General features: G+C 70.0%; 83 protein-coding genes, 6 rRNA genes and 1 pseudogene (2 of these 90 only partly in view). 41 read left to right on the top strand and 49 right to left on the bottom strand.

The window, feature by feature from the left end; genetic code table 11:
* Together SJY07_RS14525 and SJY07_RS14520 are read right to left on the bottom strand one after the other, a co-directional pair.
* Positions 1–353, bottom strand: the 5' end (the start) of a protein-coding gene (locus SJY07_RS14525; RefSeq protein ID WP_380160049.1) for a glycoside hydrolase. 1,372 nt of this gene lie to the left of the window's left edge; the window shows 353 of its 1,725 coding nt (coding positions 1–353); its start codon is at positions 351–353; its stop codon lies off the left edge, out of view.
* 69 nt (positions 354–422) lie between these two features.
* Entirely contained in the window at positions 423–1,136 is a 714-nt protein-coding gene (locus tag SJY07_RS14520; RefSeq protein ID WP_380160047.1) for a GntR family transcriptional regulator, read from the bottom strand.
* A gap of 206 nt (positions 1,137–1,342) precedes the next feature.
* Here SJY07_RS14520 and SJY07_RS14515 point away from each other — a divergent pair, with 206 nt between their 5' ends.
* Together SJY07_RS14515 and SJY07_RS14510 are read left to right on the top strand one after the other, a co-directional pair.
* Entirely contained in the window at positions 1,343–3,184 is a 1,842-nt protein-coding gene (locus SJY07_RS14515) for an ABC transporter ATP-binding protein (protein WP_380160045.1), read from the top strand.
* Positions 3,181–4,944 (top strand): ABC transporter ATP-binding protein, encoded by a 1,764-nt coding sequence (locus tag SJY07_RS14510; RefSeq protein WP_380160043.1) that lies wholly within the window; start codon positions 3,181–3,183, stop codon positions 4,942–4,944. The genes SJY07_RS14515 and SJY07_RS14510 overlap by 4 nt, the downstream gene beginning before the upstream one ends.
* Positions 4,945–5,169: 225 nt before the next feature.
* Here SJY07_RS14510 and rrf (SJY07_RS14505) read toward each other — a convergent pair.
* The 6 genes from rrf (SJY07_RS14505) to pdxA form a co-directional block, all read right to left on the bottom strand.
* Positions 5,170–5,286, bottom strand: a 5S ribosomal RNA gene (rrf, locus tag SJY07_RS14505).
* Positions 5,287–5,474: 188 nt separating this feature from the next.
* A 23S ribosomal RNA gene (locus tag SJY07_RS14500) occupies positions 5,475–8,643 on the bottom strand.
* Between the two features lie 672 nt (positions 8,644–9,315).
* Positions 9,316–10,834 (bottom strand): 16S ribosomal RNA (locus tag SJY07_RS14495).
* Together the 16S, 23S and 5S rRNA genes form the textbook arrangement of a ribosomal RNA operon.
* Before the next feature lie 690 nt (positions 10,835–11,524).
* Complete coding sequence (locus SJY07_RS14490) at positions 11,525–12,295, bottom strand: hypothetical protein (protein WP_380160041.1); 771 nt, start codon at positions 12,293–12,295, stop codon at positions 11,525–11,527.
* A gap of 82 nt (positions 12,296–12,377) precedes the next feature.
* Positions 12,378–13,190 (bottom strand): DeoR/GlpR family DNA-binding transcription regulator, encoded by an 813-nt coding sequence (locus SJY07_RS14485; RefSeq protein WP_380160039.1) that lies wholly within the window; start codon positions 13,188–13,190, stop codon positions 12,378–12,380.
* Between the two features lie 11 nt (positions 13,191–13,201).
* Entirely contained in the window at positions 13,202–15,364 is a 2,163-nt protein-coding gene (gene pdxA / locus SJY07_RS14480; RefSeq protein WP_380160037.1) for a 4-hydroxythreonine-4-phosphate dehydrogenase PdxA, read from the bottom strand.
* Between the two features lie 207 nt (positions 15,365–15,571).
* Between pdxA and SJY07_RS14475 the strand changes: the two genes are divergently transcribed.
* A complete protein-coding gene (locus SJY07_RS14475) occupies positions 15,572–16,360 on the top strand; it encodes an HpcH/HpaI aldolase/citrate lyase family protein (protein WP_380160035.1) in 789 nt (262 codons plus the stop codon).
* A gap of 6 nt (positions 16,361–16,366) precedes the next feature.
* Here SJY07_RS14475 and SJY07_RS14470 read toward each other — a convergent pair whose 3' ends face one another.
* The 4 genes from SJY07_RS14470 to SJY07_RS14455 all read right to left on the bottom strand — a co-directional run bounded on the left by SJY07_RS14470 (position 16,367) and on the right by SJY07_RS14455 (position 19,562).
* On the bottom strand, positions 16,367–17,632 hold the full coding sequence (locus tag SJY07_RS14470; protein WP_328293542.1) for a Fic family protein: 1,266 nt from the start codon (positions 17,630–17,632) through the stop codon (positions 16,367–16,369).
* A 13-nt stretch (positions 17,633–17,645) separates the two neighbouring features.
* Entirely contained in the window at positions 17,646–18,551 is a 906-nt protein-coding gene (locus SJY07_RS14465) for a hypothetical protein (protein WP_380160032.1), read from the bottom strand.
* Positions 18,552–18,660: 109 nt separating this feature from the next.
* On the bottom strand, positions 18,661–19,071 hold the full coding sequence (locus SJY07_RS14460) for a hypothetical protein (protein ID WP_328293544.1): 411 nt from the start codon (positions 19,069–19,071) through the stop codon (positions 18,661–18,663).
* Positions 19,068–19,562 carry a nucleotidyltransferase domain-containing protein gene (locus tag SJY07_RS14455; RefSeq protein WP_380160029.1) on the bottom strand — a complete coding sequence of 165 codons (495 nt, stop codon included), beginning with the start codon at positions 19,560–19,562 and terminating at the stop codon, positions 19,068–19,070. Before SJY07_RS14455 ends, SJY07_RS14460 begins: the two co-directional genes overlap by 4 nt.
* A gap of 353 nt (positions 19,563–19,915) precedes the next feature.
* On the opposite strand from SJY07_RS14455, the gene SJY07_RS14450 reads away from it, so the two are divergent.
* The gene (locus SJY07_RS14450; protein WP_380162333.1) at positions 19,916–22,996 is read left to right on the top strand and encodes a DUF3427 domain-containing protein; all 3,081 of its coding nucleotides are present in this window, start codon (positions 19,916–19,918) and stop codon (positions 22,994–22,996) included.
* Positions 22,997–23,199: 203 nt separating this feature from the next.
* Here the strand turns inward: SJY07_RS14450 and SJY07_RS14445 are convergent, their stop codons facing one another.
* From SJY07_RS14445 to SJY07_RS14435, 3 genes are all read right to left on the bottom strand, one after another.
* Positions 23,200–23,589, bottom strand: a complete 390-nt coding sequence (locus SJY07_RS14445) for a very short patch repair endonuclease (protein WP_380162331.1) — start codon at positions 23,587–23,589, stop codon at positions 23,200–23,202.
* 393 nt (positions 23,590–23,982) lie between these two features.
* Positions 23,983–25,716: an AAA domain-containing protein gene (locus SJY07_RS14440; protein ID WP_380160027.1), complete on the bottom strand. Its 1,734-nt coding sequence runs from the start codon at positions 25,714–25,716 to the stop codon at positions 23,983–23,985.
* Between the two features lie 12 nt (positions 25,717–25,728).
* Entirely contained in the window at positions 25,729–28,638 is a 2,910-nt protein-coding gene (locus SJY07_RS14435) for an AAA domain-containing protein (protein WP_380160025.1), read from the bottom strand.
* Between the two features lie 244 nt (positions 28,639–28,882).
* Between SJY07_RS14435 and SJY07_RS14430 the strand changes: the two genes are divergently transcribed.
* The 5 genes from SJY07_RS14430 (at position 28,883) to SJY07_RS14410 (ending at position 34,399) form a co-directional block, all read left to right on the top strand.
* On the top strand, positions 28,883–30,142 hold the full coding sequence (locus tag SJY07_RS14430; protein WP_380160023.1) for an ATP-binding protein: 1,260 nt from the start codon (positions 28,883–28,885) through the stop codon (positions 30,140–30,142).
* A gap of 83 nt (positions 30,143–30,225) precedes the next feature.
* Positions 30,226–30,546 (top strand): nucleotide pyrophosphohydrolase, encoded by a 321-nt coding sequence (locus tag SJY07_RS14425; RefSeq protein WP_328293549.1) that lies wholly within the window; start codon positions 30,226–30,228, stop codon positions 30,544–30,546.
* The gene (locus SJY07_RS14420) at positions 30,533–32,242 is read left to right on the top strand and encodes a DNA/RNA helicase domain-containing protein (protein WP_328293550.1); all 1,710 of its coding nucleotides are present in this window, start codon (positions 30,533–30,535) and stop codon (positions 32,240–32,242) included. The genes SJY07_RS14425 and SJY07_RS14420 overlap by 14 nt, the downstream gene beginning before the upstream one ends.
* Before the next feature lie 82 nt (positions 32,243–32,324).
* Positions 32,325–33,383 (top strand): HNH endonuclease domain-containing protein, encoded by a 1,059-nt coding sequence (locus SJY07_RS14415; protein ID WP_328293551.1) that lies wholly within the window; start codon positions 32,325–32,327, stop codon positions 33,381–33,383.
* 131 nt (positions 33,384–33,514) lie between these two features.
* Positions 33,515–34,399, top strand: a complete 885-nt coding sequence (locus SJY07_RS14410) for a nuclease-related domain-containing protein (RefSeq protein WP_380160020.1) — start codon at positions 33,515–33,517, stop codon at positions 34,397–34,399.
* A 4-nt stretch (positions 34,400–34,403) separates the two neighbouring features.
* Here SJY07_RS14410 and SJY07_RS14405 read toward each other — a convergent pair whose 3' ends face one another.
* The gene (locus tag SJY07_RS14405) at positions 34,404–35,108 is read right to left on the bottom strand and encodes an ATP-binding protein (protein ID WP_380160018.1); all 705 of its coding nucleotides are present in this window, start codon (positions 35,106–35,108) and stop codon (positions 34,404–34,406) included.
* A 245-nt stretch (positions 35,109–35,353) separates the two neighbouring features.
* Positions 35,354–35,692: pseudogene (locus tag SJY07_RS14400) on the bottom strand (AAA family ATPase); the annotation flags it as partial.
* A 173-nt stretch (positions 35,693–35,865) separates the two neighbouring features.
* Here SJY07_RS14400 and SJY07_RS14395 point away from each other — a divergent pair.
* The 4 genes from SJY07_RS14395 to SJY07_RS14380 are packed head-to-tail and all read left to right on the top strand — an operon-like array spanning position 35,866 to position 43,908.
* The gene (locus tag SJY07_RS14395) at positions 35,866–37,410 is read left to right on the top strand and encodes a TIGR02677 family protein (RefSeq protein ID WP_380160016.1); all 1,545 of its coding nucleotides are present in this window, start codon (positions 35,866–35,868) and stop codon (positions 37,408–37,410) included.
* On the top strand, positions 37,407–38,606 hold the full coding sequence (locus SJY07_RS14390; protein ID WP_328293555.1) for a TIGR02678 family protein: 1,200 nt from the start codon (positions 37,407–37,409) through the stop codon (positions 38,604–38,606). The genes SJY07_RS14395 and SJY07_RS14390 overlap by 4 nt, the downstream gene beginning before the upstream one ends.
* Positions 38,603–42,676 (top strand): TIGR02680 family protein, encoded by a 4,074-nt coding sequence (locus SJY07_RS14385; protein ID WP_380160014.1) that lies wholly within the window; start codon positions 38,603–38,605, stop codon positions 42,674–42,676. The genes SJY07_RS14390 and SJY07_RS14385 overlap by 4 nt, the downstream gene beginning before the upstream one ends.
* On the top strand, positions 42,673–43,908 hold the full coding sequence (locus SJY07_RS14380; protein WP_328293557.1) for a TIGR02679 family protein: 1,236 nt from the start codon (positions 42,673–42,675) through the stop codon (positions 43,906–43,908). Before SJY07_RS14385 ends, SJY07_RS14380 begins: the two co-directional genes overlap by 4 nt.
* A 661-nt stretch (positions 43,909–44,569) precedes the next feature.
* Here SJY07_RS14380 and SJY07_RS14375 read toward each other — a convergent pair.
* The 3 genes from SJY07_RS14375 to SJY07_RS14365 form a co-directional block, all read right to left on the bottom strand.
* Positions 44,570–46,699, bottom strand: a complete 2,130-nt coding sequence (locus tag SJY07_RS14375; RefSeq protein WP_328293558.1) for a DUF262 domain-containing protein — start codon at positions 46,697–46,699, stop codon at positions 44,570–44,572.
* Between the two features lie 108 nt (positions 46,700–46,807).
* On the bottom strand, positions 46,808–47,359 hold the full coding sequence (locus tag SJY07_RS14370; protein ID WP_328293559.1) for a hypothetical protein: 552 nt from the start codon (positions 47,357–47,359) through the stop codon (positions 46,808–46,810).
* A 168-nt stretch (positions 47,360–47,527) separates the two neighbouring features.
* A complete protein-coding gene (locus tag SJY07_RS14365) occupies positions 47,528–49,426 on the bottom strand; it encodes an NHL domain-containing thioredoxin family protein (RefSeq protein WP_328293560.1) in 1,899 nt (632 codons plus the stop codon).
* A gap of 297 nt (positions 49,427–49,723) precedes the next feature.
* Here SJY07_RS14365 and manD point away from each other — a divergent pair, with 297 nt between their 5' ends.
* Positions 49,724–50,932, top strand: coding sequence for a D-mannonate dehydratase ManD (gene manD, locus SJY07_RS14360; RefSeq protein ID WP_328293561.1), 1,209 nt, complete (start codon positions 49,724–49,726; stop codon positions 50,930–50,932).
* 117 nt (positions 50,933–51,049) lie between these two features.
* Positions 51,050–51,850 (top strand): L,D-transpeptidase family protein, encoded by an 801-nt coding sequence (locus SJY07_RS14355; RefSeq protein WP_328293562.1) that lies wholly within the window; start codon positions 51,050–51,052, stop codon positions 51,848–51,850.
* Between the two features lies 1 nt (position 51,851).
* Here SJY07_RS14355 and SJY07_RS14350 read toward each other — a convergent pair whose 3' ends face one another.
* The 3 genes from SJY07_RS14350 to SJY07_RS14340 form a co-directional block, all read right to left on the bottom strand.
* Complete coding sequence (locus tag SJY07_RS14350; RefSeq protein ID WP_380160009.1) at positions 51,852–52,463, bottom strand: hypothetical protein; 612 nt, start codon at positions 52,461–52,463, stop codon at positions 51,852–51,854.
* Positions 52,464–52,621: 158 nt separating this feature from the next.
* Complete coding sequence (locus SJY07_RS14345; RefSeq protein WP_328293564.1) at positions 52,622–53,284, bottom strand: exonuclease domain-containing protein; 663 nt, start codon at positions 53,282–53,284, stop codon at positions 52,622–52,624.
* Between the two features lie 205 nt (positions 53,285–53,489).
* Positions 53,490–54,581, bottom strand: a complete 1,092-nt coding sequence (locus tag SJY07_RS14340; protein WP_328293565.1) for a magnesium and cobalt transport protein CorA — start codon at positions 54,579–54,581, stop codon at positions 53,490–53,492.
* Between the two features lie 261 nt (positions 54,582–54,842).
* On the opposite strand from SJY07_RS14340, the gene kdpF reads away from it, so the two are divergent.
* The 8 genes from kdpF to SJY07_RS14300 all read left to right on the top strand — a co-directional run bounded on the left by kdpF (position 54,843) and on the right by SJY07_RS14300 (position 64,414).
* Complete coding sequence (gene kdpF, locus SJY07_RS14335) at positions 54,843–54,932, top strand: K(+)-transporting ATPase subunit F (RefSeq protein ID WP_328293566.1); 90 nt, start codon at positions 54,843–54,845, stop codon at positions 54,930–54,932.
* A 12-nt stretch (positions 54,933–54,944) separates the two neighbouring features.
* The gene (gene kdpA / locus SJY07_RS14330) at positions 54,945–56,612 is read left to right on the top strand and encodes a potassium-transporting ATPase subunit KdpA (RefSeq protein WP_380160006.1); all 1,668 of its coding nucleotides are present in this window, start codon (positions 54,945–54,947) and stop codon (positions 56,610–56,612) included.
* Complete coding sequence (kdpB, locus tag SJY07_RS14325; RefSeq protein WP_328293568.1) at positions 56,609–58,735, top strand: potassium-transporting ATPase subunit KdpB; 2,127 nt, start codon at positions 56,609–56,611, stop codon at positions 58,733–58,735. The genes kdpA and kdpB overlap by 4 nt, the downstream gene beginning before the upstream one ends.
* Before the next feature lie 5 nt (positions 58,736–58,740).
* Entirely contained in the window at positions 58,741–59,355 is a 615-nt protein-coding gene (gene kdpC, locus SJY07_RS14320; RefSeq protein WP_328293569.1) for a potassium-transporting ATPase subunit KdpC, read from the top strand.
* Between the two features lie 8 nt (positions 59,356–59,363).
* On the top strand, positions 59,364–61,967 hold the full coding sequence (locus SJY07_RS14315; protein ID WP_328293570.1) for a DUF4118 domain-containing protein: 2,604 nt from the start codon (positions 59,364–59,366) through the stop codon (positions 61,965–61,967).
* Positions 61,964–62,638, top strand: a complete 675-nt coding sequence (locus SJY07_RS14310) for a response regulator transcription factor (RefSeq protein WP_328293571.1) — start codon at positions 61,964–61,966, stop codon at positions 62,636–62,638. The genes SJY07_RS14315 and SJY07_RS14310 overlap by 4 nt, the downstream gene beginning before the upstream one ends.
* Before the next feature lie 190 nt (positions 62,639–62,828).
* The gene (locus tag SJY07_RS14305) at positions 62,829–63,518 is read left to right on the top strand and encodes a transglutaminase family protein (RefSeq protein ID WP_328293572.1); all 690 of its coding nucleotides are present in this window, start codon (positions 62,829–62,831) and stop codon (positions 63,516–63,518) included.
* Positions 63,515–64,414, top strand: a complete 900-nt coding sequence (locus SJY07_RS14300) for a transglutaminase domain-containing protein (protein WP_380160002.1) — start codon at positions 63,515–63,517, stop codon at positions 64,412–64,414. Before SJY07_RS14305 ends, SJY07_RS14300 begins: the two co-directional genes overlap by 4 nt.
* Positions 64,415–64,433: 19 nt before the next feature.
* On the opposite strand, the gene SJY07_RS14295 is transcribed toward SJY07_RS14300, so the two are convergent.
* Positions 64,434–65,357, bottom strand: a complete 924-nt coding sequence (locus tag SJY07_RS14295; RefSeq protein WP_380160000.1) for a DUF808 domain-containing protein — start codon at positions 65,355–65,357, stop codon at positions 64,434–64,436.
* A gap of 101 nt (positions 65,358–65,458) precedes the next feature.
* Positions 65,459–66,940, bottom strand: coding sequence for a helix-turn-helix domain-containing protein (locus SJY07_RS14290; RefSeq protein WP_380159998.1), 1,482 nt, complete (start codon positions 66,938–66,940; stop codon positions 65,459–65,461).
* Positions 66,941–67,096: 156 nt separating this feature from the next.
* Between SJY07_RS14290 and SJY07_RS14285 the strand changes: the two genes are divergently transcribed.
* The 5 genes from SJY07_RS14285 (at position 67,097) to SJY07_RS14265 (ending at position 72,681) form a co-directional block, all read left to right on the top strand.
* Complete coding sequence (locus SJY07_RS14285) at positions 67,097–68,122, top strand: amidohydrolase family protein (protein WP_380159996.1); 1,026 nt, start codon at positions 67,097–67,099, stop codon at positions 68,120–68,122.
* Positions 68,122–68,901 carry an iron-sulfur cluster assembly protein gene (locus tag SJY07_RS14280; RefSeq protein ID WP_380159994.1) on the top strand — a complete coding sequence of 260 codons (780 nt, stop codon included), beginning with the start codon at positions 68,122–68,124 and terminating at the stop codon, positions 68,899–68,901. The genes SJY07_RS14285 and SJY07_RS14280 overlap by 1 nt, the downstream gene beginning before the upstream one ends.
* Before the next feature lie 5 nt (positions 68,902–68,906).
* On the top strand, positions 68,907–69,932 hold the full coding sequence (locus SJY07_RS14275; protein WP_380162329.1) for an NAD(P)-dependent alcohol dehydrogenase: 1,026 nt from the start codon (positions 68,907–68,909) through the stop codon (positions 69,930–69,932).
* 161 nt (positions 69,933–70,093) lie between these two features.
* A complete protein-coding gene (locus SJY07_RS14270) occupies positions 70,094–72,271 on the top strand; it encodes a glutamine synthetase III (protein WP_380159992.1) in 2,178 nt (725 codons plus the stop codon).
* Positions 72,272–72,333: 62 nt separating this feature from the next.
* On the top strand, positions 72,334–72,681 hold the full coding sequence (locus SJY07_RS14265) for a cupin domain-containing protein (protein WP_380159990.1): 348 nt from the start codon (positions 72,334–72,336) through the stop codon (positions 72,679–72,681).
* A 195-nt stretch (positions 72,682–72,876) separates the two neighbouring features.
* On the opposite strand, the gene SJY07_RS14260 is transcribed toward SJY07_RS14265, so the two are convergent.
* Complete coding sequence (locus tag SJY07_RS14260) at positions 72,877–73,878, bottom strand: ADP-ribosylglycohydrolase family protein (RefSeq protein ID WP_328293581.1); 1,002 nt, start codon at positions 73,876–73,878, stop codon at positions 72,877–72,879.
* Positions 73,879–74,009: 131 nt separating this feature from the next.
* Positions 74,010–74,291 (bottom strand): hypothetical protein, encoded by a 282-nt coding sequence (locus SJY07_RS14255; protein WP_328293582.1) that lies wholly within the window; start codon positions 74,289–74,291, stop codon positions 74,010–74,012.
* A gap of 168 nt (positions 74,292–74,459) precedes the next feature.
* On the opposite strand from SJY07_RS14255, the gene SJY07_RS14250 reads away from it, so the two are divergent.
* Entirely contained in the window at positions 74,460–75,509 is a 1,050-nt protein-coding gene (locus SJY07_RS14250; RefSeq protein ID WP_380159987.1) for an LLM class flavin-dependent oxidoreductase, read from the top strand.
* Between the two features lie 109 nt (positions 75,510–75,618).
* On the opposite strand, the gene rrf (SJY07_RS14245) is transcribed toward SJY07_RS14250, so the two are convergent.
* The 3 genes from rrf (SJY07_RS14245) to SJY07_RS14235 all read right to left on the bottom strand — a co-directional run bounded on the left by rrf (SJY07_RS14245) (position 75,619) and on the right by SJY07_RS14235 (position 81,288).
* A 5S ribosomal RNA gene (gene rrf, locus SJY07_RS14245) occupies positions 75,619–75,735 on the bottom strand.
* A gap of 193 nt (positions 75,736–75,928) precedes the next feature.
* Positions 75,929–79,097, bottom strand: a 23S ribosomal RNA gene (locus SJY07_RS14240).
* Positions 79,098–79,769: 672 nt separating this feature from the next.
* A 16S ribosomal RNA gene (locus SJY07_RS14235) occupies positions 79,770–81,288 on the bottom strand.
* 630 nt (positions 81,289–81,918) lie between these two features.
* On the opposite strand from SJY07_RS14235, the gene SJY07_RS14230 reads away from it, so the two are divergent.
* Both SJY07_RS14230 and SJY07_RS14225 read left to right on the top strand, forming a co-directional pair.
* Entirely contained in the window at positions 81,919–84,561 is a 2,643-nt protein-coding gene (locus SJY07_RS14230; protein WP_380162327.1) for a glucosidase, read from the top strand.
* Positions 84,562–84,680: 119 nt separating this feature from the next.
* The gene (locus SJY07_RS14225; RefSeq protein ID WP_328293585.1) at positions 84,681–86,258 is read left to right on the top strand and encodes a diguanylate cyclase; all 1,578 of its coding nucleotides are present in this window, start codon (positions 84,681–84,683) and stop codon (positions 86,256–86,258) included.
* Positions 86,259–86,278: 20 nt separating this feature from the next.
* Here the strand turns inward: SJY07_RS14225 and SJY07_RS14220 are convergent, their stop codons facing one another.
* From SJY07_RS14220 to SJY07_RS14200, 5 genes are all read right to left on the bottom strand, one after another.
* The gene (locus SJY07_RS14220; protein ID WP_328293586.1) at positions 86,279–88,258 is read right to left on the bottom strand and encodes a M13-type metalloendopeptidase; all 1,980 of its coding nucleotides are present in this window, start codon (positions 88,256–88,258) and stop codon (positions 86,279–86,281) included.
* Complete coding sequence (locus tag SJY07_RS14215; RefSeq protein WP_380162325.1) at positions 88,255–89,562, bottom strand: multidrug effflux MFS transporter; 1,308 nt, start codon at positions 89,560–89,562, stop codon at positions 88,255–88,257. Before SJY07_RS14215 ends, SJY07_RS14220 begins: the two co-directional genes overlap by 4 nt.
* A 132-nt stretch (positions 89,563–89,694) precedes the next feature.
* Positions 89,695–91,185 carry an amino acid permease gene (locus tag SJY07_RS14210; protein WP_328293587.1) on the bottom strand — a complete coding sequence of 497 codons (1,491 nt, stop codon included), beginning with the start codon at positions 91,183–91,185 and terminating at the stop codon, positions 89,695–89,697.
* Between the two features lie 139 nt (positions 91,186–91,324).
* Positions 91,325–91,573, bottom strand: a complete 249-nt coding sequence (locus SJY07_RS14205; RefSeq protein WP_328293588.1) for a BRCT domain-containing protein — start codon at positions 91,571–91,573, stop codon at positions 91,325–91,327.
* A gap of 61 nt (positions 91,574–91,634) precedes the next feature.
* Positions 91,635–92,888: an MFS transporter gene (locus SJY07_RS14200; RefSeq protein WP_380159984.1), complete on the bottom strand. Its 1,254-nt coding sequence runs from the start codon at positions 92,886–92,888 to the stop codon at positions 91,635–91,637.
* A 99-nt stretch (positions 92,889–92,987) separates the two neighbouring features.
* On the opposite strand from SJY07_RS14200, the gene SJY07_RS14195 reads away from it, so the two are divergent.
* Positions 92,988–93,608, top strand: coding sequence for a TetR/AcrR family transcriptional regulator C-terminal ligand-binding domain-containing protein (locus SJY07_RS14195; protein ID WP_380159982.1), 621 nt, complete (start codon positions 92,988–92,990; stop codon positions 93,606–93,608).
* Between the two features lie 9 nt (positions 93,609–93,617).
* The gene (locus SJY07_RS14190) at positions 93,618–94,196 is read left to right on the top strand and encodes a TerD family protein (RefSeq protein WP_328293591.1); all 579 of its coding nucleotides are present in this window, start codon (positions 93,618–93,620) and stop codon (positions 94,194–94,196) included.
* Positions 94,197–94,280: 84 nt separating this feature from the next.
* On the opposite strand, the gene SJY07_RS14185 is transcribed toward SJY07_RS14190, so the two are convergent.
* On the bottom strand, positions 94,281–94,997 hold the full coding sequence (locus tag SJY07_RS14185; RefSeq protein ID WP_380159980.1) for a DsbA family oxidoreductase: 717 nt from the start codon (positions 94,995–94,997) through the stop codon (positions 94,281–94,283).
* Between the two features lie 121 nt (positions 94,998–95,118).
* Between SJY07_RS14185 and SJY07_RS14180 the strand changes: the two genes are divergently transcribed.
* Positions 95,119–96,333 carry a hypothetical protein gene (locus tag SJY07_RS14180; protein WP_380159978.1) on the top strand — a complete coding sequence of 405 codons (1,215 nt, stop codon included), beginning with the start codon at positions 95,119–95,121 and terminating at the stop codon, positions 96,331–96,333.
* A gap of 2 nt (positions 96,334–96,335) precedes the next feature.
* On the opposite strand, the gene SJY07_RS14175 is transcribed toward SJY07_RS14180, so the two are convergent.
* The 4 genes from SJY07_RS14175 to SJY07_RS14160 form a co-directional block, all read right to left on the bottom strand.
* Positions 96,336–96,509: a hypothetical protein gene (locus tag SJY07_RS14175; RefSeq protein WP_328293594.1), complete on the bottom strand. Its 174-nt coding sequence runs from the start codon at positions 96,507–96,509 to the stop codon at positions 96,336–96,338.
* Positions 96,510–96,587: 78 nt separating this feature from the next.
* The gene (locus SJY07_RS14170) at positions 96,588–97,079 is read right to left on the bottom strand and encodes a dihydrofolate reductase (protein WP_380159976.1); all 492 of its coding nucleotides are present in this window, start codon (positions 97,077–97,079) and stop codon (positions 96,588–96,590) included.
* A gap of 4 nt (positions 97,080–97,083) precedes the next feature.
* Positions 97,084–97,890, bottom strand: coding sequence for a thymidylate synthase (locus SJY07_RS14165; protein ID WP_380159974.1), 807 nt, complete (start codon positions 97,888–97,890; stop codon positions 97,084–97,086).
* 9 nt (positions 97,891–97,899) lie between these two features.
* Positions 97,900–98,826 carry a hypothetical protein gene (locus SJY07_RS14160; RefSeq protein WP_380159972.1) on the bottom strand — a complete coding sequence of 309 codons (927 nt, stop codon included), beginning with the start codon at positions 98,824–98,826 and terminating at the stop codon, positions 97,900–97,902.
* A 116-nt stretch (positions 98,827–98,942) separates the two neighbouring features.
* Here SJY07_RS14160 and SJY07_RS14155 point away from each other — a divergent pair, with 116 nt between their 5' ends.
* Positions 98,943–99,455 carry a hypothetical protein gene (locus SJY07_RS14155; protein ID WP_380159970.1) on the top strand — a complete coding sequence of 171 codons (513 nt, stop codon included), beginning with the start codon at positions 98,943–98,945 and terminating at the stop codon, positions 99,453–99,455.
* 1 nt (position 99,456) lies between these two features.
* On the opposite strand, the gene SJY07_RS14150 is transcribed toward SJY07_RS14155, so the two are convergent.
* Genes SJY07_RS14150 through hutH form a run of 5 tightly spaced genes read right to left on the bottom strand, consistent with a single transcriptional unit; the run spans position 99,457 to position 105,794 of the window.
* Entirely contained in the window at positions 99,457–100,071 is a 615-nt protein-coding gene (locus SJY07_RS14150) for a hypothetical protein (RefSeq protein WP_380159968.1), read from the bottom strand.
* Between the two features lie 50 nt (positions 100,072–100,121).
* The gene (gene hutI, locus SJY07_RS14145; protein WP_380159966.1) at positions 100,122–101,282 is read right to left on the bottom strand and encodes an imidazolonepropionase; all 1,161 of its coding nucleotides are present in this window, start codon (positions 101,280–101,282) and stop codon (positions 100,122–100,124) included.
* A complete protein-coding gene (locus SJY07_RS14140; RefSeq protein ID WP_380159964.1) occupies positions 101,279–102,583 on the bottom strand; it encodes a formimidoylglutamate deiminase in 1,305 nt (434 codons plus the stop codon). Before SJY07_RS14140 ends, hutI begins: the two co-directional genes overlap by 4 nt.
* Entirely contained in the window at positions 102,580–104,238 is a 1,659-nt protein-coding gene (hutU, locus tag SJY07_RS14135; protein ID WP_380159962.1) for a urocanate hydratase, read from the bottom strand. Before hutU ends, SJY07_RS14140 begins: the two co-directional genes overlap by 4 nt.
* 11 nt (positions 104,239–104,249) lie before the next feature.
* Positions 104,250–105,794: a histidine ammonia-lyase gene (hutH, locus tag SJY07_RS14130; RefSeq protein WP_380159961.1), complete on the bottom strand. Its 1,545-nt coding sequence runs from the start codon at positions 105,792–105,794 to the stop codon at positions 104,250–104,252.
* 72 nt (positions 105,795–105,866) lie between these two features.
* On the opposite strand from hutH, the gene SJY07_RS14125 reads away from it, so the two are divergent.
* The 5 genes from SJY07_RS14125 to SJY07_RS14105 all read left to right on the top strand — a co-directional run bounded on the left by SJY07_RS14125 (position 105,867) and on the right by SJY07_RS14105 (position 110,089).
* Complete coding sequence (locus tag SJY07_RS14125) at positions 105,867–106,631, top strand: IclR family transcriptional regulator (RefSeq protein WP_380159958.1); 765 nt, start codon at positions 105,867–105,869, stop codon at positions 106,629–106,631.
* 68 nt (positions 106,632–106,699) lie between these two features.
* Entirely contained in the window at positions 106,700–108,277 is a 1,578-nt protein-coding gene (locus tag SJY07_RS14120; protein WP_380159956.1) for an LGFP repeat-containing protein, read from the top strand.
* Between the two features lie 74 nt (positions 108,278–108,351).
* Complete coding sequence (locus SJY07_RS14115; protein WP_380159954.1) at positions 108,352–108,744, top strand: nuclear transport factor 2 family protein; 393 nt, start codon at positions 108,352–108,354, stop codon at positions 108,742–108,744.
* A gap of 18 nt (positions 108,745–108,762) precedes the next feature.
* Complete coding sequence (locus SJY07_RS14110) at positions 108,763–109,464, top strand: WYL domain-containing protein (RefSeq protein ID WP_328293606.1); 702 nt, start codon at positions 108,763–108,765, stop codon at positions 109,462–109,464.
* Positions 109,465–109,522: 58 nt separating this feature from the next.
* Positions 109,523–110,089 carry a dihydrofolate reductase family protein gene (locus SJY07_RS14105; RefSeq protein WP_380159951.1) on the top strand — a complete coding sequence of 189 codons (567 nt, stop codon included), beginning with the start codon at positions 109,523–109,525 and terminating at the stop codon, positions 110,087–110,089.
* A 31-nt stretch (positions 110,090–110,120) separates the two neighbouring features.
* Here SJY07_RS14105 and SJY07_RS14100 read toward each other — a convergent pair whose 3' ends face one another.
* The 4 genes from SJY07_RS14100 to SJY07_RS14085 all read right to left on the bottom strand — a co-directional run bounded on the left by SJY07_RS14100 (position 110,121) and on the right by SJY07_RS14085 (position 114,198).
* Positions 110,121–110,660 (bottom strand): RidA family protein, encoded by a 540-nt coding sequence (locus SJY07_RS14100; protein WP_380159949.1) that lies wholly within the window; start codon positions 110,658–110,660, stop codon positions 110,121–110,123.
* Positions 110,657–111,265 (bottom strand): dihydrofolate reductase family protein, encoded by a 609-nt coding sequence (locus SJY07_RS14095; protein ID WP_380159947.1) that lies wholly within the window; start codon positions 111,263–111,265, stop codon positions 110,657–110,659. Before SJY07_RS14095 ends, SJY07_RS14100 begins: the two co-directional genes overlap by 4 nt.
* A gap of 54 nt (positions 111,266–111,319) precedes the next feature.
* Entirely contained in the window at positions 111,320–112,402 is a 1,083-nt protein-coding gene (locus SJY07_RS14090; protein WP_380159945.1) for a spore photoproduct lyase family protein, read from the bottom strand.
* Positions 112,403–112,488: 86 nt separating this feature from the next.
* Positions 112,489–114,198 carry a putative bifunctional diguanylate cyclase/phosphodiesterase gene (locus SJY07_RS14085; RefSeq protein ID WP_380159944.1) on the bottom strand — a complete coding sequence of 570 codons (1,710 nt, stop codon included), beginning with the start codon at positions 114,196–114,198 and terminating at the stop codon, positions 112,489–112,491.
* A 237-nt stretch (positions 114,199–114,435) separates the two neighbouring features.
* Here SJY07_RS14085 and SJY07_RS14080 point away from each other — a divergent pair, with 237 nt between their 5' ends.
* Positions 114,436–115,343, top strand: partial view of an EAL domain-containing protein gene (locus tag SJY07_RS14080; protein WP_328293613.1) — the 5' end (the start) only. The gene runs 1,804 nt beyond the window's last position; the window shows 908 of its 2,712 coding nt (coding positions 1–908); the start codon lies at positions 114,436–114,438; the stop codon falls past the right edge of the window.

Genomic DNA, 115,343 nt, shown 5'->3' with positions numbered 1-115,343 from the left:
TCGTAGACCGGGTTCCCGTGCTCGTCCTCGTGGTAGACGTTCCCGTTGCCCCAGTGCGGAATCCCGAAGCCGGTGCCCGAGCAGAACACGTAGTGCGGGCGCACCAGGAACGGCCGGGGCGAGAGTTCCCCGAAGGTCTTCAGCAGCCGACGGCCGGTGGGGGTGTAGGTCCAGTTGATCTCGTCGTAGCCGATGCTCTCCCAGATGCGGGCCAGTGGTCCGGTCTCGCGGGACGCGTCGACGACGACGGTCGCGGACCCGACGTGCGGCGCCGTGGGGTCGCTGGGTGCGGAGCGCGGGAAGTGGTTGGTGTCGGTGGACAGGCCGGGGTTGTGAGCAGTGCTGGTGCTCATGGGGCGCCTTCCGGGCGTGGGTGATCGCGACGTCGCGAACGGGAGTGGTGGAGGGGGTGGAGCAGTGGGTCAGGCGTGGGCGGCGTCGGGGGCGTCGTACGCCCCGAGCGCGCGGTCCCGGGCCTCGGTGATGTGTGCGGCCATCGCCGCACGGGCGACGGCCGGGTCACCGGAACGGAGTCCGGCGAGGACACGGGTGTGCTCGGCGACGCAGTGGTCGGAGTCGGTGACCCCGCCGCCCCCGAAGAGGCGGAACCGCTGGATCTGCCCGCCGAGGGCGGTGTACGCCGACATGAGGAACTCGTTCCCGGTGGCCCGGGCGATGATCCGGTGGAACCGTTCGTCGGCTTCCCAGTACTGCCGGAACTCGTGGAACGACGGCCCGAGGGGTGCCGTCGCGAGGTCGTGCACGGCGAGCTCGAGTTCGGCCAGGAGCTCGGGGGTGAGGTGGCGCGCGGCGAGCTCGGCGAGCGCCGGCTCCAGGACGAGCCGGGCCTGCATGAGCCGGACGAGCTCTTCGGGCGTTGCCACGGGGGCGACCCGGTAGCCCTTGAGGGCGGTGCGGCGGACCAGTCCCGTGGACTCCAGGCGGGCGAGCGCCTCGCGGACGGGTGTCTGCGAGACCTCGAACTGCCGGGCGAGACCGTCGATCCCGAGGGTGGCGCCCGCCTGCAGTTCGCCGTCGATGAGCAGGTCGAGGACCGCGTCGTAGACGTGGTCGGCGAGCATCTGCCGGCTCGGCGCCAGAGACCGTCGCGTCGTCGGCTGATCCACGAACGTCATCGTAGACAGCCCTCCTGAGGGGAGTGGTGGAGAACGGGTGGTGCGGCACGCGGATCACCTCCTCGACCTCAGCTCTGCGATGAGCTGTTGTCGTAGACCGTAGATCGTGCACGATCTACGGTCAAGGGTCTCCGCCCGGTGTTTCGGACAAGCGTCGAGCCGTCGGCTGAGACGCGCTGCAGACCCTCCTGTGAAAGGGTTTACCAGTGAGCGGCACCTTCATCATCGGCGTGAAGACACTGGCCCGGGGCGTCCGGGAGGAGCCGCGCCCCTTCCGCATCGCCATCGTCGGCTCGCTGATCTACGGGATCGGCAACGCGGCCTCGGGATGGATGATCGGGCGCGTCACGAACCGGGTCGTCGTCCCCGCCCTCACCGGCAGCGCCTCGGTCGGTGCCGGTGACGTGTGGCTGGCCGGCGCGACGCTCATGGCGATCACGCTGGTGCTGGTCGGTGGCGTTCTCCTCCGCCGGATCTTCGGTGGCGCCTTCACCTACGCCCTGCAGGCCCGCTACCGACGCCTCCTGTCCCGTCGCTACCTCGACCTGCCGCTCGCCTGGCACCACGCCCATCCCGCCGGACGACTGCTCGCGACCGCGGGTTCGGACGTCGAGGCCATGTGGCAGGCGACCCTGGTGCTGCCCTTCGCCTTGGGGACCGCGGTCCTCATCCTCTTCGCGGGGATCGCGATGGTCTCGGCCGACCCCGTCCTCGCGGCGGTGGGTCTCATCGTGGTTCCCGCGCTGGTGATCGCGAACATCGCCTACCAGCGCCGGATGTCCCCGCTCGTCGTCCGGGTGCAGCACCTGCGCGGTGAGGTGTCGACGACCGCCCACGAGAGTTTCGAGGGCGCCCTCGTCGTGAAGACCCTGGGCCTGGCCGACGACGAGGTCGACCGGTTCCGCGTGAACGCCGAACGCCTGCGCGACGCCAACGTCGCCGCCGGCCGGACCCGCGGCGCCTTCGACCCCATCATCGAAGCCCTCCCCTCGCTCGGGACCCTGATGGTCCTGGTGCTGGGAACGGTGCGGGTGACGGCCGGGACCACCACCGTCGGCGACCTGGTCCAGATCGCCTACCTGCTGGGCCTGCTCGCCTTCCCCGTCCGTTCCTTCGGCTGGCTGCTGGCCGACCTCCCCCGCACGGTCGCCGGTGACGCCCGGGTGCAGGACGTGCTCCAGTCCGACGAGACGACCCCGTGGGGTGCGCGACCCGTCGACGCGGGTGGCCCGCTGACCGTCTCGACGACGGACCTGTCCTACCGCCACCCCGCACCGGCCGTGGACCCACTCGCCGAGGAACCCGCGAAACCCCACCCGGCCCCCGCGCCCGTCCTCTCGGACGTGACCCTCGACGTCACCGCGGGCACGACGGTCGCGATCGTCGGCGGCACGGGCGCGGGGAAGTCGACGCTGGCCGGTCTCCTGGTGCGGCTGGTCGACCCGACGACCGGTCACGTGCTGCTCGACGGGGTCGACGTGCGCGAGCTCGCCGAGGGCGCGATCGCCGGCGCCGCCTCGCTCGTCCCCCAGTCGACCTTCGTCTTCGACGACACCATCCGCGGCAACGTGGCCCTCGGCCTCGACGTCACCGACGACGAGGTGTGGCAGGCCCTGGAACTCGCGCAGGCCGAGGGCTTCGTGAAGTCGCTGCCGCTGGGCCTGGACGAACTCGTCGGCGAACGCGGCTCGACGTTGTCCGGTGGTCAGCGCCAACGACTCGCCCTGGCCCGCGCCCTCGTGCGGCGACCCCGACTCCTCGTGCTCGACGACGCCACCAGCGCCCTCGACCCGACTGTCGAGCGAGCCGTGCTCGACGGGTTGGAGCGGACGGGGATCGGGACGACGGTCGTCGTCGTGGCCTACCGCCCCGCGACGATCGCCCTCGCCGACGAGGTGGTGCACCTGGAACACGGCCGGGTCGTCGACCGAGGGCCCGCCGCCGAAGTGGAAGCCCGTGACGCGGGCTACCGGGAACTGGTGACGGCCTACGCACGAGCAGCCGCGGCGCGCGCCGCCGCCGCCGCCGAGGAGGAAGAAGTCGCGTGAGCACCGCAACGACCGTCGAGCGCGGGGTCATCGCCCGGGCGAAGGAACTCACGCCGGAGTTCGCGGAGGGCCTCGGGGTGACCCTTGCGATCGCCGCGGCGACCACGCTGGGGAAGCTGACCGTTCCTATCGCGGTGCAGCAGACGATCGACACCGGCGTCGAGGCCGGCGGTGGCCCGGACGTCGGGCACGTCGTCCTCCTCTGCGCGCTGGCCGCCCTCGTGCTGCTGGTGACCTCGGCAACCGCGTGGCTCGTCAACGTCCGGTTGTTCCAGGCCACCGAGGCGGGGCTCGCGAGTCTGCGGGTGCGGGCCTTCCGCCACGTCCACGACCTCGCCGTCCTGACCCAGAGCGGCGAACGGCGCGGGTCCCTGGTGAGTCGTGTGACCAGTGACGTCGACACCATCTCGACGTTCCTGCAGACGGGCATGCTCGTCCTCGTGCTGTCCGCCGGTCAGGTGCTGCTCGCGACGGCGCTGATGTTCTTCTACTCGTGGCAGTTGGCGCTGGTGGTCATCGGCTGCTTCGTCCCGCTCGTCCTGGCCCGGCAACGACTGCAGCGCCCCGTGTCCCGCGCCTACCAGGCGGTCCGGGCCCGGATGGGCGAACTGCTCGCCGCCATCTCGGAGACCGTCGTGGGCGCCGACGTGATCCGCGCCCACGCGGCGTCGGACCGTTCGTGGCGCCGCATCGACGGCGCGATCGAGGCCCACCGTCAGCAGGCGGTGAAGGCTCAGACCGCGACGGCGGTGACGTTCACCGCCGGTGTCTTCGTGTCGGGTCTCGTCAGCGCCCTCGTCATCGTCCTCGGAACCCTGCTCGGACTCGCCGGGGACATCACCCTCGGCAAGATGCTGGCGTTCCTGTTCCTGGCCCAGCTGTGGGTAGGCCCCGTCCAAGCCGCGACGGAGGTCCTCAACGAACTGCAGAACGCGCTCGCCGGCTGGCGTCGCGTGGTGGACCTCATCGACACCCCCGTGACCGTGCCCGAACCCGCGACACCACGGACGCTGCCCACCGGCCCGATCGACGTGCGCGTGGACGACGTCGCCTACTCCTACCCGGGGACCGACAAGGTCGTCCTCGCCGGGGTGTCCCTGCACTTCCCCGCCGGGTCGCGCACCGCGATCGTCGGCGAGACCGGTTCCGGCAAGACGACGCTGTCCCGCCTCATCACCCGGTTGGTCGACCCCACGTCCGGGACGGTGCTGCTGAACGGCGTCGACGCCCGCGACCTGCCGTCGAGGGAACTGCACCACCGCGTGGTGGCCGTCCCGCAGGAAGGTTTCCTCTTCGACGCGACCGTCGGCGAGAACGTACGCCGCGGCCGCCCCGGTTCCACCGAGAACGACGTTCGCGAAGCCTTCATCGACCTCGGTCTCGGCGGCTGGCTCGACGGCCTCCCCGAAGGTCTCGACACCCCCGTCGGCCAACGCGGAGAACGGCTTTCGGCTGGCGAACGCCAACTGGTAGCCCTCGCCCGCGCCCACCTCGCTGACCCCGACCTGCTCGTGCTGGACGAGGCCACGTCGTCGGTGGACCCCGCGACAGAGGTCCGGTTGCAGCGGGCACTCGAGGGCGTTCTCAGCGGCCGGACGTCCGTCGCCATCGCCCACCGACTGTCGACAGCCGAAGCCGCGGACACCGTGATCGTCGTCGATGCCGGTCGTGTCGTCGAGGTCGGCTCAGCGGGAGAGCTCGCCCACGCCGGCGGTCCCTACTCGCGCCTGCACGCCTCGTGGACGGCACAGCACGCCTGATCAGATGAGGAGAAGCTCAAAACCACTCGAGCCGCGTCAGCGTGTGTCCGAACGTCCGGACTGTCGAGTTCTGGACGCGGTCGCCCCTCACCTCGGGTGGACCCCCGCGGCCTGAAGATCCCTCCCCCACCACACCGTGGAAGGCGACCCCACCAGACCCGGAAACACGTGTGGGGAGCAACCCTTCCGGGCTGCTCCCCACACATCTCACTTCAAAGAGTGAGTGGCCGGCGGTGACCTACTCTCCCACCCAGTCTCCCGAGCAGTACCATCGGCGCAGGTGGGCTTAGCTTCCGGGTTCGGAATGAGACCGGGCGTTTCCCCACCGCTATGACCACCGGACCACAAAGGCCAGGATCAAACCACACCCCCCACCCCCACGAATGGGACTGGAGCATGTGTTCGAGTTCTCTCCCGAGAACCACACAATGGACGCGAACACTCAACAGCAGTTGATGTTGTTTCGTTAGGTCTTACTGCACTCGCCATGACCCACCAACCCACCACAACGTGGCGGCAGCTGGTGCGTGGTAGACAAGTGATCGGCTTATTAGTACCGGTCAGCTCCACAGCTCTCTCGTCGCTGCTTCCACACCCGGCCTATCAACCCCGTGATCTACAGGGAGCCTCCCACCCCTTCAACAGGGCACGGAAACCTCATCTCGAAGCAGGCTTCCCGCTTAGATGCCTTCAGCGGTTATCCCTTCCGAACGTAGCCAACCAGCCATGCTCCTGGCGGAACAACTGGCACACCAGAGGTTCGTCCGTCCCGGTCCTCTCGTACTAGGGACAGCCCTTCTCAAGTTTCCAACGCGCGCAGCGGATAGGGACCGAACTGTCTCACGACGTTCTAAACCCAGCTCGCGTACCGCTTTAATGGGCGAACAGCCCAACCCTTGGGACCTACTCCAGCCCCAGGATGCGACGAGCCGACATCGAGGTGCCAAACCATGCCGTCGATATGGACTCTTGGGCAAGATCAGCCTGTTATCCCCGGGGTACCTTTTATCCGTTGAGCGACCGCGATTCCACACTCCACGGCCGGATCACTAGTCCCGACTTTCGTCCCTGCTCGACCTGTCGGTCTCACAGTCAAGCTCCCTTGTGCACTTACACTCAACACCTGATTGCCAACCAGGCTGAGGGAACCTTTGGGCGCCTCCGTTACTCTTTAGGAGGCAACCGCCCCAGTTAAACTACCCATCAGGCACTGTCCCTGATCCGGATCACGGACCGAAGTTAGACATCCAGAACGACCAGAGTGGTATTTCAACGATGACTCCACCATCACTAGCGTGACCGCTTCACAGTCTCCCACCTATCCTACACAAGCCGTCCCGAACACCAATACCAAACTATAGTGAAGGTCCCGGGGTCTTTCCGTCCTGCTGCGCGTAACGAGCATCTTTACTCGTAGTGCAATTTCGCCGAGTTCGCGGTTGAGACAGCGGGGAAGTCGTTACGCCATTCGTGCAGGTCGGAACTTACCCGACAAGGAATTTCGCTACCTTAGGATGGTTATAGTTACCACCGCCGTTTACTGGCGCTTAAGTTCTCAGCGTCCCCACTTGCGTGGGTAACCGGTCCCCTTAACGTTCCAGCACCGGGCAGGCGTCAGTCCGTATACATCGTCTTGCGACTTCGCACGGACCTGTGTTTTTAGTAAACAGTCGCTTCCCCCTGGTCTCTGCGGCCCTCAAACGCTAGCCCGCAAGGAGCTTCACGTCTCAGGCCCCCCTTCTCCCGAAGTTACGGGGGCATTTTGCCGAGTTCCTTAACCACGATTCACTCGAACGCCTCGGTATTCTCTACCTGACCACCTGAGTCGGTTTAGGGTACGGGCGGCTCGAACCTCGCGCCGAGGCTTTTCTAGGCAGCATGGGATCACCCTACTTCCCCCCGAAAGGGTCACCATCAGGTCTCAGACACGACATTGAAGTCAGAAGTGCGGATTTACCAACACCTCGCCCTACACCCTTGGACGTGGACAACCATCGCCACGCGGAAGCTACCCTCCTGCGTCACCCCTGTTAATACGCTTGACTACTACCGGATCGGATCACACGCTCCACCAACCACCACCCGAAGGCAGTGACGGCTTAGGGTGCTTAGCATCCCCGGCCTCACCATGGACGGTTCTACGCCGGTACGGGAATATCAACCCGTTGTCCATCGACTACGCCTGTCGGCCTCGCCTTAGGTCCCGACTTACCCAGGGCGGATGAACCTAGCCCTGGAACCCTTGGTCAATCGGCGGACGGGTTTCTCACCCGTCATTCGCTACTCATGCCTGCATTCTCACTCGCGTGCAGTCCACAACCCATCACCAGGCTGCTTCACCCCACACACGACGCTCCCCTACCCATCCACACACCTGCCCACAACCACCACCCACCACCACAAGGACAGCAGACCTGATTGAGAGAGATTAATATGTGAATGCCACAGCTTCGGCGGTGTACTTGAGCCCCGCTACATTGTCGGCGCGGAATCACTTGACCAGTGAGCTATTACGCACTCTTTCAAGGGTGGCTGCTTCTAAGCCAACCTCCTGGTTGTCTGCGCAACTCCACATCCTTTCCCACTTAGCACACGCTTAGGGGCCTTAGCTGATGATCTGGGCTGTTTCCCTCTCGACTACGAAGCTTATCCCCCGCAGTCTCACTGCCACGCTCTCACTTACCGGCATTCGGAGTTTGGCTGACGTCAGTAACCCGGTGGGGCCCATTAGCCATCCAGTAGCTCTACCTCCGGCAAGAAACACGTGACGCTGCACCTAAATGCATTTCGGGGAGAACCAGCTATCACGGAGTTTGATTGGCCTTTCACCCCTACCCACAGCTCATCCCCCAGGTTTTCAACCCTGGTGGGTTCGGTCCTCCACGCGGTCTTACCCGCGCTTCAACCTGGCCATGGGTAGATCACTCCGCTTCGGGTCTAGAGCACGCGACTATAGGACGCCCTATTCGGACTCGCTTTCGCTACGGCTACCCCACACGGGTTAACCTCGCCACGCACCACTAACTCGCAGGCTCATTCTTCAAAAGGCACGCCGTCACAGGTACAAGCCTGCTCCGACGGATTGTAGGCACACGGTTTCAGGTACTATTTCACTCCCCTCCCGGGGTGCTTTTCACCATTCCCTCACGGTACTTGTCCGCTATCGGTCATCAGGAAGTATTTAGGCTTACCAGGTGGTCCTGGCAGATTCACACGAGATTCCACGAGCCCCGTGCTACTCGGGACATGCTCCCAAGGAGGCCGCAATGTTTCGCCTACGGGGGTCTCACCCACTACGCCGGACCATCCCAGGCCCTTCGGCTACACCACGACTTTCTCACTCCCCGACCAGGTGGTAGCCCAGTCCAGAACACTCCCACAACCCCAACCCCGCAACCCCTACCAGGTATCACACGGAACTGGTTTAGCCTCATCCGCTTTCGCTCGCCACTACTCACGGAATCACTATTTGTTTTCTCTTCCTGTGGGTACTGAGATGTTTCACTTCCCCACGTTCCCTCCACACACCCTATACATTCAGGTGCGGGTGACCGCCCATGACGACGGCCGGGTTTCCCCATTCGGACACCCTCGGATCAACATTCGGTTGCCAACTCCCCGAGGCTTATCGCAGGCTCCCACGTCCTTCATCGGCTCCTGATGCCAAGGCATCCACCATGCGCCCTTACACACTTGACCACCACACACCACCCACCACCACCAACCCACCCGAAAGCAGGACAACAGCAGCAGAGCAGACATGCAGGTCAAGGCGAAACTGCAATAAAAACCCAAACCACAAAGACAGTACGGACCACCACCCACCGAAGTGAGATGACAGCCCGCTCATCAGAGGATTATCACTCGACGAACATCACTACTTTCACGCCCCTCACCCAAAGATGAAGGAGCGCTACTTGATGCTCGCGTCCACTGTGCAGTTCTCAACAGACAACCCGCACCCACCCCGTAGAGACCGACACCAGACACCCGCAACCCCACCCGAAAGCAGAGACACGAACCGATGTGAACGATCAGGGCAGGCCCAGACCAAGACACCAACCACACCCACCCACCACCCTCTCCAGACACGAAGTCCCAAGAAGAGTAGTACGTAGCTGCCGGCCGGTCCCTCAGGACCCAACAGTGCGCCAGACACTCCCCGACCCCCACCACCGCGTTCCACCCGAGCAAAACTCGAGGTACTGACAGATGATGAGCATCCAGAAGTGCCGTGTTGATGTTCCACCCTTGAGCACCAGCCGCCGAACATACGCCGACGAAACTGGCCCATCCCCACCACACCTCATACCCCACGAAGGAGGCCTGAGACCTGAGATTCAACTCAGTGACGGGGTTGATGCTCCTTAGAAAGGAGGTGATCCAGCCGCACCTTCCGGTACGGCTACCTTGTTACGACTTCGTCCCAATCGCCAGTCCCACCTTCGACAGCTCCCCCCCTTACGGGTTGGGCCACCGGCTTCGGGTGTTACCGACTTTCATGACGTGACGGGCGGTGTGTACAAGGCCCGGGAACGTATTCACCGCAGCGTTGCTGATCTGCGATTACTAGCGACTCCGACTTCACGGGGTCGAGTTGCAGACCCCGATCCGAACTGAGACCAGCTTTTTGGGATTCGCTCCACCTCACGGTATCGCAGCCCTCTGTACTGGCCATTGTAGCATGCGTGAAGCCCAAGACATAAGGGGCATGATGATTTGACGTCATCCCCACCTTCCTCCGAGTTGACCCCGGCAGTCTCCCATGAGTCCCCACCATAACGTGCTGGCAACATGGAACGAGGGTTGCGCTCGTTGCGGGACTTAACCCAACATCTCACGACACGAGCTGACGACAACCATGCACCACCTGTACGCGACCAACTAAATGACACCCCATCTCTGGGATTCCACCGCGCATGTCAAGCCTTGGTAAGGTTCTTCGCGTTGCATCGAATTAATCCGCATGCTCCGCCGCTTGTGCGGGCCCCCGTCAATTCCTTTGAGTTTTAGCCTTGCGGCCGTACTCCCCAGGCGGGGCGCTTAATGCGTTAGCTGCGGCACGGAATCCGTGGAATGGACCCCACACCTAGCGCCCAACGTTTACGGCATGGACTACCAGGGTATCTAATCCTGTTCGCTCCCCATGCTTTCGCTCCTCAGCGTCAGTAACTGCCCAGAGACCCGCCTTCGCCACCGGTGTTCCTCCTGATATCTGCGCATTTCACCGCTACACCAGGAATTCCAGTCTCCCCTACAGCACTCTAGTGTGCCCGTACCCACTGCAAGCTCAGAGTTGAGCCCTGAGTTTTCACAGCAGACGCGACACACCGCCTACGAGCTCTTTACGCCCAATAATTCCGGACAACGCTTGCACCCTACGTATTACCGCGGCTGCTGGCACGTAGTTAGCCGGTGCTTCTTCTGCTCCTACCGTCACTTTCGCTTCTTCGGAGCTGAAAGAGGTTTACAACCCGAAGGCCGTCATCCCTCACGCGGCGTCGCTGCATCAGGCTTTCGCCCATTGTGCAATATTCCCCACTGCTGCCTCCCGTAGGAGTCTGGGCCGTGTCTCAGTCCCAGTGTGGCCGGTCGCCCTCTCAGGCCGGCTACCCGTCGTCGCCTTGGTAGGCCATTACCCCACCAACAAGCTGATAGGCCGCGAGCCCATCCCCAGCCGAAAAACTTTCCACCCACACTCGATGCCGAGGCAGGTCGTATCCGGTATTAGCCACCGTTTCCAGTGGTTGTCCCAGAGCCAGGGGCAGGTTGCTCACGTGTTACTCACCCGTTCGCCACTGATCCACCCCGAAGGGCTTCACCGTTCGACTTGCATGTGTTAAGCACGCCGCCAGCGTTCGTCCTGAGCCAGGATCAAACTCTCCGTCGAAAAACCTACGACCACACCACCACCCGAAAGCAGCAGCACAGCCAAGATCTTTAGCACTTCATAGTTGACCCTTGGACTCGAAAACCCCACCCCCCACTGGCGTGAAAGAGGCGGAGATCAATCCCAAAGGAACCCCAAACCATCACCCACCCACGCAGAAAACGCAGCGCAGTGACAGTCGATTGGGGGTTGATACATATATGGCATCAACATTTTTGGCACACTGTTGAGTTCTCAAGAACCGGACGCACCCACCCGCAACAACCCCCACACAGAGGGCCACCCGAAGAGGGGCAACTTTCCCACCTTAACCACCAACCAGGCCAAACAGCAACCCAGTCACCATCAAGGTTTCCGGCGCCACCCGTCAGACGCGGACCACCCAAGCTCAGAAGCTCCGGTTTTCCGCCCCGTCGGGGCGACATGAGGAACAGTACGCGGCTCCTGACGGCATCTGCAAATCGCCTCCACCGGAGCCGGTTCGACTGCGGGTGGTTCCCCGGCAGCCCTGCACCCAGAGCTCTTCATCGGCAGTCCACCGACTGACCTGAGCCCGCAGGGTGACCAATCCGGACTCGTACCGGTCATGCCCCTCCGCCGACCGGCTGGTCGCCCCGTTCTGGTCCCTCACGCTCGTCGGCGCACAGGATGACGTCGACGCAGGTCCCGGAGCTCCCGACGCACGTCGCTCTACCGGCTTCCGTGCTGCCGCAGCCGGCAGTGCTCGAACACCGTCAGGCCGAGCACGACCAGCGATCCTCCGACCGCCAGCCAGGCGAGGGCGAGTTCCACACCTGGCCCGGGGTCGAGGGCTCCTGACACGTTCTCCGCCCCGGAGCACAGAGCGATGAGGAACGCCAGCACCGATGGCAACAGCGGATGCACGTCCCCGACGCAGAACAGGTACCGGACGCCGTGCACGACCGCGGACGCCGCGCCGACGAACAGCAGCGGTATCGCGAGGACGACACCCACGAGCACTGCCAGGCCCAGGAGCGGGAAGTCCGGACGGGTCGCGGATCCGTCCAAGCGTTCGACGATCGTCACCGCGAACCACGGCAGTCCGATTGCGGCGCCGAGCAGACCCAACGTCCGCAGGGCCGGCTCGATCCGGGCGAGCCGCTGAGTGGGGTGGCTCACGATGGCGATGATCACGATCGCGACGACAACGATCGGGACGGCGACCACTGCCTTGACGACGAACCCGATCACGGCCCCTTCGAGCAGCTGCTGTCCCAGGTCGTCGGGGGCGCTGCCGTAGAGCCCGACCGCCACGACCACCGACGCGTAGCCGAGCCAGGATCGCCAAGCCTGCAGCTTCTCGACGAACAGGTCAGGCCGACGACGGGGACGCATCAACCGTCCGACCGTGCGCCAGACCCGCCGCAACGCCTGGACGTAGCCCTGCGCGAGTCCTCGGCCGAGGTGGCTCGCCGACCGACGCCGACGCCGTCGCGTCACCCTCTACCGCTCCCCGTTGCAGGACGCCACCCGGGAAGAGGCGCCACGACCCTCACCCGGAGGCCATCGACCACACCGCAGCTCACTCGACCGACTCGGTGGTCGTGGGCGAGCGGGATCCCTGCGTCTCGTCCACGACGACGACCTGGACCCCGCGAGCTCGCAACGCCGCGACGCGCTCCGTCGGCGCAGTGGCGTCGGTGACGATCGTCCACGGCAGGGGGATCCGGAACCAGGCGTGGAAGGGGCGGGCACCGATCTTCTCGCCGTGGGCGAGGACGTAGACCCGCTCGGCACGGCGCACCATGAGCTCCTTCAGTCGGACCTGCCCCAGGTCGGCCTCGCAGATCTCCCCCTCGTCGGAGATCCCGTCCGTCCCCAGGAACACGGCGTCGGCGCTGACCCGTTCCAGGGCCGCCTCGGTGAGCGGTCCGAGGAAACCCTGGCTCAACGGTCGGAGCCGACCACCGAGGCACTCGACGACGACTCCGCCGGCGTCGCTCAGTTCGGTGACGACGGTGAGGCTGGCGGTGATGACCGTCAGGCCTCGCGCTCCCGTCAACGCCGCCGCGAGCGCTCCGACGGTCGAGCCGACGTCGAGCAGGACCGTGTCGCCGGTGGTGATCTGCGTCGCGGCCCACTGCCCGATCGCGACCTTCGCGGAGTGCGCCTGGTCCATCCGCTGCCGCAACGTCGACTCGCTGTGCGCCCCGATGGGGATCGCGCCGCCGTACGTGCGGGCGATGCGGCCCTCGGTGGTGAGGATCGCGAGGTCGCGCCGGATGGTCGAGGGAGACACGTCGAAGCGGGACGCGAGGGTCTCGACGTTGGCGAGGCCCTCGTGGGCGAGGTCGACGATGGCTGAACGCCGGGTCTCGGTCGCCACGGAGGGCATGTGTCTCCCTGTCAGTCCTGCGTGGGGCGGGGGGCCACCTCGATGGCCTGCCGCATGGCCTCGACCATGCTGCGGGTGTCCACCTTGCCAGTCCCCGCGATGTCGAACGCGGTGCCGTGGTCCACGGAGGTGCGGATGGCGGGCAGCCCGACCGTGATGTTGACGCCGGCCTCGATGCCGAGCACCTTCACCGGCCCGTGGCCCTGGTCGTGGTACATCGCGACGACGAGGTCGAAGTCACCGCGGCCGGCCAGGAAGAACAACGTGTCGGCGGGCAGCGGTCCGCGGGCGTCGATCCCGTCGGCGCGCGCGGCCTCGATGCCGGGCGTGATCTTCTCGGCCTCCTCGCCGTAGCCGAACAACCCACCTTCCCCCGCGTGCGGGTTGATCGCGCAGACACCGATCTTGGGGTTCGCGTTCCCGGCGGCGACGAGCGCGGTGTGCCCACGGCGGATCGTGCGTTCGACGAGTCCCGGTTCGATCTTGGCGACGGCGTCGACCAACCCGATGTGGGTGGTCACGTGGATGACCTTGAGGGTCGGCGTCGAGAGCATCATCGACACCTCCTCCGTCCCGGTGAGTTCCGCGAGCAGCTCGGTGTGACCGGGGTAGACGTGGCCGCCGAGGTGCAGCGCCTCCTTGTTCAGCGGGGCGGTGCAGATCGCCTGGACCTCACCGCGCATCGCCATCTCGCTGGCGACCCGCACGTAGTGGTAGGCCGCGTCCCCTGCCACAGGGGACAACTGTCCCCAGGCCAGGTCGGCGGGCAGCAGTTCGAGGTCCACGACGTTGATCCGACCGGGTTCGAAGACGGCGTCCGCGACTCCCTCCACCGGGACGATCTTCACGTCCACCCCGAGGACGTCCGCGGCGAGCCGCAGCCGGGCGGCGTCCCCGACGACGACGGATCGGGAGTTCTCGACGACGCTCGGGTGCAGGAGCGCGGCGACGACGATCTCCGGGCCGACACCGGCTCCGTCCCCCATGGTCACGGCGATGGCGGGACTCGTGCTGCTGCTCATGGGAAGGCCTTCCAGAGGTGGGAGGAGTTCGGGGTTCAGCGATCGCACGATCCGGAGCAGGCTGTCCGGGCCGCCGAAGCTGCCGGGGCGGGTGACGACGTGACGACCGTCGGGGGTCTCGGAGCGGACGGCGCCGTGTTCGATCTGCGAGAGGAACCGCAACGAGGGGACGTGCAGGGCGTCGAGGACGTGGCGGGCCGTCTCGCCGCCGGTGAGGACGAGGTCGGCGGGCCCGACCGCATCGGCGACGACGCGACCCAACGCCCGGGACAGTTGTCGGCCGTGGGCTGTCCCGGTGAGCCGGACGACGGTCAGGGAGTTCCGCGAGACGGCCTGGGCGAGCTGGGCGACGGCGGTGCCGCGCAGGACGTCGGCGCACGGCAGGTCGACCGGGGTGGCGCCGGCGTCGACGAGTTCTTCGGCCTGGCGCTGCGCGGTGGGTTCGGCGGTGCCGACGACCACGACGAGGCGCGAGACGTTCCGTGCGTCCGGTTGCTCGTGGGCCGCCTCCGCAGGGAGCGCGCGGGCGACGGCGGCGACCAGTCCGGCCGACCCGACGAGCGGCCGGCCGTGGGAGGCGGTGACGATCAGGTCGAGGTCGTCGTCGGTCTCGGCGTCGCAGACCACGACGGTTCCTGGCGGGACCTGCTCGATCCGCGCAGCCAGGTCCCCGGAGCGCACGACGTCGAGGGTGAGCGTCGTGGTCGCGACTCCCGATAGGGCGTCGGAGACCGTCGCCGGTGCCTCGCGCCCCTCCGTCGCCCAGGCCGCGGTCTCGGCGAGCGGCCGCCCGTCGACGAGCAGCCGTCCACCGATCACCGTTCGATCGGCGACGGGGAGCGCTGGCGCCAGCACGACCGTTCCCCCCAGAGCACGCACGACCGGGACGAGGTTGCCGCGCAGCAGGCTGTCGATCTTCGTGACCACCGTCCGGCCGGGTGCTGCCTGGAGGACCTCGGCGACGCGCGCTCCGGTCTCCTCGGAAGTGAGGTGGCGGGAGTCGAGGTCGAGAACGGTGTCGTGGTCGGTTATCCGCGTGGGCCAGAGACCGATGTGGACCGGGCCGGTTCTGCGCGAACCACGCAGACGAAGGGCTCCTGCGGATTCGGCGGCACCGGAGAGGTCGTCGGTGAGGACGAGCAAGCCAGCCACCAGACCTCCTCTGCGACCGTTGTGCGCCACGCTGACCGGGGGCTCCACAACAGTACGAGCGCGAATCACGCTAGCCCGCCTGCGCGGACTGCGCAATCGTCATGATGGTGAACGCGCACCCCTTGCAGGACGGCGTCCTGACGGCGTGCAATGCCGCCGGGGCCCTCCCCCCGCCCGTGACCGACCCGCGAGTCTGGAGATCCACCCGTGCCCGAACACACCGCCTCCGCCGAGTTCGCCCGCAAGTTCCGCGCTCGCGAACCCCTCGTCGGCTACTGGGTGATGCTCGACTCACCCGCCTCCACCGAACGCCTCGCCCGTGTCGGCTACGACTACATCTGCCTCGACCAGCAGCACGGCCTCATGGGTTACGACGGGCTGCTGCGTGGGCTGATGGCCGTAGACGCCGGTGCGCGGCTGGGCGACGTGGACACGGTAGGGATCGTGCGCGCGGCGGCAAACGACATCACGTGGATGGGCCAGGCCCTCGACGCAGGTGCGTCCGCGATCATCGTGCCGCTGGTCGACTCGGCCGCCGACGCGCGGCTCGCGGTGCAGAACGCGAAGTACCCGCCGATGGGGCGCCGGTCGTTCGGACCGATGCGGGCCCAACTGCGATTGGGGCGTTCCACCGAGGTGCCGAACCGCGACGTGCTGGTGCTGGCGATGATCGAGACGGCGGACGGGCTGGCGAACGTCGAGGAGATCGCCGCGGTCGAGGGACTCGACGGGTTGTACATCGGGCCGTCGGACCTGTCGCTCGGGTTGGGAGCCGTGTTCCCCGGCGACCCCGCGATCTCGGACGAGTTCGACGCGGCGTTGGAGCGGATCAAGGCGGCTGGGCGGGCGGCGGGGAAGAGCGTGGGGATCCACACGCCGAGCGGGGACGTCGCGGCCAAGCGGTTGGCGGAGGGGTTCGACGTGGTGACGGTGGCGGGGGACGTGGTGCACCTGGAGGAGATCGCCACCGCGCACCTGCGGTCGGTCCGCGACTGACCGGGGTCAGCGGTTCGGCGAGCGCCGGGGAACGGGGCGAGCAGGCGGTTCGACAGCGGTGTCCCCGACGGGTGAGGCCAGTGACCGCTCGAACCCGGTGATGAGGTCGATCAGGCCGTCGACCTCGAACGCGCGGTTGCGTCGGCCGGCGGTCGTCTGCACCAGGACTCCGGCCGTGTGCAGCCGGTCGACGGCCTCGTTGACGGCCTGGGTCGACCGGTCCGTCAGCCGGACCAACTGCGCGACCGTCGTCACCGGGGTCTGCGGCAGGACGTCGTCGAGCAACTGGGCGACCGTCGACCCCGCACGCAGCGGTCCCACCGCCTCCCGCCAGCGCTGGCTGAGTCCTGCCAGTCCGTCGGTAAGTCCCGACACCCGTGCGCAGGCTTCGGTCGTCGCCGCGGCGAAGGTCGCGATCCACTCGGCGATCCCGGTGTGGCCGTCCTCGCGGAAGGATTCGAGACCGGCGACGTAGTCCCGGCTCCGGGTGGCCAGGACGAGGCTGACCGGCGGGACGTGGTGGGGACTCAGGCCGCGACGGGTCAGGACGACGTGGATGAGGGCGCGACCCGTCCGACCGTTGCCGTCGGCGAAGGGGTGGATCGTCTCGAACTGCGCGTGGGCCAGCGCGGCCTGGACGACCGGCGGGTGGACGTCCGAGTCCACGTACTCGACGAGGTCCTCGAGCAGCGCCTCGACCTCGTCCGGGGGTGGCGGCACGAAGTCGGCAGCGCAGGGGTTGAAGCTCGACCCGCCGATCCAGTTCTGGCGGTCGCGGACGGTTCCCGCCCAGCTCGCGTCGCGAGTGCCGGCCAACAGGGCGCGGTGGATGTCGCGGATCGCGTCCACGTCCAGCCGGGGCCGTCGGGCGACGTCGTCGACGGCGGCTCGCATGGCGTCGATGTTGCCGAGGACGTCAGCCGCCCCCTGGTCGGGAGAGGATCCGTCGAGCTCCAGCGCGGCGTCGGCGCGCGCCAGTCGGCGGCCACCGATCTCCAGCCCTTCGATGCGGGAGGACGCGACCGCCTCCGCTCTCAGCAGCAGTCGGGCGATGGCTTTGTAGCCGCGGTAGGGCAGACCAGAGGCGTTGAGCTGCTGGACGGCGCGTTCGGCGTCGGAGACGTCGGCGGCGACGTCGGCGGGCAGCATGACCTCGCGTCCGACGAGGCGGGCGGGGACGAAGGCGTCGTAGCGGCAGGGTTGGCGGTGGCGTCGGGGCACGCCGGTGATGTCCCGGTCGGGGGTCCACTGCGTGCTAACGAGTCGGCCCATGCCGACATCATAATCAAGGTTGAAGCTGAAGCTTGAACAAGATAGGGACGACGACCAGGTTCACGTCGACCTCTGAGCGAGCCGGTGGACCGGGTGCGCGGCCGGCAGCTCGTGCAGCGGCACCCGCAGGTCGGACCACCGCCACCCCAGCCGCCGCAACCGGTACCGCCGCAACCGGTGGTGCTCGTAGGCGGTGAGCCCCAGGACGGTCAGGGACCCCCCCGAGCGCGAGGAGGGACAACGTCCGCTCGACGCCGACGGCGGGCTGCAGGGCCTGGTGGACGTTCTCCGCGCCGCTGGCGAGCGCCACCGCGAAGGCGAGGACGGACGGCAGCAGCGGGTGCACGTCACCGGCGCAGAAGAGGTGGCGGACGCCGCGCACCACGACGGCCGCGGCCGCCACCACCAAGAAGGGCCAGGTGAAGTACAGGACCACGCCGCCGCTCACCAGGACCGGCGCGAGGTGCTCGACCGCGACGGAGCCGGCTGGTCGCCGCTCTGCCCACTCCTTCAACTGCAGCACGAGCAGTGGAACGGCGATGACGGTCACGAGCAGCGAGAGGGGACGAACCACCGGACGGAGGCGTCCGCGACGTTGCGTGCGGTGGCTGCAGAGGGAGACGACGGCCAGGGACACGAGCACGACGACGACTGCGACCGCCGCCTTCAGCAGGAAACCTACGATCGCCCCCGTGAGCATCTTGTCCGCCAAGCCCGTCGTCTCCTCCCCCGACAAGCCGACGGCGACGACCACGCTGGCGTAGCCGAGCCAGGAGCGCCACGCCTGCAGGCGCTCCACGTGCGGGTCGATGCGCCACCGCGGGGTCATCCAGCGGGAGACCCCGCGCCAGCAGCGGACCAGCAGGCCCACGTACCAGGCGATGAACCGGACACCCAGCTCGATCAGCACACCCGCCATGACGACTTCCCGCTGCAGTGACGCTCCGTCGCCGACTGTGGCGGAGGAAGCCGACACGGTGAGGAGAACACCAGGGCACTCGCTCTCGGACCGGTCTCGTCGATCGACCTCAGCCGGCTCGCACCGCGAGGTCGTACAGCCGGCGCGCCCACTGGACGGCCTGCTCAGCGCGAGGGGCGGAGACCATCGTGGCGGCGTAGTGCGCCTGGTCCTTGATCTCAAGGAGGCGCCGCAGGTCCTTCGCCATCGCCACCCCGTCGGGTCGGACGGTGGCGAGCAGATCGACGGCTTGCCGGTGGTCTTGCCCTCGCGAGCGCTGCCCCAGTCGGCTGCAGCACACCGCGTCGGACGCGGCGATGCCGGACAGGACCGCCAACGACGCTGCCACCTGCGGGGTGGCGAGACCGTCATCGGTCTCGTCGATGACCAGTTCGGCGACCTCGAGGAACGCTCGCGCCTGCTCCAGCCGGGTGTGCCCCTCAGCGGGGGAACAGTCGCTCGTGCGACCGGACGGGCTCACCGCGCCACGTTCCGCAGCAGGGCGCTGAGGTCTCGACCGACCAGGGTGATGGCCTCTCGCCGCCACGAGCCGACGATCGGTTCGTCGGCTTCGACGTGGTCTCGGAGGTCGCTCACCGAGATGTCGTATGGCTGCGCCGGGTTGCCGCTCCAGGACTGGACGGCGGTCACGAGGGAGTCCACCTGGTCGTCCCAGGCGAGGGCTCGTTCCCCCGTCACCTCGTCAGCACGGACGAGCAAGAGGTCGACGTCGGAATCGACACTCCCCTCCCCTCGGGCGAGGGAACCGAAGACCGCGGCTGTCTCGACCGGTACGGCCCAGGACCGGACCCGTTCCTCGATGCGGCGCAGGAGTTCCCGGCGCAAGTCGGCGAGGATCTCCACCGCGGGCCAGGCGAGGTGGTTCCGGTTGGCGCTGTAGTACGCAGCGTTCTTCCGGCGCTCGACGGTGATGACCCCCTCCTCGGCGAGGCGAGTGAGGACGCGTTGCACCCCGGCTGGGGACGCTGTTCCGACAAGGCGGGCGACCTCACGGCCAGACATCGCAACCGTCAATCCGGCCAGCGCGACGAGCACCGGCCCGTCCAAGGACGGGACGACGACTCGAACGGGATGGCCGAGATCCACGTGCCCAGTATAAGAGTCGAATGACCGGAAAAGTAGGCACGTGGTCAACCCGGCACCGCCTTTCACCCGGCGGGGTGCCGGCAATCGCGTGGGCGTCCCTCATCAGGGGGACACCACGAAGAGAGCACCGCGGCTCGTGACATCGCCCCGGGCGAATCACTGCTGGTGAGCCCGATAGCTTGATCGTCCAGGCTGGAACCAAGGACCACGAGGTGACGATGTCCGCGATCGACGGCCCACTCAGCCGGGGGCTGTGGGAGGAACTCGTCTCCGAGGGCTTGGCCGCGCAGCTCATGAGCGCACACGAGGCCGCTCAGCTGGGGTCAGTGGACGAGGAGGACGCCCCGCACGTCGTCAGCGCGCACCTCAACCGGGCCATCCTCAAAGCCCTCCAAGCCCGGTCCAGCACGGCTTCGCAGCACGAGCTCGTCCGCGGCATCCTGGCAGTCCTCACCGCGACGCCCCACACACCGGTGCTCGACGACAAGGGACGCTTCCAGCAGCTGCTGTCGCTCGCGACAGGAATCGTCCCGCCGCGCCCAACCACTCCCCTGTCGGAGGCGGCACTCCTGACCAACAGTCCGGGTGAACCCGGACTGGGCAGCGAGATCCGTGCGGAACTGGAAAGCGCCGACTCCGTCGACCTCATCGTCGCCTTCCTCAAGTGGTCCGGGCTGCGCCTACTCGATGAGCCTCTCAAACGCCTGCGCGATCGTGGCGCGAAGGTGCGCATCATCACCACGACGTACATGGGCGCCACGGACCGACGCACGGTCGACGCCCTCGTCCGGGACTACGGCGCCGAAGTCAAGGTCATCTACGAGACCACGCGCACTCGACTCCACGCCAAGGCTTGGATCTTCCGACGCAACACGGGCTTCCACACCGGGTATGTCGGCTCATCGAACCTGTCTCGGTCTGCTCTGCTCGATGGGCTCGAGTGGAACGTTCGGTTGTCGAACGTGGCCACCCCGGCGCTGCTGCAGAAGTTCGACGCCACCTTCGAGAGCTACTGGGCCAACCCGGCCTTCGAGACGTACGACCCGGATCGCGACGCAGGTCGACTCGATGCAGCGCTGCGGGACGCGGGCTCGACGGGTCGCAGCGGCGCTCCGGTCGACATGTCGTCCATCGAGGTGACGCCACGACCACACCAGCAGGAGATGCTGGAGCAGCTCGCGGGTGAGCGTCAGCTCCACGACCGACACCGCAACCTCGTGGTAGCGGCCACGGGCACCGGCAAAACCGTCCTGGCGGCGCTCGACTACCGCAACCTGTGCCGGCTGCACGGACGAGACTTGAAGCTGCTGTTCGTTGCCCACCGCAAGGAACTCCTCGAACAGGCGATGCGCACGTACCGCCAGGTCCTCGCGGACGGGACCTTCGGAGAACTCCTCGTCGGCGGCTACGAGCCGGCCGAGGGGCGTCACGTGTTCGCCAGCGTCCAATCGCTGACGCCTGCACGCATCGCGACGTTCGCGGCCGACGCCTTCGAAGTGGTTGTCCTCGACGAGTGCCACCACGGGACGGCACCCACGTACCGCCGGGTCGTCGAACACTTCGCACCGCTGGAACTCCTCGGCCTCACTGCAACCCCCGAGCGTGGTGACGGCCAGGACGTCCTGGCCCTCTTCGACGGCCGGATCGCAACGGAGCTGCGGCTCTGGGACGCGCTGACCGACGACCTCCTGGTCCCCTTCCACTACTTCGGTGTGAACGACGAGATCGACCTCTCGGCCGTGACGTGGACACGGGGGCGCTACGATGTTGAGGGGCTCGAGAACCTCTACACGGGCAACGACGCCCGCGCCCGCATCGTCCTTCGAGAACTGGAACGGCGCGTCAGCCATCCCGCGGGGATCAAGGGACTCGGCTTCTGCGTCTCCGTGGCGCACGCCAAGTACATGGCACGGGTGTTCACCGCGGCAGGCATTCCCGCGGTCGCCGTGTCCGGTGAGAGCAGCGTGGAGGACCGCAGCACCGCGTTGGGTCGGCTGCGTCGAGGCGAGATCGCCACGATCTTCACGGTGGACCTGTACAACGAAGGTGTCGACGTTCCTGAAGTCGACACCGTCCTCTTCTTGCGACCGACAGAATCGTCCACTGTCTTCCTCCAGCAGTTGGGCCGCGGACTCCGGACCGCCCACGGGAAGGCCGTCCTCACCGTGCTCGACTTCGTGGGCAACCAGAACGAGAGCTTCCGGTTCGACGCCCGCTTCCAGGCCTTGACCGGCCTCGCGCGCGGGCGACTGTCCCAGCAAGTCGAGAAGGGATTCCCTCTCCTACCGGCAGGCTGCTCCATCGTCCTGGACCGTGTCGTCCGAGAGCGAGTGCTCAGCAGCCTGAAACGACAACTCCAGCCGATGCGCCGGGCCCTGGTCAACGAGGTCAGGAGCATCGGTACCACCGATCTTTCGCAGTTCCTGGCGGAGTCGGGCCACGCGCTGCGAGAAGTTCTCAAGAACGACCGCTCGTGGACGACGCTCTGCCGTGAGGCTGGCCTCGACGTCCCTGCGGGCGGCGCCCTGGAGCAGAAGCTCCTCAAGCGGGTCGCTGCGTTCGCGCACGTCGACGACAGCTCACGCGCCCGCGTCTACCGACGCCTCCTCCGCGGAGAACAGCCGACCAGCCCCGTCGAGCAGGTCCTCGCACGGATGCTGACGGCCTCGCTGGTACCGGGGACCTACACCGACGGGCAGGTCGGGCAGCTCGCGAGCGTCGGCGGAGAGTCAGCCGTCAGCACGGAACTCGGGCAGGTCGTCGACCTGGCCTTCGACAGCGCCCGCCGACCGACCGTCGAGCTCACCGGTTCCCTGCACGGCGTCCCTCTGGCCGTTCACGCGCGATACTCCCGCAACGAGATCGTGGCAGCCCTCGGGTTGATCAGCGACAAACGTCCGCCGGAGCGCTTCCGTGAAGGTGTTCTCTGGGCGCCCCACCTGAACACGGACGCCTTTCTCATCACCCTCAACAAGTCCGACGCTGACTTCTCCCCCACGACGATGTACCAGGACTACCCGCTGACCCGCGACCTCTTCCACTGGGAATCGCAGTCGACAACCAGCGTCAGCTCGGTGACGGGCCAGCGGTACCTCAACCACCGCGAGAACGAAACGCACGTCATGCTCTTCGTACGGCCCACGAAGACGGGTGACCTCGGCCCCGACCCCTTCCTCTTCCTCGGTGAGGCCGAGTACGTGAGCCACCGGGGAGATCGCCCGATCGCCATCACCTGGAAGCTGCATCATGAGATGCCGATGGACTTCTTCGCCGCTGCGACGGTGGTGCAGTCAGCCTGACGATGGAAGAGCGGTTCCTCAAGGACTGCGGGTGACTCCGCTTCGTCACCGCACGCAGGCGTGCGCCGACCCGGCAGTGCAACGGATGGCCGAGGATCCGGTCATCCTCATCGAAGACGCCACACGCTACGCCGTAGCCTGCATCGCCTGCACATCGCGCCTGTGGACAGCCTCTGGCAGTGATCCAGCCTCCCACGGAACAGTCACCGGACAGGGCGCCGTACACCTCGAACGAGCCGCTCGACCCGGTCCGCTGCCTCGACGACGTCCTCGTGCTCCCACACCCGGTGCGACCGCCAGCCGGCACCGGCCAGTTGCGCGTCGGTGTCGCGGTCGCGGGCGGTGATGCTCGCGAGCTTCACGCGCCACCAGTCAGCGTTGGCCTTCGGCAGGTGCAGGTGGACGGGGCAAGAGTGCCAGAAGCAGCCGTCGACGAACACCGCGACGCGGGCACCGCGGAACACCAGGTCCGCACGACGTCGGCGGTTGGTCCCCGGTGGGGTCCGGTCCACGAGGTACCGCAGACCCCTGCGGTGCAGTTCCCGACGCAACGCCAACTCCGGCGCAGTGTCCCGCCGACCCGTCCTGCGCATGATCGCCGCGACCGCCGGGGTGGAGGGCGGAGGCGCCGGGCCGGGTTCCTCCCAGGTCACGGTCGTCCGCACCTCAAGGACTGTACGGGCGACCGCTCGAGACCAGCTCCGGTTGTCCACAGCCGGCCGATCAGCCAAGGTCGCCCTCGCGGCCTGTCGTCCACCCGCGACAACACCCCACACGCAACGAAGACCTCGTGTCGTTCACGGGCACCGCGTCCGGAGTACTCCGTGTTCAGCGGAGCGTCTGGCGGACGGGGTTGGAGAGTTCCCCCTCCCTGCGCCGATCCAGCGTCCTCGAAGAGGAGGGATGCTGCGTACCAGTGCTCCCGGGACGAGACCTGCTCGACGACTCGCACCATGAACTCGTCCCGGCACCCGAACCCCGCAGAACTACGGCTCCAGCACGTGCGCTTCCTGGTACGCCGCGATCAACTCCGGCCGCAGCCGACCCCGTTCCCCGACCTCCCAGCCGTTCTCCCGCCCCCACGCACGAACCTCCGCAGGCGACACAGAGAGAGTGCGGGCGGCACTCGCCTGAAGCGCCTCGGCGGCAGCCCGCTCCGGGACGACCTCCGTCGGTGCCGAAGTTGGCGTCACATCGGTCACGACCCCGACGTGCGGTTCTTCCACCACCGTCGATTCGTGCGGCTCGATCCCCCGGTCCGCGAGCGCCGTCCACAGACTCTCCAGCGCCCGCTCAGGGTCCCAGTTGAACTCACTGTCGCGAACCCGCCAGAACCGCCACCCGGCGCGCTTGAGTTCTTGTTCGCGGTGCACGTCGTTGTCGACCTGCTCGGCGCTGGTGTGCCAGGCGTCGCCGTCGCACTCGACGGCGAGTCGGCCCTTGGCCCCGGTCACGACGAGGTCGATGCGGCGGCCGTTCACCTCCCACTGCGGGGTCACCTGGTAGTCGCGGTCGCGGATGACGAGGAAGACGCGTTGTTCGAAGAGTGAGTCGAAGGCGGGGTGCTTCTCGCCGGCGGTGACGTTGCCGAGGTCTTCCGACGACCGGGCGGCGGGCGGGTCGCTGAGGTGGGCCAGCAGGAGCCGCCGCAGGTCCTTGGGCGACAGGACGTCCTGGGTCACCGAGTGGAACAGCCACATCTGGTCCTGGGCGCGGCTGGCAGCGACGTTGTAGCGCCGGCGTTGTTCCTCGAGCACCTGGGCGGTGTTCTTGCGGTTGGCGCCTACGACGAGGCTGAGCATCATGACGTGTCGCTCGTCGCCTTGGAAGTCCGGCGGCGTCCCGACCCGGAGGCGGCGTTGTTCGTACACGTCGGGCGCGATGCGGCTGCGCAGTTCGTTCTCGATCGCGTCCACCTGCGCCTGGCCCTGCAGGACGACGACGCCGAACGTCTTGCCGTCGTAGCGCGGGTCGGCGATGCAGTCGGCGACCTGCTGCGCGATGGCCGCGGCCTCGCGCGGGTTGCGGAGCCTGGCGTTCTCGCCCTCGCTGGGCGCACCCTGTACGTAGCGGACCTTCAGCGGCGCGAGCCGGTCGCGGCCGAACTGCCGCAACGGGACGAGGGGAGCATCGGCGTAGAACTCGCGCGAGGACCAGTCGATGATCTCCGGCATGCAGCGGAAGTGCTCGCGCAGTCGCACCACCGAACCAAACCGGGTGGTCAACAGGCTGAAGAGGCTGTCCTTGGGCGTCATGGACACCCGCAGGTAGTTCGGCAATTCCGACAGGTAGCTGTCGAGCTTGTCAAAGATCGGTTGCAGCGCACCCATGGCGACCTGGGACGGGGCGCACTGGCGGTCGTCGCCGACGACGATGACCCTGGGCGCCAGCCACAACAGGTAGAGGGTCTCGATGCTGGCCTGGCTGGCCTCGTCGATGATGACGACGTCGAAGGAGTTCTTGTGCGGCGGGACCGTCTCTAGCACCTCGGCGAGCGGCATGATCCATGCAGGGACCGCGCCGCGCGCCTCGGCCATGGCCTCTTTGGCCGCAGCGGAGAACCGGTGGGCGAACTTCCCCGTTCCGGCCCCTCGCGAGGCGCTGGCGCTCTGGTAGGCGCGCAACGCCTGCGACTGGTGCGAGGTCATGCGGGTGAGCGTGGCGTTCCACGCCTTCTCGGCCGCGAGTTCGCCGGTCACTGAACCGAACGAGGTCGTCACCTCGGCGAGCTGCTAGTCGAGCGCGGCCTCGCGGCCGGGACGGCGCTGGTCCTCGAAGAACGTCAGGGCCTTGGCCCACGCCCAGGCGCCCTGGAGGTCGCCGAGGCGGGTCGACCACTCCTCGTCGGTGGCGGTGGCGTCGATGAGGGCCAGCAGCCCTGGGTGCTGCGCACTCACCTCGCGGGCGAGTTCGTCGGCTCGTCGTTGGCTCTCGGCCTCGACGGCGGCGACCGCGAGCGCCGCGTGGGCCTGCGCGTACCCGCGGACATCGCGCAGGGCCAGGGCCTGGACGAGGTCGCGTACCTCGGGGGCCGACCGTTCGACGTCGGCGAGATGACGAACGCCGGCCAGGGCGGCCTCGACGGTGAGCTGGGCGTCCTGCGCCTCCAGCTGCGCGGCGACCCCAGGGAGGGCCTCGGAGAACGCCGTCCAGTCCTCCCTCGATTCCAGCGCAACCGTCACGCCGGAGTCGCGGAGCAGGACGCGAACGGCCGCCATCGCGGCCAGGGCCTGCACTGCGCGCGACAGCGCCAGGTGGGCGTCCACCAACGCGGACACGGTGAACCGGACGGACGCCTGTGTGCCGATGACGTGGCCGACCTCGGCCCAGCGTGCGACGAGCGCATCGGCCTCCACCTCCGCGGTCAGCCGGGTCAGGACGGCGTCGAGTTGTTCGGGGGTGCTCGGGGCCACGTCGTTGACGGTCGCGGCGAGCAGTCGTTCGGCGTTCTTCTCCGGTTGGGAACGGAACAGGCCCTTGGCGCGGATCTTGCCGCCGTTCGCGGCATGTGTGCGGAGAGCCCGCCCTGCGGTGAGCTGTGCCGACCTGCCCGTCGGGCCGGACGCGTCGAACTCGGGGAGGGCGATCTGCTGCAACGCGAGGGCGTCGAGGGAACTGTTCAGCTCCTCCGCCCGACCCGAGACCTGGTGCAGCCCCTGCCAGAGCGAAGTGTTCCGGTCGCGCAGCGAGTCGTCGATGCAGCGTCGCTGCCAGTCGTCGCCGGCGTCACCTCGAGCCAGCCCGGCGAGCGTCGTGCGGACCGCCTCGTTCTGCTGGTTGAGCTGGGTCAGGACGGCGCGGTCCACGGGTTCCATTGCGCGCACCAGGTCAGAGGCAGCAGCACCTGCTGCGGCGGCCGTCGCCTGCTCGGCCGCGACGAGTCGGGCGACCTCGTCGGGTGCCGGGACGTCCGCCGTCGCGGGGATCGCCTGAGCGGTCCGGGCCCGTCGTTCCGGGGTGCTCAGCGCGGTCAACCGGACGAGTTCCGCCACGTCCACGGGGTCGAGGGGCAAGCTGGGGGGCGCCGCCGCCGGCAGCGGTGTCGGGATCCAGGCGTGGCGGTGGTCGCGTTCGCGCAGACGCCCGGCGATCGCGGCCAGGGTCCCGCCGTAACCGGGCGCGACGGTCTCCTCTGGGTGGACGAAGGTCTCGGCCTCCCGCAGGGCCCGGATCTCCTCCATCAGCTCGACCTGACGGGACTGTGCCGCAGCGCGTTCCCCCGTCAGGCGCTCGATGCGCTGGGCGTACCGGACGGCGTCGTACGTCCCGTAGCGGTCGACGAGCGCGTTCACACTGCGCGAGAGTTCCACTGAACCACCGCGCCCCTGGTCGGTCATGGACACGCAGAGGTTGCGGACCTCGGTGGGGATCTTCTCGCGCAGGACGCTCAGGGCCTGCGCCTTCTGGCTGGTCACGAGAACCCGCTGCCCCTCGGCGACGAGTGCGGAGACGAGGTTGGCGATGGTGTGGGTCTTGCCGGTACCGGGTGGTCCCTGGACGACGACGCCGGTGTCCCGGCCGAGGCGGGCGATGATCTGGCGCTGTTCGTCGTTGGCGGGCAACGGGAACAGCGGGTCCGCCGCGACGGCGCTGCTGGACGAGCCGTCCTCGGCCTCCAACCAGGCCAGCCGCTCCTCGGGTTCCATCGACTGCAGCAGCTGGACCAGACCGAGGGGTGCCTCGGCGTCCGGGCCCTGCAGGGCCGCGGACATCTGGTCGTAGTAGGCGAGGAGGCTCGCCCGACCGCGCGGGCGCAGCACCACGGCCGGAGCGAATGTCAACGCCGGCACGGCGTCGATCTGCGCGGGTGGGGTCAGATCCTTCGCGTAGGCGCGGCAGGAGGGCAAGGCGAGTGCCCGCCACTGCTCGAGCAGCTCGTGGACGGACTCGTCCAGCGGGACCTCCAGGCCCTCGCGGACCTCCGCCCGCACCGGCTCGGCCCGCGCGCCGTCGAAGGCCTCGACGCCGTCGAGCAGCTCGCGATCGTGCAGGCGGGGCGTCGGTGGATCCGCGACGAGCAGCGCGATGGCCCCGGTCCTGGGATCCACCGCGAGGGAGAGCCGGGTGCTCAGCAGGTGGTTGCGGGTGCGTTCGCCGCCGTCCGGTGCCCAGGTGAGCAACCCCGTCTGCAGGACGAGTTCGAACTGGTCGTCCTGCTGGGAGAGCTGGCGGTGGATCCCGCTGAGGGCCTCGTACCAGCGCCGCGAGGGCGCCGAGCGCCGCTCGTGCTCCGCCCAGGCACGCCACTCCCCGCTCCAGCGGGCGTACTCACGGCGGATCCCGGAGTCCCCGACGAAGCCGTCGACGGTGCCCGATGCGTCGGCCGTGGGGTCGACGAGCAACGGGACCGCGGTCGTCGGGTCGGCCAGTCGGGTCGCGTCGACCCAGTCGACCAGGGCCTCGGGCAGCGGTGGGTGCGGCTCGGCGGCGAGGGCCGGGAAGGTCGCCAGCCGGCTACCCGGGCCGGCGGTGGCGTCACCGCTGATCTCGGCCGGGAGGTCGTGGAGCCAGAGGACCTGCGGGTGCGTGTCGACGTCGCGGACGGGGGCAGAGCCCATCGTCGCCAAGGCGCGCAAGAAGTCCACCAGCGCACTGACCTGGCTGACCATCTCGCGGCGGTGCGCCGTGTTCGTCTCTTCCACGTGGATCTCCCTTCACGCTCTGGAGTCATCCTGCCGGAGGGTGGTGACATGCGAGGGCTGAGGACGATCCTGACCGTCTGAAGCTGGCCGTCCTCCGCGACTCTCGTGACGGCGATCAAGTGCAGATGACTGCCCTCTTGTGCCTCGACTTCCGCAACACAGTACCCTCGAGTTCCGCAGGAAAGAGGCCTCTAGAATCGCAATTCCCGGGCCTCGCTTTCCGCAGCTCGCGTACACTGGTCGCGTGCAAGACGCGCAGCTGGGTCGGCGCATGGCCGACATCGCCGCCACCAGGTTGACCGAGGAGCAGGTTCTCCTCATCGAGGGTCCGCGCTCGGTCGGCAAGTCGACGCTCCTGCGCCACCTGGCTACCCAGGCCGGCGTGGAGGTCATCGACCTCGACGACCTCGACACACGTGAAGCGGTGAGCCGAGACTTCCGGCTCTTCGCCGCCGGCGACCCTCCGGTCTGCTTCGACGAGTACCAGAAGGTCCCGCTGGTCCTCGACGCCATCAAGGCAGAGCTCAACCACGCCGGACGACCGGGGCGTTTCGTCCTGGCCGGCTCCACGCGCTTCGACGCGCTCCCGACGGCAGCGCAGTCACTCACCGGCCGCCTGCACCGGCTCACCCTTCGGCCCTTCTCCCAGGGCGAGCTCGACCGGCACGAGGAGCACTTCCTGCCGATGGCCTTCGAAACGCCCAAGTCCCTGGTCGAGCTCGGTCCGTCACGCGTCGGGCGCGACGAGGTCATCCGTCGCGTCATCACCGGCGGCTTTCCGCTGGCCGTCGAGCGACCGACCACCGCTGCCCGCAACCGGTGGTTCGACGACTACGTACGACTGACTCTCGAGCGCGACGTCCGCGACCTGTCCCGGGTCCGTCAGGCCGCCGCGCTCCCACAGCTCCTGGAACGGCTGGCCGGACAGACGGCCCAGGTGCTCAACGTCAGCGCAGCCGCCGCCAGCGTCGGCCTCGACGACCGGACGGCCGACGGCTACACGAAGCTGCTGGAAGCGGTCTTCCTCCTCCAGCGCATCCCCGCCTGGGCGAGGACCACCTCCGCTCGCTCAGCTCTGCGTCCCAAGGTCCACCTCGTCGACTCCGGTGTCGCCGCGCGGCTGCTGCGACTGACACCCGAGAAGCTGGGACAACGCTCCGCGGTGGCCCTTCAGCAGTTCGGTCACCTGCTGGAGACTTTCGCGGTCATGGAGGTCGCCAAACAGGCGTCCTGGCGGGACGACATCGACGGGCTCCACCACTGGCGCACCCACGACGGACTTGAGGTCGACCTGGCCGTCGAGAGGGACGACGGCACGGTGATCGGGATCGAGATCAAGGCCGGTGGGCGCCTGCCGGGTGATGACTTCCGGGGCCTTCGTGCCCTGCGGGACCAGATCGGGGAGCAGTTCGTGGCGGGGTACGCGCTCTACCTCGGCGAACACGCTTACACCTACGAGGACAGGCTGCACGCCCTGCCACTCGACCGCTTGTGGACGGCGTGAGGGCACGATCCCCGCGGAAGTCACGGCGTACGCGATGCAGCAGTCGGCGACGCCTGACCGAGGCTCAGAACTAGGATCCGATCATGGACGAACGGACCGTGCAGGAGCAGCTGCGCGAGATGGTGGCCGAGCGCGACTGGGCTCAGTTCCACACCCCCGAGAACCTCGCGAAGAGCATCGCCATCGAGGCGGGCGAGCTGCTGGAATGCTTCCAGTGGTCCTCCGAGGCCGACCCGCAGCGAGTGCGGGGTGAGCTGGCGGACGTGTTCACCTACTGCCTCCTCCTCGCCGACGCGCTCGGCATGGACGCGGACACCGTCGTCGTGGAGAAGCTCGCCGAGACGCGGCTGAAGTACCCGGTCGAGAAGGCGCGAGGGCGGAGCACCAAGCATGACCGACTTTGAGATCCAGCAGTTCACGTTCTCCGGCGAGGACCTCAAGGCCTGGCAGGCGCTCGACGGGCGGCACCGCAACTGGCCGGTCGTGTACACGCTGGACGGAGCGGGGAAGGTCTACGTCGGCGAATCGCTGAACGCCGCCGGGCGCTTCAAGCAGCACCTCGACACGACGAAGAAGGCACTGCGTCACGCTCGCGTCGTACTGGACCCGACCTTCAACAAGTCGGTGTGCCTCGACCTGGAATCACACCTGATCCGCTGGTTCCACGGGGACGAGAAGTACCAGGTCCTCAACCGGAACGACGGGATCACCAACGCCGACTACTACCTCCGCTCGACGTACCGGCCCACCTTCGAGGCGATCTTCGACGAGCTGCGCGAGCTGGGTGCGTTCAGCCGCTCCATCAAGGAGATCGAGAACACCGACCTCTTCAAGCTGTCGCCCTTCAAGGCCCTCACCCCGGACCAGGCGATCGCCGTCGAGGACATCCTCTCGGGACTGTTCGACGACCTCGAGCACGACCGGTCCAGCCGCATCGTGATCCAGGGCGATCCTGGAACCGGTAAGACGGTCGTCGGGATCTACCTGATGAAGCTTCTGAGCGACATCAAGAACGCGGACCTGAGCGAACCCGTCGACAGCGACTCCTTGCTCTCCGAGTTCTTCGTCGAGGGCTACCCGCAGCTCTTGCGGGACTTCCGGGTCGGCCTGGTGGTGCCGCAGCAGTCCCTGCGCGGCTCGATCCGGAAGGTCTTCAAGAAAACGCCCGGCCTCGGCCCTGACATGGTCATCACGGCCTTCGAGGCCGGCAAGGCGGACGACATGTTCGACCTGCTGATCGTGGACGAGGCACACCGCCTCAACCAGCGGGCCAGTCTCGGCTCCGGTCCGCAGAACGCCGACTTCCGCGTCGTGAACGAGAAGCTCTTCGGACACGACGACCCGGAACTCACGCAGCTCGACTGGATCAACAAGATCAGCCGGCACCAGATCTACCTCATCGACGCAGCACAGACGGTCCGCCCCGCGGACCTGCCGCGAGCGGCTCTGGACGCCCTGGTGTCGACGGCACACACGGCGAAGCGGCACTACCGGCTCACGTCCCAGATGCGCGTCCAGGCTGGGTCCGACTACGTCGGCTACGTGCGCGGCGTCCTCGACGGCTCGGTGACGAAACGCCAGACGTTCGAGGGGTACGACCTCCGGTTCTTCGACAGTCTGCAGGCCATGCGGACAGCGATCATCGAGCAGGACGCGTCGCACGGTCTCGCTCGTCTCCTGGCCGGCTACGCGTGGCCCTGGGCGAGCAAGAAGGATCCCCAGGCCTTCGACATCGTCGTCGACGGAGTCGAGCTGTGGTGGAACAAGACGCAGGTCGACTGGGTCAACACGACAACGTCCCTCGACGAGGTCGGTTCCATCCACACCATCCAGGGGTACGACCTCAACATCGCGGGCGTCATCATCGGCGGCGACCTGCGGTTCGATCCCGCCAGCGAGCGCCTCGTCTTCGACAAGGCGAGCTACTTCGACGCCAAGGGGAAGCAGAACAACGTCAAGCGCGGGATCACGTACTCCGACGAGGAGCTGCTCCAGTTCGTCAAGAACATCTACGCGGTGCTGTTGACACGAGGAATCCTGGGGACCTACGTCTACGTCCACGACACGACGTTGAGGGAGTACCTCCGCCGGTTCTTCTGATGTACGAGGGCATGTCCACTACTGCGCGTGGCGTGGTCGGACCCGATGGACCACCGCGAGAAACGTCCTGGAGGGAGACACCATGGACCCGCTCGACCTCGGCGCCCGCCTCGCCCAGCTCCTGGCGACAGGCCGTCGCGTCTCGACGTACAAGCTCGCGACCCTGGACGCCCTCGTCCAACACTGCCTGGAGAACCCCGTCGCCGACGACGCGCCGCTCAGCGTACCCGTCCGCGACCTCGCGTCCCGGGTCGTCGAGGCGTACTGGCCGCAGGTCCGGGTGTTCGGTGAGCACGGGGTGCTGCGGCAGATCCAGCACACCCGTCCAGGCGCCGTGTCGGTCATCGATCTGGTCACCGATCTGCGGCGGAACAGCGACCGTCGGGGCCTGTCCACGCCGGCGCAGTTCCGGACCGAGGAGCCCCACCAGTGGACGGCCACGGTGCGGAAGATCGCGATCACCCTGGCCAGGCAGCCTCTGTTCCGCCTGCAGAAGACGGGAGGTCGGGAGCCGGGGGTCGCGTTCCTGTACGACGATTCCTGGCTCAGCGATGACGTCGGCATCGGGAACCTCGACGCGCACGACTGGTCCATCGAGTTGTTTCCCGGGGTCGCAACGGCCTTGGCGCGGGTTTCCCCGATGCTGCAACCCGTCCTGCAGCAGTGGTGGGTCGAGGACGTCCAGCGCCACAACAGCGCCGAACTCGAGATCCCCGACCTGCACGCGTTCCTGTTCGACGCGGACCGCACGGCCGTTGCACGACTGGCCCCCGGTCTGCGGGAGTTCCAGCAGAACCGCTGCTTCTACTGCGGTAGGACCCTCACCGGGGCGGTGCACGTCGACCACGTGCTGCCGTGGTCGCGGGTCGCCATCGACGGGGTGCGGAACCTGGTGCTCACCGATCCGCGTTGCAACGGCGACAAGGCGGCCACACTGCCGGTCCTCGACCACGTGCGGGAGGTCCTGGCCCGGCCCGAGGCGGACCTCGTCGTCATCTCTGCACCGGTGCGCTGGCCGGTCGAGACGGAGCGGGTGCGCGGCGCGGCCCGCGGGCTGTACCGGTCGACGGGCGCGGGCTCTCCGCTGTGGCGCGCTCCCGGGTTGTACGACTTCCACGACGGCACCGCCGTCCCGCTCTGACCACCTGTTTCCCAGCCCGTCGCGGCGCTCATCCGGATCGAGACGACAACGGATCCGCAGCCCCTTCCGCCATTGCCCCAGCCGGGTGACGCCCCATCAAGCGGCCGGCACCGGCTCCCGAAACCCCTGGCATGGGGGCCGCCGGGGCAGGAGCAGACGAGCAGGCCCGACGCGCGGCGGCGCACGTGGAGCGGCTCCGTCGCCAACCCACGACCGAGGACACGACAGCCCGCCTCGACGCCGCCGAACGACGCCACCACGCGTGGTCCGCCGGGGCCGAAGGCGAGCGCCTGGTCGCCGAGACCCTCGGGGAGCTTGAGGCCGAGGGATGGTTCGTCCTGCACGACGTCCACTGGCCCGGCCGCCCGAAGGCGAACCTCGACCACGTCGCGGTCGGTCCCGGCGGGGTCGTCGTCATCGACGCGAAGAACTGGTCGGGGCAGGTGACCGTCCGGGACGGTGTGCTGCGCAACGAGTCGTGGCGCAAGGACCGGGAACTGGAAGGGATCGCGAGCGCCGCCGCGGCCGTCGCCGCGCTGCTGGAACCGGCGGTCCGCTCGACGACACAGGGCCTGCTCTGCCTGGTCGCCCAGGACCAGCAGCCCCAGGCGACGACGTCCGGGGTCACCGTCGTGGGGCGCGCCCACCTCGTCGCCGTCGTGCGCGGGCTGGAACGTCGACTGGGGGCCGACGAGGTCGAGCGGATCGCGACCTTCCTGCGGGCCACCCTCGACGGTGCCCGCAGCCCCGTGCTCGTGACCACCGCCGACGTCGGCACCCCGACACCCGCACCCCACGAACCGCCCGCGCGAGCGAGGCGCCCGGTGGCGGCACGCCCCAGGCCGATCCCGCGGAGGACGCACCGCCGGCCCTCGTGGTCTCGGCGGCTGCTGCTCGTGCTCCTCACCCTGGCCATGGCGGGGCTCATCGGGTTCCTCGGGATGGTGGTCGGGCTGACGGTGCTCCAGGGGATGGCCGACAGCCTGGTCCCACCGCCGGCGGCGAGCAGCCCCTGACGGCTCACGGCCCGAGCAACGCCGCGGGCACCACTGCGATCCCGTCCCGTCGGCGGTAGGCCTCGGGGCCGGTCGTGACGACGACGGCGTCGAGCAGGTTCTCACCGAGCGCCCCTCGCAACCAGGTCAGGTGCTTCACGTCGGCGTCGGTCACCGCCCCGGCCACCTTCACCTCGAGGGCTACGACCTTGCCGTCGTTCCGCTCGATGATCAGGTCCACCTCGTGGTCCCCGCCGCGCAGACGAAGGTGCCCGGTCCGGGCTTCCGCCGCCTGCGCGTACACCCGCACGTCGAGCGTCACCAACGACTCGAACAGCTGGCCCAGCAACGTCGCCTCTCGCCCGGGCCGCCGGGCCGGCTCGGCACCCGCGAGCGCCGCGGCGTCGACGCCGAGCAGTCGTGCCGCGAAGGCCGGGTCGGCGAGGTGGTGCTTGGGTGCCGCCGCGAGGCGGGCGAGGTGGTTGCGGGACGGCGTCCAGGCGGGAACGGGGTCGAGGAACCACAACCGTTGGAGGATGTCCCGGTAGGCGGTGGTCGTGGTCTTGGCGGGCTTGTCGAGGTCTCCCGGAGTCGCCGCCTCGAGCAGGCGGTCGTACGCGGTCGACGTGGAAACGGCTGCGGCGTAGGCCGACATCCAGCGACGCAGCGGGGCGGGATTGCGAACGGCCCGTCCGAGGTCCGGGAAGTCGCGGTCGATGATGCTGTCCACGTAGCCGTCGAGCTGGGCTCGGCGGAGGCGCGGCGACAGCGCCCGCACAGCGGGTAGTCCCGAGCGACAGATCTCGTCGGCGTACTCGTCGATCCCGACGCCGGTCGCGCCGGCGACGTCGCCCCGTCGCCCCGTCGCCCCGTCAGGAGCTGCGCCAAGGAGACCGTCGGCCGCGCGACACCACGTTCGGACAGCGTCATGGGGCGCATTCGCAGGCGCACGATCCGACCGGCACCGCTGTGGACACCGGTGTTCCTGGGCACGGCCGACCCCGCGAGCAGGAACGATCCGGGCGCAGTTCCGTCGTCCACGGCCCGTCCCACCGCGTCCCAGGTCGGCGGGACTCGTTGCCACGCGTCGATGAGCACCGGGGGCTCGCCCCGGAGAACTCGGCCGGGGTCGGCCGCCACGAGATCGCGCTGGGCGGGGTCGTCCAACTGGACGACCGTCTCAGCGTGCTGGAGACCGGAGCGGGTCTTGCCGACGCCCTTCGCACCCTCGAGGGCGACTGCCGCCAAGCCCGCCAGGTACTTGGCGAGCTCCGCGTCGACGACGCGAGGCGAGTACCCGCCAGCAGCAGCCATGCAGCGACGCTAACCTTCCACTACTCATCTACGCTACTTTCTGGCGTTTTCCGACGCTACCTTCTGGCGGCGCGAGGAGCTACCTCCTGACGCTCGAGAACCGCGACTCGACGCGCCGCGGGTCGTAAGGTCGTCGCCACGACCACCACCGGACCAGCGGAGGCGAGCTCGACGTGCAGTACCAGCCCTTCGCCCACCTGGGGACGGAGCTGACGGAGACCTACCGGGCGGTCCTCGACGTCTTCGCGGAGGCCCGCGCCCGCTACGTCCTGCACCTGCGCCCCGAAGACGTCCTCGCCGAGCTCACCGGCCGGGACCCACTCGACCTGAACCGGGTGAGCACCGCCCTGGGACGCCTGGTCGACTGGGGAAACCTGCGTGCCGATCCGGACACCGCGCGGGTCGAGACGGTCGAGGACTTCCACCGGGCCCGGTTCCTGTACCAGCTCACCCCCGAGGGTCTCGCCGCCGAACGCGCCCTCCAGACCTACGACGAGAACCTGGGCCGACGGGGAGCTCTGCAGGCCGTCGCCCTCGGCGACATCGTCGAGCACCTGCGCGCTCTGGTCGTCCTGGCCGAGTCCGGCGAGCCCGATCCAGCGCAGGCCTCGGTGTTGCTCGCGGTGCTCGTGACCCGGCTGGAGTCGTTGGCGGACAACGCGTCGGTCTTCATGGGGTCGTTGCAAAGCTCGATCGACCTGCACGACGCCGACACCGACGCGTTCCTCGCCTACAAGGACCGCATCATCGACTACCTCGAACGGTTCCTCTCCGACCTCGTGACGATCGGCGCAGAGATCAGCGGGCTGGTCGCGCGGGCCGAGGACCTCGACGTGGACCGCCTGCTGGTGGCGGTCGCGGAACGTGAGGCCTCCGACGTGGCCCCGGGGACCGAGGACGACTCCGCACGCGCCGCGGAGCTGGCCCGGCTGACGCTGCTGTGGCGACAGCGGTGGCGCGGCCTGCACGACTGGTTCCGCGGAACGCGGTCGAGCCCGAGCCAGAAGGACCTCCTCCGGCGCAGAGCCCGTTCGGCGATCCCCCAACTGCTGCGGGCCGTCGCCGTCCTCAACGAACGCCGCACCGGCCGCTCGGACCGTTCGGCCGACTTCCGCCGGCTCGCGGTGTGGTTCGCCGAGGCGCCGGACGACGCCGCCCGGCACCGGTTGTGGCGCGCCGCCTTCGGGGTGAGCCCGGCACGCCACCTCAGCATCGACACCGACTCGCTGACCGCCCGCGACGAGCAGCCCGTGCCGTCGAGCACCCCGTGGGCGCAGGCTCCACCGTTGCAGATCAGTCCTCAGTTCCGTCGCACCGGACACCACGAACGCCGCGGTCGCATCGCACAGGTCGCCGACCGGTCCCTCGCCCGCCGGCACCTGGCCGAGCAGGCCGACGCCGAGGTGGCCCAACTCGCGGCTGCCCGCGCGGAACTCCTACGCAGCGGAGCCACCCGGCTCTCGGAACTTCCCGAACTCTCCACCCCGGCCTTCGGGTTGTTCCTCGGCCTGCTCGGGCAGGCCGTCACCGCCCGGCACGCCGACCGGCGGTCCGCCCCGGTCCGGGCGACGTCCGCCGACGGTTCGCTGGACATCGTCCTGACCCCCGTCGCCGAGGCCGGGAGGACCACCGTGAGAACTCCGGACGGCGCCTTCACGATCGACGACTGCCTCCTGGTGATCGTCGACAACGACGAAGCACCGGACGGTGCGGCGTGAGCGAGCGACTCAGCCGACGGCTGGAACTCGACCGCAGCAGCGAACGCCGCAGGGCGGCCCGGACCCTGCTGGCGAACCCCCTGCTGTTGCCCCGGGGACCCCAGGCCGACGAGTTCGTCCTCGTGCGCCGGCACGCCGACCACCTGCGGAGGTGGTTCGACCGGGAGACCGGGTGGCGGCTGCGGGTGGAACCGGAACTCGCCCGGCTGGAGAAGGTCCCGGCCGATGCGACGGACGGGACACGGCCCGCGCTGGACCGCCAGGGCCGTCCGCTGACCCGACGCCGCTACGTCCTGCTCTGTCTCGCGCTGGCCGCCCTGGAACGCTCCGAGGCCCAGACGACCCTCGGCCAACTGGCGGAGGAGGTCCTGCTCATGGTCACCGACGAGGAGTTCAGCAGCGTCGGTCTGACGTTCAGTCTCGAGACGCGCGACGAACGTGGGGACCTGGTCGCCGTGGTCCGGGCCCTCCTCGCCCTGGGCGTGCTCAGCCGCATCAGCGGGGACGAGGACGCCTTCGTCGCGAGCGGTGGTGACGTCCTCTACGACGTGGACCGGCACGTGCTGGCCGCGCTGCTGGTGGCACCGCGGGGGCCGTCGTTGCTCGCCGAGGTGGCACCCGAGGACCGGTTGACCGAACTCCTCGCCACCACGCCACCCCTCACCGACGACGCCCGCAACCACGCACTGCGGCAACGTCTCACGCGCCGATTGCTGGACGACCCGGTCCTGCTGGCGGCTGAACTGGACGCCGACGAGCGGGCCTACCTCCTCAGCCAGCGGCGCGCCCTCGTGGACCGCGTCGAGGAGTTCACCGGACTGCGCGCGGAGATCCGGGCCGAGGGGGTCGCCATGGTGGATCCTGCAGACGACCTCACCGACCTCCGGATGCCGGAGGACGGGACCGACGGGCACGTGGCCCTGCTGGTCGCCGAGCGGCTGCTGGACGCCGACCCCGACGCCGTCCCCGTGCGGGTGCTGCACGCGATGGTCGCGTCGCAAGCGAGCCGGTACGCCGCCTACTGGCGCAAGGACGCCCGACTGGCGGGGGCGGAGGTGGGCCTCGTCACCATCGCGGTCGACCGTCTCGAGGCACTGCACCTCGCCCGACGCGAGACCGACGCCGTCCGCGCCCTCCCCCCGCTGCACCGCTACGCACTGACCCCGGCCGGACCCCTCGGAGGCTCGACACCGTGAACCTGCCCGTCCCGCACCTCGATCGCTGGCAACCGCTGCGGCTCGGTCTCGTCGACCTGTACCACTACGACACCGAGGAGTTCTGGTTCCACGACGGCCGTCTCCTGCTGCGCGGCAACAACGGAGCGGGCAAGTCGAAAGTGCTCGCGTTGACGCTCCCGTTCCTGCTGGACGGGGATACCTCGCCCTACCGCGTCGAGCCCGACGGTGACCGGAAGAAGCACATGGAGTGGAACCTGCTCCTCGGGGGAGCCCACGAGAACTCCGAACGGACCGGGTACGCGTGGCTGGAGTTCGGCCGGCTCGACGCCGAGACCGGCCCGGAGTTCTTCGGGATCGGCTGCGGGATGAAGGCCGTCCGCGGTCGCAGCGGCGTCACGACGTGGTTCTTCACGACCTCCCGGCGCATCGGCGCGGAGCTCTCGCTGATCAGCCCGTCCCGCACAGCCTTGGCCAAGGCCCGCCTCGCCGAGGCCATCGGAGCGACGGGCACCGTCCACGACACCGCCAAGGGCTACCGCAAGCAGCTCGACGAGAAGCTGTTCCGGCTCGGTGAGGACCGGTACGCCGCTCTGGTGGACCTGCTGATCCAGCTGCGCCGACCGCAACTGACGAAGGAACCGGACGAAGCGCTGACGTCGGCCGCGCTCACCGAAGCGCTGCCCCCGATCGACGGGGGCATCCTCGCCGACGTCGCGGAGGCGTTCCGCGCGCTGGAGGAGGACCGCCGGGACCTCGAGGCGGTGGTCGAGGCCCGCGACGCCGCCGGCCGGTTCCTCGAGCACTACCACCGCTACGCGTGCACGGCAGCCCGCCGCCGCGCCGAGGCCCCCCGGCTGGCCCAGTCCGCCTACGAGGAGGTCCGTCGACAGCTGGGCCTGGCGCACGCGCAACGGCAAGAGGCCGAAACTGCCGTCCGAAGGGCCGAGACCACGCTCGAGGAACTCGACCTGGAACTGCAGCGCCTGCAGGCCCGGGAGAAGGCCCTGCAGGACAGTGACGACGCGCGGGCCGCGACAGACCTCCAGCAGGTCGCGGCCGCCGCGACGCGGGCACGTGAGGCAGCCCGGACCTCAGCCGAGCTGCACGATCAGGCGCTGGCCCGGGAACGCACCGCCGAGCGGGAGCTGGAGGACGCACGCACCGAGCACGACCGGGCCGCCACCGAGACCAGCGCGGCCGCTCACGACGTGCTGACCGCCGCGACCGCCGCCGGCCTGCCGACCGACGACCTCGAGGCGACCGACCCTGCCACGGTGCGCACCCGCGCGGAGCGCGAGACCGCGCGGCGTGCCGGGCAGGTGCGTCACGTCTCCGCCCTGCTCGACGAGGTCGCCTCCCTCGAGCGTGAACACCGACGGCTGCAGACCCAACTCGACCGGGAGGAGGCCGCCGCCGCCAGACTGCAGGAGCGTCTCGCCCTCGCGCGGGCCGACGTCGCCACCCGCGCCGCCGAGCACGTCGCCGACCTGCGCGCGCACCTCGCGTCGACGTCGCAACTCCGCGTCGACGACCTGGAAGGTCTGCTCTCCCGGACCCAGGTCTGGACCGAGTCGATGACCGGTGCCTCGCCGGCCCGCACGGCCGTCACCACAGCGGTCGAACGGCGCAGTCGGACGCTGGGGGGCCGCGACGCGGACCTGAGGAGTGCGCAGAGGGCGCGGAGCGACGCCATCGACACCCTGGAGGCCGAACGCGGACGACTCCTCGCCGGAGAGGACAGCTCGCCCCCCGCGGCGCGGTTCCGCGGGTCCGGCCGCGACCGTGACGGAGCACCCTTGTGGCGCCTGGTCGACTTCCGGGAGGACCTGACGGCCCTCGAGCGAGCGGGTCTCGAGGGAGCCCTGGAGGCCTCCGGGTTGCTCGACGGCTGGGTGTCCCCCGCGGGCGACCTCACCAGCCCGGACGGAGAGGCGCTGCTGGTGCCCACCACCGGGCGACCGCGACGATCCCTGGCGGATCTGCTGCGTCCGGCCGTGGACCGCGAGGAACCTCGGGCGGCGACGGTCTCCGACCCCACCCTCACGACCCTGCTCGAGTGCATCGGGACGGGCGAGGGCGAGGTGCGGGCCGACGTCGACGGCAGCTACCAGCTCGGGGTCCTGACGGGGCGGTGGTCGAAACCCGAGGCGGAGTTCCTGGGTCGGGGCGCCCGGGAAGCGGCGCGCCGCCGACGCCTGCGCGAGATCGACGAAGAGACCCGGCTCCTGCAGTCCGAGGTCGCCGCGCTCCAGGAGCAGATCACCGAGGTCGAGGAGCACCTGCGCGTCCTCGGCGTCGAACTCGCGGAGGTTCCCGACGAAGGCCCCCTGCGGAGTGCCCACTCGCTGGTCCTCACGCTGAGCACCGCGGTGACCGAAGCGGAGGAGCAGCTCGAACGCGATCGCGCGGACGTGACCGCGGCCCGGGAACGGGCCCTCTCCCGCCGCGCGGGCGGCGAGGACGACGCCGGACAACTCGGGCTGCCGTTCACCAGCGAGGGCCTCCAGGAGGTCACCGGGGCCCTGGCGGAGTTCCGGCTGGCCGTCGCCGGCTACGTCCCGGCCCGCGTCCGCCTGCAGCTCGCCACGACTCGGGTGAGCACGACGTCGGGCGCCGCGCAGCTGCGGCAGGAGGAGTCGAGAGCCGCGCAGCGGGAACTGGCAACCCGACGCGGCGAGGAGGCCGCCGCCGCCGAACGCTTCACCACACTCGAGGCCACGGTGGGTTCGGCCGTTCAGGAACTCCGCCGGCGCCTCGGGGAGGTGGAGACGGCCCGTAGGAAGGCCCGGGACAGTGAACGCACCACCCGTTCCCGCCTCACGACGACGACCGAGGCGCTCGGTCACGCGAAGGGGGAGATCGTGCGCCTCGACCTCGACCTCGCCCAGGAGACCGAACGACGCGCGACGGCCGCCGAGAGCCTGTACCGGTTCGCCTGCACGGGTGTCCTCGCTGTCGCCCTCCCCGGGCTGGAGATCCCGGACACCGCAGTGGTGTGGGCCCCGGACCCCACCGTCCGTCTGGCGCGCCAGGTCGAACAGGCCCTCGAGATCCCCTTCGACGACAACGCCTGGCGCCGGGTGCAGCAGACCGTGACGGAGGAGGTGAAACCCCTCGCCGACACGCTCTCCCGTCACGGGCACTCGGCGGAACTCAACCTGTCCGAGGACGTCGTCCGCGTCGAGGTCCGCTACGCCGGACGACCCAGGACCGTGCCGGCGCTGCGCGATGAACTCGTCGCCGACGCGGAGCAGCGTCGACAACTCCTCGACGCGCGGGAACGCGAGGTCCTGGAGAACCACCTCGTCGCCGAGGTCGCGAGCGCCCTGCAGGAACTCATCGGAGCCGCCGACCGCCAGGTCAACGACATGAACGCCGAACTGGAACGCCGCCCCACGAGCACCGGCATGCGGTTGCGGATGCAGTGGCGTGTCGTCGAGGACGGTCCCGCGGGTCTCACCCAGGCGCGGGAACGGCTGTTGCGGCAGAGCGCCGATGCCTGGTCGCTCTCCGACCAGTCCGCGGTCGGAGCCTTCCTCAAGGACCGCATCGACGCCGTGCGCGCCGACCGCGAAGGGGTCGGCACGTGGCTGGAACACCTCACGACCGCGTTGGACTACCGGTCGTGGCACCGGTTCGTCGTGCAGCGCTACCAAAACGGGCAGTGGCGGCCCGCGTCCGGCCCCGCGTCGGGCGGGGAGAAGGTGCTCGCCGCCAGCGTTCCCCTCTTCGCCGCGGCCTCGGCGCACTACCGCTCGGCAGGCAACCCGCACGCGCCCCGGATCATCACCCTCGACGAAGCCTTCGCCGGCGTGGACGACACCGCGCGGGCCGACTACCTCGGGTTGCTGGCCGAGTTCGACCTCGACGTCGTCATGACCAGCGAACGAGAGTGGGCGTGCTACCCGCAGGTGCCGGGGATCGCGATCAGCAACGTCTCCCGTCGGGAGGGCGTCGACGCCGTCCTCGTCACCTCCTACCGGTGGGACGGGCGTCGCAAGCAGCGGGTCGCACGCCCGGTCAGTCAGGAACTGCCGGTCGTCGCGCCCCGGACCGGCGTTCCGGACCAGGAGGGCCTGTTCCCGTGAGCGATGCCCGGCTGGAGCGGCTGCTGGGTGGACCCCACACCCGCTGGCTGGTCGACCGGGTGCGGCGCCGCCTCGCGGCGGGGAGCACGACGCAGGGCACCGTCACCCTCCCTCGAGCCTCGGCCGAGCAGCGGGCTGCGCTCGAGACCCTGCTGGGTCGCCCGGCAGGACGCGGTCGGTCTCTGAGCGTCCGCCTGGAGGACGTCGACGCGGTGCTGCGCACTGCCGGTCTCCCCGGCCTCGCCACGGCCGTCGAGACCTTGACGGGTCCGGTGCAGATCCGGGCGCACCTGCTCGCCGAGCGGGCGAGCGCGTGGGACGAACTCGTCGCCCCGCTCGACCAGGTGTGCGCGGTGGAGCGGTGGGCCGACTGGTGGGCCGCCACCCGCGATGCCAGCCCCCTCCGGCGAACGCTGGCCGCGCAGACGGACGCCGCAGGGTTCACCGCGTCCCTCGCCGCGGTCCTCGACGCACTCCCCGGTCGTGACGAGGCACTCGGAGCCTTCGCGCAGCGGACGTGCCACAACCCGCACGCGCTCGACGACGGCCCGCTGGCCGACCTCGTCCTCGCCGCCGGCGCCCGCTGGCACGACCTGGAGCGCCCCGTCTCGGCAGCGGGACGTCGGGCCCTGTGGGCTCGGCTCGGCGTGGTCCGCGACGAACTCTCCTCCACCGTCCTCAGCCTCGGCCTGCCCGGCGACGGGACACCCACGGGCCGGGCGCTCACCGCCTGGCGGGACACCGGGACCCCGGTGGTGCTGACCCTGCGCCACCTCGCCCGGTCCCCCCTCGAGTTCCCCGACCTCGCGGGGGTCACCGTCCACGTCTGCGAGAACCCCGTCGTCGTCGCGGCTGCCGCGGACGAGCTGGCGGCCGGGGCCCCTCCCCTGGTGTGCACGTCAGGGCGCCCCGGCGCAGCGGTCGTCGCACTGCTGCGCGCCGTCCTCGCCTGCGGTGGCCGACTGGCCCACCACGGCGACTTCGACTGGGGCGGGATGGCGATCGCCAGGACCGTGATGGAACTCGGCCCGGCGGAGCCGTGGCGGCTCGACGCCGACAGCTACCGTTCGGCCGTCCACCAGCACGTCGGGCGACCGCTCCGCGGACGGGCCGTCGCGACCCCGTGGGACCCGGAACTCCGTGAAGCGATGGAGGAGAACGGGTCCGGGGTCGACGAGGAGGCCGTTCTCCCCGAACTGCTCACCGATCTCCGCCGGGCCCACCGCCCGTGATCCGCAGGAACGCCCCCACTCGGCCCGCCCGTCGGGACTCGAGGGCAGGTGGTCCCAGCGCGCGGGACAGCGCCACGTCGAGCCGGCGGTCGGGGGCGCGAACACCTCGACGAGCACAGCCCGGAATCCTCCTGCGCGACGTGCAACAGGTCCTGAACGCGGAGCCGTTCCAGCCCGGCGGTCTCGCTCCCGGCACCGCCCGCACATCCGCACCTCGACGGAACCCGGCCGCTCGCGCTGGGTCTCGAGCAACCGCACCAGTCGCTCGGTGCGGATCAGGAACACGGGAACGAGTTCGCCGACGCGTCGCGAGACCCGCTGCCCGGATCCGTGGGCGAGGTGCACCTCCGGTTGCACCGGGATTCCCGTCCGCTCGAGCAGGTGCGCGTAGGCGGCGAGTTGGAGCAGCGCCGTCACCCGTTCGGCATCGCTTCCCGGGAGGCGGGATCCAACGCCATCAGCGCCGCAGCGCTGTCGTAGGCGTCCGGGACGGTCCAGCGTTCGCACGCCGGCCCACCAGCCGAACCGGTCCACGTACCCGGCGAGGAGGCACTGTTCGTGCGCGTCACCGACCGCGGCGACCACGAGGTCGAAGGCCGGGTGCACGAGCGAGCCGTCGTCGAGCACGAACCCCGGACGGCGCTCCGGGCGAGGCTTCAGTTCACTCCGCCGCGTCGTCGACGCCGTCCCCCGCCGCGAGCTGCTCCCGGAGTTTCCGCAGCGTGGTCACCCCCGCGCGATCGGTGGACCAGAACCACCAACCGTTCAGGGCGTGCCCGGCCACGGCCTTGGCCGCACCCGACAGGGTCTCGAACGCGACACCGTCGACGACGATCCACCCCTCGGCCCGGACCCGGGCTTCGTGCTCACGCTCCGCACGGCGAGCGTAGATCGGCTGGTCCGGCTGCAGCAGACCGGCCTGCAACAGGTCGCGGACCGAGATGTGCGCCAGGTCGGTGCTGCCGAGGTCGGGACGGACGGCGTGGCCGGCGGGTGCGGGCCAGACCTGGAGCAGTCGTCCGGTCAGTTCGTCGGTCCGCACGTCGATCACCGTCTCGTCCCAGCCGTCCTCGCCGGCCTCGCGAACACGCCGGTTCAGCATGAGGACGTCGTGGGCGTTGAGAGCCTCGCGCTTCCCGCCGGTCCCGAGCCACGGACCGTTGGAGACCTTGCTGTTCAGGCTGCCCGTGACCAGGGTCAGGTTCCCGAGGACGTGGACGTGCTCGGTCCGGCGCTGCTTCGCGACGGGGTTGTCCCCGATGCTCCAGTTCGTCTCCCACGTCTGCGGCAGGACGTGCTCGATCGCCAGCTTGTTCCGGCCCACGCGGGAATCGGCGAAACGCTTGGCCCCGGGGATGCCATAGCCGCGCGCGTGGTCCTCGACCGCCTCGAGCACCATGCGCAGCCGGCCGCGTCGCAGACGCCGGTAGACCGGCGAGGTCCGCAGCTGATCACGGACCTCGGCGTCCGGTGGCCAGTACGTCCCGGACGACGTCTGCTGCGCCAGGACGCGTGTCGTCACGGAGCCGGCCTCCGACCGCGGGGAGTTCCTCAGCACCTGCAAGAGCTCCGCCACCAACCGCGCGTACCCGGCGGTGCTGAGCCGCAGCAGCGATCTGCGCACGGCCCAGCTCTCCACCGACCCCAGGAGTTCGTCGAGCTGGTCCCCGGGGATCGGCTCCTGGTCCGGATCCAGCGCCCACAGCAGGACCGCGCGGACGCTTTCCTGGTTCAACGCGCCCGTGCGGTAGACGAACAACCCCAGCCGGTCGAGGTCTCCGTCGTACCGCTGGCCGCTCACGATGAACTCGCGGTACACGACGGCCGAGGCGTGGAGCCGCGGGAGGAGGTCCGTCATCGCCTCGCTGGCCTCGACCTGGGCGTAGTGCTTGAAGCGGGTGAAGACCTGTCGCGGCGGCACCTCTTCGGCCACCCGCGCGGTCAGCCACTGGGTGAGGAACACGGACGATCGGGGTTGCGGTGTCGTCCCGACGGTGACCTCCTTCTCCCAGAACGGGGTCTCGAACTGCCGCCAGAACTTCTCGTACATCGTCTGCGCCTGGCTCGGGGTGGCGTCGAGCCGCTGGAACACGAAGTTCTTCACCAGGTCGGCTGCCGACAGCGGAGTGCCGCGGGCGTTGAGGGTCTCGAAGATCTCCTGGGCGTCTTCGTCGACGCCGAGCTGGATGACGACGAGCTGCAGCTTGGTCCGCAGGACGTGGGTCAGCGCCGTCGCCCGCCGAACGGCGTCCTCGTCCCCGATCCACTCCTCGGCGACGTCGCGGAACCAGGTGTGTGCCGCCGCCACCTGCTGCTGCCCCACCGCCGGGCCCGTGTGTCCGGTGCCCGTCATGGCGGCGACGAACGCGTCGCGGTCGCGGTTCGTGGGCCACACCTTGAACCGGTCGTGCTCGACCCCACGGAAGGGCGCGTCGTTCTCGACGAGCGTGCGCAACTGGTCGGCGGCCTGGTGCGCGCCGGCCTCGAGGGCGACGGAACGGACGGCGTCGAGCAGCAGCTGCAACGTCGTGAGCCGTTGTTGCCCGTCGATCACCGTGAGGTTCGGGATGCCACCGACGACGTACGGGCGGCTCTGCAGGACGACCGCCCCCAGGAAGTGCGGCACGGTGTCCGGACCGTTCAGAGCGAGTTCGGCCAGCCGCCGGACGTCGGCCCAGAGGGGTGCCCACTGTCCTTCGCGGGTCCAGACGTACGGCCGCTGGAACAGCGGTACGTCGAGGCGCTGGGGCGCGTAGAACACCTCGTGGGGTGTCCGGACGATCGTCTCCACGTGATCATCCTGCCGCGCGACCGAGCAGCCGCCACCGTGTCGGGTGTCGCCGGCCCACGACGGCCGGGAAGCGCAGCTCGACCGACGTGAGCCGACCGCGGAGCGGCCTCAGCCGTGTCCCACCTCGAGGGCCTCCTGGAACGCCGCCGCGACGCGCAGGACGTCGAGCACGGTCTCCGCGGTGACCTCCCCCGGCGAGGCGTCGAACCAGGTGTCCTCCGTCGTGCCCCGGTTCAGCTCCCGACACCGCTGAGCCTCCGCAGGGGTGAGCTCCACGGCGGACCTGTCGAAGTCGAGCACCCCGCGCAGCGCGTCGGCGCCGGGGCCGGTGTGCCGGGCGAGGACGTCCGCTGCGGCGTCCAACCAGCCGTGCTCTTCCGGGACGGACGACTCGAGCTCATCAAGCACCACCTCGTGGAGCAGCATGAACGCCTCCCACACCGCCGGCACCGTCTGCTCGTGTTCGTCGTAGGGCAACGCCAGCGCCCGCTCCACGAGACGGCGGGCCCGCGCTTCGTCGGTGTTCAGGCAGTCGAACGCCTTGCGCAGCAGGTTGCCGGCGGCCGACGACAACCGGGTGCTCTCTGCGGCTCCGGCAGCACTGCCACCGACGGCGAGGCCGAAGGCGCTGGAGAAGGGGTCCACGGTGGCGTCCGACACGGACGTCAGGGTAGCCAATCGCACTGGGCCTCAGGACACGCACCGACGCCGTGCCGCGATCCAGGTCAGCGGTGCACGGTCGGGTTCCGGGGTTCGCAGGCCGCCTGTCGGAGCACGTGCGGGTTGTGCACGGGAGTCGCCCGCGGAACTCCTGCGCAACCTGTCCGACTACGCCCCCCGCAGGTCCAACGGCAGTTCCGCCGCCGCTCCGTCGACCAACCGCACCGGGATCCCCCAGTCCTGCTGGTACAGGTGGCACGCCGCGAACTCCGGCACCTCCCCGGTCTCCGGGTCCCCGTCGCACGCGGCCGCCTGGACGCTCACGTGCAGCACCCCGTTCTCGACCCCGGGAGCGAACTCCAGCGTCCGCGACAACCCCTCGAAGGAACCCGCTCCGGAGACCAGGAGCTCCGGCGGGGTCGAGGCGACGGTGAGGCGGGTCGGGTCGCCCCAGCGGTCGTCGAGCTTCTGCCCGGTCGGCGGGGTGAAGGAGACCGAGAGGGAGACCACGCCGGGTGCGAGGTCGGTCGGGGGCCGCTGCACGCGGTGGGCGGACCCGTCGACCCGCACGCTCGCGGGAGCGAGTTCCCGGGTCAGGCGGTGCGCGGAACTCTCCACCACCACCAACGTGTCGCCGTCGACGAGGACGTCGGAGGGTTCCACGAGGTCCCGCACGAGCGTCGAGACCTCGCCCGTCGCCGGGTCGAACCGGCGCAGCGCGCCGTTGTAGGTGTCGGCGACGAGGATCGATCCGTCGTCGGCGACCGCGACGCCCAACGGGTGCTGCAGCAACGCCTCCGCGGCGGGACCGTCGCGGAACCCGAAGTCGAACAACCCCTGCCCGACGTGGGTCTCCACGACGTAGCCCGAACCCGCGACGGCGGCGACGTTCGCCATCCGGTCGTCGGAGACCACGGGAACGGAACGGTCCACCGAACCACTGCGCCGCAGCGACCGGAGCGCGGACGTCTCGGCGTCCACCAGCCACACCGTCGAGCCGTCGGGCGACACCGCGAGGCCGGAGGTCTGCGCGAACCAGGCCTCCTCGGCCGGGCCGTCCTTGATGCCTTCCGCGGTGGTCCCGGCGAGGACCCGCACGACCGACGTGAGCGGGTCGAACGCCCACAACTGGTGCACCCCGGCCATCGCGATCACGACCTGACCGTCGAACCACGCGACGTCCCACGGCGTCGAGAGGGCCTGTTCCAGCGCGGGCCCGCCACCCTCGCGGCGTCGGAGCTGGGAACCGGTCCCCGCCACGGTGACCACGGAACCCGTCGAGAGCGACAGACCGCGCAACGCGTGGTTCACGCTGTCCGCGACGACCACGTCGTACCCCACCTGCTCCGCGACCTCGGGCGGCAGCACGACCGCCCCCTGGGGTTCCGCGAACGTGTCGGGGGTGAACCCGCGAGCGCCGGTCCCGAACCGGCGACGTTCGGTCTCCAGGTCCGCGTCGAGCTCGACGAGCTGGTGGTGACCGGTGTCGACGACGAGGGCCCCGCCGTCGGGCAGCCGCACGACCCGCGACGGGAACCGCAACGCGGACCCCGCGGGCGCCGGTGGCACGTACGGGCTGTCGCCCCGGCGCAACGTCCCGGCGGCCTCGTGCTCGGCGACGAGCTCGGAGACCAGGACGTCCAACCCGTGGGCGTGCCCCTCCCCGGACATCGACGCGACGACGTAGCCGGTGGGGTCGACGACGACGAGCGTCGGCCAGGCACGGGCCGCGTAGGCCTGCCAGGTCGTGAGCTGGGGGTCGTCGAGCACCGGGTGGTGGACGGCGTAGCGGTCGACGGCCGCGTCCAGCGTCGCGGGCTCGGCCTCGTGGGCGAACTTCGGCGAGTGCACCCCGACGGTCACGAGGACGTCGGCGAACTTCTCCTCCAGCGGCCGCAGCTCGTCGAGGACGTGCAGGCAGTTCACGCAGCAGCTCGTCCAGAAGTCCAGCAGGACGATCTTGCCGCGCAGGTCGGCCAGCGACAGGTCGCCCTCGGTGTTGAGCCAACGGCGGCCCACCAGCTGCGGGGCACGGACACGGGGACGACGGACGGGCGTGCTGGTCACGGGTCCATCGTGCCCCACACGGTCCTGCGGACCACGAGGCGATCACCGGTGAGTGCACCCCCTGCGCCACCCGGGCGAACGGAGACGCCCATCCGAGTGACTCGGCTCCGCGCCGCCGCCCGTCGCGCCGAAGCAGGGGTGTGACCACTTCCCAGAACGCCCTCGCCGCCGACGGACACCTCCGGACCACCGTCGAGACCGCGTGAGCTGAGTCTTCCTCGGGCACAGCCCGCCGCCTAGCCTGGCCGGCGTGCCCCACCTCCCCACGAACCGCCGATCCGGGACGGGAGCCTCCTCGTGAGGATCGTCGCCGCCGACGTCGTCGTCACCAGCCCGGGCCGGAACTTCGTCACCCTGAAGCTCACCACCGACGAGGGTCTCACCGGGCTCGGTGACGCCACCCTCAACGGCCGCGAACAGGCGGTCGTCGCCTACCTGCGCGAGCACGTCGTCCCATTGCTGCTGGGCACCGACCCGCACCGCATCGAGGACACCTGGCAGTCGTTGTACCGGGGCGCGTACTGGCGGCGCGGGCCGGTGACGATGGCGGCCATCGCCGCGGTCGACGTCGCGCTGTGGGACGTCAAGGCCAAGGTCGCGGGTCTGCCGCTGTACCAACTGCTCGGTGGCGCCTCCCGGGAACGGGTCCGCACCTACGGCCACGCCAACGGTCGCGACGTCCCGGAACTCCTCGACTCCGTCCGCGCGCGCCGGGCCGAGGGGTACCAGGCGGTGCGGGTGCAGACCGGGGTGCCCGGGCTGCGGACGGTCTACGGCGTGCACACCGGCGAGGCCATCGCTCGCCCGACGCACCGTGCGCTCCCGGTCGTCGAGGACTGGGACACCCCGGCGTACCTGCGGCACCTGCCGAGCGTCCTCGAGGCGGTGCGGAACGAGTTCGGTCCGGAACTCCCGCTGCTGCACGACGCCCACCACCGCCTCACCCCGGTGCAGGCCGCCAAGCTCGGCAAGGACGTCGAGCGCTACGACCTGTTCTGGCTCGAGGACTGCACCCCCGCGGAGAACCAGGAGGGTTTCCGCACCGTCCGCCGGCACACGACGACCCCGCTGGCCGTCGGGGAGGTGTTCAACTCCGTCCACGACTACCAGACCCTCATCACCGAGCAGCTCATCGACTACGCCCGGTCCGCGGTGACGCACTTCGGCGGGATCTCACCGCTGAAGAAGCTCTTCGACTTCGCCGCGGTGTACCAGGTCAAGAGCGCCGTCCACGGCCCCGAGGACATCTCCCCCGTCGGGACGGCGGCCGCGATCCACCTCGACCTCGCGATCCACAACTTCGGGATCCAGGAGTACTCCGGGCACACCGACCTCACGAACGAGGTGTTCCGGCACGCCTACACGTTCACCGACGGACACCTGCACCCCGGTGACGCGCCGGGGATCGGGGTCGAGCTCGACGAGGAACTGGCCGCCGCGCACCCCTACGAGGCCGCCTACCTGCCCGTGAACCGGCTCGCGGACGGGACCGTGCACGACTGGTGAGACCACCGGCGGAACTCGTGGCCCGGCACGTGCAACACGGAGCCCTCCTCGCGCGTCTCCTCGTCGGAACCCGGACCACCGGGTCCCGAGGCAGACCTTCGAGAACTGGACACCGAGATGACCACCCACCGTCCGCAGCACGAGACGTCGACCGACCGGACCGCGCAGGGCACCCGCCTGCGGCGCACCGTTCGCCTCGCCCTCGCCACCGCGGCGCTCGCCGCGTGCGGACTGGCCGTCCTCACCCACGCCGAGGCGGCACCGACCACCCCGAAGACCACGACCGTTGCGGTGCAGACCGTCGCGTTCACCCAGACGTCGCTGAAGGCCGGCGCACGCGGGCCCGAGGTCCTCGCGCTGCAGCAGCGGCTGGCCGGCCTGAACTACTGGCTGGGCACCCCGGACGGCAGTTTCGGGGAGAACACGAAGCAGGCCGTGATGGCCCTGCAGGGGGCGGCCGGCCTCACCCGCGACGGTGTCGTCGGACCCGCCACCCGGGCCGCCCTGGCACGCGGCGCGCAGCCCGCGGTCGGGGTCCGCACCGGTCACGTCGTCGAGGTCGACCGTGGGGCGGGAACCCTCACCGTCGCCGACGACGGCCGCATCGCCGCGATCTTCCACACCTCGACCGGTACCTACCAGACGTACCGCTCACCGAGTGGTCACACGGACCTCGCGGACACCCCCGCGGGGAGCTTCCACGTCTACCGCAGCGTCGACGGGATCCGGAACGCGGAACTCGGACGGCTCTACCGGCCGCGCTACTTCGACCCCAGCCAGGGGATCGCGGTGCACGGGGCGGCCAGCGTCCCGGGTTACCCGGCCTCGCACGGTTGCGCGCGCGTCACGAACGCGGCGATGGACGTGATCTGGTCGCGCGACCTCATGCCGCAGGGGTCGCTCGTCGTCGTGCGCTGACTCAGACGCCGACGGTCACCGCAGCGGGGGTGAGCCCGGCGCGGTCCTCGTCGGTCCAGTCCTCGCTCAGCCCGAGGGCCTCGCGGTGCTGGACCCAGGACAGGACCTCGGTGCGCGGGGTGTTCCCGTCCAGGCACCAGTGGCTGATCGTGCGCCCACGCCACGGGGTCCCGGTGCTCTTGCCGACGAAACCGGCGACCTTGCCGCGGGCGCGCAGGGCGCTCAGCGCCATCGCGATCCGACCGGACGCGGTGTTGGAGGTCGGACCGAACATCGTGTGACCGGCTTCGGCGACGTGCTTGGCGAAGACCTCGGGGGCGCGCTCACGCAGGCGGGCCTCGACCACGCCGAACTCCAGCCAGGGGCCGCCGACCTCGAAGACCTGCGACAAGGGTTCGAGGAGGTCGGCGGTCACGCCGCCGTTCTCCACCCGGGCGGCCGTGCGCCGCACGGTCCGGGTGGACTCGATCGCGGGGTAGACGGTGAAGACCCAGGGACCGGTACCGCCGTGGTCGTCGAGGCAGGTGTGGATCACACCGCCGTCAGGGGCGCTCATGGGCAGCTGCATCTGCGCGTCGTCCTGGCAGTTGGTGCAGAACATGAAGTCGGCCACGGATGGGCTCCTCGCCTCATCGAGCGCTGCACGAGGTGCAGAAGAGCCGACGAACTCGCCCCCGGCGCGCCGACCGGACCGCCGGACAGCGGCTTCGTTGGAGGGGCGTCCGCCCCCACCATCGCACGGAAGCCGCCCCCCGACGAGCACGGCTCACCTCACGGCAGGCGCAGCCAACCCCGCAGCCGAGCACGGATCCGACCGGACCGGGACAGCGGAGCGACCCCCCGCGGCGTGACCACCGGCAGCCGCACGCGCTGCTCCGCGGCCGTGACGAGCGCCTCCCGCAGCACCTCGACCAGGACCCGGGTGTCGTCCTCGGCGTCGTGGGCGCGCAACTGCTGCACACCCCAGTGCCGGGCGAGCGTCGCGAGCTTCAGGTTCTCCACCGGGAGGTCGAGGCGCTGCGCCAGCTTCCACGTGCACAGCCGTTCCCGGACCGGGAGGTCCACACCGGCGGACCGCATCTCGGCGGTCACGAACTTCCAGTCGAACCGGGCGTTGTGGGCCACGAAGACCCGCCCGGCCAGGAGTTGGGCGACCTGCGGCGCGATCTCGCCGAAGGTGGGGGCGCCGACGAGCCGTTCGGCGGTGATGCCGTGCACGTGGGTGGGTCCGGGATCGCGCTGCGGGTCGACCAGCGTCGACCAGCTCCGTTCGACGACCCCGTGGTGGTCCAGCAGCGTCACGGCGATCTGGACGACCCTGTCCCCCGCGTCCGGGCGCAGACCCGTCGTCTCGACGTCCAGCACGGCGTAGCGGTGCCGGTAGCGCCGGGTGACCGCGCGGGGGAAGCGCGCGGTGGGGTCGATGACGGTCATCGGGTCTCTCCTTGCCTGTCGAACAGGACAGACGATGACAGAGGGGTCCGACACGACCCCGGACGGGCGAGGCGTTGCGTTCGAACGGCTTCCGAACGTGGGGGCGGTCGGTCACGGGTACGACGAGCCGGTGCCCGACGGAGGCCCCGCCGGGAGCGCGGCGCTCAGCAGCGGGTCCTGACCGACGCGATCTCGGCGCCGACGCTCACAACCACTTCTTCGCCTTGAGGACGGCGTACAACGCCGTGCAGATGCTGACGATGACCGCGAGCACGACGAAGTAGCCGTAGCGGGTCGACAGTTCGGGCATGTTGTCGAAGTTCATCCCGTAGATGCCGGCGATCGCGGTGGGAACGAGGGCGATCGCCGCCCACGCCGAGATCCGGCGCATGTCCTCGTTCTGCTGTGCGGCGACGCGGCTCTGACGGACGCTGACCTGGGCCAGGTGCGCCTGGAGGACGTCGGTGAGGAGACGGTCGTACCCGTCGATGGCGTCCGCGGCCCGCAGGAGGTGGTCCAGGACGTCCCGGTAGGTGGCCGAACGCTGACGCTGCTCCTCGTGGCCGGGAACCTCGCCGGGGACGAACGCCTCTCCTTCGACGAGCCGCTGGAGGGGTGCGCACAGGGGGACGACGGCGCGCTTGAACTCCAGCACCTCCCGCTTGAGCTTGTAGATGCGTTCGGCGTGCTCGTCGTCGGCGCCGCCGAAGACCCGTTCCTCGATGTCCTCGACGTCCACGGCGATGCCGTCGACCGCGTCGAGGTAACCGTCGACGACGCGGTCCACCAGGCGGTAGAGGACCGAGGCCGGACCCACCGGCTCCGAGGCCAGGAGGTCGACGTCGGCCCGGACGTCGGCGACGACGGTGGAGTCACCGTGGCGAACGGTGACGACGAAGTTCCGGCCGAGGAAGAGGGCGATCTCGCTGACGTCGACCACCTCGTCGTGGTCGACGTAGCGGACGGGTTTCAGCACCGCGAAGCTCTGGCCGCCGTAGCGCTCGAACTTGGGCCGCTGGTGCGCGTTCACGGCGTCCTCCACCGCCAGCGCCGGCAGGTCGAAGATCGACGTGAGCCGGTGGACGTCGGCCGCCGAGGCGGCGTTCAACCCGATCCAGACGAAGCCGCCGGAGGACTGCGCCTGCTGCAGGGCCTGCGTCACGTCGTGCACGACCTGCGGCGCCGTCCCGGGGCGGTAGAGCTTGCAGGCCACGACCGGCAGCGCCGCCAGCGACGCACCGGCCTCCGGGGCGTGCCGGGTGGCGTCGTCGGTCGGGTGTCGGTGCGCTCTGGCCACGGGCCCAGTGTCGGTCCCCCCGCCGGCCCGGTGGACGAGCTCGCGCAGTGGGGGCCGTCAAGATGCCGTCAAGATCCGGGGACGGGCGTCAAGAGGGCGTCAGGACCGCCCTGATCACGGTGTCGCGGGTGCTTCTCTGATCGAGCACACACGTGCCCCACACACCTTCTCTGGAGTCCCCGTGCTGGATGTCGGCTTCACCGCCCTCACGCTCGTCCTGGCCCTCGCCGCGACCCTCCTGGTCCGCGCGCTGGAGCGCCGATGAGCCTCGAGGGGGCCACCGGACTCGTCCTGTCGGTCCTCGTCGCCGGATACCTGCTCTACGCGCTGCTGCGCCCCGAGAAGTTCTGACGGGAACCACTGATGACGCTCTCCGACAGCACCGCCGGCCTGCTCCAGATCGGCCTCCTCGTCGTCCTGCTCGCCGCGGTCCACGTTCCTCTCGGCGACTACATGGCCCGCACCCTCACCAGCGCGAAGCACCTGCGGGTGGAACGGGGGATCTACCGCGTCCTGCGCGTCGACGGTGACGCCGACACCCGGTGGCCGGTCTACGCCCTCTCCGTCCTCGGCTTCTCGACCGTCTCGATCCTCTTCCTCTACGCGTTCCTGCGCCTGCAGGGCCACCTCCCGCTGTCGCTGGGTTTCGGCGGCATGGAACCGACCCAGGCGTGGAACACCGCGGTGTCGTTCGTGACGAACACGAACTGGCAGTCCTACTCCGGGGAGTCCGCGCTGGGGCACCTGGTGCAGATGGGCGGCCTGGCGGTCCAGAACTTCCTCTCCGCCGCCGTCGGCCTCTGCGTCGCGGTCGCCCTGGTCCGGGGCCTGGTCCGCGTCGGGACCGGCACCATCGGCAACTTCTGGGTGGACCTGGTGCGCAGCACCCTGCGCATCCTGCTGCCGCTGGCCTTCCTCGCCGCGATCGTCCTCGTCCTCACCGGGGTCGTGCAGAACTTCACCGGCGCGACCGCGTACACGACCCTGACCGGCGGGACGCAATCGATCGTCGGGGGCCCGATCGCCTCGCAGGAGGCCATCAAGGAACTCGGCACCAACGGTGGTGGGTTCTTCAACGCCAACTCCGCGCACCCCTTCGAGAACCCGACCGCGATCTCCAACCTGTTCGAGATCTTCCTCATCCTCGCGATCCCCTTCAGCCTGCCCCGCACGTTCGGGACGCTGGTCGGCAACCAGCGCCAGGGGGGCGCGATCCTCGCCGTGATGGCCGGCATCTTCGCCGTCTCCAGCGCCGTCACGCTCTACGCCGAGACCCACGCCCTGGGCACCGTCCCGCAGGCCGTCGGCGCGGCCATGGAGGGCAAGGAGACCCGGTTCGGCGAGTGGGCCTCGGCCCTGTTCGCGACGGCGACGACGTCGACGTCGACGGGGGCCGTGAACTCCTTCCACGACAGCTACACCGCCCTCGGCGGCGGCGCCCTGCTGGTCAACATGATGCTGGGCGAGGTCACCCCCGGTGGCGTCGGTTCGGGCCTCTACGGGATGCTCGTCCTGGCGATCATCACCGTGTTCGTCGCCGGGTTGATGGTCGGACGGACCCCGGAGTACCTGGGCAAGAAGATCGGCCAGCGCGAGATCACCCTGGCCGCGCTCTACATCCTGGCCACCCCGTTCGCGCTGCTCGTCGGCGTGGCGATCGCGCTCTCGAGCGAGTCCACCCGCGCGATGATGCTGAACTCCGGGCCGCACGGTCTCAGCGAGATGCTGTACGCCTTCGCCTCGACGGCGAACAACAACGGCAGTGCCTTCGCCGGGGTCAGCGTCAACACGCCGTTCTACAACGTCGCCCTCGGACTGTGCATGTACATCGGCCGGTTCCTCCCGATGCTGCTGGTCATCGCCCTCGCCGGCACCTTCGCCCGGCAGCGACCCGCCAGCGTCACCGCCGGGACCCTGCCCACCCAGACCGTCACGTTCGCCGGCATGCACGCGGCCGTCGTGGTCGTCGTCACCGGTCTCACCTTCTTCCCCGCCCTCGCCCTCGGACCCCTCGCAGAGGCACTCGCATGAGCACTCCGACCCTCCCCGACACCACGAACCCCGCCGCGGCGGGAAACCCCGCGAGCGCGGGACCGCACCGGATCGCGAGCGGTGCCTTCAGCCCGCGCCAGCTCGTGAGTTCCCTCCCGGACGCGTTCCGGAAGCTCGACCCGCGCCACCTCGTGCGGACGCCGGTCATGTTCGTCGTCGCCATCGGTGCCGCGCTCTCCACCGTGCTGGCGATCACCGACCCGTCGGTCTTCGCCTGGGTCATCGTCGCCTGGCTGTGGATCACGGTCCTGTTCGCCAACCTCGCCGAGGCCGTCGCCGAAGGGCGCGGCCGCGCCCAGGCGGCGTCCCTGCGCAAAGTCAGCTCGGACACCACCGCGCGTCGGCTGGTGGACCCCACCGGGTTCCACGGCGACGAGGTCAACGTCCCCTCCAGCCAGTTGCGGGTCGGTGACCTCGTGGTCGTCGAAGCGGGCCAGACCGTCCCCGGTGACGGCGACGTCGTCGACGGGGTCGCCAGCGTCGACGAGTCGGCCATCACGGGCGAGTCCGCTCCGGTCATCCGCGAGTCCGGCGGCGACCGCAGCGCCGTCACCGGTGGGACGACGGTCCTCTCGGACCGGATCGTAGTGCGGATCACCGCGAAACCCGGGGAGAGCTTCGTCGACCGGATGATCGCTCTCGTCGAGGGTTCCTCGCGTCAGCGCACGCCCAACGAGATCGCCCTGAACATCCTGCTCGCCAGTCTCACCCTGGTGTTCCTGCTCGCCGTGGTCACGTTGCAGCCCATGGCCATCTACTCCGGGCGGCCGCAGTCCCTCATCGTGCTGGTGGCCCTGCTGGTCTGCCTCATCCCGACCACGATCGGGGCGCTGCTCTCCGCGATCGGGATCGCCGGTATGGACCGGTTGGTGCAGCGCAACGTCCTGGCCATGTCCGGGCGGGCCGTCGAGGCCGCCGGTGACGTCGGGACGCTGCTCCTCGACAAGACCGGCACCATCACCCTCGGGAACCGGCAGGCCCACGAACTCGTCGCCGCGCCGGGGATCGACATCACGGAACTCGCCGACGCCGCCCAGTTGTCCAGCCTCGCCGACGCGACTCCCGAGGGCCGTTCCGTCGTCGTCCTGGTCAAGGAGCGCTACGGCCTGCGGGGCCGGGCGGACGGGGAACTGCCCGGGGCGACCTTCGTCCCGTTCACCGCCCAGACCCGCATGTCCGGGGTCGACCTCGTCACCGACGAGGGTGAACGCCAGGTCCGCAAGGGCGCAGCCGCGGCCGCGACCCGCTGGGTCCGCGAACTCGGCGGTGACGTCGCCCGTGAGGTCGACCAGGCCGTCGAGGACATCTCCACCGCGGGCGGAACCCCACTCGTCGTCGCCGAGAACCGCGACGGTCGGGCCCGCGTCCTCGGGGTCATCCACCTCAAGGACGTCGTCAAGGAGGGCATGCGCGAACGCTTCGAGCAGCTGCGCGCCATGGGCATCCGGACCGTGATGGTCACCGGGGACAACGCCCGCACCGCGCAGGCCATCGCCCTCGAGGCCGGCGTCGACGACGTCCTGGCCGAGGCCACCCCGGAGGACAAGCTGGAACTCATCCGCCGGGAGCAGTCCGGCGGGCGGCTCGTCGCGATGATGGGTGACGGCACGAACGACGCACCGGCGCTGGCCCAGGCCGACGTCGGGGTGGCGATGAACACCGGTACCTCCGCCGCGAAGGAGGCCGGGAACATGGTCGACCTGGACTCGAACCCGACGAAGCTCATCGAGATCGTCGAGATCGGCAAGCAGCTGCTCATCACCCGCGGCGCGCTGACCACGTTCTCCATCGCCAACGACATCGCCAAGTACTTCGCCATCATCCCGGCGATGTTCGTCACGACGTTCCCGCAGCTCGACGCGCTGAACATCATGCGGCTCTCGACCCCGGAGTCGGCCATCGTCTCCGCCGTCGTGTTCAACGCCCTCGTCATCGTCGCGCTCATCCCGTTGGCCCTGCGCGGGGTGCGTTACCGGCCCTCCAGCGCGGCGGCCCTGCTGCGTCGCAACCTGCTGGTCTACGGCCTCGGCGGGATCGTCGTCCCGTTCATCGGCATCAAGCTCCTCGACCTCGTCATCTCCACCATCCCCGGGATCGGCTGATCACCATGTCCACCACCACGCTGCGCCCCTCGGCCTCCATCTCGAACCTGCTGCGCCAGTCCCGCACCGGTCTGGTCCTCCTCGTGGGCGCCACCCTCCTGCTCGGCGTGATCTACCCGCTCGCCGTCTACGGCGTGGGCCGATTCGTCCCCGGCCGCGCCGACGGCCAGGTCGTCAGCGTCGGCGGGACCCCGGTCGGCTCGGCGATCATCGGCCAGACCTTCGACGGCGACGAGTGGTTCGCCTCCCGTCCCTCCGCCGCCGGCGACGGGTACGACCCGCTGGCCTCCTCGGCCTCGAACCTCGGCCCCGAGTCCACCGACCTGGCGAAGCTCGTCGAGGAACGCCGGGCGGCCGTCGCCGCCGCCGACGGGATCGCCCCGGCCGACGTCGCCCCGGACGCCCTCACCGCCTCCGGCAGCGGTCTCGACCCCGACATCTCCCCCGAGTACGCGCAGCAGCAGATCGCCCGCGTCGCCGCCGCCCGCGGCCTCACCGACCAGGCCGTCGCCACCCTGGTCGCCGAGCACACCCAGGACCGGGCGCTGGGTTTCCTCGGTGAACCCCACGTCAACGTGCTCGAGCTCAACCTCGCCCTGAAGCGCCTGGCACAGGGCTGAGTCGGCCGGTGCTGAGGGAGCGGTACGCGAACGAGCGCCGGGGACGGTTGCGGGTGTTCCTCGGGGCGGCGCCCGGGGTCGGCAAGACGTTCACGATGCTGGACGAGGCCCGTCGACGCTGCGAACGCGGGGTGGACGTCGTGGTCGCGGTGGTCGAGACCCACGGCCGTCCGCAGACCGCCGCGGCCCTGGGTTCCCTCGAGGTGCTCCCCCGCCGCAGCGTCGAACACCGCGGTGTCGCCGTGCAGGAGATGGACCTCGACGCCGTCCTGGCCCGCCAGCCCGAGGTGGCCGTCGTCGACGAACTCGCCCACACCAACGCTCCCGGTTCCCGCCACGAGAAGCGCTGGCAGGACGTCCAGGAACTCCTGGCCGCCGGGATCGACGTCGTCTCCACGGTCAACATCCAGCACCTCGAATCCCTCAACGACGTCGTCGAGTCCATCACCGGCGTGGTGCAGCGGGAAACCCTGCCCGACGAGGTGCTGCGCCGCGCCGAGCAGGTACAACTCGTCGACATGACGCCTGAGGCGCTGCAGCGCAGGCTCTCCCACGGTAACGTCTACGCCGAGGAGAAGGTCGACGCGGCGCTGTCGAACTACTTCCGCATCGGCAACCTGACGGCCCTGCGCGAACTCGCCCTGCTCTGGCTGGCCGACCGCGTCGACGAAGGGCTGGAGCGGTACCGCGCCCAGCAGGGCATCTCGACGAGCTGGCCGACCCGCGAGCGGGTCGTCGTCGCCCTCACCGGCGGCGCGGAGGGCGAGACGCTGGTCCGCCGCGCCGCCCGCATCGCCGGCCGGGGGGCCGGGGGGGAACTGCACGCCGTCCACGTCGCCAGCGGCGACGGTCTCGTCCGCACCTCCCCCGCCCGCCTCGCCGCCCAGCGGACGCTGGTCGAGAACCTCGGCGGCACCTACCACCAGGTCGTCGGGGACGACGTCGCCGAATCCGTCCTCGGGTTCGCGAAGGGTCTGAACGCCGCGCAGATCGTGGTCGGCGCGAGCCGGCACGGGGGCCTGTCCTCGTTGTTCCGCTCCGGGGTCGGCGATGCCGTCGTCCGCGGTTCCGGTGCCATCGACGTCCTCGTCGTCACCCACGACCAGCAGGGTCAGGCGTTGCGGCTACCCGCCCCGGCCCGTGCGGCCCTCTCCCGCAACCGTCGGATGCTGGGGTGGGTGCTGGCCCTCGTCGGCCCGGCGCTGGTCACGCTGCTGCTGGTGGCCGTCCCGCAGCAGGAACTCGCCACCGACCTCATGGCCTTCCTCGTCGTCGTCGTGGTCTCCGCCCTCGCCGGCGGGGTCTGGCCGGCGCTGGCCTCGGCGTTCCTCGGGAGCCTGGCGGTGAACTGGTTCTTCACCCCACCCGTGCACCAGCTGACCATCGCCCAGCCCGCGAACGCCGTCGCCCTCGCCGTCTTCCTGCTCGTGGCCGTCGCGGTCTCGAACACCGTCGACCGCGCCGCCCGACGCACGGTCGAGGCCACCCGCAGTCGCGCCGAGACGGAGGCGTTGTCGGTGCTGACCCGCACGGCGCTCGTCGCCACCCACCCCCTCGACGAGGCGATGGAGCACACCCGTCGCACCTTCGCGGTCGACTCCGTCACCCTCCTCGAACGCGACGACGCCGCGGCGCCCTGGCGCATCACCACCACCGCCGGGGCCCCGGTCTGCACGACCCCCGCAGAGGGGGACGCCGAGGTCGTCGTCGAGGACACGTTCTCCCTGGCCTTGCGCGGACGCCTCCTCAGCGCCGACGACCGACGCGTCCTGGAGGCCTTCGCCGCCCAGATCGCCGCGCTGCGCCAACGGCAGCGGTTGCGCGCCGAGGCCGCCCAGGTCCGCCGGCTGGAAGAGGGCGACGCCGTCCGCGGTGCGCTGCTGACCGCCGTCTCCCACGACCTGCGCACCCCGCTGGCGACGCTGAAGGCGTCCGTGGACAGCCTGCGAGCCGTCGACATCCAGCTCGGCGAGGCCGACCGTGCGGAGCTGCTCGCCGGGGTCGCCGACTCCGCCGACCGGCTGCAGGCGCTCATCGACGACCTGCTCGACCTCACCCGCGTGCGGAGCGGGATCGTCGAACCGCACATGCTCGTGGTCTCCCTGCACGACGTCCTCGAACTCGTCGTCGCCGAGGTCGGTCCGGGTGTCGACCGCGTCACCGTCCCCGAGGACCTGCCCCTCGTCTCCACCGATCCCGGCCTCCTGCAGCGGGTCGTCACGAACCTGGTGCAGAACGCGCTGCGCCACGGGAGGGCCGCGGGGGACCGCCCGGGGAGCGGGGTCGAGATCCACGTCCAGGAGAGCGTCGAGAACTCCGACCGGAGGGTTCGCCTGCTCGTGGTCGACCACGGACCCGGTCTGCCCGCGGCGGCGAAGGAACAGGCCTTCACCCCCTTCCAGCGTCTGGGTGACCGTTCCGGCGCGGGCCTCGGCCTGGGTCTCGCCGTCGCCCGCGGCCTGGCCGAGGCCGTCGGCGGTCGCCTCCTGGCCGAGGACACCCCCGGAGGGGGGCTGACCATGGTGCTCGACCTCCCTCTCGCCGGGAACGCCCACGAACTGGCCGAGACCGGGTCGCGCTCGGACACCGGATCCCCGGTCGGCACGGTGTGAGCCGCGTCCTCGTCGTGGAGGACGAACCCGGGCTGCGGCGGACCCTCGACATCCACCTCAGCGCCCGCGGCTGGGACGTCTCGACCGCCGCCGACGGCCGGACCGCGCTGACCCTGGCCGAGCGGGAGCCGGACGTCGTCCTCCTGGACCTCGGGCTGCCCGACATGGACGGCCTCGAGGTGCTGAGCCGGCTGCGGGAACGCGGCAGGACACCCGTCGTGGTGCTCACGGCCCGCACGTCGACCGCGGACACCGTCGCCGCCCTCGACGCCGGCGCCGACGACTACGTCACCAAGCCGTTCAGCTTCGAGGTGCTCATCGCCCGGTTGCGGGCCGCCACGCGGCGGGACGCGAGGCCGGTCCGGCAGCACACCCTGTTCGAGGCCGGGGCCCTGCGCATCGACCTCGACGCACCGTCGGTCACCCGGCACGGGGCGACGGTGAAGCTCACGCCCATCGAGTGGCGGCTGCTGCGGGTCCTGCTCGGGCAGGCCGGCCGGCTGGTCGGTCAGCAACGCCTGCTGAGCGAGGTGTGGGGACCGACCTACGGCCACCAGACGAACTACCTGCGGGTCTACCTCGCGCAGATGAGGCGCAAGCTCGAGGACGATCCCGCGCGTCCGCGCCACCTCATCACCGAGCCCGGGATGGGGTACCGGTTCGACCCGTGACCCGATCGCCGCCGGGTCGCGCGCCCGTCGGAAACACCGACGAAACCCGGGTAGGAGAGGGTGGGGTATGACGACGAGACGTGTGCACATCGGGTGCGAGTTCGTTCACTCTGCGCAGTGGAGTGTCCCGGCCATCGCCCAGGTCACACCTCGACGTGACGAAGACGTCGCCATCAGTGACGAGCAGTGGGTGACCGAGCCCGGTATGGAGCGCCGGACGTACACCGACGTCTACGGCAACGAGTGCGTGCGCTTCACGCTCCCGGCCGGCCGTTCGGTCCTGCGCTACGACGCCGTCGCCGAGGTCGCGGACGCGCCCGAGGACGCCGACGAGGACGCACCCGAGATCGCCCCGACCGACCTGCCGGACGAGGTGCTGCTCTACACCCTGCCCAGTCGCTACGTCGTCCCGGACGTCCTGGCCGACGAGGCGTGGACCCTGTTCGCCGAGACCCCGCGCGGCTACCGACGGGTCCAGGCCATCTGCGACCACGTCAACAAGCACCTGCAGTTCCAGTACGGCAGCAGCACCGCCCTCTCCACGGCGGCCGACGTCAACGCCAGCGGCTACGGCGTCTGCCGCGACTTCACCCACCTGGCCATCACCTTCTGCCGGGCCCTGAACATCCCCGCCCGCTACGTCTTCGGCTACCTGCCCGAGATCGACATCGAGCCGACCGACGCCCCCAGTGACTTCGCGGCCTGGATGGAGGTCTGGCTGGGCGATCGCTGGTGGACGTTCGACCCCCGCAACAACACCCGGATGAAGGGCCGTGTTCTGATCGGACGGGGCCGCGACGCGTCCGACGTCGCCATGTTGACGACGTTCGGGGCACCGTTGCTGGAGTCGATGGTCGTTCACGCCGAGGAGATCTCATGACGTTGACAGCCGGAGTGACCACCCGGCCGGGCCTCCTCGACCACCGCGCCCTCGACCTCGAGGGGGCAGCGCGAGTCACGTACCGCCTGGAGCAGACGTTCCGCTACGACTACACCGAGCCCGTCACGTCGGTGCGCCAGCGCCTCGTCATCGTCCCGCCGGCCCGCCACGGCGACGCGACGCTGGTCCACCACTCCCTCGACGTGCTGGGCGCGGTCTCGCGCAAGACCATCCGTCACCACGGCGGCAGCAGCGACAGCAGCAGCGTGGTGCGGGTCAGCGCCGACCGGGTCGAGGAGTTCATCGAGTTCCGGCTCACGGCCCACGTCGAGCGCGCCGGCGACCGCCGTCTCGCGGAACTGCCGTCGAAGGCGCTGCGCGACGCCCGCTGGCGGCAGCTGACCCGCCTCACGACCCCCGACGCCGCGCTGCACGACTGGGCCGCGGAGCTCCACCGCGACGGCGAGCGCCCCGAGGACACAGCGCAGCGGATCTGCTCGGCCGTGCACGCCCGGATGACCTACGAGTTCGGGATCACCGGGACCTCGACGACCGCCGCGCAGGCCCTCGCCGGTGGCCGGGGTGTCTGCCAGGACTACGCGCACATCGCCCTGGCGCTCTGCCACGAGCTGGGTCTGCCCGCCCGCTACGTCTCGGGCCACCTGCTGGGCCAGGGCGGGACGCACGCCTGGTTCGAGGTGCTCGTCGACGCCGGGGACCGCGTCGTCGCGATCCCGTTCGACCCCTGCAACGACCGCCGCGCCGGTCGGGGGTACCTGACCATCGCGACCGGCCGCGACTACGCCGACGTCGCCCCCACCGCGGGGACCTACGAGGGGCCGCTGTCCGGGCAGTTGAGCTCCACCCGCCGGCTCGGGGTCGTCTCGCTCGCCTGATCCGTCGCGGCGGTCCGCGTCAGTGCGCCTTCTTGCGGTGCACCGTGACGGACAGGACGAGCACGATCACCGCACCCACGACGAGCCCGATCACCGCGCTGGAGAACGTGTTCACCAACCAGCCGACGACACCGCCGAGGGCGCCGGTCGCGTCGTGCGCGGCCTCCTCGAGGTGGTGCACGAAGGAGTAGACGGGGTGCCAGCCGAGTTCGTCGGTCCCGACGAGCAGGATGTGCCCGCCGACCCACAGCATGGCGGCCGTGCCGACGACGGTGAGGAACGTCAGCAGCTTCGGCATCGCCGCGACCAGGCCGCGACCGAACCGGGCGGTGCCGGCGCCGTCGCGACGCGCGAGGTTCAGGCCGACGTCGTCCATCTTCACGATCAGCCCGACCGCCCCGTAGACGAGCAGGGTGATGAGCACGCCGACGATGATCAGGATGACCAGGCGCGCGAAGAACGGCTGGTCGGCCACCTCGTTGAGCGAGATCACCATGATCTCCGCGGACAGGATGAGGTCGGTGCGGATCGCGCCGGCGACGACGGTCTTCTCGTCCTTGGGTCCCTCGTCCGCGCCGTGGCCGTGACCGCTGACCTTGGCCCAGACCTTCTCCGCGCCCTCGAAGCTGAGGTAGGCGCCCCCGAGCATGAGGATCGGGGTGAGCAGGAAGTCCGCGAACTGACTCAGCAGCAGGATCACCGGCAGGATGATCAGCAGCTTGTTGCGCAGCGACCCGATGGCGATCCGCTTGATGATCGGCAGTTCACGGTCGGGGGTGAGACCCCGGACGTACTGCGGGGTGACGGCCGCGTCGTCGACGACGACCCCGGCCGCCTTCGCGCCGGCCTTGGCGGCTGCGGCGCCGATGTCGTCCATCGAGGCGGCCGCCGCCCGGGCGATGAGCGCCACGTCGTCCAGCAGGGCCACGAGTCCACCGCTCACGCGCGGGATCCTTCCGTCGTCAAGGCCCCGGACGTGCGTCCAGGACGCGCCCAGGTTGTCACGAGAGCCCGCAGCGCCCCACCCGCAGGAGACCGGCGACGTCAGCGGGGGATGTGCAGGTCGTACTGCGCGACCTTCCGGTAGATCGTCGCGCGGCTCATCCCGAGTTCCTCGGCGGCCTGCTTCACGCTCATCCCGGGCGTGGTGAGGCAGCGCACGATCTCCTCGCGTTCGACGGTCTCCAGCCGGCTCAGCCGGTGCGAGGACCCGCTGAACACCTCGGCGGGGAGGTGCCGCACGTCGATCGTGTCCGCCTGCAGCGCAGCGCGCCTGACCACGGCGTGCAGCTGGTCGACGTTGCCCGGCCAGGAGCAGCCCTCCAGGGCCCGAGCCGCCGCGGGGGTGATCTCGAGGTCGCGGCCGCGGGTGTGCCGGACGACGTGCGCGGCGAGCGGGAGGACGTCGGAAGGTCGCTCGCGCAGCGGCGGGACGGCCACGACGGCGTCGACGAGCACGGCGAGCGGAGCGGGGACCTCCGCGAGGTCCTCGGCGGTGAGGACGACGGGGAGGTCCGGTCGCAGCCTGCGGGCGGCGGCGATGAGGGCGCGCAGTTCCTCCGCCACCCGGGCCGGGAGGTGGTCGACCTCGCACACGACGACGGCGGTGTCGGCCTTGCCGAGTTCCGGTGACCACAGCGCCAGCCACCGTTCGAGGTCCTGCGCGGCGGGTGGGCTCGCCGACAGGATCCGGTCGTGCGGGCGGACCCGGCGCACCGCCTGGGCGAGCAGGGTCGAGCGACCGGCGCCGCGTTCCCCGACCGCCACGACGACCCGCCCCTCGCGCACGGAGCGTTCGCACTGCGCCGACGCCTCGCGCCAGGCCCGGGAGAGGCCCTCGACCGTCCCGCTGCCCGGCTCGAGGGTTCCGTGCTGCACGTGGAACACCTCCCCGCGCGGGGCGGGCCGCGGGGTGCGGCCGCGCGAGCGGGCCAGCATGAGGGCCGACGTCGCGCCGGCCGCGGACTGCGCGAGGGCGAGCAGCAGCTTCCCGGGCTGCTCGGCCCAGGTGGTGATGTTGACGCTGCCCTCGAGCCGGCCGCTCAGCGGGTCGAGCACGGGGACGGCGGCGCAGGTGTAGCCGGCGAGGCTGGCGCTGTAGTGCTGCTCGGCGCGGACGACGGTCGGCAACCGGTCGGCGAGCGCGAGTCCGAGCCCGCTGGTCCCGGCCTCGCGCTCGGAGAACGCGAACCCCGGGGCGAGGTGCACGGCGTCCAGGCTGCGCAGCAGCGAGGTGTCGCCCGAGAGCCGGTTGAGCACGAGGCCTTCGGCGTCGGTGAGCATGAGGCTGACGGGTTCGTCGACGAGCGTGCGGTGCAGTCCGGTCAGCACCTCGCGGCCGCACTCGTAGAACAGCGACTCCCGTTCCCACGTCCCGGAGAAGACCGGTTCGACGTCCCCGGTGCGCACGCCGTAGTCCTCGCTGCGACGCCAGGACGCAGCCAGCCGGTCGTCGACCTGGACCCCGCCGCGCACCGGGCGCGGGTCGAGGCGTCCGGTCTCCTGCCGTCGAGCACCGTCGCTCACGCCCACCTCCCTCGTGGTGGACCCAGCGTACGACCTCGACACCCGCCCGCACGAGGGTCGCCGTCTCAAAGTGAGACACCGGAACCACCGCAGCGACCCCCGGCGTCCCTACGGTCGTGCCCACGCACCGCCCCGTCACCGGAGATGGAGAGCAGCATGTACACCAAGGACGGCGAGAAGTACTTCATCCTCGACGCGCACGTCGCGCTGTGGGACGCCCGCCCCGAGAACCAGCGCAACGTCCACGGCAAGCAGTTCATCGACTGCTTCTACGACTACCACCGCAACCTCAGCCCGGCCTCGGAGCTGTGGTCCTACGAGGAGTACCTCTACCAGGGCGGTGAGCGCCTGCTCCACGACCTCTTCGACATCGGCTACGTCGACCACGCGATCTTCCAGCCGGCCCGGCTCGGGGAGTTCTACAAGAAGGGTTTCGGTCAGACCGAGGAGGCCCTCGCGATCACCCGGGCCAACCCGGACAAGCTGACCTACAACCACTACTTCGACCCGCGCGACGGTGAACGCGGCCTCGACCAGCTGCGCCAGGACGCGGAGGAGATGCACCTGAAGGGCGTCAAGCTCTACACCGCCGACTGGCACGGCGACTCCCGCGGGTACAAGCTCTCCGATCCCTGGACCTACCGCTACCTCGAGGTCTGCCGCGAGCTGGGGATCAGGAACATCCACGTCCACAAGGGGCCGACGATCCGGCCCCTGGACCGCGACGCCTTCGACGTCGCCGACGTCGACCACGCCGCGACGGACTTCACCGACCTGAACTTCATCGTCGAGCACTGCGGGCTGCCACGCCTCGAGGACTTCTGCTGGATCGCGACCCAGGAACCCAACGTCTACGCAGGCCTGGCCGTCGCCATCCCCTTCATGCACACCCGGCCGCGCTACTTCGCGCAGATCATCGGGGAGCTCCTCTACTGGCTCGACGAGAACCGGATCTTCTTCTCCAGCGACTACGCGCTGTGGACGCCGAAGTGGCTGGTCGAGACGTTCGTGGACTTCCAGATCCCCGAGGACATGTCGGAGTACGCACCGCTGACCACGGACCAGAAGAAGAAGATCCTCGGCCTGAACGCCGCCGCCGTCTACGGCATCGACGTCCCGGCCGAACTGCAGGTCGCGAACCCGCCGGCGATGGCGGAGCCGCAGGCCGTGGCGGTGGCCTGATGACGCTCACCACTCTCGACCGGCGGCAGGAGGTCACCGACGCGTTGTCGGTCGTCCTGGACCCGGAACTCGACGAACCCATCACCGACCTGGGCTTCGTCCGCTCCGTCGACGTCGACGGGGCGTCGGTCACGGTCCACCTGCGACTGCCCACGTCGTTCTGCTCGCCGAACTTCGCCTACCTCATGGCCTTCGACGCCAAGGACGTCCTGGTGGACCTGTTCTGGGTCGAGCGGGTCGTGGTGGAACTCGACGACCACCACGACTCCGACCTCATCAACGCCGGTCTCGCCGCCGACGCGGGCTACCGCGGGACGTTCGGGCACGAGGCCGAGCAGGACCTGGAGGAACTGCGCCTGACGTTCCGCCGCAAGGCGCACACCGCGGCCATGGAACGGGCCCTGACCCTGTTGCTGCGCGCCGACCCGGAACTGCGCGAGGAGGACCTGGGTGAGGTGACGCTCGCCGACCTCCGGGACGAGCGGACCACCCTGGCCCTGGTGCGTCGTCGCGTCGCCCTGGGGATCTCCTCGGAACCCGGCGCCAAGGTCCTCGTCAACGAGCACGGCGACTCCTACCCCCGCGCGGAGGTCCCGCTGCGACTGCGTCGCGCCCGCTCGACCCGCATCTCCATCGACGGCAACGCGCACTTCTGCCGGGGTCTGCTCGCCACCCGCTACCCGGGTTCGGCGGCTGACCAGGTTCCCCGGCCGGAAGGCGCCGAACCCGGTGACCACCCACTGCTGCCCCTCACCGTCCACCCGGAGGCGACGTCATGAGCACCATGAGAGCCGTTCGCGTCGTGGGCTACCACCAGCCGCTGCAGATGCAGGATGTCCCCACCCCCGAGGTGACGAGCCCGTTCGACGTCGTCGTGAAGATCGGCGGGGCCGGGGTCTGCCGCACCGACCTGCACATCCTCGAAGGCCAGTGGGCGCAGAAGTCCGGGGTCACCCTGCCGTACACGATCGGGCACGAGAACGCGGGCTGGGTCAGCGCGGTCGGTTCCGCGGTGACCAACGTCGCCGAGGGCGACAAGGTGATCCTGCACCCCAACACCACCTGCGGACTGTGCCGCGCGTGCCGTTCGGGCGACGACGTCCACTGCGTCGCCAAGGGTTTCCCGGGCATCGACGTGGACGGCGGGTACGCGGAACACCTCAAGACCTCCGCCCGCAGCGTCGTGAAGATCGACGACTCCCTCGAACCCTCCGACGTCGCCGCCCTGGCCGACGCCGGCCTGACGGCTTACCACGCGTGCGCCAAAGCGGCCCAGCGGTTGCGGCCGGTGGACCGGTGCGTGGTCATCGGGGCCGGTGGTCTGGGCCACATCGGGATCCAGGTGCTGGCGGCGATGACCGCGGCCGAGATCATCGTCGTCGACCGCAACCCCGACGCGGTGGAGCTGGCCCGCTCGATCGGCGCGCACCACGCGGTCGTGGCCGACGGGACCCAGGTCGAGCAGGTCCTGGAACTCACCGACGGCCGCGGCGCGGAGGTCGTCGTCGACTTCGTCGGCGAGGGCGGCTCCACCGCTGAGGGGATCAGGATGCTGCGCGAGGCCGGCGACTACCACGTCGTCGGGTACGGCGAGAACATCGACGTCCCCACCATCGACATCATCTCCGCGGAGATCAACGTCATCGGCAACCTGGTCGGGTCGTACAACGACCTGACGGAACTCATGGCCCTGGCCGCGCGCGGTCTGGTGAAGCTGCACACCGTGAAGTACGCCCTCGACGACTTCCAGACCGCGGTCGACGACCTCGACGGGGGCCGGGTGAGGGGCCGGGCCATCCTCGTCCCCTGACCGCACGTCGACGCGGAGTGACGAGCGGGTGGTCTCACAGCACCAGGCCACACGCTCGTCACACGGACGAAACCTGCGGCGTCCTCGAAGGCCCTAGCGTCTGCGACAAGAGTGCGGTCCTCTGGGTCCGCACGGTCCGAGGCGAGCAACTGGAGCCCTCCATGAGCGGCAGCGCAGCACGACTCCGAGCGATCGACGCGGTCATCGCCTTCGAAGCCCCCACCCCGAGCCTCATCGCGGCCGAGGCGCCGGGCGAGGTCTTCGGCCAGAACGTCTTCAGCAAGGCCGTCATGCAGAAGCGGCTGCCGAAGGCGGTCTTCAAGTCGGTCATGGCGACCATCGAGAAGCAGATGCCCCTCGACCCGGCGATCGCCGACGCCGTCGCCTCGGCGATGAAGGACTGGGCGCTGGAGAAGGGCGCGACGCACTACGCGCACGTCTTCTACCCGTTGACGCACTCCACCGCCGAGAAGCACGACAGCTTCTTCGAGCCCGACGACGACGGCGGCTCGATCGCCGAGTTCGCCGGCAAGACGCTCGTCCAGGGCGAACCGGACGCCTCGAGCTTCCCCAACGGCGGTCTGCGCTCGACGTTCGAGGCCCGCGGGTACACCGGGTGGGACGTCACCAGCCCCGCCTACGTGCTGGAGAACCCCAACGGGAACACGTTGTGCATCCCGACGGTGTTCGTCTCGATGACCGGTGAGGCACTGGACCACAAGACCCCGCTGCTGCGTTCGCAGCAGGCGATGGCCACCCAGGCCGCCCGCGTGCTGCGGCTGTTCGGTCACGACGACCCGGGCACGATCGTCTCCTACGCCGGCCCGGAGCAGGAGTACTTCCTCATCGACCGGCACTTCTTCCTGTCCCGCCCCGACCTGCTGAACGCGGGACGGACGCTGTTCGGCGCGAAGCCGCCGAAGGGCCAGGAGTTCGACGACCACTACTTCGGCGCCATCCCCGACCGCGTGCTGGCGTTCATGCTCCACGCCGAGCGTGAGCTCTTCAAGGTCGGGATCCCCGCCAAGACCCGGCACAACGAGGTCGCGCCCGGCCAGTTCGAGATCGCGCCGATGTTCGAGCGGTCCAACCTCGCCGCCGACCACCAGCAGCTGCTCATGGTCACCATGAAGCGCGTCGCGCGCGAGCACGGCATGGAACTGCTCTTCCACGAGAAGCCGTTCGTCGGCGTCAACGGGTCCGGCAAGCACGTGAACTTCTCGTTCGGCTCCTCCACCGTCGGCAACCTGCTGCTGCCCGGTGACACGCCGCACGAGAACGCGCAGTTCCTGGTGTTCTGCGCCGCGATCATCCGCGCCGTCCACAAGTACGGCGGCCTGCTGCGCGCCTCGGTCGCCTCGGCGACCAACGACCACCGGCTCGGCGCCAACGAGGCCCCGCCGGCGATCATCTCGATCTTCCTGGGCGAGCAGCTCGCCGACGTCTTCGACCAGGTCGCCAAGGGCGGTGCCACCTCCTCCAAGGAGAAGGGCACCATGACGATCGGCGTGGACACCCTGCCCGTGCTGCCGACCGACCCGGGCGACCGCAACCGCACCAGCCCGTTCGCCTTCACCGGCAACCGCTTCGAGTTCCGCGCACCGGGTTCGATGCAGTCGATCTCCTCGCCGGTCTACACCATCAACACGATCGTGACGGAGGCGCTGGACTTCATCGCGACCGACCTCGAGGAGCGGGTCGCGGCCGGCGAGGACTTCAACCACGCCGTGCAGAAGGTCCTCGAGCAGATCATCACCGACCACGGCGCGGTCGTGTTCAACGGTGACGGGTACTCCGACGACTGGCAGACCGAGGCCGAGGCGCGCGGTCTGAAGAACCTGCGCACGACGATGGACGCCCTGCCCGAACTGATCTCGGACGAGGCCGTGGAGCTGTTCAGCAGGTACGGCATCTTCTCCGAGCGCGAGATGCACTCGCGCTACGAGATCGCCGTCGAGCAGTACGAGCTCGCCATCGCTGTCGAGGCGAAGCTGACCGTCGAGGTCGCGGGGACGAGCATCCTGCCCGCCGCGATCCGCTACCAGACGCAGCTCGCCCAGAACGTCGCCGCGCTCACGGCCGCCGGGGTCGAGGCGGACGCCTCGCTGCTGCAGGCGGTCACGACGCCCATCACCGCGCTGCGCACGGCCCTCGTCACCCTGAAGGCCGTCGCCTTCGAGGAGGCCGGCCACACACCGGTCGAGGCCGCGATGCACGCCAAGGACGTCCTGCTCCCGGCGATGGCCGCCGTCCGCGAGGCCGCCGACGAACTCGAGACCCTCGTCGCCGACGACCTCTGGCCGCTCGCGACCTACCAGGAGATGCTCTTCATCCGCTGACCGCGAGCGCCTGGCCGGAACTGCTCCGGCCAGGCGCTCGCGCGCCCGTCTACGCTCGCACCGTGGAACTCCCCGCGGGCAGCGCCCTGGACACTCGAGAACTCGTGCTGGAGAACTCCGCCCTGGGTGCCGAACAGGTCGTCGACGGATCACCCACCACGGGTTCCCTCGACCTCGGGACGGTGGGAGGGGTGGAACTCGGGGTGTGGGAGATGACCACGGGCACGATGCACGACGTCGAGACCGACGAGGTGTTCGTCGTCGTCGCCGGACGCGCCGAGGTCGCGATCGAGGGTGTCGCCGCACCCCTCGTGCTCGCTCCCGGGACCGTCGGCCGGCTGACCGCCGGGAGCCGCACCACGTGGACGGTCAGCGAGACCCTCCGGAAGGTCTACCTCCTCGGCCGGTGACGAACGGAGGACCACCGGGTCAGCGCATCGACGTGGAAGTCCTCGAGGCGGGTGCAGTGCTGGTCTCGGTAGCGATGCCCGCGATCGCGATCCCCACCGGTCGACTTCCCGTGTCCGGCAGTCGAGCCCCGTCTCGACCGGAGGGCAGTTCAGCACGGTCGGGCAGTCACTCGCTCGGCGTCCCCGGGATCGGGTTCAGCTGATCCCGTAGCGGGCGCGCCACGTCGGGTCGCTGGCTGCGCCCCAGCTGCCGTCGGGGTTGGACGTGTTCTCCCGCACCAGGTCCCGGGCCAACCGGTCGATGACGTAGGCGAGGTCGATGCGGGTGAGGACGGTCTGCGGGAGGGCGGTCTCACCGTGGACCGCTCCCACCAGGGCACCGGTGACCGTGGAGACCGCCACCGGGTGGGGTGCTGCGGCCGCCAGGGCGAGGGCGGCACGGGCACCTGTCACCTCGGGGTGGCTGAGCAGGCAGTACACCGCTCCCCACAGCGTCGACGACGAACTCCCGTCGCCCGCAGCGGCCCGCAGGACGAGCGGGGACGCCGGGGTCTCCCGAGCTGCCCGGACGGCGTCGTCGACCACCGAGACGGCGGTGAAGTCGATGCCCTGCATGATCGCTGCGCTGATCCCCTCGCCGACCGCTTCCACGGCGTCGCCCGTGCGCAGCGCCGCTCCCGCGAGCAGGACGGCGAGCCCGGTCGGGGCGAAGGTCCGGGGTCCGTGGGTGAGGGCAGCGGAGTCGATCGCGGTGTCCACCGCCTGAGCGGGGTCGCGAGCGACCTGCGCCGCGAGCGGCAACGCGCGGGCGAGCGAGTGCCATCCGTCTGCCGTCGTCACGGGGTCGAGGCGGGTCCCCCCGGAACCGGTGGCCAGTCCACGGACGGTGTCCCCCGGGTCACCAGCGGACTGGGCGAGGAGGGGAACCTCCTCGAGCCAGGCGACACCGGTGGTGCTCGAACGTCCGGGTGCGGACCAGACCCGCGCCCACCGACGGTAGGCGGCGAGCAGGTCGGCCCGGGGGTCGGCCGCTCCGGTCACCGACCGGCGCAGAGAGGTGCGGATGCTCGCGGCGGCGGTGAAGCAGGCCAGCTGGGTAGCGACCCCGTGGCGCAGGACACCTCTCGTCGAGACTCCCGACCCGATGGCCTCACCGACGGCGAGACCGTGCAGCAGCCCGCGAACGCGCCGTCCCACGACAGGGCTGTGCGCTGTCGGGGGCATCCCCGGGGCGGCATGTCGTCCTTCTTCCACGACAAGGAGTTCGGCCTTCCGGAGAGCCGCATCAAGCGTTGAACCCTCGAACCACCCGGTTGGCTGACGCGTTCTCACGGTCGTGCGAACAGGCGCCCCTCCACGGAGTCGTACTCACCGGCTCCGGACGCGGCACGGTTCCCGAGTTCGCGCAGCCCGCTGTCGGCGCCTCGGGCGGCCTGGGCCAGGGTGTCGAAGAAGGCTCGGGCCGCACGCTGCGCCCGGCCGACGACCCAGTCGTCCGCGCCTGCACCTGCCGCCTCCAACGATCCCAGGAGGGTGCCGACGTCGTCGGCGTCCGCGCGCAACGTCGCCGCCGACTGTTCGAGCTCCTCGGTCGCAACGCCGAACTGCATGCTTCCTCCTCCACCGGTGAGGTCGGGACGCTACCGGCAGGCGGGCGGGGAGGCGTCGACTCGTCCACAGGCACCGATCAAGCGGGCCGCCTGGGGCGCCGATGTCTCAGAGGCTCCCGCACCTGCGGGACGAGGTATAGTTAAAGCCTCAAACACTTTGGAGGCGAGATGTCCCGCAACGGCCGACGGCTCGAGCTCGGGTTCCTGACGTTCGTCGCGGACGGTGGCTCCGGCGGCCCCGCAGGAGCGCTCCAGGACGGCCTGTCACTCATCCGGTTCGCGGAAGACCTCGGGTACGACTCGGCGTGGGTCCGCGTCCGGCACCACGAGCCGTTCCTGTCCTCGCCGATGACGTTCTTCGCGGCGGCTTCGCAGGTGACGCGACGGATCCACCTGGGCACCGGTGTCGTTCCGATGCGCTACGAGGATCCGCTGCGGCTGGCCGAGGACGCCTCGACGGTCGACCTCCTCAGCGGAGGCCGTCTCGAACTCGGGTTGAGCAACGGGATCCCGCCGCTCGCCGCTGCGCTCGACCCCATCCACGGCGCCTCGGAGCGAGGTTTCGCCGGGGAGGCCCAGCACCGCATCGACGTGCTGCGCCGTGCGATCAGCGGCGAGCCCATCGCCCAGGCGGCCGCCCAGTACATGGGCACTCCGGCGGGCGGGGACATGCTCAGCACACCGCACGCCGCCGGGTTGTCGGAACGGCTCTGGTACGGCGCCGGCAGCGAGCGGACAGCCGTGCGCGCCGGTGCGCAGGGCTTCGACCTGCAGGTCTCCACCCTGAACAGCGAAGAGACCGGTGAACCCTTCGACGTCGTGCAGGCACGACAGGTCCGCAGCTACCGCAAGGCCTTCGCCGACGCGGGCCACTCAGGCCGGCGCTCTCCGCGGGTCTCGGCAGGACGCATCGTGCTGCCCTTCCTCGACCGTCGGGACGCCGAGGACCACCGGACGTTCATCGAGGGGTACACCTCCGGGATGACCGAAGACGGTCTGCCCAAGGAGCCGTCGCCCTTTCCCGTGCGGTTCAGCTCGATCCTCAGCGGAGACCCGGAGAGCATCGTCGAGAGCCTGCTCGCCGACGAGGTCACGGAGGAGACGGACGGTCTCGTCATCGTGCTCCCCGCGGAAGGTTCCCTCGACGTCCACCAGCGCGTGCTGCGCGCCGTCGCCGAGCACGTCGCCCCCCACCTCGGGTGGACCCCCACACGCTGAACAACCTCCCCCCACGACATCGCGGGAAGGACGCAACTACACCCGGAAACACGTGTGGGGAGCAACCCTTACGGGCTGCTCCCCACACATCTCACTTCAAAGAGTGAGTGGCCGGCGGTGACCTACTCTCCCACCCAGTCTCCCGAGCAGTACCATCGGCGCAGGTGGGCTTAGCTTCCGGGTTCGGAATGAGACCGGGCGTTTCCCCACCGCTATGACCACCGGACCACAAAGGCCAGGATCAAACCACACCCCCCCACCCCCACGAATGGGACTGGAGCGTGTGTTCGAGTTCTCTCCCGAGAACCACACAATGGACGCGAACACCACAACAGCAGTGAAATCGTTAGTTGGATTGTTATCACACTCGCCCCGACCCACCAACCCACCACTCATCAAGTGGCGGCAGCTGGTGCGTGGTAGACAAGTGATCGGCTTATTAGTACCGGTCAGCTCCACAGCTCTCTCGTCGCTGCTTCCACACCCGGCCTATCAACCCCGTGATCTACAGGGAGCCTCCCACCCCTTCAACAGGGCACGGAAACCTCATCTCGAAGCAGGCTTCCCGCTTAGATGCCTTCAGCGGTTATCCCTTCCGAACGTAGCCAACCAGCCATGCTCCTGGCGGAACAACTGGCACACCAGAGGTTCGTCCGTCCCGGTCCTCTCGTACTAGGGACAGCCCTTCTCAAGTTTCCAACGCGCGCAGCGGATAGGGACCGAACTGTCTCACGACGTTCTAAACCCAGCTCGCGTACCGCTTTAATGGGCGAACAGCCCAACCCTTGGGACCTACTCCAGCCCCAGGATGCGACGAGCCGACATCGAGGTGCCAAACCATGCCGTCGATATGGACTCTTGGGCAAGATCAGCCTGTTATCCCCGGGGTACCTTTTATCCGTTGAGCGACCGCGATTCCACACTCCACGGCCGGATCACTAGTCCCGACTTTCGTCCCTGCTCGACCTGTCGGTCTCACAGTCAAGCTCCCTTGTGCACTTACACTCAACACCTGATTGCCAACCAGGCTGAGGGAACCTTTGGGCGCCTCCGTTACTCTTTAGGAGGCAACCGCCCCAGTTAAACTACCCATCAGGCACTGTCCCTGATCCGGATCACGGACCGAAGTTAGACATCCAGAACGACCAGAGTGGTATTTCAACGATGACTCCACCATCACTAGCGTGACCGCTTCACAGTCTCCCACCTATCCTACACAAGCCGTCCCGAACACCAATACCAAACTATAGTGAAGGTCCCGGGGTCTTTCCGTCCTGCTGCGCGTAACGAGCATCTTTACTCGTAGTGCAATTTCGCCGAGTTCGCGGTTGAGACAGCGGGGAAGTCGTTACGCCATTCGTGCAGGTCGGAACTTACCCGACAAGGAATTTCGCTACCTTAGGATGGTTATAGTTACCACCGCCGTTTACTGGCGCTTAAGTTCTCAGCGTCCCCACTTGCGTGGGTAACCGGTCCCCTTAACGTTCCAGCACCGGGCAGGCGTCAGTCCGTATACATCGTCTTGCGACTTCGCACGGACCTGTGTTTTTAGTAAACAGTCGCTTCCCCCTGGTCTCTGCGGCCCTCAAACGCTAGCCCGCAAGGAGCTTCACGTCTCAGGCCCCCCTTCTCCCGAAGTTACGGGGGCATTTTGCCGAGTTCCTTAACCACGATTCACTCGAACGCCTCGGTATTCTCTACCTGACCACCTGAGTCGGTTTAGGGTACGGGCGGCTCGAACCTCGCGCCGAGGCTTTTCTAGGCAGCATGGGATCACCCTACTTCCCCCCGAAAGGGTCACCATCAGGTCTCAGACACGACATTGAAGTCAGAAGTGCGGATTTACCAACACCTCGCCCTACACCCTTGGACGTGGACAACCATCGCCACGCGGAAGCTACCCTCCTGCGTCACCCCTGTTAATACGCTTGACTACTACCGGATCGGATCACACGCTCCACCAACCACCACCCGAAGGCAGTGACGGCTTAGGGTGCTTAGCATCCCCGGCCTCACCATGGACGGTTCTACGCCGGTACGGGAATATCAACCCGTTGTCCATCGACTACGCCTGTCGGCCTCGCCTTAGGTCCCGACTTACCCAGGGCGGATGAACCTAGCCCTGGAACCCTTGGTCAATCGGCGGACGGGTTTCTCACCCGTCATTCGCTACTCATGCCTGCATTCTCACTCGCGTGCAGTCCACAACCCATCACCAGGCTGCTTCACCCCACACACGACGCTCCCCTACCCATCCACACACCTGCCCACAACCACCACCCACCACCACAAGGACAGCAGACCTGATTGAGAGAGATTAATATGTGAATGCCACAGCTTCGGCGGTGTACTTGAGCCCCGCTACATTGTCGGCGCGGAATCACTTGACCAGTGAGCTATTACGCACTCTTTCAAGGGTGGCTGCTTCTAAGCCAACCTCCTGGTTGTCTGCGCAACTCCACATCCTTTCCCACTTAGCACACGCTTAGGGGCCTTAGCTGATGATCTGGGCTGTTTCCCTCTCGACTACGAAGCTTATCCCCCGCAGTCTCACTGCCACGCTCTCACTTACCGGCATTCGGAGTTTGGCTGACGTCAGTAACCCGGTGGGGCCCATTAGCCATCCAGTAGCTCTACCTCCGGCAAGAAACACGTGACGCTGCACCTAAATGCATTTCGGGGAGAACCAGCTATCACGGAGTTTGATTGGCCTTTCACCCCTACCCACAGCTCATCCCCCAGGTTTTCAACCCTGGTGGGTTCGGTCCTCCACGCGGTCTTACCCGCGCTTCAACCTGGCCATGGGTAGATCACTCCGCTTCGGGTCTAGAGCACGCGACTATAGGACGCCCTATTCGGACTCGCTTTCGCTACGGCTACCCCACACGGGTTAACCTCGCCACGCACCACTAACTCGCAGGCTCATTCTTCAAAAGGCACGCCGTCACAGGTACAAGCCTGCTCCGACGGATTGTAGGCACACGGTTTCAGGTACTATTTCACTCCCCTCCCGGGGTGCTTTTCACCATTCCCTCACGGTACTTGTCCGCTATCGGTCATCAGGAAGTATTTAGGCTTACCAGGTGGTCCTGGCAGATTCACACGAGATTCCACGAGCCCCGTGCTACTCGGGACATGCTCCCAAGGAGGCCGCAATGTTTCGCCTACGGGGGTCTCACCCACTACGCCGGACCATCCCAGGCCCTTCGGCTACACCACGACTTTCTCACTCCCCGACCAGGTGGTAGCCCAGTCCAGAACACTCCCACAACCCCAACCCCGCAACCCCTACCAGGTATCACACGGAACTGGTTTAGCCTCATCCGCTTTCGCTCGCCACTACTCACGGAATCACTATTTGTTTTCTCTTCCTGTGGGTACTGAGATGTTTCACTTCCCCACGTTCCCTCCACACACCCTATACATTCAGGTGCGGGTGACCGCCCATGACGACGGCCGGGTTTCCCCATTCGGACACCCTCGGATCAACATTCGGTTGCCAACTCCCCGAGGCTTATCGCAGGCTCCCACGTCCTTCATCGGCTCCTGATGCCAAGGCATCCACCATGCGCCCTTACACACTTGACCACCACACACCACCCACCACCACCAACCCACCCGAAAGCAGGACAACAGCAGCAGAGCAGACATGCAGGTCAAGGCGAAACTGCAATAAAAACCCAAACCACAAAGACAGTACGGACCACCACCCACCGAAGTGAGATGACAGCCCGCTCATCAGAGGATTATCACTCGACGAACATCACTACTTTCACGCCCCTCACCCAAAGATGAAGGAGCGCTACTTGATGCTCGCGTCCACTGTGCAGTTCTCAACAGACAACCCGCACCCACCCCGTAGAGACCGACACCAGACACCCGCAACCCCACCCGAAAGCAGAGACACGAACCGATGTGAACGATCAGGGCAGGCCCAGACCAAGACACCAACCACACCCACCCACCACCCTCTCCAGACACGAAGTCCCAAGAAGAGTAGTACGTAGCTGCCGGCCGGTCCCTCAGGACCCAACAGTGCGCCAGACACTCCCCGACCCCCACCACCGCGTTCCACCCGAGCAAAACTCGAGGTACTGACAGATGATGAGCATCCAGAAGTGCCGTGTTGATGTTCCACCCTTGAGCACCAGCCGCCGAACATACGCCGACGAAACTGGCCCATCCCCACCACACCTCATACCCCACGAAGGAGGCCTGAGACCTGAGATTCAACTCAGTGACGGGGTTGATGCTCCTTAGAAAGGAGGTGATCCAGCCGCACCTTCCGGTACGGCTACCTTGTTACGACTTCGTCCCAATCGCCAGTCCCACCTTCGACAGCTCCCCCCCTTACGGGTTGGGCCACCGGCTTCGGGTGTTACCGACTTTCATGACGTGACGGGCGGTGTGTACAAGGCCCGGGAACGTATTCACCGCAGCGTTGCTGATCTGCGATTACTAGCGACTCCGACTTCACGGGGTCGAGTTGCAGACCCCGATCCGAACTGAGACCAGCTTTTTGGGATTCGCTCCACCTCACGGTATCGCAGCCCTCTGTACTGGCCATTGTAGCATGCGTGAAGCCCAAGACATAAGGGGCATGATGATTTGACGTCATCCCCACCTTCCTCCGAGTTGACCCCGGCAGTCTCCCATGAGTCCCCACCATAACGTGCTGGCAACATGGAACGAGGGTTGCGCTCGTTGCGGGACTTAACCCAACATCTCACGACACGAGCTGACGACAACCATGCACCACCTGTACGCGACCAACTAAATGACACCCCATCTCTGGGATTCCACCGCGCATGTCAAGCCTTGGTAAGGTTCTTCGCGTTGCATCGAATTAATCCGCATGCTCCGCCGCTTGTGCGGGCCCCCGTCAATTCCTTTGAGTTTTAGCCTTGCGGCCGTACTCCCCAGGCGGGGCGCTTAATGCGTTAGCTGCGGCACGGAATCCGTGGAATGGACCCCACACCTAGCGCCCAACGTTTACGGCATGGACTACCAGGGTATCTAATCCTGTTCGCTCCCCATGCTTTCGCTCCTCAGCGTCAGTAACTGCCCAGAGACCCGCCTTCGCCACCGGTGTTCCTCCTGATATCTGCGCATTTCACCGCTACACCAGGAATTCCAGTCTCCCCTACAGCACTCTAGTGTGCCCGTACCCACTGCAAGCTCAGAGTTGAGCCCTGAGTTTTCACAGCAGACGCGACACACCGCCTACGAGCTCTTTACGCCCAATAATTCCGGACAACGCTTGCACCCTACGTATTACCGCGGCTGCTGGCACGTAGTTAGCCGGTGCTTCTTCTGCTCCTACCGTCACTTTCGCTTCTTCGGAGCTGAAAGAGGTTTACAACCCGAAGGCCGTCATCCCTCACGCGGCGTCGCTGCATCAGGCTTTCGCCCATTGTGCAATATTCCCCACTGCTGCCTCCCGTAGGAGTCTGGGCCGTGTCTCAGTCCCAGTGTGGCCGGTCGCCCTCTCAGGCCGGCTACCCGTCGTCGCCTTGGTAGGCCATTACCCCACCAACAAGCTGATAGGCCGCGAGCCCATCCCCAGCCGAAAAACTTTCCACCCACACTCGATGCCGAGGCAGGTCGTATCCGGTATTAGCCACCGTTTCCAGTGGTTGTCCCAGAGCCAGGGGCAGGTTGCTCACGTGTTACTCACCCGTTCGCCACTGATCCACCCCGAAGGGCTTCACCGTTCGACTTGCATGTGTTAAGCACGCCGCCAGCGTTCGTCCTGAGCCAGGATCAAACTCTCCGTCGAAAAACCTACGACCACACCACCACCAAAAGCAGCAGCACAGCCAAGATCTTTAGCACTTCATAGTTGACCCTTGGACTCGAAAACCCCACCCCCCACTGGCGTGAAAGAGGCGGAGATCAATCCCAAAGGAACCCCAAACCATCACCCACCCACGCAGAAAACGCAGCGCAGTGACAGCTGATTGGGGGTTGATACATATATGGCATCAACATTTTTGGCACACTGTTGAGTTCTCAAGAACCGGACGCACCCACCCGCAACAACCCCCACACAGAGGGCCACCCGAAGAGGGGCAACTTTCCCACCTTAACCACCAACCAGGCCAAACAGCAACCTAGTCACCATCAAGGCTTCCGGCGCCGCTAGAGCCTCAGTCCGGCCTCTGTGAGCTTGTGACCCTCAGCGGCCGCCCCGTTGCTCGTGGCGACATGAGGAACATTAGACGGGTGGGTGACGGCAAGGCAAATCGCCCACGTCTGTCCGGGGTGATGTGCTGTGGCGCAACGACTTCCTTCGCTTCCCACACTCCGGTCCCCCTCGTCGGTGATCTGTTGCCAGACTGTCGGGGTGAGCGAGGCCACTGAGTCCCACGAGCAGGCCCCTGAACACCGGAGCGCGGAGCACGCGCGGATGGCGGAATCGCCCGGTGCGGACGGTCCCTGGCGTCTGTGGGGGCCTTACGTCTCCGGCCGGCAGTGGGGCACTGTCCGCGAGGACTACTCCGACAACGCCGACGCCTGGTCGGCCTTCACGTTCGACCAGGCCCGGGCACGTGCGTACCGCTGGGGCGAGGACGGTCTGGGAGCGGTCTGCGACCGCTTCGGGTTCCTCAACCTCGGCGTCGCCCTGTGGAACCGCAAGGACCCGATCCTCAAGGAACGGCTGTTCGGCCTCACCAACGGCGAAGGCAACCACGGGGAGGACGCCAAGGAGTACTGGTGGTCCCTCGACGGGACGCCGTCGCACAGCTGGATGAAGTGGCTCTACCGCTACCCGCAGGCCGAGTTCCCCTACCAGCAGTTGCGCGAGGAGAACGGACGGCGCGGACGCGACGAGCGGGAGTACGAACTCGGGGACACCGGCGTCCTGGACGAGAACCGCTTCTTCGACGTGACGGTCACCTACGCCAAGGCCGGCCCCGACGACCTCTGCATGGTCGTCCAGGCGACCAACCACGGACCGGAGGCCGCCCCGCTCGACCTGATCCCCCAGGTGTGGTTCCGCAACACCTGGACGTGGGGCTGGGACCGTCGCCGCGGGACGATGACCCAGGTGCTGCCGCCGACGCTCGCCGTCGGCGGGCTCGAGGACGTCGAGTGCGAGCACGGGCACCTCGGTCGCTACCACGTCTCCGCCGAGGGCAGCCCCGAGGTGCTCTTCTGCGACAACGAGACGAACCTCGTCGACCTCTTCGGAGCCGACCACAACCCGACCGCGTTCACCAAGGACGGCATCGACCGGCGCATCGTCCGAGGGGAGCTGGACGCGGTGAACCCCCGGCACACGGGGACCAAGGCCGCGTTCTGGTACAGCTTCGACAGCGTGGCGCCGGGCGAGACCGTCGAAATGAGACTTCGCCTGTCACCCAACGCCCCCGGACTGAGCACCTTCGGCGCCGGCTTCGACGCGGTCGTGCAGGACCGGCAGCGCGAAGCCGACGAGTTCTACGGCACCGTCATCCACCCCGACCTGAGCGACTCCGACCGCCACATCGCCCGGCGCGCGTACGCAGGGCTCCTGTGGACCAAGCAGCTCTACCGCTACGACGTGCGGCAGTGGCTGAACGGCGACCCCGAGACCGAACCCGCGCCGGACTCACGCAAGCAGCGGGGGGCGCGCAACACCAGCTGGTCGCACCTCTCGCTCGCCGACGTCATCTCGATGCCGGACGAGTGGGAGTACCCGTGGTTCGCCGCGTGGGACCTCGCCTTCCACGTCATCCCGCTCGCGCACGTCGACCCCGAGTTCGCCAAGGAGCAGCTCGTCCTGATGTGCCGCGAGTGGTCGATGCACCCCAACGGCCAGCTCCCCGCCTACGAGTGGGCCTTCGGCGACGTCAACCCCCCCGTGCACGCCTGGGCGGCCTGGCACGTGTACCGGCTCGACGGCTACCGCGACCAGGGCTTCCTCGTCCGGGTCTTCACCAAGCTGCTGCTGAACTTCTCGTGGTGGGTCAACCGCAAGGACTCCAGCGGGTCGAACCTCTTCGAGGGCGGCTTCCTCGGGATGGACAACATCGGCCTCTTCGACCGCAGTGCGAAGCTCCCCCCGGGGTACCGCCTGGAGCAGTCCGACGCGACGAGCTGGATGGCGTTCTACTGCCAGCAGATGTTCAAGATCGCCCTCGAGCTGTCCCGGCACGACCCCGCCTGGGAGGACGCGGCGACGAAGTTCCTCGAGCACTTCCTCTCCATCGCCCAGGCGATGACGTCGTTCGGTTCCCACGACGTGTCGCTGTGGGACGAGGAGGACGGCTTCTTCTACGACGTCCTGCTGCACCCGGACGGCGCCGTCGAGCCCATGCGCGTCCCGTCGATGGTCGGGCTGCTGCCGATCCTGGGCGCGACCGACGTCCCGGCCTGGATCGCCGAGGAGACTCCCGACCTCACGGCCCGGCTGCGGTGGCTGCAGAAACGTCGCCCCGACCTCACGCTCCCGCTGCTGACCCGCTCGACCCCCGAGGGACGGCGGATGCTGCTCTCGCTCGTGGACAAGCCGCGCCTGGTCCGCCTGCTCGACCGGATGTTCGACGAGGACCAGTTCCTCTCCGCCTACGGCATCCGATCCCTCTCCGCCGCGGTCAAGCAGGAGATCACCACGTCGTTGGAGGGGCAGACGTCGTCGATCACCTACGAACCCGGGGAGTCCCGTACCGGACTGTTCGGCGGCAACTCCAACTGGCGGGGACCGATCTGGTTCCCGGTCAACGTGCTGCTGGCGGACAAGCTGCGCACGCTCGGACGGTTCTACGGCGACGACCTCACGGTCGAGGTGCCCAAGGGCTCCGGCAACCAGATCAACCTCGTCCAGGCGGCCGACCTCATCGACGACAGCCTGGTCTCGCTGTTCCGGCCCGTGGAGGGCAGGCGCCCGGCCGACGGCGGACGCATCGAGGCCACCCAGGACCCGCTGTGGCAGGAGCACATCTCGTTCAACGAGTACTTCGACGGGGACACCGGTGAAGGGCTCGGGGCCACCCACCAGACCGGGTGGACCGCGCTCGTCGCCCACCTGCTGCACCCCCGGCTGCCGCCGAACCCCCCGAGTCGCTGAGGTCCTTGCGAGCAGCACCACCCGGTCGGCGGCTGCGCTCCCGGAAGTCGGCGGTCGATGCCACTCTTGGAAGGCACCGGCCACCGAGGTCGGGCTGAATCCGGGAGGACCGGGCGTCGATGGCACCCCTCGCGCTGCTGGTCGCCTTCGCCGCGGTCATCACGGCGGCGACGGGCATCCTGACGTTCCGCCGACGGGACGAGACACCGGCCGCGCTCCCGCTGACCGGAGCCCTCGCCTCCGTCACCGCCTGGGGCGTGGTGGTCGTCCTGATGAACAGCGGGACGCCGCGACCGTGGCTGGACCTGCTCGTCGTCCCGCAGTTCGCGGCCGTCGCCGGCACCGTGCTCAGCCTCCGGCTCTTCGTCGACGCCGTCACCGGACGTCCGTTCCGGCGACGGCGGACGCTGCTGCTGTGCGTCGAGCCGGTGCTGCTGGTCATCACGGTCGCCCTGGACCCGTGGACGCACTGGTTCCACGCCAGCGTCACGCACGTCGGGGACCCGGAACGGCTCAGCACGACCGCGGGCCCGCTGTTCTGGGTGCACACCGGGTACAGCTACCTCGTCATCGTCTCGGCCGCCCTCACCATCTGGCACCTGCGGCGCACCACGAGCGGGCTGCTGCGCCGGCAGGCCAGCACGATGCTCGTCGCCATCGCCGCGCCGTTCGCGGCGAACCTCACCGTCGTCTTCACCCCCTTCGCCCGCCTCGACGTCGACATCACCCCGGTCGCGTTCGCCGTGACGGGGGTCCTCTTCGCCTACGCGGTGCTGCACCAGGACCTGCTGCGGCTGGTCCCCGTCGCCCGCTCGCTCGTCGTGGACACCGTGTCCGACGCGGTCTACGTCGTCGACGCTCGCCTGCGCCTCGTGGACGTGAACGTCGCCGGCCGCGCGATGCTGGCCGGGGAGGGGTGCCCATCGCAGGCCGCCGTCGTCGGGCGACCGTTCGGGGAGACCGTCGACCCGGTGCTCGTGCGAGCCGTCGGCGACGGTGAGGGGCAGAGCGTCGTGGCCCTGGCGAGCGGTGTGCAGATCGACGTCCGCACCCGCTGGATCCGCGACCACCGGGGCAACGCGCTGGGCCGCGTCGTCGTCGCCCGGGACGTGACCGAGCAGCTGGCCGCGGCCCGGGCGCTGCAGGAGGCCAACGAGACCCTGCGCGCCCAGGTCGCCACCATCGAGAAGCTGCAGGCCGACCTCGCCGAGGAAGCCGCCAAGGACCCGCTCACGGGGCTGCGCAACCGGCGGCGCTTCGTCGACGACCTCACGACCCGGCTCGACCTCGCCGCGACCGCAGGGCAGCCGCTGTCGCTGGTGCTGCTCGACGTCGACCACTTCAAGGCCATCAACGACACCTACGGCCACGCCGTCGGGGACGACGTCCTCGTCGCGGTGGCCCGCGCGCTGGGCGGGCACGCCCGGCCGGAGGACCTCGTCCGCTACGGCGGTGAGGAGTTCGTCGTGATCCTCCCCCAGCTCGACACCGCCTCGGCCCGCGCGCGGGCCGAGGCGCTGCGTCGCGCGTGCGCGGAGATCCCCTTCGCGGTCGAGGGGCTGCGGGTGACGATCAGCGCGGGGGTCGCCACCAGCCCCGACCACGGGAGCACGCCCGACGAACTGCTGCTGCGCGCCGACCGCGCCCTCTACGAGGCGAAGGAGGGCGGGCGCGACCAGGTCGCGCTCGCCGACTGAACCCCCTCAGGCCCTGCCGCTCACCAGATCCGGACGCGTTCCGCCGGGTCCAGCCAGAGCCCGTCACCGGGCTGGGTGTCGAAGGCCTCGTGGAACTCGACGAGGTTCTTCACCACGGCGTTGCAGCGGAACTCCGGCGGGGAGTGCGGGTCCACGGCGAGGCGACGTTCGACCTCGGCGGGGCGCACCTTGCCGCACCACACCTTGGCCCACCCGAAGAAGAGCCGCTGGGAGCCGTTGAGGCCGTCGACGACCGGCGCGGGCTCGCCCTCCAGGGCGATCTCGTAGGCCTTGTGGGCGATCGTCAGCCCGCCGAGGTCGCCGATGTTCTCGCCCACCGTCAGCGAGCCGTTGACCTTCTTGCCGGGGGTCTCCGGCGGCTCGAGGGCGTCGAACTGCGCGACGAGGGCGTCCGTGCGCTTGCCGAACTCCTCGCGGTCCGCGTCGGTCCACCAGTCGTTGAGGTTGCCCAGACCGTCGTACTTGGAGCCCTGGTCGTCGAAGCCGTGACCGATCTCGTGACCGATGACCGCACCGATGCCGCCGTAGTTCTCGGCGTCGTCGGCCTCGAGGGAGAAGAACGGCGGTCGGAGGATGGCCGCGGGGAAGACGATCTCGTTCATGCCCGGGTTGTAGTAGGCGTTGACCGTCTGCGGGGTCATGAACCACTCGCTGCGGTCCACCGGGGAGCCGAGCTTGGCGAGCTCGCGTTCGACCTCGAAGGCGAAGGCGCGACGGACGTTGCCCAGCAGGTCGTGGCGGTCCACGGTCAGCTTCGCGTAGTCGCGCCAGGTGTCGGGGTGGCCGATCTTGGGGGTGAACTGGCCGAGCTTCTCCAGCGCCCGGTCCTTCGTCTCCCGGGTCATCCAGTCCAGGGCCTCGATGTCGAGGCGGTAGGCCTCGACCAGGTTCGCGACGAGCTCCTCCATCCGGGCCTTCGCGGCGGGCGGGAAGTGCTCGGCGACGTAGAGCTCGCCCAGCGCCTCGCCCAGGTTGCCCTCGACGAGCCCGACGCCGCGCTTCCAGCGCTCGCGCAGCTGCGGGGCACCGGTCAGGGTCGTGCCGTAGAAGGCGAAGTTCTCGTCGACGAAGTCGGAGGAGAGGAAGACCGCGCCGCCGTGCAGGATGCGCCAGCCGAGCCACTCGCGCCAGGTCTCGACCGGCGTCGCGAGGAGGACCTCGGCCAGGCCGGTGAGGTAGCTGGGCTGGCGGACGACGACCTGGGCGAAGGCGGAGTCGGGCAGCTGCGCGGCCTCGAGCCAGCCGGCCAGGTCGATGCCGGGCAGCAGCGCCTCGAGGCCCGCGCGGTCGACCTTGTTGTAGGTCGCGTTCGCGTCGCGGTTCTTCACGCGGTCCCAGTGGTGGCTCGCGATCTCCGTCTCCAGGGCGAGGATGCGCTGGGCGGAACCGGCCGGGTCGGGACGGTGGCCGAGGGTGAGGATGCGCTCCACGTGGCCGAGGTAGGCCTCGCGGATCGCCGCGTACTGCTCCTCGCGGTAGTACGACTCGTCGGGCAGGCCGAGACCGGACTGGGTGAGGTAGACGACGTACTCGTCGGACTTCGCGTTGTCGGTGTCCACCCAGTAGGCGAACGGGCCACCGACGCCGGAGCGCTCGAAGGCGCCCAGCCGGCGGACCAGGTCGGCGTGGTCGGTGATGGCGTCGACCGCGGCGAGCTCCGGGTCCAGCGGGGTGGCGCCGAGGGCCTCGATGCGTTCGGTGTCCATGAAGCTGGCGTAGAGGTCGCCGATCTTCTGCTGGACGCTGCCCGCCTCGGCCTCACCGGTTGCGGCCGCCGCTGCGGCGGCCTCGACGATGGCGCGGCACTCGGCCTCGGACTCGTCGCGGAGGCGGACGAAGGCGCCGTCGACGGCGCGGTCGTCCGGGATCTCGGTCGTCGCCAGCCAGTGGCCGTTGACGTGCCGGAAGAGGTCGTCCTGGGGTCGGACCGAGGGGTCGACGTCGCTGCCCGCGGGCTGGGCGTCCGTGATCGAACTCATGACCTCACACTAGGGCGGATCCTCCGGGAGACCGAGAGCAGGAGGGCCACGTTGAGGACGACGGCGGCCCCGACGACGAGACCCATGGCGTGCTCGTCGCCACCGAGGACACCCACGAGGACCCCGACGAGTCCGCCGATGCCGGACTGCAGGGCGGTCACCAGCGCCGCCGCGGCCCCTGCGCTGTCGCCGTAGGGCTCCAGGCCGAGGGTCACGGCGTTGGGCATGATCAGGCCGAGCGCGAGCAGCAGCAGGTAGAGCGGCACGGCGAAGAGCAGCAGCTGGTCGGTGCCCGAGAGCAGCGACACCGTCAGCGCGAGACCGAAGACGAGGGCGGCGAGCACGCCGACGCGGAGCAGCTTCGCCGAGCCGAAGCGTTCGACGAGGCCCGCGTTGAGCTGCGTGCCGCCGATGAGGGCCGTGCCGTTGACCGCGAAGAAGAGCGCGAACCCGGTGCTCGAGAGGCCGAACCCGTCCTTGAGGACGAAGGGCGAGGTCGAGACGTAGGCCATGATCGTGGCCAGCGCGAGCCCGGGCATGGCCGCGAAGGCCAGGAACCGGCGGTCGCGCAGCAGGACGCCGTAACCGGTGAAGGTGCGCCGGACCCGGCCGCGCCGCGGCGGGGTGACGGGGGCGCGCTCGTCCTCGGCGAGGGCCTGGGCGGGGGTGTCGGTGAGCTCGGGGCGGGTCTCGGGGAGTCGGAGCCACACGGCGAGGAGGACCGCGAGACCGGCGACGGAGAGCAGCGCCAGCACCGGACGCCAGCCCGTGTGGGCGGCGATCGCGCCCCCGACGGTGGGGGCGAAGAGCGGGGCCACGCCGATGACGAGGACGAGGCGGGACTGCAGCCGCGCCGCGGCGGGTCCGACGAAGAGGTCGCGGATCACAGCCATGCCGATGACCGCCCCGGCCGAGGCGCCGACGCCGGACAGGACCCGGAAGGCGACGAGGGTGGGCAGGTTCGGCGCGATCGCGCAGAGCAGGGTGGCGACGACGTAGACGCAGAACCCGACGGCGGCGGGCTTCCGGCGACCGAACGCGTCGGAGAGCGGGCCGACGACGAGCTGGCCGAGCGCGGAGCCGACGAGGACCCCGGTGATCGTCAGCTGGGTGCGCGCCTCGGTGGTGCCGAGGTCGATCGCCACCTCGGGCAGCGACGGGAGGTAGAGGTCGATCGTCACCGCACCGAGGGCGGCCATGGCGCCGAGGAGGACGACGAGTCCGAACGTGGAGGGGGTGCGGGGGGTGGCGCGCGCGGGGGCGGGCCTGGTGGTGGGCCGGGTGGTGGGCGCGGTCATGCGCAGGGTGTCCTCAGGGGGCCTCGTCGAGGGTGCACCGCACAGCGCCGGGCGGGCAGGACGCAGCAGGACGCCGCCGTCCCCCGCAGCGTAAGGCGCGGGGGGCGACGGCGTCCTGTTCGTTCCGGGGCGAGGTCCCTACTTCTTGCCGCCGTCGCCCGGTCGGTTGGCCTTGACCGGGAACTCACCGGTGTAGCCCATGCGCTCCTCGGCCGCGGCCAGGACGCGCTTGCGCACGGAGAACCAGCCGACGACCAGCAGCGGGATGATCACGCCGAGGGCGTAGACCGTGGGGCGGCTGTCCTTGTCGTAGGCCATGATCCCGAGGACGGCGACGAGGAAGACCAGCACCGCGTAGCCGGTGTACGGGGCGCCGAAGAGGCGGTAGTCGGGGCGGGTGACGATCCCCTTCTTGGCCCAGGAGTGCAGCCGCATCTGGCAGAGCACGATCGTGCCCCAGCTGGCGATGATGCCCAGCGCGGAGGCGTTGAGGACGATCTCGAAGGCCCGGCCCGGGGCGACGGCGTTGAGGACGACGCCGAGCACCGCGACGACCCCGGTGATGGCGATGCCGCCGAAGGGGACCCCGCCCTTGTTGAGCTTGGCCGCGAACTTCGGCGCGGAGCCGTTCTGCGCCATCGACCGCACGATGCGGCCGGTGGAGTAGAGCCCGGCGTTGAGGCTGGAGAGCGCCGAGGTCAGGACGACGAAGTTCATGACGTCACCGGCCCCGGGAACGCCGATCTTGGAGAAGAACGTGACGAAGGGGCTCGTGTCCTTGGAGTAGGCGGTGTAGGGCAGCAGCAGCGCGAGCAGGATCAGCGAGCCGCAGTAGAAGACGACGATGCGGACGATGACGGTGTTGATCGCCCGCGGCATGATCTTCTCGGGGTTCTCCGTCTCCCCGGCCGCGGTGCCGACGAGCTCGACGGCGGCGTAGGCGAAGACCACGCCGGAGATCACGACGATCAGCGGGACGGCCCCGGTGGGGAACCAGCCACCGTTGTCGCTGATGACGCTGAGCCCCGTGGTCTGCCCCTCGATCGGGAAGCGACCGGCGAGGAAGACGATGCCGATGAGCAGGAAGGCGGTCAGCGCGACGACCTTGATCAGCGCGAACCAGAACTCCATCTCGCCGAAGATCTTGACCGAGACGAGGTTGAGGCTGAGGACGACGACGAGGGCGATGAGGGCCAGCAGCCACTGCGGCGCCGAGGAGAACGTCTGCCAGTAGTGCATGTACGTCGCGATCGCGGTGATGTCGACGATCGCGGTCATGGCCCAGTTGAACCAGTACATCCAGCCGGCGACGAAGGCGGCCTTCTCGCCGTAGAACTCACGCGCGTAGGAGACGAACGAGCCCGACGAGGGCCGGTGCAGGACGAGCTCGCCGAGGGCCCGCAGCATGAGGAAGACGAAGAAGCCGCAGACCCCGTAGATGATGAAGAGACCGGGACCGGCGGTGACGAGACGACCGCCCGCACCCAGGAAGAGCCCCGTGCCGATGGCGCCGCCGATGGCGATCATCTGGAGCTGACGGTTCTTCAGGCCCTTGTGCAGCCCACCGTCCTCGTGCGAGAAGTCGCGCTGGACGCCGACCCCTGATCCGGTGTCCTTTTCGACGGACATGCGGGTCCCCTTCCACAGTGCAACATCGCGAGATGGACTGGGGAAGGCAACCACTTCCGGGTCACGAGCGCATGCTCATGGTGTTTCGGGCGTGTCACATCTGCGGTGAGCGTGCTCGGACACGCCTCGGGCGGACGGGTCAGCCGGCGACGGCCGAGCTGAGCAGGTCGTCGAAGGAGTACTCGTCCAGGAGCGGGATGCCGTGGGCGATGGCCGCGCGGACCGACGACGAACCGGACCCCGCGTCGTTGGCGACGAGGACGTCCGTGCGCTCGGTGACGTCGGGGTCGACGTGGAGCCCCGCTTCCTCGGCGCGGGCCGCGAGGGCCGCGCGGGGTTCGAGGAAGTGGCCGCTGAAGGCGATGTGCTGACCGGCGTGGAGAGTCACGAGTCCGTGATCGACAGGTTGGACCGTTCGCTTGACGTCACCGCTCCACCGTAGCGGCGGGTCAGGACTGCGAGGGGGCTCCGGTGTCGTCCGGGGCCACCTGTCGACGGCGCTGGGCCGGGAGGGTCGCGGTCCCGCGGGCGCGCTGGACCCCGCCGAGGACGAGGCCGGCGAGGCCGGCCAGGACGACGAGCACCGCGTAGCCGTCGACGACGGCGGTCAGGCCGACGTGCGGGGCCAGCAGACCCGCGACGACGGCGGGGACCCCGAAGACCAGGTAGCTCACGACGTAGACGGCGGCGAGGACCCCGGCGCGTTCGTGGGCGGGAGCCGTGGAGAGGACCCCGCGCAGCGCACCCTGGAACCCGGCCCCGAACCCGATCCCGGCGACGAGGGCGCCGGCGAAGAACCACGGGGTGGAGGCGGCGTCGGCCCCGAGGGCGAGCAGGACCGGCCCGACGACGAGCGCGGACATGCCCAGCGTCATGACCCGGGCCGGGGCGACGTGACGGGTGAGGATCCCCGTCGCCGCCCCCACCCCGGCGACGGCCGCGACGACGAGCCCGCCGGCGACGTGGTTGGCGATCCCGAGGACTCCGACCACGACCGAGGGCCCCAGCCCCATGCAGAGCCCACCCAGGCCCCAGCTGCCGAGGAAGCCGGGGAGGTAGGTCGTGAACGCTGCGCGCGAGGCGGCGGGCAACCGGACGACGGGTCGCAGCGAGGCCAGCGCGCCGGGGACGCGGTCGACCACGTCGGCGGTCACAGCGATCCCGACGGCCGCGACGACGAGCAGCCCGGCGAGCACCAGGTAGACGAGTTCGGTGGGGGCCGGTGCGAACTGCACGAGGAGGCCCGAGCCCAGGCCGCCGGCCATCAGGCCCACGGGTGGCGTCGCCCCGTTGACCAGCTGCGCCGTCGCGGCCCGCTCCGGACCCGCGAGGTCGAGCAACCAGGCGCCCAGCGCGCCGATCGCGGAACCGGTGGAGAACCCCTGCACCACGCGGCCGAGGACGAGCCAGCCGACGGAGTCCGCCTGGCTGAACACCAGCATCGAGGCGAGGACACCGACGAGCGCGACCAGGACGACCCGGCGACGGCCGAGGTGGTCGGAGAGCGAGCCGACGGTGAGCAGCGCGACGAGCAGCGCGGCCGCGTAGATCGCGAAGACGACGGTGACGGCGGTGGCGCCGATCCCCCACAGTTCCTCGTAGACGGGGAAGATCGGGGACGGCGCGGAACTCGCGGCGACGAGCAGGCCCAGCGTGACGGTGACGACGGAGAAACCCGTCCGGGTGGGGGTGTCGGTGGACACGGGTGCTCCAGGAACTCGGGGAGGTGTCTTCGGGAAACTACTCCCCACCGTGCGCAAAGGCAACGCGAACTGCATTAGGGTGGACGCGTGGCACCAACGATGACGCGTCCAGGAGGGCGCAGCGCCAAGGTGACGGCCGCCGTCCACCAGGCCGTGCTCGACCTGCTGGCCGAGGGCGAACCGTTGACGATCCCCCAGGTCGCCGCCCGCGCCGGGGTCAACGCGACGAGCGTGTACCGACGGTGGGGTGACGTCCCCGCCCTGCTGGCCGACACCGCCCTCGTCCGCTTCGGCACCAGCGGGGCCGTCCCCGACACCGGCAGCCTGCGGGGCGACCTGCACGCCTGGGCCACCGCGCTGGTCACCGAGTCGCGACGTCCGGCGGAACTCGCCCTGCTGCGGGCCGCGGTCGCCGCCGGACCCGCGGATCCTCCGGCGCCGGGCGCCGGCTCCGGTGCACCGGAAGGGTTCGAGTCCGCCTGCTCGGCCTGTCTGGTCGGTCGCAGCTCGCAGGCCGAGGAGATCCTGGACCGTGCGGCGCAGCGCGGCGAGGAGGTTCCCAACGCCACGCGGGTCCTCGACCACCTGGTGGCGCCGATCTACTTCCGGGCGCTGTTCGGACTGCCCGCCCCGTCCGTCGACGTCGTGGTCGAGCTGCTGGTCGAACGTCTCACCGTTCCCCCCCGCGCCGCCCAGGCGGTGTCCAGCCGGCTCGGATAAGTTCGCGCCATGGGTGTGACTCTCGCCAAGGGTGGAAACGTCTCGCTGTCGAAGGTGGCACCGGACCTGAACGAGGCCCTCGTCGGCCTCGGGTGGGACGTGCGGACCACCACCGGCATGGACTTCGACCTGGACGCCAGCGCGCTGCTGCTCGGCCCGAACGGGAAGGTCCTCTCGGACGCCCACTTCGTGTTCTACAACCAGCTCGCCAGCCCCGACGGCTCGGTGCGCCACACCGGGGACAACCGGACCGGTGAGGGTGAGGGCGACGACGAGAGCATCGAGCTCGACCTGAACTCCGTGCCGCAGGACGTCGACAAGATCGTCTTCGCGGTCTCGATCCACGACGCCGAGGCGCGCCGGCAGAGCTTCGGTCAGGTCATGAACGCGTTCATCCGCATGGTCAACCGGACCGACGGCAGCGAGGTCGTGCGCTACGACCTGTCCGAGGACGCCTCGACCGAGACCGCGATGGTGTTCGGTGAGGTCTACCGCTACAACGGCGAGTGGAAGTTCCGCGCCGTCGGGCAGGGGTACGCCTCCGGGCTGCGGGGGATCGCGCAGGACTTCGGGGTCGACGTCGCCTGACGGGGGTTCCCGGCGGGATCGTTGCCTCCCCGAGGACGTCTAGTGTCCTCGGGGAGGCAACGATCCCCCACCGCGAGCCCCGCGTCAGATCGCGCAGCCCTCGGGGCCGCAGGCCTCGGCGTCGTCGCCACCGACGAGGGTGAGGGGGCGGCTCTCCTGCCAGGCCCGCTGCAGCACCTGCAGGAACTGCTCGGTCGGCTGGGCGCCCGCGATGCCGTACTTGCGGTCGATCACGAAGAACGGCACCCCGCGGGCGCCGAGGGCCTGGGCCTCGGCGACGTCCGCGCGCACGGCGTCGACGTAGCGGTCCTCGGCCAGCACCGCGCGCGACTCCGCCGCGTCCAGGCCGGCCTCGGCGGCCAGGCGGACCAGGGTGTCGTCGTCACCGAGGGGCTCGCCCTCCGAGAAGTTGGCGTGCAGGAAGCGTTCCTTCACGGCGTCCTGGACACCGTGCTCGCGCGCCAGGTGCAGCAACTGGTGGGCGTTGACGGTGTTCGCGGGGACGGAGACGTCCTGGTGGAACTCCAGGCCTTCGGCGGCGGCCACGGCGTCGACGTGGGCGATGAGTTCCCGCACCTCCTCCACCGGCCGGCCGATCTTGGCCGACAGCTTGCGCGCGTGGGCGTCGCTGGGTCCGTCGGCGCGGGTCGTCACCGACTGCGTCGTGGGGTCCAGCTCGAAGGACCTCCACTCCACCTCGACGTCCTCGCGGTGCTCGAAGACGCGCAGCGCGCTCTCGAAGCGGCGCTTGCCGATGTAGCACCAGGGACACACGACGTCGGACCAGATCTCCACCTTCACGCCGTGGGCAACCTCCGGCGGGACGGGACTGTTCCGTGCCGCCACCCGGTCGGGTCAGCCTCACAGGGACCGCACGGGGAACACCGGTGTGACACCGCGGTGGGCGGCGGACCGTGGAGGCATGACCCCAGCCGCCGCGCTCGCCGCCCGGGAGATCCCCGTTCCCGTGGCCACCCGAGCGCTCGCCCGACCGCGGCGGGGTCGGGCCGGGGTGCTCGCCCTGCTCGCGGCGACCGTGGTGACCCGTTCGCTCCGGCCGGACCGCCTGGACGTGCTCGACCGGGCCGTCGCGTGGTCGGGTTCGCAAAGCTGGAAGGCGTGGTTCTTCGGGACCCTCGACCCGCAGGCGGCGACCTCCGTCGGGGCGCCTGCGGCGGGATGGCTCTCCGGACTGGTGCTGCGGATCTCCGCCTCCGCGGACCTCGTCGTGCTCGCGACCGTCCTGACCGTCCTGGCCGTGGCGGTCCTGACCGTGACCGTCCGGCGGATCGCCGGTCCCTCAGCGGGTCTGGTGGCCGGTGCGGTGCTGGCCCTGCTGCTGCGCTCCGGGGACGAGGCCCAGACGGCGCTGCTGCTGGGCGTCACGGGGTACCCCCTCGTCCGCCACCGGGGCTCGGCCCGCTGGTCGCTCGGCGCGGGACTGGCCGGGGGTGGCGCGGTGCTCGTCGGGGGGTGGGGGGCTGCGCTCGGGGTGGCGCTGCTCGTGGGGACCCTGCTCCTGCGCTGGACGCCTCGGCGCCGGGCAGTCCTCGACGTGGCCGTCCTCACCGGAACGGCGGCGGCCTGCGTCGGGGTCTGGTTCGTCGTCGCACCCGGGTGGCCGGGGGGTCCGCCGGTCTCCTCGGGGGTGTGGATCGGCCCAGGGGCCGGGGTGCTGGCTCCGCTGGCCGCGACGGCCCTCGCGCTCGGTGGCACGTGGCTGTGGCGACGGTGGCGGGGCGCTCCGCGGGTCGTGCTGGTCCTGGCCCTGGTGCTGTCCGCGGGTCTCGGCGCCGGCGCCCGGGCGCACGACGCGTCGACCATCCCGGCGGACACGTCGACGACGTCGTTGCTCCAGGCCGCGGGCACGACCTGGTCGGCGGCCACGGTCGGCCCCTGGCAGAACGCGGCGGCACTCGAACTCGCCAGCGATACCGCGGTGCTGACGCTCGAGACCGGCGACGCGGCGATGAGCCTGGCGCAGTTCCAGTCCTACGTGGCGACCGGACGGGTGCGGTACCTGCTGGTCCCCGACGAGTCGACGTCAGCGGCGACGTCGGACGTCGTGGCGTGGGCGGCCGCGGCGCACACGGCGATGACCGTCGGTACGACGACGGTCTACGACCTCAGCGACTGAGGTCAGTCGCGGCGGCGGTCCTGGGCGTGGGCCCAGCCGGAGTGGTGGCCGGTGTCGGGGAGGTGGACCCGGTCCGGCTCGACGCCCGGACGGTCACCCGGCCGCGACGAGGAACAGACGCGACCGACGACGGCCGCCACCAGCAGGATCACGAAGAACGAGACGAAGAGGGTCACGAGGCACTCCTCCGGCCGGGAGCCCCGTAGGGGCTCGATGCCTCACGGTGCCACGAAGTCCGCCCCGGCGCGAGGGGTTCAGCCCGATCGGTGCCAGGTGCAGATCCGGAAGCGCGGCCCCTTCGTGGAGGTGCGCCACTCCCCCGTCTCCGTCCGCGACCACTCCTCCCCGATCCGCGGGGCGCGCGTGTCGCCCTCGACCTCGAGGTCCACCTCGGTGACGACGAGGACGTCGGCGTGCCCGAGAGCGGCCTGGTAGACGGCCTGGCCACCGATGACCCAGACGTCGCCGTCCGCCGGACCAGGGCCCGCGAGCGCCGTGATCAGGTCGTGGACGACCTCAGCGCCGTCGGCGGCGTAGTCCGCGTCCCGGGAGAGGACGACGTTGCGGCGCTCGGGCAGGGGCCGGAACCTCGGCGGCAGGGACTCCCAGGTGGCGCGACCCATGACGACGGTGGAGCCGGCGGTGAGTTGCGAGAAGTGGTCCATGTCCTCGGGGATCCGCCAGGGGATCCGGCCGTCCGCACCGATGACGCCGTTGGCGCTCTGGGCCCACACCAGGCCGATCACCGGATCACACCGCCACGGGAGCCTTGATCGTGGGGTGGTGCTGGTAGTCCACGACCTCGAGGTCCTCGTAGGCGACCTCGAACAGGCCCTTGGGGGCGATCGTCAGCTGCGGAAACGGGTACGGCGTCCGGGAGAGCTGTTCCTCGACCTGCTCGACGTGGTTGTCGTAGACGTGGCAGTCGCCGCCGGTCCAGACGAAGTCGCCGGGTGCGAGGCCGACCTCCTGCGCGACGAGCATCGTCAGCAGGGCGTAGCTGGCGATGTTGAACGGGACGCCGAGGAAGAGGTCGGCCGAGCGCTGGTAGAGCTGGCAGGAGAGCTTGCCGTCGGCGACGTGGAACTGGAAGAACGCGTGGCAGGGGGCGAGGGCCATCTTGTCGAGCTCGGCGACGTTCCAGGCCGAGACGATCATGCGGCGGGAGTCCGGGTCGGTCCGCAGGGTGTCGAGGACCTCGGTGATCTGGTCGACGTGGCGACCGTCCGGGGTCGGCCAGGACCGCCACTGCACGCCGTAGACGGGACCGAGGTCACCGTTCTCGTCGGCCCACTCGTCCCAGATCGTCACGCCGCGCTCCTGCAGCCAGTGGGCGTTGCCGTCGCCGCGCAGGAACCAGAGGAGCTCCAGCGCGATGGACTTGAAGTGCACGCGCTTGGTGGTGATCAGCGGGAACCCGGCGGCGAGGTCGTAGCGCATCTGGTGGCCGAAGACGCTGCGCGTCCCGGTGCCGGTCCGGTCGGACTTGGGGGTGCCGGTGGCGAGGACGTGTCGCAGGAGGTCCTCGTACTGGGTGTCGATCCGCTGCTCAGCCACGGCGGAAGCCTAAGCGACCACCCCACCCGGACGGGGCGCGTCGAAGTCGCGGTCGTCGGGGGCGTCGCCGCGGACGACGGCGGCCAGGCGCGCGAGCCAGGCGGCGCCGGCGAGGTCGTTGACGGTGTGGCGAGGCTGCAGAACCGGGTAGGGGGTGGTGGGCACGCCGTCGGCGGGGCGGACGTCGACGTGGGCGACGACGTGACCCTGCGCGTGCAGCCAGTCGGCCATCGCGTAGTCGGTGCGGGAGTCGCCGACGGTGCGCCAGGCGGTGGGCGGCAGGCCGTCGGCGGCGAGCAGGCGCAGCGCCATCTCGGCCCCCCGGTCCTTGCCGAGCAGCACGGACTCGATGTCGGTGGAGATGATCGTGGGGTCGATGCGCCAGTCGATCCGGCCGGCGGAGTCGGGCTGGTCGACGCCCTTCCAGGTCGCGCCGAGGTCGAGGTCGGCGAAGACCGCGAGCGCCGCCGCCTCGAACTCGGGCTGGCGGGCGAGGTAGGTCGCGGAGTCGACGTCGAGGCGCTGCTCGAGGGAGACCATGGCGCGCTTGCCGCCGTCGACGAAGACGACGTCGGCGTAGTGCGCGCGGGCCAGCGCTTCGAGGCGTTCGACGGCGGGGCGCGGGACGGCGACCTGCTCGTCGACCTCGACGGGGCTCATGCCGGCGGCGGTGACGGTGAAGGTGACGGCGCCCTTCTCGCAGACGGCGTGCAGCCGGGCGCGCGCGGGCAGGCCGGCGGCGAGTATCGGGCCGACGACCTGCGTGCGCAGGAAGTCGTCGGAGCGGCCGGTGTTGAAGACGACGGGGACTCCCGCGGCCAGCAGTTCGAGCAGGCTGTCCAGCAACCCCGCCGCGCTGATCGAACGCGTCACCGGGCTGGCGATCGGCCCGTCGACGTCGAGGAGGAGACCGAAGGGCGGGGCGTCGGGGTGCACCCGGCGATCCTCCCATCCACTCGCCCGGGCCTGGACGGTCTCCTGCGGTGGTCCGAACGGGTGAGACGGCGGTGGCCGGGGCCTGCGAGCCGTGCGGAGGCTGGGAGCGTGCTGCGGTGCGTCGTGTCGTCCTGCCCCTGTTCGCCCTCGCGCTGACGCTGACGGCCTGCGGGACGGAGTCGGCGCCCACTGCGTCCGCGCCCACGTCGGCCCCCACGACACGGCCCGCCGAGTCCGCCTCGGAGCAGGAGTGGGCGGACTACGACGAGTGGCTCACCGGTGGCCCGATGGCGACGTCGGCGCCGACCCGGACGTGCGTGACCCACGAGCCCACCGACGAGGAACTCGCGACGGCTGATCCGGAGGACGAGTTCGCGTACTCAGACCTGACGTGGATGAGCTGCTTCGACCCGGACGACTTCTGGACGGAGGAGCCGCAGTGCACCACCCCGCCACCGGACGTACCCGAGGACAGGACGTACTTCTGCGGCACCTACGGCTCGCCGTTGACCCAGCGTGTCGTCGACGACTGGAACGCGTTCGCCGATGAGGAGGACACCGCCAGCGCCCGGCAGCTGGGGATGACGCTGCAGGAGTACCGCGAGGCCTACCCGGACGGCCCGGCCTGAGTCAGTCGCCGGAGTTCTTCCGGGCGTCGCGCACGGCGTCGAGGGCGACGACCCCGACGAGCAGGACGGCCCGCAGGTCGCGGTCGAGGGTCGGGTCGGTGGACAGGGCGAAGGCGTCGGCGTCGACGAGGACCCGGTCGAAGGAGCGGTGCTCGCGGTGGACGGTGGCGATCCGGCGGGGTTCGTCGTCGGGTTTCCGCAGGCTGGCGGGGCGCGGGTCGGTGTGCAGCGCGACGTCCCAGTCGCGGCTCCCCCACCCGCCGCCGGTCATCCGGCCGCTGCGGCCGTCAGCGAGGGCGAACTCGAAACGGGGCGCGGCCCAGCTGTTCTCCTGCCGCACCCGGCCGAGTGGTCGGCCGTCGGCCCAGGTGGCGAAGAACTCCGACTTCCCGAGGCTGCCGGGACGCTCGATCGCCAGCAGGACCCCGGTCACGTCCTGGACGAGGTAGCGCGAGGAGACCACCCTCCCGAAGAAGGCACCCCCGGCGCCGAGGGTCTCCTCGACGGCAGCGGCCGGGGTGCCGTCGGGCAGGACGATCTCGTAGCGGTGCCGGACCGCGAAGGCCCCCCGGTGCTCGTAGAGCAGGACGTCGGGGGCGTCGAACACGTCGGTCACGGGGTCAGCATGGACCGGCACGAGGGCTGCGGTCTGCCGGTTCGGCGAAGTCAGTCCGACCGGTGAGCGCGGTGGACGGCGTGGGTGAGGGGGACGCCGGGGCGGTAGGCGAGGTGGGTCACCGAGGGGGCGTCGAGGACGTGCAGATCGGCCCGGGCGCCCACCGTCAAGCGGCCGACGTCGGTGCGGCGCAGGGCCTGCGCGCCGCCGAAGGTCGCGGCGTGGACGGCTTCGGCGACGGTGAGGTGCATCTGCAGGACCGCCGTCGCGACGCAGAACGCGACGGAACTGGTGTAGCTGGAACCGGGGTTGCAGTTCGCGGCGATCGCGACCTGCGCGCCCGCGTCCAGCAGCCGACGCGCGGGCGCGAGGGGTTGCCGGGTCGAGAGGTCGCAGGCGGGGAGGACGGTCGCCACCGTGTCCGAGGCGGCGAGGGCGGCGACGTCGGCCGGGGCGAGGTGGTTGCAGTGGTCGACGCTGGCGGCGTCGAGTTCACAGGCCAACCGCACCCCCGGCCCCTGCGTGAGCTGGTTGCCGTGGACGCGCAGGCCGAGGCCCGCGGCCCGGGCCGCGAGCAGGACGGCGCGGGACTGCTCCTCGTCGAAGGCGCCCGTCTCGCAGAACACGTCGGCCCAGCGGACGTGGCCCGCCACGGCGTCGAGCTGGGGGCCCACGAGTTCGGCGAGGTAGTCCTCGGGGGAGACGCCGGGGGCCACGATGTGGGCGCCGAGCCAGCTGACCTCGTCGGTGACCTCGGCGGCCAGCCGCGCCGCGCGGAGTTCCTCGGCCACGGTCAGCCCGTAACCGGTCTTCGTCTCCAGCGTCGTGGTGCCCTGCGCGAGCGCCTCGGCGACGTGGCGGCGCAGTCCCGCCCGCAACTGGTCGTCGGTGGCGGCGCGGGTCGCGGTGACGGTCGTGGCGATACCGCCCGCCGCGTAGGGCTTCCCGGCCATCCGGGCCTCGAACTCGCTCGTGCGGTCGCCGGCGAAGACGAGGTGGGAGTGGGAGTCGACCCAGCCGGGCAGGACGGCGCGGCCACCGAGGTCGACGCGCTCGTCGGCAGCGGGGGCCCGGTCGGAAGGACCGGTCCAGGCGACCCGGCCGTCCTCGACGACGAGGGCGGCGTCGGGGACCCGGGCGAGCAGGTCGCCACCGTCGACCTCCGGGTCGTTGGTGGTGAGTTCGCCGATGCCCGTGTAGACGGTGCTCACGTCAGGCTCCGGAGGATCTCGGCGACGCGCTCGCGGGGGACGGTCTCGTGCTGCCCACCGCGGACGCGGAACTCCCCCGCGACGACGACGTCGGTGACGTCCTGCGCGGTCGCCGTCATCGGGACCTGGGCCGGGTCGGAACCGGCCGTGCGGACCGAGTCCGTGTCGACGGCGACGAGGTCGCAGGGCTGGCCCACGACGATCGAACCGCCCTCCAGGCCGAGGCTGCGGTGGCCGCCGGTGGTGAGCGCGGCAACGAGTTCCGCGGGGTCGAACACCCCGCGCCGCAACGACCCGAGCCGGGCGGCGGCCTCGAGACCGCGGGTCTCCAGGAAGGGGTCGACCACGGCGTGCTGGTCGGTGCCGAGGGCGAGGACCGCCCCCGCGTCGGCCAGCGCGCGGTTGCGCCCCACACCGTCGCCGAGGTCGGCCTCGGTCGTGGGGCAGGCCGCGACGGAGACCTGGCGGGCACCCAGCAACGCGACGTCGGCGTCGGTGACGTGGTTGGCGTGCACGACGGTGAGCGCCGGGCTGAGGGCCCCGGCGCGGTCGAGGAGTTCCGTCGGCGTGCAGCCGTAGGCCTGCCGGCAGGCCTCGTTCTCGGCGGGTTGCTCGGAGAGGTGGACGTGCACGGGGACCCCGAGGTCCCAGCCCGTCTCGGCGACGACGGTGAGGTCAGCCGGGCCGACGGCTCGCACCGAGTGCGCAGCCACCCCGACCCGGAAGAACTCGTCGGTGGGGATCGCCCGGACACGGGCGGCCCAGGCCTGGGCGGTGCCGTCGGAGAACCGACGCTGCTCCGCCAGCGGGGGTTTCCCGGGGGCGGAGGTCAGGTAGAGCGTGTCGAGCAGGGTGAGGCGGATCCCGGCCGTGCGGGCGGCGTCGCGCAGGGCCAGGGCGAACGCGTTCGGGTCGTCGTAGGGGGTTCCGTCGGGGCGGTGGTGCAGGTAGTGGAACTCCCCCACGGCGGTCCAGCCGGCGAGGACCATCTCGGTGAACGCGGCCGTCGCGAGTTCCCGGTAGCCGTCGGGGTCGAGGCGGCCGGCGAGGGCGTACACGGCGGTGCGCCAGGTCCAGAACGACCCGCCGTCAGCGTGGGTCCTCCCTCGCAGGCCGCGGTGGAACGCGTGCGAGTGCGCGTTCGCGAAACCCGGGAACACCAGTCCCCGGAGTTCCCGATCACCGTCGAGCGGCCGGGGTTCGCGGGTGACTGAGGTGGTGCGGCCGTTCGTGGACTCGACGCGGACCCCGCGGACGGGGCCCCCGTCGAGCCACGCCGACTCGCACCAGAAGGAGCTCACTGTTCCCACATGGGGACGCGCAGACCCCGTTCCCGCGCGACCTCTGCGGCGCGTTCGTACCCGGCGTCGACGTGGCGCATGACGCCCGTCCCCGGGTCGTTGGTGAGGACGCGTTCGATCTTCTGCGCGGCGAGGTCGGTGCCGTCGGCGACGGTGACCTGCCCGGCGTGGATGGAACGGCCGATGCCGACGCCGCCCCCGTGGTGCAACGAGACCCAGGTGGCCCCGGAGGCGGTGTTCAGCAGGGCGTTCAGCAGCGGCCAGTCGGCGATGGCGTCGGAACCGTCGGCCATGGCCTCGGTCTCGCGGTAGGGCGAGGCCACGGAACCGGAGTCGAGGTGGTCGCGGCCGATGACGATGGGCGCGGAGATCTCGCCGTTCGCGACGAGTTCGTTGAACTTCAGCCCGGCGAGGTGACGTTCCTTGTAGCCGAGCCAGCAGATCCGTGCGGGCAGGCCCTCGAAGTGCACCTTCTCCCCCGCGGCGGTGATCCAGCGGCGGAGCTTCTCGTCGTGCGGGAACAGTTCGAGGATCGCCCGGTCGGTGCGCTCGATGTCCTTCGGGTCGCCCGAGAGCGCGACCCAGCGGAACGGCCCGCGCCCCTCGGCGAACTGCGGGCGGATGTAGGCCGGGACGAACCCGGGGAACTCGAACGCGCGGTCGTAGCCGCCGAGGACGGCCTCTTGGCGGATCGAGTTGCCGTAGTCGAACACCTCGGCCCCGCGGTCCTGGAAGTCGACCATGGCCTTGACCTGCTTGGCCATCGACGCCCGGGCCATGAGGGTGAAACCCTCCGGGTCCTTGGCGGCGAGGTCGTGCCACTCCTCGACGCTGACCCCCTCGGGGAGGTAGCTGAGCGGGTCGTGCGCGGAGGTCTGGTCGGTGACGACGTCGATCGGTGCGCCCCGGTCGAGGAGTTCGGTGAACACGGTCGCCGCGTTGCCGACGACCCCGACGGAGAGGCCGCGACGTTCGTCGCGGGCCGCCACGGCGCGGGCGACCGCGTCGTCGAGGTCGGTGGCGAGCTCGTCCAGGTAGCCGTGGTCGACGCGACGCTGCAGCCGGGCGCGGTCGACGTCGACGACGAGGACCGCCCCCTCGTTGAGGGTCACCGCGAGCGGCTGCGCACCGCCCATTCCGCCGGCCCCGCCGGTGAGGGTGATCGTGCCGGCCAGGGTTCCGCCGAACTTCTTGTCGGCGACGGCGGCGAACGTCTCGTAGGTGCCCTGCAGGATGCCCTGGGTCCCGATGTAGATCCAGGAACCCGCGGTCATCTGGCCGTACATCGTCAGCCCGGCCTGTTCCAGCTTGCGGAACTCCGGCCAGGTCGCCCAGTCGCCCACGAGGTTCGAGTTCGCGATGAGGACGCGGGGCGCCCACTCGTGGGTGCGGAACACCCCGACGGGTTTGCCGGACTGCACCAGCAGGGTCTCATCGTCCTCCAGGGTCTCGAGGGTGCGGACGATGGCGTCGTAGGCCTCCCAGGAGCGGGCGGCCTTGCCGGTGCCGCCGTAGACGACGAGGTCGTCGGGGCGTTCCGCGACCTCGGCGTCGAGGTTGTTCATGAGCATGCGCAGCGGCGCCTCGGTCTGCCAGCTCTTGGCCTGCAGCTCGTTGCCGCGCTGGGCGCGGACGGGGCGGGGAAGGTGTTCCACGGCGGTTCTCCTCAGGCGATCTCGGTGACGGAACGGGCGGCGGCGAGCAGTTCGCCCGAGACGACCGCGGCCACGACGGCCTCGATCTCGGGGGCGAGGAAACGGTCGGGCCCGGGACCTGCGGTGGTCTCGCGGACCCGGGCGAGGACCGCTCCGGTGGTCGGTCCGGGCTGCAGGGGTGATCGCAGGTCCAGACCGCGGGCGGCGGTCATGACCTCGATGGCCAGGACGCGGGTGAGGCCGTCGAGGGCGCGACGCAGCTTCCGGGCGGCGGACCAGCCCATCGAGACGTGGTCCTCCTGCATGGCCGAACTCGGGATCGAGTCGACCGAGGCGGGCACGGCGAGGCGCTTGAGTTCGCTGACGATCCCCGCGGAGGTGTACTGCGCGATCATCAACCCCGAGTCGACCCCCGCGTCGTGGGCGAGGAACGCGGGTAGGCCGTGGCTGCGCTTGGTGTCCAGCAACCGGTCGGTGCGACGTTCGGAGATGCTCGCGAGGTCGGCGACCGCGATGGCCAGGAAGTCGAGGACGTAGCCGACGGGGGCGCCGTGGAAGTTCCCGTTGGACTCCACGCGCCCGTCCAGGGTGACCACGGGGTTGTCGACGGCCGCGGCGAGTTCCGCGGTCGCGACGTTCCGGGCGTGGGCGGCGGTGTCGCGACCCGCGCCGTGGACCTGCGGGGCGCAACGCAGCGAGTAGGCGTCCTGCACGCGGGTGCACTCGGGGCCCCGGTGGCTGGCGACGATGGGCGAGCCCGCCAGCGCCCGGCGGATGTTGCCGGCGGCGATGCGCTGACCGGTCTGCGGGCGCAGCGCCTGCAGGTCGTCGGCGAACACGGCGTCGGTGCCGAGCAGCGCCTCGACGCTCATCGCGGCGGCGAGGTCGGCGGTCGCGAACAGGTTCTCGAGGGTGTCGAGGGCCAGGACGAGCTGGCCGAGCATGCCGTCGGTGCCGTTGATGAGGGCCAGGCCCTCCTTCTCGGCGAGGACGACGGGTTCCAGACCCGAAGCCGCGAGGGCCTGCGCGGCCGGGAGTTCCTCGCCGTCGCGGGTGCGGACGGTGCCCTCGCCCATGACGGCCAGCGCGCAGTGCGCGAGCGGGGCGAGGTCGCCGGAGCAGCCGAGCGAGCCGTGCTCGAACACGACGGGGGTGAGGTGGGCGTTCAGCAGCGCGGCGTAGGCCTCGGCGGTGGCGACGCGGACGCCGGTGCGGCCGGTCATCAGGGTGGAGAGGCGCAGCAGCATCGTCGCGCGGACGACCTCGGTCTCGACCTCCGGGCCGGAACCCGCCGCGTGCGAGCGGACCAGGCTGCGCTGCAACTGGGCCCGCTGCTCGGTGGGGATGTGCTTCGTCGCGAGCGCGCCGAAACCCGTCGAGATGCCGTAGTGCGGTTCGACGTCGTCGGCGAGCGCCTCGATCCGCTTCCGCGAGGCCCCGACCTCGGTCAGGGCCGCCGGGTCGAGCTCGATCCGGGCGCCGTGGCGGGCGACGGCGACGACGTCGCCCGGCGAGACCGGTCCGGAGGACACGATGACGGTGTTCACACCCGCCATCAGACACCGGTTCACGGGGCACGTCGCCGCCCGGCGCGGCGCTGGTGTCCAGGATGCTGGACACTTCACGGCGTGGTGACCAGCGCGGAGGCCCCGACCGTCGCGGCGGCGCTCCGCATCCTGTCCTTCATGGCCGCGCAGCAGGGTCCGGTGGCCGCGGCGACGCTGGCCCGGTCGCTGGACCTGCCCCGCTCCAGCGTCTACCGCCTGCTGAGCACGCTGGCCGAGCAGGGTTTCGTCCTGCACTTCCCCGAGGCCCGGCGCTACGGGCTGGGGATCGCCGCCTTCGAGCTGAGCTCGGGCTACGTCCGGCAGGAACCGGTCACGCGGCTGGGACGACCGGTGCTGGCGACGCTGGTCGACCGGGTCGGGGAGAGTGCGCACCTGGCCGTGCTCGTCGGCCGCGAGGTCGTGTACCTGGTGGAGGAACGCGCCCCCCGGCGCCCGGCGCTGGTCACCGACGTCGGGGTGCGGTTGCCGTCGCACCTGACGGCGAGCGGGCGGGCGCTGCTGGCCGCCCTGCCGCGCGAGCAGGTGCGGGCGCTGTTCCCGGACGCGTCGGCGTTCACCCGGCGCGGGGTGACGACGCAGACGCACGCGGGGTTGCGCGCCGAACTGGTCCGGACCCGCGCCCGCGGGTACGCCGTCGAGGACGGCGAGATCACCCCCGGGTTCTCGTCGGTGGCGGTCGCGGTGACCGACCACGCCGGGTGGCCGGTGACGAGCCTGGCGGTGACGTTCGAAGGGACGGCGGTCACGGACGAGCGCCGGGTCGAGCTGGCTGAGGCCGTCCAACGGCACGCGGAGGAGCTCCGGCGGCGACTGTTCGGCGGCTGAATCGTCGGAACCGGCCCGCGGCGGACCTCGCTCACCTAACGTGATCACCAAGTGACACAGGAGAGGTAGTGGTCGAAGTGGGGAAGCGTCACGTCCGGGGTGCAGCGGCTGCCCTGGTGGTCCTGGCGACGGCGGTGACGGTTCCCACGGCCGCCGCGGCACCGGTCGAGCGCGGAACGCGGTCGGTGGCGTCGATGCGGGTGGACCCGGTGTGCACGTCCGACGGCGACACGCTGCGCGTCCGGATGGTCGACAGCTACGCCGTGCGCTGGACGACGAGCTCGGGACTCAGCTACACGACGCCGCCCTACGACTACCCCGGGCCGCACCCCGCGCCCCACCGGGCCTACCCCCTGGACTTCGCCGAGCCCGCGGGGTCCACCACGGTGACCGCCTACGACGAGGACGGCACGGTCGTCGCGTCCCGAACGGTCCGCGTCACGTCCTGCGACGACTGGGCCGGCCGCGACGGGTACCTCGCGAGCGGCGCCGACGAGATCGGACGGCCGCTCTACCTGGGGACGGTGTCCGCCACGCCGCAACCTTGGCCGGACGGGTCGACCTCCTACGCGGGCACCGCCGGGGACCTCTGGGTCGGGCCGGACGGGACCGCCCACGCCGTCCCGGGGGAGGCCGCCCGCCTCTACCGCACGAAGGGTGGCCCCAGCGGGATCCTCGGCGCGGTCCGGCACAGCACGTGGATGCAGACCTACCGCGACCGCTGGTCGACGGGCTTCGCCGGCGGCTACATCGCGACCAGCGGGGTGACCGGGACGCACTCGGTCGCTGCGCCCTTCCTCGACGACAGCTGCACGAACTGGAACCTCGGTGAACCCGACCGGTACTACTTCCCCCAGTCGACGGACTTCCCGGTGGCCGAAGCCGTCGGACCGTTGCGGGGTGGGGGGTGGCGGCAGCAGTACGAGGGCGGCACCCTCGTGGAACGGCCGGGGTCGGGCTGCCTCGTCCTGTGGAACGGCCCGATCCCGGACTACTGGGCCGCCACGGGGTACGAGAACGGACCGCTGGGCTACCCGAGGGAACTCACGATGTCGACGACCTCCATCGGGTTCGAGGGGGGCACGGCGTTCGCGACGACGCGGGTCACCCCGGCGGCGCCGCTCGGCGTCGTCGTCCTCAACGGCGAGTTCCTCACGGCGTGGCGTGGGTCGACGAACCAGCCGCTGCGGACCGTCGGCACTCCCGAGACCTTCCCGACGCGCACGCCGGACGGGGCCGGGGAGTTCGTCCAGGGCTCCGACGGTTCGATCTACCACAGCCGGGCCACCGGGTTCCACGTCGTCTCCGACCGGACGGGGTTCCGCGGCTACTGGACGGCGCGAGGGTGGGAGACCGGCCCGCTCGGGTACCCGGCCGGGGAGGCGTTCCCGACGCCGCGCGCGAACTCCTTCGGGACCACCGGATGGGGTCAGCAGTTCCAGGGCGGCATGCTCTACGGGTTCGACAGCACCTTCAACGTCCTCGCCGTCCGCGGCGCGATCCTGGACCACTGGGCGAGCCTCGGCTACGAGCAGTCGTCGCTGGGCTTCCCCGTCGGTGACGAGGTGGGGTTCCCCGGTGGGGTCCGCCAGCAGTTCCAGGGCGGCGTCCTGACCTGGACCGCCGCCACCGGGCAGGTCGGCTGAGCGTGCTCGGCGTGCGACCGGATCCTCGGAACACCGACACACCGCTGTCGCGCGGGGGGTCGAAGACTGGGCGCATGACCGAGACCACGAACCCCACGACCACCGCCCGGCACTCGCTCGACCGGTGGCTGACCATGTGGAACACCGACGGCGACATCGCGCGGGAGATCTGCGCGGACGACTTCCGCATCCACTTCGCCGTGACCGAACCCGACGGGTCGACCCCGGCGGACGACATCCGCACCGCCGAGGACTTCGTGCGCTACCTCGCGTGGTGGCACGGGCAGAACCCCCGCACCGTCTTCAGCAGGGTCGCCGACGCCGTCGACGGCGACCACGGCCGGCTGCTGTGGGACGTCGAGGCGGGCGGGCAGCAGGCGGGCGGCGTCGACGTCTTCGACTTCGCGGCGGACGGGCGGGTCGCCCGGGTCTGGTCGGTCGGCGGCCAGCGGAGCATGCGCAGCTGACCCTGCGAGACTCGGGAGGTGAAACGAGCGGAGCGGCAGTACGCCCTCGTCGACCTGCTCCGCGGAGCGCGTCGACCGTGGTCCGCCGCCCGGCTCGCCGAGGAGTTCGAGGTGTCCGCACGCACGATCGAACGGGACGTCTCCTCGCTCCAGCTGGCCGGGGTGCCGATCTACGCGGACCACGGGGCCAGGGGTGGCTACTCGGTCCTGAGGGAGTACTCGCTGCCCCCGTTGAACCTCTCGGCCGCCGAGTCGCTGGCGGTCCTCGCCGGGCTCGCCTTGCTGGACTCCTCGCCGTACCGCGGGGCCGCGCGCCGCGCGAAGGCGAAGATCGCCGCGGTCGTGGCGGAGGACCACCGCGCGCCCGTGCAGGACGTCCTGGAAAGGGTGCAGGTCGTCGACGCCGTCGCCCCGGCGGGGGAGGCCGTCCCGCTCGGGATGCTCGCCGACGTCATCGCCGCCCGACGCGTCGTGCGGCTCGACTACGCGGGCGAGGACGACCGCGCTACGGCCACCGTCCGCGACGTCGAGACCATGGGCCTGCTGCGCGCGGGCGACGCGTGGCTGCTCGTCGGCTGGTGCCGTCTGCGGGAGGCGATCCGCGGTTTTCGCATCGAGCGGATCACCCGGCTCGAGATCCTGGACGAGGTCCCGCCGGCCCGCGACCCGGCGTTGCTCGAAGCCGACCTCGCGCGGTGGCCGACGCGGCGCCTCGCGTGACCCCTTGCCGGTGACTCCGGCAGGCGGGACGCTGTGAGCCCCCAGAGCGGAGGCACCCGTGGGCAAGCTCATCTACGCGGCGAACACGTCGCTCGACGGCTACCTCGAGGACGAGACCGGCGCCTTCGACTGGTCGGTGCCCGACAAGGAGGTGCACTCCTTCTGGAACGAGCACGAACGCCGCATCGGGACCTCGCTCTACGGCCGGCGGATGTACGAGACCATGCGCGTCTGGGAGGACGACGAGTGGTTGCGGGGGGAACCGGACGTCGTCCGCGAGTACGCGGAGATCTGGCGCGACACCGACAAGGTCGTCTACTCCGCCACCCTCGGGGAGGTGTCCACGGCCCGGACGAGGATCGAGCGGAGTTTCGACCCCGACGCGGTGCGGACGCTCAAGGAGTCGTCCGACGCGGACCTGAGCATCGGGGGCGCGACGCTGGCCGCGGAGGCGTTCCGGCACGGTCTGGTCGACGAGGTCGTGCTGCTGCTGTGCCCGGTCGTGGTCGGCGGCGGCAAGCCGGCGCTGCCCCGGGGGCTGCGCGTCGACCTCGACCTGCTGGAGCACCGGCGGTTCGGCAACGGCGTGGTGCAGGTGCGCCACGCGGTGCGGAACGCGAGCTGACCGGAGGTCGGGAGAACCCGCAGGCCGAGGTTCAGGCGGTGAACGCGGTCATCCGGATCGAGACCAGCAGTCCCGGGACCTCGACGCCCAGCTTGGCCGCGTAGCGGGTGGGCGGGTCCGTGGGGAACCACCGCGCGTACTCCTCGTTCATCCCCGCGAAGTCCTCGGGAGCGGCGAGCAGCACGCCCACCTCGACGACGTCGTCGAGGCTCGCGCCGCCGGCCGCCAGCACGGCCCGGCAGTTGGTGAGCGCCTGGCGGGTCTGGGCCTGGATCGTGTCACCGGCGAGGTGACCGGTGCTCGGGTCGATGCCGGTCGTCCCCGAGACGAAGACCTGCGGTCCGGCCTTCACCCCCTGGCTGTAGAACGGCGAGGTCGGGGCGTCCGGGGTCGAGATGGTCTGCCGGGTCACGTCGGCTCCTTCGGCGGGGTTCCCACCCTCCCAGTTCGGCGGCCTCGTGCCAACGTCCGCCGCCGCGCGCGGACCGGCGGTGGCCCACCACTGCTCGTCGCTGCCGGACCTGTCGACGATCGCGGGCACGTCGGCGTCATCGGTGCGGGCGGGGGTCACGACTCGGGTGGGTAGCGGCCGAACTCGACGGTGTCGCTGCGTTCCAGGACCGAGAGGACGACACCGGTCGAGGTGACCCGGGAACTCACGGTGTCCCACCCGCTGACGGGCCCCGCGGAAGGGAAGAACCGCCGCCCGGCACCGAGGACGACGGGTACGACGACGAGTCGCAGCCGGTCGACGAGATCCTCCTGGAGCAGCGACCAGCTCAGCGTGGTGCTGCCGTGGACCTGGAGTTCCCGGCCCGGTACGGCCTTGAGCGTGGCGACGGTGGAGAGGTCGCGGTGCACGGTGACCGGGCCCCAGCCGGTGTCGAGGGCGGAGGTGGTCACGACGTGCTTGGGCAGACCGTTCATCGACGGCGCGAACGGGTCCGGCGGTTCGACGTGCGGCCAGGCCTGGCCGAACGCCGCGTAGGTGCGCGCCCCGAGGAGGAAGGCGTCGGCCTCACCGATCCACTCGACGGCGGTCTCGAGGAACTCGTCGTCGACGTGGGGGACGAACCAGCCGCCCCGGTCGAACCCACCGGCGGTGTCCTCCTCCGGGTCCCCGGGCGCCTGGGTCACGCCGTCGAGGGAGAGGAACTGGGTGATGGTCAACTCCACCGGGCCAACCTAGCTCTCGGCCGCGGCGGACCGGCTGAGCGGCGGTCGCGAGGATCAGGTCCAGTACAGGTACCGGGCCGCCGGCAGGCGCTCGGCGATCGCGGACTCGAACCAGCCGCGCAACGAACGCATGGTGTCGCGGTCGTAGACGTACTTCACCGCGCCGAACTTCCCGTGCTTGCGCGACCGTGTGGACTCCTCGAGGTCCAGCTTGGTCCGGGGGTACCAGTCGAGCTGGACGTCCTTGCTCTTCGGGGTGAACCGGTGGGTGATGCACTCGACGGTCAGGTCGGCGTCGGCGGGGAGTTCCGCCGCGGCGGCGTCGAGGAGTTCCGCGTACCGGGCGGGCCAGTCCTCGACGGGCATGATCGGGGCGATGGTCAGGCCCACCGGGTACCCGGCGCGGGCGAGTCGGCCCAGCGCGTGCAACCGGGCGGGAACCTTCGCCGTACCGCCTTCGAAACGTTCCACGTCGGCGACGTTCACCGAGGCGCGGATGCGGGTCCGGCCCCCGTGCGGGAGGTCGAGGAGGGGTTCGACGTCGTCGTACTTCGTCGTCAGCCGCAACTGCACGGGACCCGGCCAGTCGTGGGTGCCGAAGTGGGTGATCGTCGCGGCCAGCGACCCGGTGACGTGTTCCAGGGCGAGGGGGTCGGTGTAGCAGGACGCCTCGAACGTCGTCCCCTCGTGACCGCGTTCCTCGGTGCCGGACGTCACCCCGCCCCGCCCGACGACCTCGTCGAGACCGGCGAGGATCCGCGGGAGGTCGGCGTAGACGCGGGTGATCGGCGGACCGGACAGCGAACCGGCCAGGTAACAGTACTGGCAGTGCCCGGGGCACCCCTCGGCGAGCGGGAACGAGAAGTCCGCGCTGGGCGGGATGGGGGTGGGACGGCGTTTCGTGGGCGAACTGGTGACGATCGCCAGCGTGCGCTTCGCTCGGGCGTAGGTGGCGCGCTCGTCGTCGCCGCGCAACGGGGGCAGCCGGTCGGCGGCCAGGACGCGGACGTCCTCGACGCCGGCGGCGACGAGCCGGTCGAGGATCGCGCGGCCGTGCGGTTCGGCGTGCGCGGACGCCGTGACGAGGACGTGGCGGGGAACCCAGAGGACGGGTTTCGTGCGGGCGACGGTGTCCATCACCCGTTTCAACGCCACCGGGCGGTGGGGCCATCCACGGGGCGGGTGTGCCCTCGGTCACCTCACGTCGACGGCCGCGGGACGGGTCAGGCGGAGACCTGGACGGTGGCGACCGGTGCGCCGACGCGGGGGAACCAGCTCTCCTCGGGAGCGGGGACGCCGAAGTGGAAACCCTGGGCGGACTCCCACCCCTGGGCGGCGAGGTGCGCGGCCTGGGCGGCGGTCTCGACCCCCTCGCAGATGGAACTCAGCCCGAAGCTGTCGGCGAGGCCGACGACGGCGGCCGCGATGCGGTCCGACGTCACGTCGTCGGGCAGGTCGGAGACGAAGGAGCGGTCGAGCTTCAGCCCGGAGACGGGCAGGCGACGCAGGTAGGACAACGCGGAGTAGCCGGTGCCGAAGTCGTCGAGCAGGACCGCGACACCGAGCCGGGCCAGGTCGGCGAGTTCGCCGTCCGTGGTGGCGTCACCGGAGACGAGCGAGGTCTCCAGGAGCTCCACCGCGAGCCGCTCCGGCGGTAGCCCGCGGCGCCGCAGGCCGCGCGCGACGGCCGTGGCGAACGTCCCGTCGAGGCGGCGAGCGGAGGTGTTCACGGCCACGTGGTCCCCGGGGTGGCGGACGAGGAAGTCCAGCGCCTCCTCCAGGACGACGGCGTCGATGGCCGTGACCAGCCCGCAGTCCTCGGCCACGTCCAGGAACTCCGCGGGGAGCAGGAGCCCGCGGTCCGGGTGCTGCCAGCGGACGAGCGCCTCGAACCCCGTGCGCCGGCGGTCCGCCAGGCGGACGACGGGTTGGTAGTGGACCCGCAGCTCACCCCGTTCCAGGGCGCGGCGCAGGTCGTTCTCGACCGTGAGGCGACGGATCGCCTGCTCCCGCATGGCCCCGGTGAAGACCCGGCAGCAGCCACCTCCGGCCGCCTTCGCGGCGTCGAGGGCGGTGTTGGCGTCGCGCAACAGGGCCGCTGCGTCGAGGGCCGGCACCCCGGGCCCGGCCTTCGGGCAGGGCGGCGCCCCGAGGTCCACCACGACGAGGCCGGTGCTGACGGCGCAGCGGATCTCGCGCGGCCCGTCGATCCCCTCGATCTCCAGCGGTGCGGCCAGGCTGCGGGTCAGCCGGTGGGCCACGTCGACGGCCTCGGCCACGTCGGTGAGCCCGCCCAGCACCACGACGAACTCGTCGTCGCCGAGGCGCCCGACGACGTCGCCACCACGGACCCCGGCCAGCAGTCGGCGGGCCACGCCCACGAGCACCTCGTCACCGACGCGGTGGCCGAGGCTCTCGTTGACGACGCGGAAGCGGTCGAGGTCGCAGGTCAGGACCCCGACGAGTCCCGACCGGGCCGGCAAGCGGGTGGTGAGGTCGGCGAGGACGGCCGAGCGGCTGCGCAGGTGCGTCAGGGCGTCGTGGTCGCCCACGGGCCGGCGACGGCCGCGGCTGCCGGCGTCGAGCAGCTGCAGGAGCACGACGGAGGTCCCCGCGCCGGTCGTGGCGAGGGAGGACAGCGTCTGGCCGCGCAGGACCGATCCGTCGCGGCGGTGGACGAGGACGTCACCGGTGACGGTCGGGATCCCCTGGAGCAGCTGCTCCACGGTCCCGTCGACGTCGTGGGCGCCCTCGGGCGAGGACAGGACCTCGGCGGTCGCACGACCCTGCAGGTCGTCGACGCTGCGGTGCAGCAGCTCGGCGAAGGCGTCGTTCAGCCGGAGCAGCCGGCCACGCAGGTCGGTCACCGCCAGCCCCACGGCAGCGGACATCACCACCTGGGCCAGGTCCACGCCCGTCGATCCGTCCTGCACGGCACACCCCCTCGAGGCCGCAGCCCATCGCCGAATCTTCTAGAAGAATCCAGCTGATCGACGAGTCTGCCGCCTCGAGGGCCATGGCACAAACGTTACAGAGCCACCACTCCCCACAGCTTTCGCTCCATCACTCAGAGCAACCACCCGGGCCACCGATGGGCCGAACGGGCGACGGATCACGCACCCCGACGCATCGGACTCAGGACGAGGCCCGTGCCGGTCGATCCATGTCAGGTGGCGGACCTTCCCGAGCAGCGCGACCGGCGCACGATCAGCCTGCGCACCAGGCTCCTCGTCCTCGTCCTCGTGCCCCTCATCGGCTTCTCGGCCTTCGCCTCCATCCTGGTCACCCACCGCTTCCAGCGGGTCCAGGCCGCCGAGGACGCCGTCCGCCAGGTCCGCGCCGCCGTGGCCCTGGACGGGTTGCGCGCCCGCATCGCGGAGGAGGCCATCCCGCTGGTCTCCAGCGTCGAGATGCTCGACCTGAGCACGCCCGAGGGCACCACCGACGAACGCAACGACCTCGCGATCAGCCTGCACACCCTCTACAGCGGCGCCACGGCCCGCACGGACGCCACCGTCACCTCCGCACGCCAGGACGCCCTGGTCCGCGTCGTCGTCGACTCCACCGCGGGCCGCCTCGCCGCCGTCCGCGCCTCCTGGGGCGCCGGCGAGACCCCCAGCCAGCGCACGACGAACAACCGTCAGCTCTTCGACAAGTACCGCTACCTCGTCGACGCGCTCAGCACGGCCGTGGACCACCACCTGGCCCTCGCGGCCGACGAGGGGGCCGACCAGCAGATCCAGCAGTCCGTCGCCGACCTGCAGTGGACGGCCCGGGCGACGACGCTCGCCGGTGAGGAGATCCCCTACTACCTCGGTCTGGTCGCCGCCCCCGTCGGCAGCGAAGGCCCCGCCCGGCAGTTGTTCCTCGGCAGCTGGGCCGGGTTCCGCCTCGCCTCCGACCAGGTCCTGAACGCCGCCCAGGCGAAGGTCCGGTCGGGGTGGATCGAGGCGCTCGCGGACGGCGACGCCCGGACCATCGACCAGACCCTGGCCGCCGCCGTCGCCAGCCCGACCGCCACGGTGCCCGACGCCGAAGTGCTGCTGACCCTCAGCCGCGCCGTCGTCGGCCGCGACGA

This window comes from Kineococcus sp. R86509, assembly GCF_042466365.1.
Classification (GTDB): Bacteria; Actinomycetota; Actinomycetes; order Actinomycetales; family Kineococcaceae; genus Kineococcus.
The sequence above is the reverse complement of the archived record's forward strand: the minus strand, read 5'-3'. Positions and strand labels throughout refer to the sequence as shown.

Excerpts from the sequence above, each read along its gene's own strand:
- SJY07_RS14520 (WP_380160047.1), bottom strand. The coding sequence starts at position 1,136 with ATGACGTTCGTGGATCAGCCGACGACGCGACGGTCTCTGGCGCCGAGC.
- SJY07_RS14485 (WP_380160039.1), bottom strand. The coding sequence starts at position 13,190 with ATGCCCTCCGTGGCGACCGAGACCCGGCGTTCAGCCATCGTCGACCTC.
- SJY07_RS14470 (WP_328293542.1), bottom strand. The coding sequence starts at position 17,632 with ATGGGCCGACTCGTTAGCACGCAGTGGACCCCCGACCGGGACATCACC.
- SJY07_RS14465 (WP_380160032.1), bottom strand. The coding sequence starts at position 18,551 with ATGGCGGGTGTGCTGATCGAGCTGGGTGTCCGGTTCATCGCCTGGTAC.
- SJY07_RS14450 (WP_380162333.1), top strand. The coding sequence starts at position 19,916 with ATGTCCGCGATCGACGGCCCACTCAGCCGGGGGCTGTGGGAGGAACTC.
- SJY07_RS14445 (WP_380162331.1), bottom strand. The coding sequence starts at position 23,589 with ATGCGCAGGACGGGTCGGCGGGACACTGCGCCGGAGTTGGCGTTGCGT.
- SJY07_RS14425 (WP_328293549.1), top strand. The coding sequence starts at position 30,226 with ATGGACGAACGGACCGTGCAGGAGCAGCTGCGCGAGATGGTGGCCGAG.
- SJY07_RS14420 (WP_328293550.1), top strand. The coding sequence starts at position 30,533 with ATGACCGACTTTGAGATCCAGCAGTTCACGTTCTCCGGCGAGGACCTC.
- SJY07_RS14415 (WP_328293551.1), top strand. The coding sequence starts at position 32,325 with ATGGACCCGCTCGACCTCGGCGCCCGCCTCGCCCAGCTCCTGGCGACA.
- SJY07_RS14410 (WP_380160020.1), top strand. The coding sequence starts at position 33,515 with ATGGGGGCCGCCGGGGCAGGAGCAGACGAGCAGGCCCGACGCGCGGCG.
- SJY07_RS14355 (WP_328293562.1), top strand. The coding sequence starts at position 51,050 with ATGACCACCCACCGTCCGCAGCACGAGACGTCGACCGACCGGACCGCG.
- SJY07_RS14345 (WP_328293564.1), bottom strand. The coding sequence starts at position 53,284 with ATGACCGTCATCGACCCCACCGCGCGCTTCCCCCGCGCGGTCACCCGG.
- kdpF (WP_328293566.1), top strand. The coding sequence starts at position 54,843 with ATGAGCCTCGAGGGGGCCACCGGACTCGTCCTGTCGGTCCTCGTCGCC.
- kdpA (WP_380160006.1), top strand. The coding sequence starts at position 54,945 with ATGACGCTCTCCGACAGCACCGCCGGCCTGCTCCAGATCGGCCTCCTC.
- kdpB (WP_328293568.1), top strand. The coding sequence starts at position 56,609 with ATGAGCACTCCGACCCTCCCCGACACCACGAACCCCGCCGCGGCGGGA.
- kdpC (WP_328293569.1), top strand. The coding sequence starts at position 58,741 with ATGTCCACCACCACGCTGCGCCCCTCGGCCTCCATCTCGAACCTGCTG.
- SJY07_RS14300 (WP_380160002.1), top strand. The coding sequence starts at position 63,515 with ATGACGTTGACAGCCGGAGTGACCACCCGGCCGGGCCTCCTCGACCAC.
- SJY07_RS14285 (WP_380159996.1), top strand. The coding sequence starts at position 67,097 with ATGTACACCAAGGACGGCGAGAAGTACTTCATCCTCGACGCGCACGTC.
- SJY07_RS14280 (WP_380159994.1), top strand. The coding sequence starts at position 68,122 with ATGACGCTCACCACTCTCGACCGGCGGCAGGAGGTCACCGACGCGTTG.
- SJY07_RS14275 (WP_380162329.1), top strand. The coding sequence starts at position 68,907 with ATGAGAGCCGTTCGCGTCGTGGGCTACCACCAGCCGCTGCAGATGCAG.
- SJY07_RS14270 (WP_380159992.1), top strand. The coding sequence starts at position 70,094 with ATGAGCGGCAGCGCAGCACGACTCCGAGCGATCGACGCGGTCATCGCC.
- SJY07_RS14255 (WP_328293582.1), bottom strand. The coding sequence starts at position 74,291 with ATGCAGTTCGGCGTTGCGACCGAGGAGCTCGAACAGTCGGCGGCGACG.
- SJY07_RS14250 (WP_380159987.1), top strand. The coding sequence starts at position 74,460 with ATGTCCCGCAACGGCCGACGGCTCGAGCTCGGGTTCCTGACGTTCGTC.
- SJY07_RS14230 (WP_380162327.1), top strand. The coding sequence starts at position 81,919 with ATGGCGGAATCGCCCGGTGCGGACGGTCCCTGGCGTCTGTGGGGGCCT.
- SJY07_RS14225 (WP_328293585.1), top strand. The coding sequence starts at position 84,681 with ATGGCACCCCTCGCGCTGCTGGTCGCCTTCGCCGCGGTCATCACGGCG.
- SJY07_RS14220 (WP_328293586.1), bottom strand. The coding sequence starts at position 88,258 with ATGAGTTCGATCACGGACGCCCAGCCCGCGGGCAGCGACGTCGACCCC.
- SJY07_RS14210 (WP_328293587.1), bottom strand. The coding sequence starts at position 91,185 with ATGTCCGTCGAAAAGGACACCGGATCAGGGGTCGGCGTCCAGCGCGAC.
- SJY07_RS14195 (WP_380159982.1), top strand. The coding sequence starts at position 92,988 with ATGACGCGTCCAGGAGGGCGCAGCGCCAAGGTGACGGCCGCCGTCCAC.
- SJY07_RS14190 (WP_328293591.1), top strand. The coding sequence starts at position 93,618 with ATGGGTGTGACTCTCGCCAAGGGTGGAAACGTCTCGCTGTCGAAGGTG.
- SJY07_RS14180 (WP_380159978.1), top strand. The coding sequence starts at position 95,119 with ATGACCCCAGCCGCCGCGCTCGCCGCCCGGGAGATCCCCGTTCCCGTG.
- hutH (WP_380159961.1), bottom strand. The coding sequence starts at position 105,794 with ATGGCGGGTGTGAACACCGTCATCGTGTCCTCCGGACCGGTCTCGCCG.
- SJY07_RS14115 (WP_380159954.1), top strand. The coding sequence starts at position 108,352 with ATGACCGAGACCACGAACCCCACGACCACCGCCCGGCACTCGCTCGAC.
- SJY07_RS14090 (WP_380159945.1), bottom strand. The coding sequence starts at position 112,402 with ATGGACACCGTCGCCCGCACGAAACCCGTCCTCTGGGTTCCCCGCCAC.